Annotated in this window: 109 protein-coding genes (2 of these 109 cut by a window edge); 68 read left to right on the top strand and 41 right to left on the bottom strand. The window is 64.1% G+C overall.

From position 1 onward, the window contains the following. Nucleotides 1-123 carry the 3' end of a septal ring lytic transglycosylase RlpA family protein gene (locus JYK05_RS25605; protein WP_206470645.1) on the top strand. The gene continues 573 nt to the left of window position 1, outside the view, so the window shows 123 of its 696 coding nt (coding positions 574-696); the start codon falls outside the window, past its left edge; it ends in the stop codon at nt 121-123. Between the two features lie 97 nt (nt 124-220). Then, entirely contained in the window at nt 221-1282 is a 1062-nt protein-coding gene (locus tag JYK05_RS25600) for a phytoene/squalene synthase family protein (RefSeq protein WP_206470644.1), read from the top strand. Here the strand turns inward: JYK05_RS25600 and JYK05_RS25595 are convergent. After that, the gene (locus tag JYK05_RS25595) at nt 1260-2081 is read right to left on the bottom strand and encodes a LysR substrate-binding domain-containing protein (RefSeq protein WP_206470923.1); all 822 of its coding nucleotides are present in this window, start codon (nt 2079-2081) and stop codon (nt 1260-1262) included. The genes JYK05_RS25600 and JYK05_RS25595 overlap by 23 nt on opposite strands. A gap of 138 nt (nt 2082-2219) precedes the next feature. On the opposite strand from JYK05_RS25595, the gene JYK05_RS25590 reads away from it, so the two are divergent. The 4 genes from JYK05_RS25590 (at nt 2220) to JYK05_RS25575 (ending at nt 5125) form a co-directional block, all read left to right on the top strand. Further along, nucleotides 2220-3089, top strand: coding sequence for an alpha/beta fold hydrolase (locus tag JYK05_RS25590; RefSeq protein ID WP_206470643.1), 870 nt, complete (start codon nt 2220-2222; stop codon nt 3087-3089). 141 nt (nt 3090-3230) lie between these two features. Beyond that, nucleotides 3231-3614: a hypothetical protein gene (locus JYK05_RS25585; RefSeq protein WP_206470642.1), complete on the top strand. Its 384-nt coding sequence runs from the start codon at nt 3231-3233 to the stop codon at nt 3612-3614. 162 nt (nt 3615-3776) lie between these two features. Then, nucleotides 3777-4673, top strand: coding sequence for a fructose bisphosphate aldolase (locus tag JYK05_RS25580; RefSeq protein ID WP_175945873.1), 897 nt, complete (start codon nt 3777-3779; stop codon nt 4671-4673). Between the two features lie 236 nt (nt 4674-4909). Continuing rightward, nucleotides 4910-5125 (top strand): hypothetical protein, encoded by a 216-nt coding sequence (locus tag JYK05_RS25575; protein WP_175945875.1) that lies wholly within the window; start codon nt 4910-4912, stop codon nt 5123-5125. Nucleotides 5126-5150: 25 nt separating this feature from the next. Here the strand turns inward: JYK05_RS25575 and JYK05_RS25570 are convergent, their stop codons facing one another. Continuing rightward, the gene (locus JYK05_RS25570) at nt 5151-6092 is read right to left on the bottom strand and encodes a LysR family transcriptional regulator (RefSeq protein WP_175946215.1); all 942 of its coding nucleotides are present in this window, start codon (nt 6090-6092) and stop codon (nt 5151-5153) included. 111 nt (nt 6093-6203) lie between these two features. Between JYK05_RS25570 and JYK05_RS25565 the strand changes: the two genes are divergently transcribed. From JYK05_RS25565 to JYK05_RS25535, 7 genes are all read left to right on the top strand, one after another. Continuing rightward, a complete protein-coding gene (locus JYK05_RS25565) occupies nt 6204-7715 on the top strand; it encodes a CoA-acylating methylmalonate-semialdehyde dehydrogenase (protein WP_206470641.1) in 1512 nt (503 codons plus the stop codon). Nucleotides 7716-7811: 96 nt separating this feature from the next. Next, nucleotides 7812-8936: a nitronate monooxygenase family protein gene (locus tag JYK05_RS25560; protein ID WP_206470640.1), complete on the top strand. Its 1125-nt coding sequence runs from the start codon at nt 7812-7814 to the stop codon at nt 8934-8936. A gap of 88 nt (nt 8937-9024) precedes the next feature. Continuing rightward, a complete protein-coding gene (locus JYK05_RS25555; RefSeq protein ID WP_206470639.1) occupies nt 9025-9975 on the top strand; it encodes a TauD/TfdA family dioxygenase in 951 nt (316 codons plus the stop codon). Between the two features lie 35 nt (nt 9976-10010). Continuing rightward, a complete protein-coding gene (locus tag JYK05_RS25550) occupies nt 10011-11087 on the top strand; it encodes an ABC transporter substrate-binding protein (RefSeq protein WP_206470638.1) in 1077 nt (358 codons plus the stop codon). Nucleotides 11088-11116: 29 nt separating this feature from the next. Continuing rightward, nucleotides 11117-11944, top strand: a complete 828-nt coding sequence (locus tag JYK05_RS25545) for an ABC transporter permease (protein WP_206470637.1) — start codon at nt 11117-11119, stop codon at nt 11942-11944. Between the two features lie 9 nt (nt 11945-11953). Continuing rightward, a complete protein-coding gene (locus JYK05_RS25540) occupies nt 11954-12757 on the top strand; it encodes an ABC transporter permease (RefSeq protein ID WP_206470636.1) in 804 nt (267 codons plus the stop codon). 12 nt (nt 12758-12769) lie between these two features. Further along, nucleotides 12770-13543 carry an ABC transporter ATP-binding protein gene (locus JYK05_RS25535; RefSeq protein ID WP_206470635.1) on the top strand — a complete coding sequence of 258 codons (774 nt, stop codon included), beginning with the start codon at nt 12770-12772 and terminating at the stop codon, nt 13541-13543. Here the strand turns inward: JYK05_RS25535 and JYK05_RS25530 are convergent. The 6 genes from JYK05_RS25530 to JYK05_RS25505 form a co-directional block, all read right to left on the bottom strand. Further along, a complete protein-coding gene (locus tag JYK05_RS25530) occupies nt 13540-15927 on the bottom strand; it encodes a penicillin-binding protein 1A (protein ID WP_206470634.1) in 2388 nt (795 codons plus the stop codon). The genes JYK05_RS25535 and JYK05_RS25530 overlap by 4 nt on opposite strands. A gap of 41 nt (nt 15928-15968) precedes the next feature. Next, a complete protein-coding gene (locus JYK05_RS25525) occupies nt 15969-16310 on the bottom strand; it encodes a zinc ribbon domain-containing protein YjdM (RefSeq protein ID WP_206470633.1) in 342 nt (113 codons plus the stop codon). An 85-nt stretch (nt 16311-16395) separates the two neighbouring features. Continuing rightward, on the bottom strand, nt 16396-18180 hold the full coding sequence (treF, locus tag JYK05_RS25520) for an alpha,alpha-trehalase TreF (RefSeq protein ID WP_206470632.1): 1785 nt from the start codon (nt 18178-18180) through the stop codon (nt 16396-16398). Nucleotides 18181-18267: 87 nt separating this feature from the next. After that, the gene (locus JYK05_RS25515; protein WP_206470631.1) at nt 18268-19725 is read right to left on the bottom strand and encodes an efflux transporter outer membrane subunit; all 1458 of its coding nucleotides are present in this window, start codon (nt 19723-19725) and stop codon (nt 18268-18270) included. Nucleotides 19726-19744: 19 nt separating this feature from the next. Further along, nucleotides 19745-21322, bottom strand: coding sequence for an MDR family MFS transporter (locus tag JYK05_RS25510; protein WP_206470630.1), 1578 nt, complete (start codon nt 21320-21322; stop codon nt 19745-19747). Then, entirely contained in the window at nt 21315-22445 is a 1131-nt protein-coding gene (locus tag JYK05_RS25505; protein WP_206470629.1) for an HlyD family secretion protein, read from the bottom strand. Before JYK05_RS25505 ends, JYK05_RS25510 begins: the two co-directional genes overlap by 8 nt. A 166-nt stretch (nt 22446-22611) precedes the next feature. On the opposite strand from JYK05_RS25505, the gene JYK05_RS25500 reads away from it, so the two are divergent. The 4 genes from JYK05_RS25500 to JYK05_RS25485 all read left to right on the top strand — a co-directional run bounded on the left by JYK05_RS25500 (nt 22612) and on the right by JYK05_RS25485 (nt 26814). After that, entirely contained in the window at nt 22612-23265 is a 654-nt protein-coding gene (locus tag JYK05_RS25500) for a TetR/AcrR family transcriptional regulator (RefSeq protein ID WP_206470628.1), read from the top strand. A 220-nt stretch (nt 23266-23485) separates the two neighbouring features. Further along, a complete protein-coding gene (locus JYK05_RS25495; RefSeq protein WP_241270105.1) occupies nt 23486-24178 on the top strand; it encodes a heme-binding protein in 693 nt (230 codons plus the stop codon). 294 nt (nt 24179-24472) lie between these two features. Next, nucleotides 24473-25438 (top strand): bile acid:sodium symporter family protein, encoded by a 966-nt coding sequence (locus JYK05_RS25490; RefSeq protein WP_175945907.1) that lies wholly within the window; start codon nt 24473-24475, stop codon nt 25436-25438. A gap of 143 nt (nt 25439-25581) precedes the next feature. After that, entirely contained in the window at nt 25582-26814 is a 1233-nt protein-coding gene (locus JYK05_RS25485; protein ID WP_206470627.1) for a multidrug effflux MFS transporter, read from the top strand. Nucleotides 26815-26844: 30 nt separating this feature from the next. Here JYK05_RS25485 and JYK05_RS25480 read toward each other — a convergent pair whose 3' ends face one another. The 5 genes from JYK05_RS25480 to JYK05_RS25460 form a co-directional block, all read right to left on the bottom strand. Then, the gene (locus JYK05_RS25480) at nt 26845-27621 is read right to left on the bottom strand and encodes a MipA/OmpV family protein (RefSeq protein WP_206470626.1); all 777 of its coding nucleotides are present in this window, start codon (nt 27619-27621) and stop codon (nt 26845-26847) included. Beyond that, entirely contained in the window at nt 27618-28499 is an 882-nt protein-coding gene (locus JYK05_RS25475) for a carboxylesterase (RefSeq protein ID WP_206470625.1), read from the bottom strand. The genes JYK05_RS25480 and JYK05_RS25475 overlap by 4 nt, the downstream gene beginning before the upstream one ends. Before the next feature lie 2 nt (nt 28500-28501). Next, nucleotides 28502-29299, bottom strand: a complete 798-nt coding sequence (locus tag JYK05_RS25470; RefSeq protein WP_206470624.1) for a DUF4118 domain-containing protein — start codon at nt 29297-29299, stop codon at nt 28502-28504. 221 nt (nt 29300-29520) lie between these two features. Further along, complete coding sequence (locus tag JYK05_RS25465) at nt 29521-29901, bottom strand: hypothetical protein (RefSeq protein ID WP_206470623.1); 381 nt, start codon at nt 29899-29901, stop codon at nt 29521-29523. A gap of 19 nt (nt 29902-29920) precedes the next feature. After that, nucleotides 29921-30343: a hypothetical protein gene (locus tag JYK05_RS25460; RefSeq protein ID WP_206470622.1), complete on the bottom strand. Its 423-nt coding sequence runs from the start codon at nt 30341-30343 to the stop codon at nt 29921-29923. Between the two features lie 315 nt (nt 30344-30658). Between JYK05_RS25460 and JYK05_RS25455 the strand changes: the two genes are divergently transcribed. Next, a complete protein-coding gene (locus JYK05_RS25455; RefSeq protein WP_206470621.1) occupies nt 30659-33412 on the top strand; it encodes a bifunctional diguanylate cyclase/phosphodiesterase in 2754 nt (917 codons plus the stop codon). An 18-nt stretch (nt 33413-33430) separates the two neighbouring features. On the opposite strand, the gene JYK05_RS25450 is transcribed toward JYK05_RS25455, so the two are convergent. Continuing rightward, on the bottom strand, nt 33431-33730 hold the full coding sequence (locus JYK05_RS25450) for a hypothetical protein (protein WP_206470620.1): 300 nt from the start codon (nt 33728-33730) through the stop codon (nt 33431-33433). A 351-nt stretch (nt 33731-34081) separates the two neighbouring features. On the opposite strand from JYK05_RS25450, the gene JYK05_RS25445 reads away from it, so the two are divergent. From JYK05_RS25445 to JYK05_RS25365, 17 genes are all read left to right on the top strand, one after another. Then, entirely contained in the window at nt 34082-34630 is a 549-nt protein-coding gene (locus tag JYK05_RS25445) for a hypothetical protein (RefSeq protein WP_206470619.1), read from the top strand. Between the two features lie 69 nt (nt 34631-34699). After that, entirely contained in the window at nt 34700-35251 is a 552-nt protein-coding gene (locus JYK05_RS25440; protein WP_175945927.1) for a hypothetical protein, read from the top strand. A 400-nt stretch (nt 35252-35651) separates the two neighbouring features. After that, on the top strand, nt 35652-36953 hold the full coding sequence (locus JYK05_RS25435; protein ID WP_206470618.1) for a gallate dioxygenase: 1302 nt from the start codon (nt 35652-35654) through the stop codon (nt 36951-36953). 25 nt (nt 36954-36978) lie between these two features. Continuing rightward, complete coding sequence (locus JYK05_RS25430) at nt 36979-38328, top strand: aromatic acid/H+ symport family MFS transporter (protein WP_206470617.1); 1350 nt, start codon at nt 36979-36981, stop codon at nt 38326-38328. 19 nt (nt 38329-38347) lie between these two features. Further along, nucleotides 38348-39373: an amidohydrolase family protein gene (locus tag JYK05_RS25425; protein ID WP_206470616.1), complete on the top strand. Its 1026-nt coding sequence runs from the start codon at nt 38348-38350 to the stop codon at nt 39371-39373. A gap of 2 nt (nt 39374-39375) precedes the next feature. Beyond that, the gene (gene ligK / locus JYK05_RS25420) at nt 39376-40059 is read left to right on the top strand and encodes a 4-carboxy-4-hydroxy-2-oxoadipate aldolase/oxaloacetate decarboxylase (protein ID WP_206470615.1); all 684 of its coding nucleotides are present in this window, start codon (nt 39376-39378) and stop codon (nt 40057-40059) included. A 14-nt stretch (nt 40060-40073) separates the two neighbouring features. After that, nucleotides 40074-40775 carry a substrate-binding domain-containing protein gene (locus JYK05_RS25415; protein ID WP_206470614.1) on the top strand — a complete coding sequence of 234 codons (702 nt, stop codon included), beginning with the start codon at nt 40074-40076 and terminating at the stop codon, nt 40773-40775. Nucleotides 40776-41367: 592 nt separating this feature from the next. After that, nucleotides 41368-42627: a nucleotide sugar dehydrogenase gene (locus tag JYK05_RS25410; protein WP_206470922.1), complete on the top strand. Its 1260-nt coding sequence runs from the start codon at nt 41368-41370 to the stop codon at nt 42625-42627. 30 nt (nt 42628-42657) lie between these two features. Continuing rightward, nucleotides 42658-45168 carry a tetratricopeptide repeat protein gene (locus tag JYK05_RS25405; protein ID WP_206470613.1) on the top strand — a complete coding sequence of 837 codons (2511 nt, stop codon included), beginning with the start codon at nt 42658-42660 and terminating at the stop codon, nt 45166-45168. Between the two features lie 70 nt (nt 45169-45238). Next, complete coding sequence (locus JYK05_RS25400; RefSeq protein WP_206470612.1) at nt 45239-47353, top strand: glycosyltransferase; 2115 nt, start codon at nt 45239-45241, stop codon at nt 47351-47353. Between the two features lie 51 nt (nt 47354-47404). Then, nucleotides 47405-48541 (top strand): polysaccharide biosynthesis/export family protein, encoded by a 1137-nt coding sequence (locus JYK05_RS25395; RefSeq protein WP_206470611.1) that lies wholly within the window; start codon nt 47405-47407, stop codon nt 48539-48541. Nucleotides 48542-48550: 9 nt separating this feature from the next. Beyond that, nucleotides 48551-49864, top strand: coding sequence for an ABC transporter permease (locus tag JYK05_RS25390; protein ID WP_206470610.1), 1314 nt, complete (start codon nt 48551-48553; stop codon nt 49862-49864). Between the two features lie 5 nt (nt 49865-49869). Continuing rightward, nucleotides 49870-50586, top strand: coding sequence for an ATPase (locus JYK05_RS25385; RefSeq protein WP_206470609.1), 717 nt, complete (start codon nt 49870-49872; stop codon nt 50584-50586). Beyond that, entirely contained in the window at nt 50579-51739 is a 1161-nt protein-coding gene (locus JYK05_RS25380; RefSeq protein ID WP_241270104.1) for a sugar ABC transporter, read from the top strand. Before JYK05_RS25385 ends, JYK05_RS25380 begins: the two co-directional genes overlap by 8 nt. 4 nt (nt 51740-51743) lie before the next feature. Next, nucleotides 51744-53768: a tetratricopeptide repeat protein gene (locus JYK05_RS25375; protein ID WP_206470608.1), complete on the top strand. Its 2025-nt coding sequence runs from the start codon at nt 51744-51746 to the stop codon at nt 53766-53768. A gap of 43 nt (nt 53769-53811) precedes the next feature. Further along, nucleotides 53812-54876 carry an SDR family oxidoreductase gene (locus JYK05_RS25370; RefSeq protein ID WP_241270103.1) on the top strand — a complete coding sequence of 355 codons (1065 nt, stop codon included), beginning with the start codon at nt 53812-53814 and terminating at the stop codon, nt 54874-54876. 143 nt (nt 54877-55019) lie between these two features. After that, a complete protein-coding gene (locus JYK05_RS25365; protein ID WP_347879174.1) occupies nt 55020-56102 on the top strand; it encodes a polysaccharide lyase family 1 protein in 1083 nt (360 codons plus the stop codon). A gap of 38 nt (nt 56103-56140) precedes the next feature. Here the strand turns inward: JYK05_RS25365 and JYK05_RS25360 are convergent, their stop codons facing one another. The 4 genes from JYK05_RS25360 to JYK05_RS25345 all read right to left on the bottom strand — a co-directional run bounded on the left by JYK05_RS25360 (nt 56141) and on the right by JYK05_RS25345 (nt 59303). Then, nucleotides 56141-57682: a methyl-accepting chemotaxis protein gene (locus JYK05_RS25360; protein ID WP_206470607.1), complete on the bottom strand. Its 1542-nt coding sequence runs from the start codon at nt 57680-57682 to the stop codon at nt 56141-56143. Nucleotides 57683-57847: 165 nt separating this feature from the next. Beyond that, nucleotides 57848-58279 (bottom strand): DUF2182 domain-containing protein, encoded by a 432-nt coding sequence (locus JYK05_RS25355; protein ID WP_206470606.1) that lies wholly within the window; start codon nt 58277-58279, stop codon nt 57848-57850. A 21-nt stretch (nt 58280-58300) separates the two neighbouring features. After that, nucleotides 58301-58534: a hypothetical protein gene (locus tag JYK05_RS25350; RefSeq protein WP_206470605.1), complete on the bottom strand. Its 234-nt coding sequence runs from the start codon at nt 58532-58534 to the stop codon at nt 58301-58303. 7 nt (nt 58535-58541) lie between these two features. Then, entirely contained in the window at nt 58542-59303 is a 762-nt protein-coding gene (locus JYK05_RS25345) for a DUF899 domain-containing protein (RefSeq protein ID WP_206470604.1), read from the bottom strand. A 129-nt stretch (nt 59304-59432) separates the two neighbouring features. Here JYK05_RS25345 and JYK05_RS25340 point away from each other — a divergent pair, with 129 nt between their 5' ends. The 4 genes from JYK05_RS25340 (at nt 59433) to JYK05_RS25325 (ending at nt 66020) form a co-directional block, all read left to right on the top strand. Then, nucleotides 59433-60653, top strand: a complete 1221-nt coding sequence (locus JYK05_RS25340; RefSeq protein WP_206470603.1) for a helix-turn-helix domain-containing protein — start codon at nt 59433-59435, stop codon at nt 60651-60653. 45 nt (nt 60654-60698) lie between these two features. Then, nucleotides 60699-61337: a PQQ-binding-like beta-propeller repeat protein gene (locus JYK05_RS25335; RefSeq protein ID WP_206470602.1), complete on the top strand. Its 639-nt coding sequence runs from the start codon at nt 60699-60701 to the stop codon at nt 61335-61337. A gap of 153 nt (nt 61338-61490) precedes the next feature. Further along, nucleotides 61491-63620 (top strand): ATP-binding protein, encoded by a 2130-nt coding sequence (locus tag JYK05_RS25330; RefSeq protein WP_241270101.1) that lies wholly within the window; start codon nt 61491-61493, stop codon nt 63618-63620. A 150-nt stretch (nt 63621-63770) separates the two neighbouring features. Next, nucleotides 63771-66020 (top strand): bifunctional diguanylate cyclase/phosphodiesterase, encoded by a 2250-nt coding sequence (locus JYK05_RS25325; protein WP_241270100.1) that lies wholly within the window; start codon nt 63771-63773, stop codon nt 66018-66020. Nucleotides 66021-66042: 22 nt separating this feature from the next. Here JYK05_RS25325 and JYK05_RS25320 read toward each other — a convergent pair whose 3' ends face one another. Further along, nucleotides 66043-66984: a LysR family transcriptional regulator gene (locus JYK05_RS25320; RefSeq protein ID WP_206470600.1), complete on the bottom strand. Its 942-nt coding sequence runs from the start codon at nt 66982-66984 to the stop codon at nt 66043-66045. 122 nt (nt 66985-67106) lie between these two features. Between JYK05_RS25320 and JYK05_RS25315 the strand changes: the two genes are divergently transcribed. From JYK05_RS25315 to JYK05_RS25280, 8 genes are all read left to right on the top strand, one after another. Further along, nucleotides 67107-68129, top strand: a complete 1023-nt coding sequence (locus tag JYK05_RS25315) for an alpha/beta fold hydrolase (RefSeq protein WP_206470599.1) — start codon at nt 67107-67109, stop codon at nt 68127-68129. A 440-nt stretch (nt 68130-68569) separates the two neighbouring features. Next, nucleotides 68570-69187: a CsgE family curli-type amyloid fiber assembly protein gene (locus JYK05_RS25310; RefSeq protein WP_206470598.1), complete on the top strand. Its 618-nt coding sequence runs from the start codon at nt 68570-68572 to the stop codon at nt 69185-69187. 32 nt (nt 69188-69219) lie between these two features. After that, nucleotides 69220-69669, top strand: a complete 450-nt coding sequence (locus JYK05_RS25305) for a curli assembly protein CsgF (RefSeq protein ID WP_206470597.1) — start codon at nt 69220-69222, stop codon at nt 69667-69669. A gap of 18 nt (nt 69670-69687) precedes the next feature. Further along, on the top strand, nt 69688-70608 hold the full coding sequence (locus JYK05_RS25300; RefSeq protein WP_206470596.1) for a CsgG/HfaB family protein: 921 nt from the start codon (nt 69688-69690) through the stop codon (nt 70606-70608). Between the two features lie 4 nt (nt 70609-70612). Next, nucleotides 70613-71170, top strand: coding sequence for a hypothetical protein (locus JYK05_RS25295; protein WP_175945962.1), 558 nt, complete (start codon nt 70613-70615; stop codon nt 71168-71170). Nucleotides 71171-71332: 162 nt separating this feature from the next. Beyond that, nucleotides 71333-72322 carry a hypothetical protein gene (locus JYK05_RS25290; RefSeq protein WP_206470595.1) on the top strand — a complete coding sequence of 330 codons (990 nt, stop codon included), beginning with the start codon at nt 71333-71335 and terminating at the stop codon, nt 72320-72322. 242 nt (nt 72323-72564) lie between these two features. Continuing rightward, on the top strand, nt 72565-73689 hold the full coding sequence (locus tag JYK05_RS25285) for a porin (protein WP_206470594.1): 1125 nt from the start codon (nt 72565-72567) through the stop codon (nt 73687-73689). A 57-nt stretch (nt 73690-73746) separates the two neighbouring features. Then, complete coding sequence (locus tag JYK05_RS25280) at nt 73747-74079, top strand: DUF2322 family protein (RefSeq protein ID WP_206470593.1); 333 nt, start codon at nt 73747-73749, stop codon at nt 74077-74079. Between the two features lie 71 nt (nt 74080-74150). On the opposite strand, the gene kdgD is transcribed toward JYK05_RS25280, so the two are convergent. Then, complete coding sequence (kdgD, locus tag JYK05_RS25275) at nt 74151-75068, bottom strand: 5-dehydro-4-deoxyglucarate dehydratase (RefSeq protein WP_175945966.1); 918 nt, start codon at nt 75066-75068, stop codon at nt 74151-74153. A 198-nt stretch (nt 75069-75266) separates the two neighbouring features. Here kdgD and garD point away from each other — a divergent pair, with 198 nt between their 5' ends. The 4 genes from garD (at nt 75267) to JYK05_RS25255 (ending at nt 79322) form a co-directional block, all read left to right on the top strand. Continuing rightward, nucleotides 75267-76856: a galactarate dehydratase gene (garD, locus tag JYK05_RS25270; protein ID WP_206470592.1), complete on the top strand. Its 1590-nt coding sequence runs from the start codon at nt 75267-75269 to the stop codon at nt 76854-76856. Between the two features lie 196 nt (nt 76857-77052). Then, nucleotides 77053-77910 carry an NmrA family NAD(P)-binding protein gene (locus JYK05_RS25265; RefSeq protein ID WP_206470591.1) on the top strand — a complete coding sequence of 286 codons (858 nt, stop codon included), beginning with the start codon at nt 77053-77055 and terminating at the stop codon, nt 77908-77910. 74 nt (nt 77911-77984) lie between these two features. Continuing rightward, the gene (locus JYK05_RS25260; RefSeq protein WP_206470590.1) at nt 77985-78689 is read left to right on the top strand and encodes a glutathione S-transferase family protein; all 705 of its coding nucleotides are present in this window, start codon (nt 77985-77987) and stop codon (nt 78687-78689) included. Nucleotides 78690-78704: 15 nt separating this feature from the next. After that, nucleotides 78705-79322 (top strand): TetR/AcrR family transcriptional regulator, encoded by a 618-nt coding sequence (locus JYK05_RS25255; protein WP_206470589.1) that lies wholly within the window; start codon nt 78705-78707, stop codon nt 79320-79322. A gap of 2 nt (nt 79323-79324) precedes the next feature. Here the strand turns inward: JYK05_RS25255 and JYK05_RS25250 are convergent, their stop codons facing one another. Further along, the gene (locus tag JYK05_RS25250) at nt 79325-79966 is read right to left on the bottom strand and encodes a DUF1109 domain-containing protein (protein WP_206470588.1); all 642 of its coding nucleotides are present in this window, start codon (nt 79964-79966) and stop codon (nt 79325-79327) included. Next, the gene (locus JYK05_RS25245) at nt 79953-80522 is read right to left on the bottom strand and encodes a sigma-70 family RNA polymerase sigma factor (RefSeq protein ID WP_175946236.1); all 570 of its coding nucleotides are present in this window, start codon (nt 80520-80522) and stop codon (nt 79953-79955) included. Before JYK05_RS25245 ends, JYK05_RS25250 begins: the two co-directional genes overlap by 14 nt. Nucleotides 80523-80857: 335 nt before the next feature. Here JYK05_RS25245 and JYK05_RS25240 point away from each other — a divergent pair, with 335 nt between their 5' ends. The 4 genes from JYK05_RS25240 to JYK05_RS25225 all read left to right on the top strand — a co-directional run bounded on the left by JYK05_RS25240 (nt 80858) and on the right by JYK05_RS25225 (nt 83903). Beyond that, nucleotides 80858-81487, top strand: coding sequence for a cytochrome b/b6 domain-containing protein (locus JYK05_RS25240; RefSeq protein WP_175945978.1), 630 nt, complete (start codon nt 80858-80860; stop codon nt 81485-81487). A gap of 18 nt (nt 81488-81505) precedes the next feature. After that, nucleotides 81506-82282: a molybdopterin-dependent oxidoreductase gene (locus JYK05_RS25235; protein ID WP_206470587.1), complete on the top strand. Its 777-nt coding sequence runs from the start codon at nt 81506-81508 to the stop codon at nt 82280-82282. Nucleotides 82283-82359: 77 nt separating this feature from the next. Next, nucleotides 82360-82590: a pentapeptide MXKDX repeat protein gene (locus tag JYK05_RS25230; RefSeq protein ID WP_206470919.1), complete on the top strand. Its 231-nt coding sequence runs from the start codon at nt 82360-82362 to the stop codon at nt 82588-82590. Nucleotides 82591-82724: 134 nt separating this feature from the next. Beyond that, nucleotides 82725-83903 (top strand): L-dopachrome tautomerase-related protein, encoded by a 1179-nt coding sequence (locus tag JYK05_RS25225; protein ID WP_206470586.1) that lies wholly within the window; start codon nt 82725-82727, stop codon nt 83901-83903. Between the two features lie 10 nt (nt 83904-83913). Here the strand turns inward: JYK05_RS25225 and JYK05_RS25220 are convergent, their stop codons facing one another. From JYK05_RS25220 to JYK05_RS25200, 5 genes are read right to left on the bottom strand one after another with little or no spacing between them, the layout of a single operon-like run. Beyond that, nucleotides 83914-85365 carry an efflux transporter outer membrane subunit gene (locus tag JYK05_RS25220; protein WP_206470585.1) on the bottom strand — a complete coding sequence of 484 codons (1452 nt, stop codon included), beginning with the start codon at nt 85363-85365 and terminating at the stop codon, nt 83914-83916. Between the two features lie 14 nt (nt 85366-85379). Further along, complete coding sequence (locus JYK05_RS25215; protein WP_206470584.1) at nt 85380-86351, bottom strand: HlyD family secretion protein; 972 nt, start codon at nt 86349-86351, stop codon at nt 85380-85382. Beyond that, the gene (locus JYK05_RS25210) at nt 86348-86557 is read right to left on the bottom strand and encodes a DUF1656 domain-containing protein (protein WP_206470583.1); all 210 of its coding nucleotides are present in this window, start codon (nt 86555-86557) and stop codon (nt 86348-86350) included. The genes JYK05_RS25215 and JYK05_RS25210 overlap by 4 nt, the downstream gene beginning before the upstream one ends. Before the next feature lie 34 nt (nt 86558-86591). Then, the gene (locus JYK05_RS25205) at nt 86592-88703 is read right to left on the bottom strand and encodes an FUSC family protein (RefSeq protein WP_206470582.1); all 2112 of its coding nucleotides are present in this window, start codon (nt 88701-88703) and stop codon (nt 86592-86594) included. Further along, entirely contained in the window at nt 88700-89197 is a 498-nt protein-coding gene (locus JYK05_RS25200; RefSeq protein WP_175945995.1) for a MarR family winged helix-turn-helix transcriptional regulator, read from the bottom strand. The genes JYK05_RS25205 and JYK05_RS25200 overlap by 4 nt, the downstream gene beginning before the upstream one ends. 199 nt (nt 89198-89396) lie before the next feature. Here JYK05_RS25200 and ampC point away from each other — a divergent pair, with 199 nt between their 5' ends. Further along, nucleotides 89397-90575: a class C beta-lactamase gene (gene ampC / locus JYK05_RS25195; protein ID WP_206470581.1), complete on the top strand. Its 1179-nt coding sequence runs from the start codon at nt 89397-89399 to the stop codon at nt 90573-90575. Here the strand turns inward: ampC and JYK05_RS25190 are convergent. Further along, nucleotides 90572-91528 carry a LysR substrate-binding domain-containing protein gene (locus JYK05_RS25190; RefSeq protein ID WP_175945997.1) on the bottom strand — a complete coding sequence of 319 codons (957 nt, stop codon included), beginning with the start codon at nt 91526-91528 and terminating at the stop codon, nt 90572-90574. The genes ampC and JYK05_RS25190 overlap by 4 nt on opposite strands. A 119-nt stretch (nt 91529-91647) precedes the next feature. Between JYK05_RS25190 and JYK05_RS25185 the strand changes: the two genes are divergently transcribed. From JYK05_RS25185 to JYK05_RS25145, 9 genes are all read left to right on the top strand, one after another. Beyond that, nucleotides 91648-93381: an IlvD/Edd family dehydratase gene (locus tag JYK05_RS25185; protein ID WP_206470580.1), complete on the top strand. Its 1734-nt coding sequence runs from the start codon at nt 91648-91650 to the stop codon at nt 93379-93381. 14 nt (nt 93382-93395) lie between these two features. After that, entirely contained in the window at nt 93396-94334 is a 939-nt protein-coding gene (locus JYK05_RS25180) for a Gfo/Idh/MocA family protein (protein ID WP_206470579.1), read from the top strand. 45 nt (nt 94335-94379) lie between these two features. Further along, the gene (locus JYK05_RS25175) at nt 94380-95384 is read left to right on the top strand and encodes an arabinose ABC transporter substrate-binding protein (RefSeq protein ID WP_206470578.1); all 1005 of its coding nucleotides are present in this window, start codon (nt 94380-94382) and stop codon (nt 95382-95384) included. A 6-nt stretch (nt 95385-95390) separates the two neighbouring features. Next, nucleotides 95391-96926 carry an L-arabinose ABC transporter ATP-binding protein AraG gene (gene araG, locus JYK05_RS25170; RefSeq protein ID WP_241270099.1) on the top strand — a complete coding sequence of 512 codons (1536 nt, stop codon included), beginning with the start codon at nt 95391-95393 and terminating at the stop codon, nt 96924-96926. A 52-nt stretch (nt 96927-96978) separates the two neighbouring features. Then, nucleotides 96979-97977 (top strand): L-arabinose ABC transporter permease AraH, encoded by a 999-nt coding sequence (gene araH, locus JYK05_RS25165; RefSeq protein ID WP_206470577.1) that lies wholly within the window; start codon nt 96979-96981, stop codon nt 97975-97977. 108 nt (nt 97978-98085) lie between these two features. Then, complete coding sequence (locus tag JYK05_RS25160; RefSeq protein WP_206470917.1) at nt 98086-98790, top strand: DUF3348 domain-containing protein; 705 nt, start codon at nt 98086-98088, stop codon at nt 98788-98790. 5 nt (nt 98791-98795) lie between these two features. Beyond that, nucleotides 98796-101228, top strand: a complete 2433-nt coding sequence (locus JYK05_RS25155; protein ID WP_206470576.1) for a DUF802 domain-containing protein — start codon at nt 98796-98798, stop codon at nt 101226-101228. Beyond that, entirely contained in the window at nt 101225-101872 is a 648-nt protein-coding gene (locus tag JYK05_RS25150; RefSeq protein ID WP_175946010.1) for an OmpA family protein, read from the top strand. The genes JYK05_RS25155 and JYK05_RS25150 overlap by 4 nt, the downstream gene beginning before the upstream one ends. Nucleotides 101873-101876: 4 nt before the next feature. After that, nucleotides 101877-102446 (top strand): DUF2894 domain-containing protein, encoded by a 570-nt coding sequence (locus tag JYK05_RS25145; protein WP_206470575.1) that lies wholly within the window; start codon nt 101877-101879, stop codon nt 102444-102446. On the opposite strand, the gene JYK05_RS25140 is transcribed toward JYK05_RS25145, so the two are convergent. The 8 genes from JYK05_RS25140 to JYK05_RS25110 all read right to left on the bottom strand — a co-directional run bounded on the left by JYK05_RS25140 (nt 102443) and on the right by JYK05_RS25110 (nt 108120). After that, nucleotides 102443-103441 (bottom strand): transketolase family protein, encoded by a 999-nt coding sequence (locus tag JYK05_RS25140; RefSeq protein WP_206470574.1) that lies wholly within the window; start codon nt 103439-103441, stop codon nt 102443-102445. The two genes, JYK05_RS25145 and JYK05_RS25140, sit on opposite strands and share 4 nt — an antisense overlap. Before the next feature lie 14 nt (nt 103442-103455). Further along, nucleotides 103456-104292 carry a transketolase gene (locus JYK05_RS25135; protein WP_206470573.1) on the bottom strand — a complete coding sequence of 279 codons (837 nt, stop codon included), beginning with the start codon at nt 104290-104292 and terminating at the stop codon, nt 103456-103458. A 32-nt stretch (nt 104293-104324) separates the two neighbouring features. Continuing rightward, the gene (locus JYK05_RS25130) at nt 104325-105653 is read right to left on the bottom strand and encodes an MFS transporter (protein ID WP_175946014.1); all 1329 of its coding nucleotides are present in this window, start codon (nt 105651-105653) and stop codon (nt 104325-104327) included. An 84-nt stretch (nt 105654-105737) separates the two neighbouring features. Continuing rightward, nucleotides 105738-106487: an SDR family NAD(P)-dependent oxidoreductase gene (locus tag JYK05_RS25125; protein WP_206470572.1), complete on the bottom strand. Its 750-nt coding sequence runs from the start codon at nt 106485-106487 to the stop codon at nt 105738-105740. 113 nt (nt 106488-106600) lie between these two features. Next, complete coding sequence (locus JYK05_RS25120) at nt 106601-107182, bottom strand: peroxidase-related enzyme (protein WP_206470571.1); 582 nt, start codon at nt 107180-107182, stop codon at nt 106601-106603. A 66-nt stretch (nt 107183-107248) separates the two neighbouring features. Continuing rightward, on the bottom strand, nt 107249-107572 hold the full coding sequence (locus tag JYK05_RS25115; protein ID WP_175946016.1) for a hypothetical protein: 324 nt from the start codon (nt 107570-107572) through the stop codon (nt 107249-107251). A gap of 92 nt (nt 107573-107664) precedes the next feature. Continuing rightward, entirely contained in the window at nt 107665-107793 is a 129-nt protein-coding gene (locus JYK05_RS26570) for a hypothetical protein (protein WP_255751465.1), read from the bottom strand. 60 nt (nt 107794-107853) lie between these two features. Further along, nucleotides 107854-108120: a DUF6566 family protein gene (locus tag JYK05_RS25110; protein WP_175946018.1), complete on the bottom strand. Its 267-nt coding sequence runs from the start codon at nt 108118-108120 to the stop codon at nt 107854-107856. A gap of 110 nt (nt 108121-108230) precedes the next feature. Between JYK05_RS25110 and JYK05_RS25105 the strand changes: the two genes are divergently transcribed. After that, a complete protein-coding gene (locus JYK05_RS25105) occupies nt 108231-108542 on the top strand; it encodes a hypothetical protein (RefSeq protein ID WP_206470570.1) in 312 nt (103 codons plus the stop codon). 3 nt (nt 108543-108545) lie between these two features. Here JYK05_RS25105 and JYK05_RS25100 read toward each other — a convergent pair whose 3' ends face one another. The 5 genes from JYK05_RS25100 to JYK05_RS25080 all read right to left on the bottom strand — a co-directional run bounded on the left by JYK05_RS25100 (nt 108546) and on the right by JYK05_RS25080 (nt 112599). After that, nucleotides 108546-109010 (bottom strand): YaiI/YqxD family protein, encoded by a 465-nt coding sequence (locus JYK05_RS25100; protein WP_206470569.1) that lies wholly within the window; start codon nt 109008-109010, stop codon nt 108546-108548. Nucleotides 109011-109067: 57 nt separating this feature from the next. Then, on the bottom strand, nt 109068-109325 hold the full coding sequence (locus JYK05_RS25095) for a hypothetical protein (protein WP_206470568.1): 258 nt from the start codon (nt 109323-109325) through the stop codon (nt 109068-109070). A gap of 62 nt (nt 109326-109387) precedes the next feature. Beyond that, nucleotides 109388-109600 (bottom strand): hypothetical protein, encoded by a 213-nt coding sequence (locus JYK05_RS25090; protein ID WP_175946026.1) that lies wholly within the window; start codon nt 109598-109600, stop codon nt 109388-109390. Between the two features lie 40 nt (nt 109601-109640). After that, nucleotides 109641-112277, bottom strand: a complete 2637-nt coding sequence (locus JYK05_RS25085; protein ID WP_206470567.1) for a PAS domain-containing protein — start codon at nt 112275-112277, stop codon at nt 109641-109643. Between the two features lie 148 nt (nt 112278-112425). Continuing rightward, the gene (locus JYK05_RS25080; protein ID WP_175946037.1) at nt 112426-112599 is read right to left on the bottom strand and encodes a hypothetical protein; all 174 of its coding nucleotides are present in this window, start codon (nt 112597-112599) and stop codon (nt 112426-112428) included. A gap of 139 nt (nt 112600-112738) precedes the next feature. Between JYK05_RS25080 and JYK05_RS25075 the strand changes: the two genes are divergently transcribed. Together JYK05_RS25075 and treA are read left to right on the top strand one after the other, a co-directional pair. Then, nucleotides 112739-113881: an aldose epimerase family protein gene (locus JYK05_RS25075; protein WP_206470566.1), complete on the top strand. Its 1143-nt coding sequence runs from the start codon at nt 112739-112741 to the stop codon at nt 113879-113881. A gap of 137 nt (nt 113882-114018) precedes the next feature. Next, nucleotides 114019-115343: the 5' portion of an alpha,alpha-trehalase TreA gene (gene treA, locus JYK05_RS25070; protein ID WP_206470565.1), read on the top strand. It continues 316 nt past the right edge of the window; 1325 of the gene's 1641 nt are visible here — the first part of the coding sequence; it begins with the start codon at nt 114019-114021; its stop codon lies beyond the right edge, outside the window.

The following is a 115343-nucleotide window of genomic DNA, read 5'->3' as shown; positions in this document are numbered from 1 at the left end:
ACGCACGCAGCGTCGGCTCGCGCCGCTCACACCCGGCAGCATCGCCACACGAAAGCGGCCGTCAAGCCGGTGATGCTGCATATCTCGCATGTCCGGCATCGCGCGTCCGCGCACAAGCACTAGCGCACGAGCGCAGCGAATGCGCTAGCGAAACCGCACGGACGGATACAATGCGGCGGCGCGCACGGCCGCGCGCCTCGCCGAGTCTCCGATCCGACACATGAACCCATCACCCCGCGCGTTTCTGCTGGGCCCGTTGCTGAAGCGCGTTTCCCGGTCTTTCTATCTGACGCTGCGCATCCTGCCGCCCGGCATGCGCGACCCTATCGGACTGGCGTATCTGCTCGCGCGGGCGGCCGATACCATCGCGGATACCTCGCTCGTGGCGCCGGAGCGGCGTCTGGCGCTGCTGCTGTCGTTGCGCGCGCAGGTCAACGGCGAGCCCGACGACGGCGCGCTCTCGCGCATCGAAAGCGAAGTGGCCGGCCAGCAGGCGCAGCCGGACGAGCGCACGCTGCTCGAATCGCTCGGCGCGGCGCTTGCGATCCTGCGCGAGACGAATGCGGCCGACCGCGCCGCCGTGCGCGACATCGTCACGACGCTGACCACCGGCATGGAGTTCGATCTGCGCACGTTCCCCGACGAGACGTCCGGGCAAGTGATCGCCCTGCAACGCTTCGACGAACTCGACCGCTATACGTATCTCGTCGCGGGATGCGTCGGCGAGTTCTGGACGAAGATGACCTACGCGCACAGCCCGGTCACGCTGAAGGCCGCGCCCGACGCGATGCTCGCGCGCGGCGTGCGCTTCGGCCAAGCGTTGCAGATGACGAACGTGCTGCGCGATTGCGCGCGCGATCTGCGCATCGGCCGATGCTATCTGCCCGGCGACATGCTCGCGCGTCATGGCCTGACGCCGACGGATCTGCTCGATTCAAGCGCTTCGGCGGGAGCGCGGCCCGTGCTCGCGGACCTGCTGCGCACGACGCTCGCGCTGTATCGCGATGCGCTCGACTACACCTTCGCCATTCCCGCGAGCGCCGTGCGGCTGCGGCTCGCGTGCCTGTGGCCGATCATGATCGGCCTGGAGACGCTGGTGCTGCTTGCGCGCAACGACGCGTGGCTCGACCCCGCGCGCGTCTCGAAGGTTCGCCGCAACGACGTCTATCGCATCATGGCTGCGTCGCTGCCGCTGGTCGCATCGAACAGATTGGTGCGCGCGTGGGCGTCGCGTCGCATGGGCGCGATCGAAGCGGAACTCAACGCCGCAACTCCGCGATGATGCGCTCCGCCAGAAAATCGCACGGCGGACGCTTCGAGGCCGCGCTGCGCGCGAGCACCACTTCCAGCGCCGCGATTTCCGGCAGCCCGTGCGCCTGCCCGAGCAGCGTGAACCGCGACGGCACCGCGCATTTCGCGAGCGGCGCGACGGCGAGACCGGCTTCGACCATCGTCAAGAGTCCGAGCAGGCTAGGACTTTCGTAAGACGTGCGATAGCCGATGCGCGCCCGCTCCAGACTGCGAATGGCGTTCTCGCGCGCGACGCTGCCGGGCAGAAACACCGCGATCGGCAGCGGCCGCTCGCGCCAGATTTCGTTGGCGCTCGGCGCGGCGGCCCAAACCATCGGCTCGTGTCGCAGGAATTCGCCCGTGATGCCCTTGATGCGCGTCGCGCAGACGAGATCGACCGCGCCGTCTTTCAGCATGGGCGCGAGCGCGGCGCTCGGCAGGCCGACCACTTGAATCTCGACCTTCGGATACGTCGCGGAAAATTTCTTGAGAATCGGCGGAAAGAGCGACGACGCGTAGTCGTCCGGCACGCCGATCACCACGCGCCCGGTCACGTCGGGCCGCACGACCGCCGCCCACGCTTCGTCGCGCAGCGCGATCATGCGGCGCGCGTAGGCGAGCAGCACTTCGCCGTCTTGCGTGGGCACCACGCTGCGCGGCTTGCGCACGAAAAGCGCCTTGCCGAGCGCGGTTTCGAGCGTCTTGATCTGCATGCTCACGGCCGATTGCGAGCGATGCACCAGCTCCGCCGCGCGGCTGATGTTTCCGGTGTCGGCGACGGCGACGATCATCGAGAGAACGTCGAGGTCGAGGGCTTTTACGTTCGTGGTCAAGAGGGCGCGCCATCAGAAAAGCTGAACGGTTCTATCAATATTATGCGATTTTCTTTTGCATCGGGGCGCGGCATAGTGCAGGAAAGGAGCGAACCAATGAACGCGCGTACCGATCCCGCCGTGCTGGCCGCAGTGCAAACCCTGCCCGAACCGTCGTTTGCGACGGTGGCGTCGGGCATCTCCGTGCCTTACGTGGAATGCGGCGAAGGCGAGCCGTTGCTGTTCATTCACGGGTCGCTGTGCGATTTCCGCTGGTGGAGCGCGCAACTGGCGCCGCTCGGCGAAGACTTTCGCTGCATCGCGCCGAGCCTGAGCCACTATTGGCCGGCCGTCGACGCGTACGTACAGGGCGACTTCGGCTGGGAAGCGCACGTCGCGGAAATGGCGGACTTCATCGCCGCGCTGGACCTCGCGCCCGTGCATCTCGTCGGGCATTCGCGCGGCGGCTGCATCGCGTTTCATCTGGCGCGTGAGTATCCGCGGCTCGTAAAGACGCTGACGCTCGCCGACCCGGGCGGTCCGCTGCAAACGTCGGCTCAGGCCGCGCCCGCCGCGCTGCCGCCGGCGACGAACGCGCTGCGCACGCGCGTCGCGGAACTGATCGAAGCCGGCGAGTTCGACGCGGGTCTCGAAATGTTCGTCGATTCGGTCAGCATGCCGGGCTTCTGGCGCAAGAGCACGGAGAGCTTCCGGCGCATGGCGCTCGACAACGCGCTCACGCTGCCGAAGCAGTTTCGCGATCCGCTGCCCGCCTACACGCGCGAGGCGGCGCGCGACATCAAGTGCCGCACGCTTTTGATCGACGGACAGAAGAGTCCGCGCATGTTCCGCAGCAACGTCGAAAAGCTCGACGAGTGGATCGAATTTGCCGAGCGCGAGACGATTGCCGGGGCATCGCACGGAATGAACGTCGCGAGTCCCGGCGCCTTTAACCGCGCGGTGCGGACCTTCGCGGCGGCCTGGTAACGCGCTCACCCGAACGGCCGTGCGGCGCGCGGCGCGACTGCTTCTCGTCGTACTTTTTGTGCGAATGTTGTGACATGACAACGGAAAACCGGCGGCGCTCGGGCTAACATCGTCCGCACCTCATTGCCGAGAGAGGCATGTGTGAGCACGGGCCACGACGATCTCGCCGCATGGAACCGCCAGCGCACCGTCACGCTGGCGCTGGAACTGGCCGATAGCGGCCGCTACGAGAATTTCGCCGACATCGCCTACGCGCTGCAATTCGAGCACGGAATGGCTTCCGCGCAGGCGCTCATCGACCATCCGGACATGCGCCGCCAGCTGAACGCGCGATGCGCCGATGCCCGCGACGCGCTCTTTCCCGAAGCGCCGGAAATACCGCAGGCGCCGGAACAGCCGGAATCGCTCCCGGTGCAATCCGCCACGCCGTCATTCTTGCGCCGCGCCGCCAGCGCGCTCCGGCGAGCGGGCGCAAGCACGGCAGAGCCTGTCGCGCCCGGCGACCTCAATTCCGCTGCTTCCTGATCTTTCGGCGCGAAAACGCCCCGCGAATGGCCGCAACGCCGGGGATTTGGCGGATTTGCACGAGAAAGCCACGCCTCAAAACCATTAAACTTGAAGGAGTTGAACCAAAAGCCCGGACCGTGCTCGCGCGCTCCGGTGTTTGAACTTTGAGGAGGAATGCTCGTGGCTAACGAGAAGATGCTGGCGCAGATGGCGGAAAAGCAGGGTTTCATCGCCGCTCTGGATCAAAGCGGTGGTTCGACGCCCGGCGCGCTGCGTCAATACGGAATTCCGGATGACGCCTACAACGGCGACGCCGAAATGTTCAAGCTGATGCACGACATGCGCGTGCGCATCATGACCGCGCCCGCCTTCACGGGCGACAAGGTGATCGGCGCGATCCTGTTCGAACGCACGATGGACGGCGAAGCCGAAGGCAAGCCGGTGCCCACGTTCCTGTGGGAAGACCGCGGCGTCGTGCCGTTCCTGAAGGTCGACAAGGGCCTCGAAGCCGAGGCCGACGGCGTTCAGGTGATGAAGCCGATTCCCGGCCTCGACGAGCTGCTCCAGCGCGCCGCGAAGCTCGGCGTGTTCGGCACGAAGATGCGCTCGGTCATCCATCAGGCGAACGAGAAGGGCATCGCGGCGGTCGCGCAGCAGCAGTTCGAAGTAGGCGCGCAGATCATCGCGCAGGGTCTGGTGCCGATTCTCGAACCGGAAGTCTCGATCAAGAGTCCGGACAAGAAGGGCGCGGAAAAGATTCTGCGCGACGAGCTGCTCAAGGGGCTGGACGCACTGCCGGAATCGAGCAACGTGATGATCAAGCTCACCATTCCGGACGAAGCGGACTTCTATCGGCCGCTGATCGAGCATCCGCGCGTCGTGCGCGTGGTCGCGCTGTCGGGCGGCTATTCGCGCACCGACGCATGCAAGCGCCTCGCCGAGAATCACGGCATGATCGCGAGCTTCTCGCGCGCGCTGATCAACGAGCTTCAGAAGTCGATGAGCGACAGCGAGTTCAACGCGACGCTTGCGAAGTCTATCGACGAGATTTACGAGGCGTCGGTCGAGAAGGTCTAAGCATCGACTGACTGCTTTCACGAAAAACGCGCCCCTTCGTGGGCGCGTTTTTCATGGCAGGCCCCGTGCGCAATCCATCCGATTATTAACTGGGGTTTGCCGTTGTTGTGGCGCGTATGCTCGGTCCCTATACTTCAACATATGGGACACGAGCCGCGAGACGCAACGCGTTTCGCCAGCTTGCGGTCGTCATTCGTCACGGCACCGCGTGCCGAACCATAGCCGACGCCCTCACTATGAACGATCTCGCCTGGGGCCTATTCTTTTTGGTCTCCTCACTATCGGCGGTTGCACTGCTTTCCTGCACGATCGCGACCTATCTCGACCTCTGGCATCTCCCTGACGACCGGCTCGACGAAGAGCGCTTTCGCGTTCTGCGCTCGACGTGGTTCTTTTACGCGAGCGCGTGCACCTGCCTCACTTCGGTGGGTTGCCTGCTCTATGTGACGTGATCCACCGAACGACGCAGCGACCGCCTCAAAGCGGAAAGCCGCCCGCGAAAGCCTCGCGCAGGTACCCGATGAATAGCGCGACGGCGCGCGGCACATGCGTCGCATAGGGCCGCACCACGTAAAGCTGATCCGCGAACGCGCCCACGGGCCGCCAGTCCGGCAGCAGCACGACGAGCTTGCCGGCCTGCACCGCCGCTTGCGCCGTGAAGTCGGGCAATAGCGCGATGCCGAGATCGTCGAGCGCCGCATCGCGCAGCAATTCGCTGTTGTTCGCCGAGAACGCGCCGTTGATCGCGAGCGTGAACGGTCCCGCCGTGGTCTTGCGCGCGCCCTTGCGCACGAACGACCAGATGCTCGCGGCTTGCGTGCGCGGATAGTACAGGCAGTCGTGCACGGCGAGATCGGCGGGCGTGGCGGGCGTGCCGCGCCGCCGCAAATAGGCGCGCGTCGCGACGATCACCGAATGCGTATCGCACAGCTTCCACGCGACATGCGTTTCCGGCGCCTGCGCGCTATGACGAATGGCGAGATCGAAGCCTTCAGTCGCAATCGACGTCAGCCGGTCCGACGCCTCCAGTTGCACGCGCACTTCCGGATGCGCGTGCAGAAAGCCCGCGAGCTTCGGCACAATCTGCTGCCGCGCGAAAGCCACCGGCGCCGTCATACGAATCAGGCCGCGCGCCACGCCCGCCATCTCGCGCACGCTCGAAAAACTCGTCGCAATCTGCGCGTACTGTGCGCGCGTATCGTCGACGAGCCGGCGGCCCGCTTCCGTGAAGCGCACGCTGCGCGTCGTGCGCGTGACGAGCGGCACGCCGGCCGCGCGCTCCAGTTCCGCGATGCGCTGGCTCATCGCCGCCTTGCTCACGCCCAGCCGCGCCGCCGCCGCCGTGTAGCTGCCTTGTTCGGCGAGCACCGTCAGCCAGTGCAGATGCGTCCAGAGCGCCTCGATCTTTTGCTCGTCCATGCGCGGATTGTTTGCCATAGTGAACAACGAGTTCAATCATAGCGCCTTTGCACGGCTCGATTCGCTTCCTACACTTGTCGTATTGCCGAAACGTTCGAGACAGGAGACGAAATGCAAGCCTTCAACGATACCGCCGATGTCGTCCACTACATCCACGGCGAGCGGGTGAGCGGATCGGGCGCGCGCTCGCAGCCCATCTTCAACCCCGCGACCGGCGAGCGTCCGCGCAAGCTCGTGCTGGGCGAAGCGGCGGACGTCGAAGCGGCGGTGCAAAGCGCGAAGGCGGCGTTTCCCGCATGGCGCGACACGCCGCCCATCCGCCGCGCGCGCATCATGCAGCGCTTTCTCGAACTGATGAATCAGCACCGCGACGAGCTCGCCGCGATCATCACGGCCGAGCACGGCAAAGTGTTCACGGACGCGCAAGGCGAAGTGACGCGCGGCATCGAAGTGATCGAATTCGCGTGCGGCATTCCGCAACTGCTGAAAGGCGACTTCACGGAACAAGTCTCCACGGGCATGGACAACTGGACGCTGCGCCAGCCGCTCGGCATCGTCGCGGGCATCACGCCGTTCAATTTTCCGTGCATGGTGCCGTGCTGGATGTTCCCGGTCGCCATTGCAACGGGCAACGCGTTCATTCTGAAGCCGAGCGAGCGCGATCCGTCCGCGTCGCTCTTCATGGCGAATCTGCTGAAGAAAGCCGGCTTGCCCGACGGTATCTTCAACGTCGTTCAGGGCGACAAGGTCGTCGTGGATGCGCTGCTCGAACATCCGGACGTTCGCGCGATCAGCTTCGTCGGCTCGACGCCTATTGCGAACTACATCTACGAAACGGGCGCGAAGCACGGCAAGCGCGTGCAGGCGCTCGGCGGCGCGAAGAATCATATGGTCGTGATGCCGGATGCGGATATCGACCAGGCCGTCGATGCGCTGATCGGCGCGGCGTACGGCTCGGCGGGCGAACGCTGCATGGCGATCTCGGTCGCCGTGCTGGTGGGCGATGTCGCCGACAAGATCGTGCCGCGCCTCGCCGAACGCGCCCGTCAGCTCATCGTCAAGAACGGCATGGAGCCGGACGCGGAGATGGGCCCGATCGTCACGCGCGCCGGGCTCGAACGCATCGAAGGCTATATCGCGATGGGCGTGGACGAAGGCGCGCAACTCGTCGTCGACGGGCGCGGCCTGAAAGTGCCGGGTCACGAAGACGGCTTTTTCACGGGCGGCACGCTGTTCGACCACGTGAAGCCGGAGATGCGCATCTACAAGGAAGAGATCTTCGGGCCGGTGCTCGCGTGCGTGCGCGCGAAGGACTTCAGCGAAGCGGTGGATCTCGTCAACGCGCACGAGTTCGGCAACGGCGTCGCATGCTACACGCGCGATGGACACATCGCTCGCGAATTCGGCCGACGCATCGAAGTGGGCATGGTCGGCATCAACGTGCCGATTCCGGTGCCGATGGCATGGCACGGCTTCGGCGGCTGGAAGCGTTCGCTCTTTGGCGACACGCATGCTTACGGCGAAGAAGGCGTGCGCTTCTATACGAAGCAGAAGTCGATCATGCAGCGTTGGCCCGAAAGCACGGAGAAGGGCGCGGAATTCGTGATGCCGACCGCGAAGTAATATTTAAGTGCATGAACTGGGCGCCCGCTGACTTCTCGGAATTCAGCGGGCGTTGTGCGTTGTGCGTGCCGGTTGACCGCGTGAGAGGACATTCGAATGACTCAGCAGACCAGACACAACACCTTGATGCCCTTGCTCGGCATCACGAAGCCGATCATTCAGGCGCCGATGGCAGGCGTGAGCACGCCCACGCTCGCGGCGGCCGTATCGAATGCGGGCGGGCTCGGCTCGCTCGGCGTCGGCGCGATGAACGCGGAAGGCGCGCGCAACGTGATCCGCGAAACGCGCGCGCTGACAGACAAGCCGTTCAACATCAACGTGTTCTGCCATCGTCCGGCGCAAGCGAACGAGGCCGTCGAGAAGGCATGGATCGCCTGGCTCGCGCCGCTTTTCGCGCAGTACGACGCCACACCGCCGCAAGAGCTCGCCGAAATCTATACGAGCTTCGTCGTCGACGTTGCCATGCTGAAGGTGTTCGTCGAAGAGAAGCCCGCCATCGTGAGCTTTCATTTCGGACTGCCATCTAATGATGCGATAGACGCGTTGCGCAAGGCGGGCATTACGCTGATGGCCGCCGCCACCAACCTACGCGAAGCGGAACAAGTGGCCGCCGCGGGCATGGATGCGATCATCGCGCAGGGCGTCGAAGCGGGCGGGCATCGCGGCGTCTTCGACACCGAAGCCGACGACGACCGTATCGGGACGTTCGCGCTCACGCGCCTGATCGCCCGCAAATTCGACGTTCCCGTGATCGCGGCGGGCGGCATCATGGATGGCGCGGGCATCGCGGCGGCGCTCGCGCTCGGCGCGCAGGCGGCGCAAATGGGCACGGCCTTCGTGCCTTGCACGGAGACGTCGATCGACGCGGGTTTTCGCCGCGCCATCCTGAGCGATGCCGCGACTCGCACAACATTCACAGCAGCGATCTCGGGTCGGGCCGCGCGTGGTCTCGTCAACAAGTTCACGGAGCTGGGCCGCAGCGCGGACGCGCCTGCGCATCCGGATTATCCGATCACCTACGACGCCGGCAAGGCATTGCACGTGGCGGCGAAGGCGAAGGGCGAGTTCGGCTACGGCGCGCAGTGGGCGGGGCAAGCGGCGGCGCTCGCGCGCGAGATGCCGGCTGCGGAACTGATGGCGCAATTGAGCGCGGAACTCGAAGAAAGCATCGGCGAACTTCAGCAATACGCACATGCTTTGCGCATGACATCGACGCTGTAAAGCTAAGTCGAAACGCTTCGTTGGTCAGGCGGTGGCGAGATGCTTCAATGTTTTCTCCCAACCGACACCAAGATCAACGGAGCCCACGATGTCCGATACCGTTTCGCTCGCCAACGAATCTTCCAGCGACACCGCACGCCAGCCCGCCACGTCACACGAGCCGTTTCAGGTCCGCCCGATAGGCGGGCGCATCGGTGCCGAAGTGCGTGGCGTGACGCTCTCGGCGGATCTCGACGATACCGCCATCGGCGTCATCAACGCGGCGCTGCTTCGTCATAAGGTGCTGTTCTTCCGCGGCCAGTCGCATCTCGACGACGCCGCGCAAGAAGCCTTCGCCGCCCGCTTCGGCGAAACGGTCGCGCATCCGACGGTGCCTTCGCTTGCAAGCGGCAGCCGCCTGCTCGAACTCGACTCGAAGCACGGCGCGCGCGCGAACTCGTGGCATACCGATGTCACATTCGTCGATGCCTACCCCAAGATTTCGATTCTTCGCGGCGTGGTGATTCCGCCCGCGGGCGGTGACACGGTCTGGGCCAACACGGCCGCCGCATACGAGCACTTGCCGCAAGCGTTGCGCGAACTCGCCGACAGCTTGTGGGCGCTCCATACGAACGCCTACGACTACGCCGCCGCGCGCAATACGCCGGACACCGAAGCGGACCGCGAGTACCGCCAGCAGTTCACCTCCACGCTGTACGAGACGGAGCATCCGGTGGTGCGCGTGCATCCGGAGACGGGCGAGCGCACGCTCGTCCTCGGCCACTTCGTGCAGCGTTTCATCGGCTTGTCGCAGCGGGATTCCGACCGGCTGCTCGCGATCTTTCACGATCACATCACGCGTCTGGAGAACACCGTGCGCTGGCGCTGGACGCAGGGCGACGTCGCGATCTGGGACAACCGCGCGACGCAGCACTACGCGGTGAACGATTACGGCGACGCGCATCGCGTGGTGCGGCGCGCGACCGTGCATGGCGATGTGCCCGTAGGCATCGACGGACGCACGAGCCGCATCGTCAAGCGCGAGACGCGCACGCATTGATCTTTGCCGACGCCCTCCACTTTAGCGATCAAGCGATGAAATCGAGCAGACTCTCTGTCCTCATCACACGCAGTGTGGCCGCGTGGTTCGGCGCGGCTTTGTTATGCGCCGCGCATGCGGCGCAGCCCGACGTGGTGCGCATCGGCGTCGCGCAGCAAGGCATGGGCGATCCCCCGACGTTCGGCGGATCGCCTGCCGCGACCGCGCAATTGCAGCATCGTGTGGAAGATGCGTTGAAGCCCGAGCACATCAATGTGCAATGGCTCTTCTTCAAAGGCGCGGGACCTGCCGTGAACGAGGCGCTCGCGAACAAGCAGGTCGACTTCGCGTATCAGGGCGATTTGCCCTCGGTGCTCGGACGCGCCAACGGGCTCAAGACGCATTTGCTACTCGCGTCGAACGTGCGCACCGGCGTTTATCTCGCGGTGCCGCCGGACTCCGACATCAAGGGCGTGAAAGACCTGAAGGGCAAGCGCGTCGGAATATTTCGGGGTACGAATCTACAGCTTGTGACGGACAACGTGCTCAAGGAAAACGGACTGAGCGAGCGCGACCTGCGCGTCATCAACCTCGATACGGCGGCGGCGCAGGCGGCGCTCGCGTCGAAGGGCGTGGATGCGGTGTTCCTCGACTATTCGCTGTTCAAGTTGCAGCGTCAGGGGCTGGCGAAGATCGTCTACGCGTCGCGCAATGACGGCTTGCAACTGACGCGCCAGGCGCATCTGCTCGTGCTGGAAGACTTCGAGCACGCGCATCCGGATACGGTGCAGAAAGTGGTGACGGCGGTGGTGCAGGCGGCGCAATGGTCGTCGGATGAAGCGAACCGCAACGCGCTCTTCGCGCTGTGGGCGAAAAGCGGCGTGCCGGTCGAATCATGGCAGGCCGAGTATGCGAACCAGCCGATGAAGGAACGCATGTCGCCGCTCATCGATCCGTTTCTGGTCGCGCGCTATCAGGCCGTCGCCGACGACGCGCTGCGCCTCAATCTGATCCGTCAGCCCGTCAGCGTCAACGGCTGGTTCGAGCCGAAGTATCTCGACGAGGCCATCAAATCGCTGAAGCTCGATGCCTACTGGCCGCGCTTCGATGCGTCGGGCAAGCCGCAGGCGTGACGCGCTCAACCTTCACGGAGAACAGGCTCATGGCGAACACACTGTCCCGCGCGTTGCCCACGGCCGAGCGCGCCCGCTCTCGCGTGTTCAGCGCGCAGACGCTGCGCGCGGCCGGATGGACCGCGCTTCCCTGGCTTTTGCCCGTTGTGTGCGCGGTGTTGTGGGTGCTCGGCGCGCGCTTCGGATGGATTTCCGCGCAGGTCTTGCCGGCGCCCGCGCTCGTCTTCGAAACGCTCGGCGCGCTCGCCAAAAGCGGCGAGCTATGGACGCATCTGGCCGCGAGCCTCTCACGCGTGGCGGTCGGCTTCATCGGCGGAGTTGCGCTCGGCGTCGCGCTGGGTGCGGCGCTCGGTCTGTCGCGCTCGCTCGAAGCGTATGTCCTGCCGAGCTTCAATGCGATCGTGCAGGTGCCCGTGCTCGGATGGCTTCCGTTCCTGATGATCGTCGTCGGCATCGGCGAGCCGTTGAAGTATCTGCTGATCGGCCATGCTGCGCTCGTGCCGGTCACGCTGAGCACGCTTCAGGGTTTTCGCAATACGCCGCCCGCGCTGCGCGAAGTCGCGTCCGTGTATCGCTATTCGCGCTGGCAGACCATTCTTCACGTCACGCTGCCCGCCGCCATTCCGATGATCGGCACCGGCGTGCGCCTCGCGTTCACGAAGGCGTGGCTGACGCTCGTTGTCGTGGAACTCGTCGCGTCGTCCGAAGGGCTCGGGTATCTGATCGTGTACGGCCGCCAGCTTTTTCAGCTCGATCTCGTGTTGGCGTCGGTGCTGATCGTGGGCGCGATCGGGTTCATCGCGGACCGCTCGCTCGGCGCGGTGGAACGCAGGCTGAATCGCTCGAACGCGGGTTAAGGAGCCGACATGTCTACACTCGAACTCGAAGCCGGAACGCCCGATAAACCCCGTACCGCCGGTCCGCAAAGCTGGCGCGGCGTCGTGCTGCCGCTCGCGGCGCTCGCGCTCTGGTGGCTCGTGTCGCGTCACGCGCAGCCCGGCCACGGCGTGATGGTCTCGCCCGCGCAAGTGCTTCATGTCGCGCTCGAACAGGCGAAAAGCGGCGCGCTTGCGCGTGCATTGTCGGCATCGCTCGCGCGGGAATTGACGGGCTTCCTGATCGGCACCACGCTCGGCCTCGCGTTGGGCGCGCTGCTCGGCATCTCGCGGCTCGCGCATCGCGCCATTGCGCCGAGCTTCGACACGTTCAAACAGGTGTCGCTGTTCGCGTGGATTCCGCTCATCTCCGTGTGGTTCGGACTCGGCGATGTCGCGAAGGTCGTCTTCCTCTCGCTCGCCGCGCTGGTGCCGGTCGTCGTGCATACGAGCGACGGCATTCGCGCCGTGCCGCCGCAATGGACCGAGGTCGCGCGCACGTTCGGCTACAGCAAGCTGCAAATGCTCGCGCATGTGGTCTTGCCCGCCGCGTTGCCGTCCGTCTTCACCGGTATCTACCTCGCGCTCATCTACTCGTGGCTCGCCACGCTCGGCGCGGAGTATCTGCTGGTCGCGGGCAGCGGCATCGGCAATACGCTCGTGGACGGCAGCGAGCAGTTTCGAATGGACCTCGTTCTGTTCGGCGTCGTCGTCGTTGGAATAACGGGCTGGGCGCTCAATGCGCTCGCCCGCGCGATCCAGCGGCGATGGTTCGATGCATCGCGCTATGTTTGAGGAGAACAACGAATGGAAGCGATAGCAGCGCAGGACGGCAGCCTCGCCTTGCGGCACGTGAGCAAGCGTTTCGCGGGCGACGACAGCGCGCCCGTGCTGGAACGCATCGATCTGAACGTGCAGAGCGGCGAGTTCGTGAGCATCGTAGGCGCGAGCGGATGCGGGAAGTCGACGCTCTTGCGGCTCGTCGCGGGCCTGGATGACGCTTTCGAAGGCGAAATCGACTTCGACGGCGCGCGCGTGGTCTCGACGGATTTATCACGCGGCATCGTGTTTCAGGATCACCGCCTGTTTCCGTGGCTCAATGTGGAACAGAACGTGGCGGTGGCGCTGCGCAACGCGCGCTTGTCGAAGAGCGACAAAGCGAAGGCCGTGGCCGAGCACATCGCGCTCGTCGGGCTGCGCGGGTATGAGCGGCACTTTCCGCACCAACTGTCGGGCGGCATGGCGCAGCGCGTGGCGATTGCTCGCGGTCTCGTCAATCGGCCGCGCCTGTTGCTGCTCGATGAACCGTTCGGCGCGCTCGATGCGCTCACGCGTGCCCGCATGCAGGACGAACTTCAACGGATCTGGGCCGCCGAGCGGATCACGATGGTGCTCGTCACGCACGATGTCGAGGAAGCGGTGCTGCTCGCGGATCGCGTCGTGGTGATGCAGGCGCGGCCGGGACGCATCGCCGACATTGTCGATGTCGACGTGCCGCGTCCGCGAGCTCGCACCGATGCGCGACTCGCGCGTCTCAAAGACGATATCGTCGCGGGGTTCTTCTCGGAAGCCGGGCTTTAAGGTTCGGTGGCGGATGCCGCCGCAGGCGCTTCGCTCGCGGCCGCGGCAGGCGATGCGGTCGAAGCAGGAAGCAGCGGCGGTTCGGCGGGAAGGATCGGCGGCTGCGGTGGCTGCGGCGGCTCCTCCGTCACTTCGGCCGCCGGTTGCGCAGGCGCACGCTTGACACGCACCGGCTTGTGCACCGCCGTCTGCGCGGGTTTCTTCCCGAACGTCTCGTCGATCCATCCGCGCAGTCGCGTGACGAAAGTCTGCCACGCGCTCGGCGGCGCCTGCGTGTCGAAGCGCGCGCGCGAGTCGATCAGATGCGAGCGCAACGCGCGCTGCACGAAGTCGCCGACCATCGGCAACGCGCTATGCGCGCCTTGTCCCCAGTAGTCGCTGCGCAGCGTCACGCGGCTGTCGTTGAAGCCCACCCACGCGCCCGCCACCAGCTGCGGATGCATCAGAATGAACCAGCCGTCCGCGTTGTCCTGCGTCGTGCCCGTCTTGCCGGCCACATCACCGCGAATGCCGAAGCGCGTGCGAATCGCTGTGCCCGTGCCGCGATTCACGACATCGCGCATCACGTCGACGAGCTTGTGCGTCGCGTCGACCGACAGCGCGCGCTGCGGCGTGCTTTCGAACTGCGCGAGCACGTCGCCCTTGCGGTCCTCGATGCGCGTAACGAGTAGCGGCTCCATGTAATTGCCGTTGTCGGCGATGGTGCCGTACGCCGAGACCATCTCCTTCAGCGTCACCGGACTCGTGCCGAGCGCAAGCGACGGCACCACATCCAGATGACTCTCGCGCACGCCCATGTCCCGCGCGAGGCGTGCGACGCGTGCCGGCCCGACCGACTGCATCAACTGCGCGGTGATGCGGTTCTTCGAAAACGCGATGCCGTCGCGCAGGCTGACCGGGCGGCCGCTCGGCGGCGCTTCGTCGGTGGGATGCCAGGTCTCGTTGCCCTTTACCGGAATGGTCACGTCCTGATCGATGAACGTATCCGTCGGCAACGCGCCGCGCTCGAACGCCGCGCCATAGACGAAGGGCTTGAACGTCGAGCCCGGCTGGCGGCGCGCCTGTTGAACGTGGTCGAACGGGTCCTGCGTGAAGTCGCGGCTGCCGACCCACGCCTTGATCTGCCCGTTGCGCGGATCCAGCGCGAGGAACGCGGCCTGCACGCGCGTCTTGTTCTCGCAGACGTTGCGCATGAACGCGCGGTCCGCCATCAGATGCTTGATGGCGTCCGCGTCGGTCGCGCCGGCATCGCGGGCGGCGCGGTATTCGCTCGTCTCTCGCACGAACGCGCGCGCGAGATCGGCGTCGGCGTTCGCGCATCCGCCGTGTCCGTTCCACGCGGCGTTGGCGATCGACTGCAACTGATTGCCCTGCCACGTGAGCGCCTGCGTGGCCATCGACTGAAGGCGCGAGTCGATGGTTGTGCGTACGACGAGGCCATCCGAATAGATATTGAAGTCGTTGTCGTCGGCCCACGCGATCAGCCACTTGCGCAACTGCTGCGCGAAATGGGGCGCGCGTCCCGGCTCTTCGGTCTGCCGCTCGAAGTCGATGCGCAGCGGCCGCTTCGCGAGCGCGTCGAGCTTCGCGGGCGGAAGATGTCCGAAGCGCACCATCTGCCCGAGCACGATGTTGCGGCGGTCGAGCGCGCGCTCGGGATTGATCACCGGGTTGTAGTAGCTGTTGCCCTTGAGCATGCCGATGAGCGTCGCGCTTTCGAGCACGTCGAGCTGACCCGCGGACTTGCCGAAGTACGTGCGCGCGGCCATTTCGATGCCGTAGGCGTTGTACAGAAACGGCACCGTGTTCAGATATGTTTCGAGAATCTCGTCTTTCGAATAGACGGCTTCGATCTTGAACGCGGTGATCGCTTCCTTGAGCTTGCGCGTGAGCGTCTGCGACCGGCCGATTTCATCGGGATACAGATTGCGCGCGAGTTGTTGAGTGAGCGTCGAGCCGCCCTGGCGATCGCCCGAGAACGTGTGCAGCGCCGCCGACGCCGTGCGCCGCCAGTCGATGCCGTGATGCGAGTAGAAGCGCCGGTCTTCGGTGGAAATGAGCGCGTCGATGACGTACGGCGAGACCTGCTTCACGCTGACCCATTCGCGATGCGTCGGCTTGAATTCGGCGAGCAGCTTGCCATCGGCGGAAAGAATCTGCGCGGGCTGATCCACCTTGGCCTTGCGGATATCGCTGATGCCGGGCGTGAACGGAATCAGCGCGAGCACGTACAGCACGAAGAGCGCCGGCAGCAGAAGAAGCGTACGCGGCCGGACGTGCGGACGCAGCCGGGCCGCGAGACGGGCGAGCATCGCGCGGGCGATGGCTTTGAATTCGGACGCAATCAAGACGAAACGGCGGGGCGCGGCGTGGAAAACACGCATCGTAACGCATCTTTACAATGCGCTTGCCGCCGTTCAAACGCTCAGGCCTTGCGCACGAACTCCGATTTGAGGCTCATCGCGCCGAAGCCGTCGATCTTGCAGTCGATATCGTGGTCGCTATCCACGAGGCGGATGTTCTTGACCTTCGTGCCCATCTTGATGACGCCGCCCGAGCCCTTCAGCTTCAGGTCTTTGATGACGGTGACGGTGTCGCCGTCGTTGAGCACGTTGCCCGCCGAATCGCGATAGACCTTCGCGGATGCTTCGGCAGCGGTGTCTGCGCTTGCGGTCCATTCGTGCGCGCACTCCGGGCAGACGTACGCGCCGCCGTCTTCATACGTGAATTGTGAATGGCAGTGCGGGCAAGGGGGAAGTGCGTTCATCGGTTGTCCTTCGGGCCGTGCGTGGCGAAAAAGCGCGTGAGTATAGCGCCGCGCACGATCCCGAATTCCGACGATCCTAAGTCGCTTATTCCCCGCTCGGCGTCGGCGCCAGCCGATGCGTATTCTTCGACGCCTTCGCCGCCGAAGCCGCCGCGTCCGCGACGCCGGCCGCGCCGGAAGGGACATCGACCGGACGGGTGGTCGCGCCTGCCGCCGACGGATACATGACCATCAACGTGCGCAGTACGCCGTTGGTCCAGCCGAAGCCGTCCTGCAACGGATACTCGCCGCCGCCCGCCGCGGTCGATCCCGCTTTCGCGTCCACATCGTATTTCTCGACGAGCTTGCCGGTGTGCTGGTAATACGCGACGTTCGTCTGAATCCAGCGCTCCGCGATTTGCCGCGCGAGCGCGGACTCGCCATAGCGGCGCAGGCCCATGATCGCGAGGTATTGCAGCGGCGCCCAGCCGTTGGGCTCGTCCCATTGCTGGCCGGAGCGCACGGTCGTTGTGGCGAGGCCGCCCACGCGCAGCAACTTCGCGCGAATCGTCGATGCCACCGCGCTCGCCTGCGCTTTGGTCGCGATGCCCGCGTACAGCGGATATACCGTCGCGGCGCTCAGGCGATGCGTGAGCGCATGCGCGACGAAATCGTAATCGCCGAACGCGTGCAGTTGCGGGTCCCAGAGATGGCTGCGGATCGCCTGCGCCCGCGCGAGCGCGCGTTGTTCGAAGTCTTCGGCTTGCGCGGCATCGCCTTTCACGCGATACGCCCGCGCCAGCGTGCGTTCGAGATCGTAGAGCAGCGCGTTGAGATCGACCGGCGCGAGCGACGTGACTTCGATCGTCGCGAGCGACTTGCCGTCCGAGAACCAGCGCGAACTGAAGTCCCAGCCGGTTTCGCCGCCCGCGCGCAGATTGCGCCACAAGTCTTCCGAATTGCGTTGCGGCATCTGTTTCGCCGTTTCCACGTCTTCACGATACGACTCGTCGCGCGGCGTGGCACGGTCGTCCCAATAGCGGTTCAGGAGCGTGCCGTCGGACAGGCGCACGACATGCCGATACGCCTCGCCGGGCGCGACCTTGTTCTCGCCGTCCATCCAGTACGCGTATTCGCGCGCGAGTTCGGGCAGATAGCGCAGATACGCGCTGTCGCCGTCGGTTTCCGCCGCGAGCTGAACCATCTGCGCGAAGAAGGGCGGCTGCGAGCGGCTCAGATAGTAGCTGCGGTTGCCGTTCGGAATATGCCCGTATCGGTCGATGAGCGTCGCGAAGTTATCCAGTTCATTCTTCATCAACTCGCGCTGCCCGCTTTGCCGCAGCCCGAGCATGATGAAGTACGAATCCCAGTAGTAGATCTCGTCGAAACGGTCGCCCGGCACGACATACGCATACGGCAGCGGCAACAGCGATGACCACGGGCTCGCGTTCGCATCCGGGTTGCGGCGCAGAACGGTCCAGAGCGTGTCGATATGCTGGGTCACGCTTTCGTTCGGGTCGGACGCGTAGCCCTTGGTTTCCCGCTGCGGCAGCGTGAAGTGCGAGCCGACGAAGCGCGCGAGATCGAACGGCTGCGTCCGGTTCGCATAGTCGATCATGACTTGCTGCGGCGACACGTTCGGCGTCATGTCGGCGAAGGTCTTGCTATCGGGATAGACGTGCGCGAGTTGCACCTCGCGATACAGGTCGCCGTAGAGCTCCGACGGCGGCAGCGGCGACGAGGCGGGCGCGCTCGCCGCCACGGCTGCGGACGCGGCTTGTATTTCGCTTTGTGCTTGCGTGGCGGTTGAGAACGCCGCGGCGCTCGCCGCGATCAGCAATGCGCGTGTAAGAGTGGTGAAGCGTGTGGCAGGGTGTTTCGCTCGATGCATTCGATTCTCCGCGTGATGCCGGAAGCACAGGGTTCAAGACTGAACGCTGTCGCAAGATGCATTCCGCAGAGCAATCGAATGTGTTTGTCAGGAAGTCGAGTCCGACGCTTGCTGCCAGCCGAGGCCGAGACTCTTTTGCAGCGACACGAAATCTTTCAGCAACTCGGCGCGCGCCGCGACGACGTCCTGTTGCGCGGCGAACTCGGTGCGCTGTGCGTCGAGCAAGTCGATGAGCGTGGAAACGCCAGCTGTGTACCGTTGACGCACGAGCGTAGCCGACCGCTCCGACGACGCCTGCACTTCCTGAAGCCGCACGACATGCTCGCGCTGATTGCCATAACGCGAAAGCGCCGAGTTCGCGTCCTTCAGCGCGGCGAGCGCGGTTTTGCCGTAACGCGCCTCGGCTTCGTCACGCGATGCCTTCGCTGCATCGACGCTCGCCGCCGTGCGACCGAAATCGAGCACGTTCCATTGCAGATACGGCACGCCCAGCCACGAGAAGTTCTCCTTGCGAATCAGATGCCCCGGATCCGCCGCCGAGAATCCGATATCGCCGAGCAGCGAGACCTTCGGAAAATAATCCGCGATATGCTCGCCGATCTGCGCGTTGCTCGATGCGAGACGCCGCTCCGCCGCGCGAATATCCGGGCGCTGCTGCAGCATCGTCGCGGGATCGCCGATCGGAACCGACGCGGGCAGCGCCGGCAGCGGCGCGGGCTGCGCGAGTTCGACATCGAGCGCGCCGGGCACGCGGCCCGTCAGCACCGCGAGTTGATCCAGCGAGTCGGTAATCTGCACTTGCAGCGGCACGAGCGTCGCGCGCGTCGTGTTGACCTGCGTGTTCAGGCGCTCGACATCCACTTCGGCCGCCGTGCCGCGTGCGCGGCGCTGCTCGGTCAACGTGAGCATCTGCTGCTGATAGTCGGCCGTGCGCTGCGCGAGCGCGAGCCGCTCTTGCTCGTCGCGCAAGTCGATATAGGCGGACGCGACCTCGGCGGCCAGCGACACTTGCGTATCGGCGAGATCGGCCTGCACGGCTTCCGCTTCGCCCGATGCCGCTTCGATCGCGCGGCGCGTGCCGCCGAAGAGGTCGATCTCCCACGATGCATCGAAGCCGACGGTGTAGAAGTCCAGCGGGCCACGGCCGCCCGAGCCTTCCGATCCGCCGAGGATGGCCGTGTCAGGCGAGCGCATGCGCAACGCCGCCGCGGACGCCGAAGCCTTCGGCAATGCGTTCGCGCGTTCCCCGCGCAATTGCGAGCGCGCCTGGCGCAAACGCGCCTGCGCCATCTTCACGTCGAGATTGCCGGCGAGCGCGGCGTCGATCAGCGCGTCGAGTTGCGGGTCGTTGAGCGAGCGCCACCATGCGGCCGGCGCGCGCGTGGCGAGCACGCCCTGTGACGGCGCGCGCACGAACGCGCCGCTTTGCACGGATTGCGCGGCGACCTCGGGCGCGCCGTGATAGTCGGGTCCGACGGTGCAGGCCGCGAGCGCGAGCGCCGCGAGCGGCAGCAGGCGCGTGAAACCAGAATGAGAACGGGACATCGTGTGGAGATTCATTGCTTCAGTGTCCGGCGGACGGCGCTTCGCCGGGTTTGAACGACGGTGTTTTCAGCAACATCGCGAGCGGCAGGCAGGCGAGCAGCGCGATGGCGAGCACATAAAACGTTTCGGAGTACGTCATGACGACGGCTTGCTGGCCGATCTGCATCGAGAGTTGCCCGAGCGCCTGCAACTTCGCGTGCGCCATGTCGCCGGTCTGCGCGAAGAAACTCGCGGCGCTTCCGGCGATGCGCTCCTGCCCGATGACCGAATTCGCCGTCACGGATTCGCGGATGGCCGCGTTATGAAAGTCATTGCGCCGGTCGATCACCGTGCCGAGAATCGCGAGCCCGACCGAGCCGCCGAGATTGCGCGCCATGTTGTAAAGCCCGGCGGCATCGCCCGATTCTTCGCGCGACACCGCGGCCATCGACGCCTGATTGAGCGGCATCATCGCGAGCATCTGGCCGATGCCGCGCAGAATCTGCGACCAGAAGAAGTCGTGGCCGACGCTTTGCGCGGTCAGCGAAATGTCCAGCAGGCAGCTTCCTGCGAAGCAGAGAAGGCCCGCGATCACGAGCACACGCGAGTCCACCTTGCCGAGCAGGCGCGGCAACACGGGCATGATGAGAAACGCGGGCACGCCGGAAATCAGCATGATGGAGCCCGACTGCAGCGCGTTGTAGCCTGCCACGATGCTCAGGAACTGCGGCAGCAGAAACGACACGCAGTAGAGTCCGGCGCCGACGGCGAAGACGATCAGAATGACGCTCGCGTAGCGCGGATTGCGCAAGAGCGAGAGCCGCACGATCGGGCGCTTCGCAATCACCTGCGACACGGCGATCAACACCATGCCGAACGCGGCGACGCACGAGAGCAGCACGATCTCGCTCGATTCGAACCACTGATTGCGCTGGCCTTCTTCGAGCACGACCGTGAGCGAACTGAGCCCGATAGCGAGACCTGCGATGCCGATCCAGTCGGCCTTGAAGAACGCGTCCCACTGCGACTTCTCGGACGGCAAGCCGGAAAGCAGGAGCGCCACCAACGCGACGCCCACCGGCAAGTTGAGAAAGAAGCACCACGACCACGAGATGTTTTCCGCGAGCCAGCCGCCGACCACCGGCCCCATGAGCGGCCCGAGCAGCACGATCAGGCCGAAGATGGTCATGCCCACCGGCATCTGTTCGCGCGGCAGCCGCGTGCGGATGATGGTCTGCGCCGTGGGAATCATCGCGCCGCCGGTGAAGCCCTGGCCGATGCGGCCGGCCACCATCATCGGCAGTGAATGCGAAAGGCCGCAGATGGCGGAGAACATCGTGAAGAGCACCGCGTTGCCGAGCAGGAAATTGCGCAGACCGAAGACGCGCGTGAGCCACGCGGCGAGCGGAATCATCACGATCTCCGACATCAGATAGCCGGTGGAAATCCACGTGCCTTCGGTGCCGGTCGCGCCGATTTCGCCCTGGATCTGCGGCAGCGCCGAGTTCGTGATGGAGATGTCGAGCGTGGCCATCAGCGCGCCGAGCGCGCCGGCGGTCACGGCGATCCAGTCCGTCGCGGTGGCGCGTGCCGGCGCGTTCGCGCGAGCCTCAGTCATGACGATTCTCGGCTGCGATGCGCTTGCTGTCATCGGTGGCCGACTTCGTGTCCACGTCGACGGTCACGGACAGCCCCGGCAGCAGGACCTGACGCGTTTGCGGCCCGGTGTCGATGCGAATGCGTACCGGCACGCGCTGCACGATCTTCGTGAAGTTGCCCGTCGCGTTCTCCGGCGGCAACAGCGCGAACTGCGCGCCGGTGCCGGGCGAGAAACTCTCGACGACGCCGTGCAGCTCGGTGCCCTTCAGCGCATCGACGTGCAGCGTCGCCGGCTGACCGATGCGCATGCGGCCCACTTGTGTTTCCTTGAAGTTCGCTTCGAGATACACGCTCTGCACCGGCACTACCGTCATCAGACGCGTGCCCGGCTGCACGTACTGGCCGACGCGCACGGTGCGGTCGCCGACGCGCCCGGCGAGCGGGCTGTACAGCGTGGTGTCGTTGAGATCGAGCTTCGACTGGTTCACCTGCGCCTCTGCGGCTTCCATCTGCGCGCGGGCCTGCACGATCTGCGCTTCGGTCGCGCCGATTTGCGTGGCCGCCGAGCGTGCCGCAGCCAGATTCGCGGCGAGCGTGGCGCGAGCCTGATCGCGCGTGCTCACGAGGCTCGCGAGCCGCTCCTCGGTTTCCGCCCCGGTGGCGACGAGCGGCCGATAACGGCGCACGTCGTCTTCAGCATGCGCGAGGCTCACGCGCGATACCTCGGCTTGCGCTTTGGCCTGATCGGCATTGGCGTGCTGCTGCTTGAGTTCGGCCTCGGCGCGCTGGATGTCGGCGGCGCGCGCATCGAGCGTGGCCTTGGCCTGATCGAGCGACGCCTGATACTGGCGCGTATCGAGCCGCGCGAGCGGTGCGCCTGCCGCCACCGCCTGATTGTCGGCGACGAGCACGTCGGTCACGTAACCGGCTACCTTCGGCGCGATGGTCACGCTGTCCGCCTGAAGATACGCGTCGTCCGTGCTCTCGATGAAGCGGCCGACCGTCCACCAGCGCAGTCCCCAGATCAGGCCCGCGACAATGGCGATGATGCCGACGATGAGCAACAGCACGCGTCGCCGCGACGATTTGCGTTGGGTCGACTCGTTCGATTCGCCGCCCTGTGCAGGCGCTGTAACTGCCATGATTTCTCCAACCTCGATATGACCGCGCTGCAAGGCGGCCGTAATGAACCTGCATCCGATGGCGCGGCCGCGGCATTCGCGCGGCACGCTCGCCAAACTAGACGGCATCGTCTAGTATGCATGATTGTAGACGGATGCGTCTAGTTTCGTTCGACAAGGAGACCCGATGACGAAGTCACACGATCACGACCCGCTTGCGCCTGAACGCGCCAGCAGCGCGCGTTCGCCATTGCAGGCGCGCGGGCGCGCGCGCATCGAGTCGGTGCTCGACGCGACGGCCGATCTGATTGTGGAGAAAGGTCTCGCGGGCGTGACCATGCATGGCGTGGCACGCAGCGCGCAGACGCCGATCGGCTCGATGTATCACTTCTTTCCGGACCGCGAGAGTCTGTTGAGCGCGCTTTGGGATCGACACAAGGCAGCGATGGGCGAGATCGACGACGCGCTCGATAAGATCGATACCGAGACGTGGCGCACGTTGTCGTCGGAGGCGGTGATCGACCGCATCATGACGCCTTACATCACGTATCTGGAGCAGCACCCTGACTGCCTCATCCTTATGTCGGTCATGCCGCACGACGACAAGACCAAGCGCGAGTCCGGCACGCTCAGAAAGGTGATCGACGTGCGCATGGCGAGCGTGAAGCCCGCCGAGCGCGCGCTTTACGTCGACATGTTGCGCGCGCTCGCGAGCGGCGCGCTCGCCATCAAGCTGCGTCCCGCGATGGGCGACGTGCAACTCGCGAAGCGTTATCTGCGCGAGGTCAAGCGGGCGCTGGCGGCCTATCTCGCCGTGGTGGAAGCGTCGGTGTCGGGCTGACTTTCTTCCGATTACAGCGCGCTTTCTACGAGCCTTGCGTAGGCAGCGCGCTCTTCTTCGTTCAGGGTTTACGACGAAGAAACAACGTTCGTTCTATTCACTAAGGCATCCTATCTTGTTAGGCAGCGATCGGTTTAGTGCTTCACTCGTGTAGTTAAATCGTGAATACGTCGGGAGAATCGCCATGCGCATGATCGCGTCTTACTCGTTGGCCGCCGCAATGTCCGTTGCACTCGTGTCGCCGCTCGCTCACGCGTACGGCTACGACGACTATCCGCAGGGACGTTGCATGCTTCCCCAAGGAACCGTCTCGCTGGTCGAGAATCAACTGGCCAAAGTCGTCAATGCGGGCGACGGCAACGGCGGTATCTTCAAGCCGAACCGGATGTGGGCCGCGGTCGTGGATCGCGAAGGGCACTTGTGCTCCGTCATCAAGACGGGCGACGCGTGGCCCGGCAGTCGCGCCATCGCGATTGCGAAGGCGTACACGGCGAACGGCTTCTCCAACGATGCGCTCGCGCTCTCCACGGCGAATCTTTACGCGGCCACGCAGCCGGGCGGCTCGCTCTACGGTCTGAACAACTCGAATCCGTTCGATGCGCGCTTTCTGGAACACGGCAGCGGCATCGGGCGCACGCTCGGCGGCGTGATCACCTTCGGCGGCGGCGTGGCGCTCTATGCGGGCGGAAAGGTGATCGGCGGTCTCGGCGTGAGCGGCGACAGCGCCTGCGCCGATCATGCGATCGCATACCGCATGCGCAAGCTCGCGGGACTCGGCAACGTGCCGCGCGGTCAGGGGCCGAACAACACCGACAACATCATCTATTCGACGGGCGCCTCGCCGATGGGATTCGAACATCCCCACTGCTTTCCGACCGATCTGAGCCCCGCCGCCATCGAGTCGACGCGCTGAATCCGCATTGCCTGTCAGGGCGGTGCGCGAACTCCGGGCGGGCGCCGGTAAAATACGAGCCTTGCCCGCCGACTGGCCGCGTCGCGCGTGACCCGCGCGGCTCGGCATCGTAAGCGGGCATTCGCCCCACGAAGGCAAGCATTTCGTCCCACACGCGGCCCGCGACCCACGCCGCGCTTTGCCATCCGACGCAGCAAAACGTATCGCCGTGACGCCTTCGGGCATCACGCGCCGGCTGCTGCGCTCGACGTTCGCTCAGAACACACACGCCACGACATTCGAGGACCGCACCACATGCTTGCTCGCATTACCCGTCTTTTTCCGCTCTGGGCCGTACTTGCTTCGGTTGCCGCGTACTTCTCGCCGTCATCGGTCACCGGCATCGCGCCGCACGTGACGACACTGCTCACCATCATCATGCTGTCGATGGGCGTGACGCTTTCCATCGACGATTTCCGGCGCGTCTTCACGCGTCCGGCGCCGGTCGTCGCCGGCATCGTCCTGCACTATCTCGTGATGCCGCTCGCCGCCTGGGTCATCGCGAAGGCGCTGCGCATGCCGCCCGATCTCACCGCGGGCATGGTGCTCGTCGGCAGCGTCGCGAGCGGCACGGCGTCGAACGTGATGATCTATTTGGCGCGCGGCGATGTCGCGCTTTCGGTGACGATCAGCGCGCTCTCCACACTCGTCGGCGTGTTCGCGACGCCGCTGCTCACGCGCCTTTATGTCGATGCGTCCATCGCCGTCGATGTGCACGGCATGCTCATGAGCATCCTGCAGATCGTCGCGCTGCCGATCATCGTCGGGCTGATCGTGAATCATTTCTTCGGCAAGCTGGTGCGCAAGATCGAGCCGGTGCTGCCGCTCGTGTCGATGGTGTCGATCCTGCTCATCATCGCGGCGGTCGTCGGCGGAACGCAGAAGAGCATTGCGTCGGTGGGCGTCGTCGTGGCGCTGGGCGTGGTGCTGCACAACGGCATCGGATTGCTCGGCGGCTACTGGGGCGGGCGTCTGCTCGGTTTCGACGAAGCCGTTTGCCGCACGCTGGCGATCGAAGTGGGCATGCAGAACTCGGGTCTCGCCGCGACGCTCGGCAAGCTCTACTTCACGCCGATTGCCGCGCTGCCCGGCGCGCTGTTTTCCGTGTGGCACAACCTGTCGGGCTCGATGCTCGCGGGTCACTGGGCGGGGCGTCCGGCGAAAGGGTCGACTCGCGATGCCGACGCGCAACGCGTCGCCGCAAACCGCAGCGGCGCATAGCGGATGAGGCGCGTTCGGCGGCATCGCGCGATGACAGGCAGAATACGCGCTGACGCCGCTTCCAAGCATCATTCCATCTGAACCGGCGGATGCCTCGTCACGGCATCCGCTCCTTCGTCGCTTTGGTCGCTTTCATCGCTTTCATGAACCCTGCTCATCCGGACGGCACATTCGTCGCCGCGCGCCCGGCGAACTCGCCGCGCTTTCTGCTGTTCCTCGTGTGTCTGTTCGCATCGGCAGGGCAGCTTGCCATCGACATCTACGTGCCCGCGCTACCCGCGATGGCGCGCTATTTCGCGACCTCGCCGCAAGCGATCCAGTCGAGCGTCTCGGGCTACATGGCGGCCTACGCGCTCGGCCAACTGACGCTCGGACCCGTGGCGGACGCATACGGCCGCAAGCGCGTGCTCGCGTTCGGGCTCGTCGTCTTCACGCTCGGCTGCCTGCTGTCGCTCGCCGCGACGAACCTCGAAACGTTTCTCATCGCGCGCTGCCTGCAAGGCTTCGGCATTGCGGCGACGAATCTGCTCGCGAAGGCCATCATCACCGATTCGTTCTCAGGCCATGCGTTGATGCACGCGTTCACGTATATGTCGATCGCTTGGGGGCTCGCCCCGATTGTCGCGCCCGTGATCGGTGCGCATCTGCAAACCGCGTTCGGCTGGAAGGCGTGCCTCGTCTTCCTGCTGATCTATTCGATCGTGATGTGGGCGCTGGTGTGGCGTTATCGCGAGACCTTGCGGCGGCCGGTGCGGCTCGAGCCGCGCACGCTGATGGCGAACGCGGGCAAGGTGCTCGCAAGTCCGGTGTTTCAGAGCTGCTTTCTCGCGCAGGGCCTGTGCTACAGCATTCTGCTCGTGTTCAATATCGTCGGACCGTTCATGGTCCAGAACACGCTGCACAAGCCGCCGACGTACTTCGGTTATCTCGCGCTCGGCATCGGCATGATGTACTTCTTCGGCGGTCTGTCGAACCGCGTGCATGGTCCGCGTCTGCCGAGCGCCGAAGCGCGGCTGCGCATCGGCTCATGGACGATGGCGGCTGCGTCGGCCGTCATGCTGCTGCTCGCGTTGACCGTCGGCCTTCGGGTATGGACGCTCGCGCTGCCCGTGCTCGTGATGGGCTTTTGCGCCGGCGCGATGTATCCGACGCTCATGGCGAAAGGCAATTCGCTGTTCCCGCACATCGCGGGGTTGACGAGTGCGATTCTGGGCTGCGCGCTGCTGCTTGTTTCGTCGGCGATGATGGGACTCGCGGGCTTCGTCTCGGTGCAGGTGCTGACGCCGCTCGCCGCGTTCTTCGTGCTCGTCGGAATGACCGTCGTATGGATGGTGGGCAAGCTGCTGCGGCATCTGGAAGCGCAGGGCAACGGCTAGTCTCGCGAGACTACCGCTCGCATCGCGGCATCAGAAGTGATATGCAACAGACGCCACGCCATTGAGATCGAGACGGCGCTCGGTGATCGGACTGCCGCCGGCATATTTTTCGAGCCGTCCGATTTGCGCCGTCACATCGGCGGACCAGTGAGCGTTCATCGTGTACGTCGCGTTCAGGCCGAGGTGGATATCGCGCAAGCCGGAACCCGTCGCGTACTGGGGCAAGCCGGACGCGGCGCTTTCCTGCGCGCTGACGCCGAAAAAGGTCCTCGTATAAGCTGCATTCGCCCACGTCAGGCCCGGCCCGACCGAGAGCAAGAGCTTGCCCAACGGAGCCGACATATAGAGGTCCGTCATCGCGGTGAGACCTTGCCCCGTTCCGGCGATGTCCTGATAGACGGCAGCCGCGCCGGTGAACGCCCACCACGTGTAGTCTGCAAAAAGCCGCAGCTTGGGGCCGTAGTGGACATTAGGCAAGCCCTTCAGACGGGAGTCGTCGGAGGCGGATCGCGATTGAAAATCGAAGCTTAGCGACGCACCGACGTGATAGTTCTCGCCCGTCAACGCATTCACGCCGAGCACGTCCGGGCCTTGCGAGAAGATGCGTTCCTTCCACGATATGTCCTGAACCGGGAACGGCAGCACCTGCAATTTCGACGAGCCGGGATACTTCGGAAAGACGTACAGGCCGGGCCCGATCGACACCTTCCAGTCACTCGCGGGCGGCGGCTCATCAGCGTCCGCCGGGTGCGTAGTAGCCGTTAGCACAAGGGCGAGGGCCGCCGCGACCGCGCACGTGCGATTCATGCCTTCCTCGCAACGGTCGCCAATTGCCGCAAACGTCGCGCGAGGGCGCGCGACACGACCGGCGTCGGCGCATGGTTCGATTCCGAGGCGGCCGCGCTTTCGCGCAAGAAGAGCGCGCATTCCCGCGCGACGACTTCGCGCTCGTTATCCGATGTGATCATGTGATATGAATCGTCGAGCCAGATCGTGCGGAGGAACGACGCCCCGACGTTCTTGCCCACGAAGCGCGCGTTATGCGGGCTCGACGTCTCGTCGTCGATGGCGTGAATGATGAGGCAGTCCGTCGTGATGCCCTTCAGCTCCTTGCGCACCGCGTGAGCGAGGCGGCTGGCTTCGTGCAGCGCCGGCATGGCGATGGACGCGGGACCGACTTCGCTGATTTCGTTCTTCTGCATCGCGCGCGCGATCTTCGAGCGCAACGCCTCGTTGCGCAAGCCGTAGGGCTCCTCTTCGCGATAGCGGTAGCGTGAGCGCAACGGCGTGTAGTAGAGGTAGTTAAGCAGGAAGCGGTACCACGGTATCGCCCAGCCGTCGTAGTCGAGCGTGACCGACAGCAGCAACAACGCGCGCGCGTCCGGGCGTCGTTGCGCGACTGCCGCTGCGAGCGTCGCGCCCATCGAAAGCCCGCATACGGAGACGTGGCGATAGCGCGCGGCAAGCGCGTCGAATTCCTTGACGGCCGCGTCGATCCATCCTTCCATCGCTTCGTGTCCGGTGCCCGCGCTGTATCCGCGCAATTCCGGCGTATGCGTTGCGAAACCTTCGTCGGCGAGAAAGCGCGCGAGGAAACGCAGTTCGAGTGGCGAACTGGAAAGGCCGTGCAGAAGCAAAACGGCGTGATCGTGGCCGTGTGCCGATGAAAACTCGGGCGCGTTCATAATCAGTCTTCTGCTCGCAGGATCAGGAAGTCGCCCGACGGCGTGACGAAGCGCTCGCACACGCACTCGACGGCTTGCCAGTCGTCGCGTCCGCCGGACCGGAAACGGATGCGGTGATGCCCCGGCGTCAGGCGAACGCTTACGCGGGCAAGATCCTCTTCGTGCGCCTCGGCATGCTTCGTCCCGTACGCGATGCCTGAGCCGAACGATGTGTCGTCGAAGACGCCGTTGCGCGTGGCAGTCGCCGCCGCCACGACACTGCCGGGCGACACGCCGTTCGCCAGGTCGAGCGCCTTGATGACGATGAGCGAGCGATTGTATTGCGCGATGTGATGCAGCATCCGATGCATTTCGTCCGTGGCGCGACGCGCGATGAGCCGCTCGTTGTCGTGACGCAGCAGCATTTCATAGCGCGACTGCGCGACCGCCGCGAGCAACTCCGCGCGATACTGCGCGCGTCGCAAGCGCTCGATCAGCGTGATGACGACGATCGTGATGAGCGGATAGGAGATGAGCAGCCGGAAGTCGGAAGCGTCGATGACGTCGATGCGCCCGTACGGCGGGACGAACAGATAGTCGGCGATCACGAGCCCCGCCAACATCACGAACGAGGCGGGCGCGAGGCCGCAATAGTACTGAACGAGCGCCGCAGCGATCAGGAAAGCCGCGCCGGGCATGACGGGACCGAGCAACGGGTGCAGCATCGTTCTGATGACGCCGGCGGCAAAAAGTGCTGCTCCGGCGATGAGCCACCTCTTTGCTCCGCGCGGCGCCCACCGTTTGGAGTTTTTGATTTGCATGCGTTCGACGCGATTTTGATGTTCTTTGCCTGGCCCGGGCGATAAAGCGGGACGCTTGCCGCGCAGTCAGATCGAGAGCGGTGCGTAGTATCGTGCGATTATAGGGTTCTTGTTGATCGCCGAATTCCCAGAACTGGGGGTTGATGTCACTGCTATCGCCGATTAGGAAGATGCCGAGGCAAAGGCATCAAGGCGCGGCCTGCTCGCCGCGCCTTGCGCCGTCAAACCATCGCGTCCTCGGTCAGCGCTATGGCGTGACGCTTGGCCACAGCAGAAAGCTGAAGCGGCCAGTCTGCGACGTCGCCCGCATCATGCAAATCTTCGAGGTCGTGAAGTAGCGCTAACGTTTCCGCGCGATACACGTCGACACCGGACATCGCCAGCGCGCGCAGTAGCGGACCGTCTTGCCCCGTCTTGTAATAGCTGATTCCGAGGCCTTCCAGCGGATGACCGTAGTGCGCGTCATCGATCAGGATGCCGATTGCGCATCGGCGGCCGTCTTGCCCGCGCAGGCGGCAGGTTCCGTCGTCATCCACGGATAAGGCCTGCTGCGCAAGCAGATGCGACCGCACTTTTGCGAAGATTTCCGTCAGGTCTTTCATGATGCGTTGCCTTGATTCACTAGGCGGCGCGCTGCAAGCGCTCGGCCGAGAGGCCGAATTGGCGCGCGATGGAACGCAGGCGGTCCTCCCATTCCCAGATGCCGAACACGTCGTGTACGTTCTGCAAGCAGCTCAACAGTTCGACCGTTTCTGGTGAGAACACGTTGATTCTTGCCCGCAAGAGCGCCTTTCTGAGCGCGGCGACGCCCACATCCATATAAGCCGGAACCCGCGTCGGGTCCGCGAGAATGAAGCGAACGGGCACGCCTTCCATGGCAGTGCGATAGTCGCCCGGCCGCACCAGCGCGCCGACGGGACAACCCCCGCATCGTCCGCGGTAAGCACCGCCTCCGCGCGGCAGCAGCGAAGCCGACCCTTGCGTGAGAAGGTGGTCGATGCTTTTTTCGAAAATTTCCTGATGCGAGAGAAACGTTTGCGACATGGTGTGCTCCGACGACAGGTTGTGCCTGAGTATCGTCGGAAGGAACGAAGCCGCGCATTGATGAAAACCCTGTTTTACCGATGATCGCGTGCATGACCGGCACGATTTACTCGTTAGCGCTTCGCAGCCTGGCGAAACGGACGACTCCTGACTTAACTAAACGGATAAGCAGCCGATAAGAGTGTTCGGAGATAGGCCGTTTTCCTTAAGTGGTCTACGGCAGTCGGCCGAGTCAGGTGCGATTCGTTGCGGCATTCGCATTCCAGGCATCGCATCGCGCACTACTACAAAAGATTTGGCGTTCGGCAAGTGGCAATGAAAAAAGACGTGCGGCGGTTCGTGCGGGGCCTTCGAGGCTCCAAAAGAGGCCGGCTTTTCGGAGCGGCGATCTTTCTGTTTGCAATTGCATCGTTCGCTGCGCTGACGTGCTATTTCGCGGCCAGATCGCGATCGCAACAGGAAGACGCGCTGCGACAAGCGCTCACGGTCAGTTCACAACTGGAACTGATCGCCAATCTGCATATCGACGCGAACGCGGACTTTCTTACCGGCGTCGGCAGCGCGCGGTTTCGATCGCTCGCCTGGCCGGTGTCGCGTGCCGTCGAAGCCATGCGCTCTTACGATCTGCTTCAGCGCTTCCTGGGTGACGACGAAGCATCGCTCTATCAGCTATCGACGCTGCGCAGCGACACGAGTCTGTGGGCATCGCAACTCGACTTGGCTGCAACGAGCGCGCGCGGTCCTGGCGCAAGCCGAACCGTCGATTCGGCGCAACTGGAAAAGGCCAACAAGACGCTTCAGTCGATCATGCATGGGCTTTCCGAACTGCAACTGGCGCAAAGGTCGAAGCTCGCAACGATGCAACTCACGGCGGAAGCGCAACTTGTCCGGCAGAAGGTCACGTTCGCCGTGGCACTCGCCACGGGTTTAATCTTGCTGGCTTATGCACTCGTGATCGCGCATCGCGCGTCGCTTTCTAGCAGCGCGGCCAAGATCGTCGCGCGCGAAGCACATGACCGCTTCATCGAATATTTCGAGCAGCATCCGCTCGCAATGCTCATCTTCGACATCCATACCGGCCGCGTGCTGACCGCGAACGCTGCGGCACAGCGTCAGTACGGAGGCAATCTCAGCGAGCTGATGCAGATTACCGCTGACGAACTGCGTCCGCCGGAGGATAGACAGCAGTTCCGGCGAGACCTGGAGATGTACGTTGCGTCGGGCGCGCCGGCAGGGTCGGGCGGCGTGCGCAGGCATACGCGCCTTGACGGTCAGATCATTCATGTCGATGTCTCGTACCATCTTCTGAACTATGCCGGCCATGAAGCGTGTTTCGTTACGGCAGCCGACGTCAGCGCGCACGAAATGGCAAGACAGGAGTTGAGGATTCGCAGTCGGGCGCTGGACGCGTCGGACAATGCCGTCGTCCTTCTGCAAACCACCGCCGAAGACGCTGTGCAGGTCATCTACGCAAACCCTGCGTTTCAGCGGCTCACGGGGCTGCCTGTTGCGGACGTTCTCGGCGAAGAAGCGGCCGACGTCCTGCCGGGAAGCATGGACGACGCCGCCTTGCTCTATACCACGTCATCGACCGCGGATCGTCTCAAAGCCGCGACGGTCGTCGAGGGACGCCGTCGAGATGGATCGCGCTTCTGGGCGCAGCGTCAGATCTCGCCCGTGCTCGATGAGCATGGCAAAACGACGCACACGGTTGCAGTGTTCAGCGACATCACGGACCGTATCAGGGATCAGGAGCGATTGCAGTTGCAGGCAAGCCTCGATCCGTTGACCGGCCTGCTCAATCGATCTGCCTTATATATGCGGCTGGCCGACATGCTCGGCACGGCCTCGACTTCTACGGCTCAGATAGCGGTCCTCTTTATCGACCTCGATAACTTCAAGGAGATCAACGATTCGCTGGGCCATGTGTGCGGCGACGAGGTTATCAAGGAGGTCGCGCGGCGACTATCGCGCAGCGTCGGCGAGTACGACGTGGTCGCGCGTTTCGCCGGCGATGAGTTCGTCGCGTTGCTTGTCGGGCGCTCGCGCGTCGACGAACTGATCGGCAGGGCGAAGGCGCTGCATGCTTCGGTGAACGCGAATCTGCGCGTGGGCGGTGAGTGCGTCGCTTCGAATGCGAGCGCTGGAGTAGCAGTTTTCCCCGATCACGCGATCGACGCAAGCACGCTGATTCGCTACGCCGATGCAGCGATGTATCACGCGAAGCGTTCCCGGCAGAGCGCGCTCGTGGTCTACGACGAGTCGATTGCGACCGCCGACGCCGAGCGTGTCGAGCTCGCGAAGCATCTCGGTCGTGCCGTTCAGACCGGTGCGTTGCGGCTGGTTTTCCAACCGCGTGTCGCGATGGGGACTGGCCAACCGGTCGCGTTCGAAGCGCTGTTGCGATGGTTCGACGGCGAGCGCGGACTCATCAGCCCCGCTGTCTTCATACCGCTCGCCGAGGAGAAAGGGCTGATCGTGCCGATAGGCGAGTGGGTATTCGAACAGGCATGCCTTCAGGCAAAAGACTGGGCGCGGGATTATCCGGACATCGTCGTTTCGATCAACGTGTCGGCCATGCAGTTTCTGCATTCCGACTTCGCAAGCACGGTGGAGAGGACGCTTGTGAAGATCGGCGTCAGTCCGCGCAACATCGAACTCGAAGTGACCGAGAGCGTGTTGATGACGCCGGCCGCGCTTGTCGCGCTCAACGCGATCAGACGAATGGGCGTGTCGATTGCGATCGACGACTTCGGCACAGGCTTCTCGAGCCTCAATTACATTCGGGAGTTCAAGCCCGACTGCATCAAGCTCGACCTGTCGTTCGTTCAGGGCATCGGTAAGTCGACGATCGATGAGGTCATCGTCAAGGCGGTGCTGGCGATGGCTCATACGCTGGGAATGAGCGTCGTTGCCGAGGGCGTCGAGACCATCGAACAGTTCGCCTTCCTCGCCGACAACGAATGCGATGAAGTGCAGGGCTTCCTCACCGGACGTCCGATGCCTGCGGCGCAGGCGCGCCAGGCGCTGAGCAGGTCCGGGAATGAGGCCGTCGAAGCGTTTGCGTAGAGCCGCTACCGAATACGCTCAGTCGCGCGGCGGGACGTTTGCCTTGTTGCCGGCGAGCGGCGCGCCATAGCCGCCGTCGTTCGCATTGTTGGGCAGGCCGTTGACCATCTGTGCGCGAGGGTCCGCCGGGTTGAGGTTCAACTCGCCTGCTTGCACGTTGCCGTGCGACGGATATTCGCTGCCGAGCGGCGCGTTCGGCATCAGCTTCGGGTTGTTGTGGGGCGCGCGCATATCCGTTTCCGGGCTCGGATGCGACTGCGCCAGAGCGAACGGCGTTGCAACGCACAATGCGGCGAAAACGAGCACTAGCTGTTTCATGACTGGCTCCCGTTGCTCAGCTCAGTATAGGTGCTCCGGTGCCGGCATCCACGGATACCCCTACGGACGAGCAGACCAGCGTTTGTCGTACGGTCTTCGTGCGCCGCAGCAGTATCGCATGTGCTTCCTTCGGTCATCTAAGCGCGCACCGACCGTCTTACATCGGCTAGCAATAATCGAGAAGTTCGACCGTGCTAAACGAAGAATCTCAGCTCGACGAAGCGTCAGCCTGTTTATGCGTTCTGACGCTTTTACTTTGCAATACGTCGGAGTCGTTCTATCCTAACGCATACGGTTGCCCGATCGCTTGCTCATTCGGCAATGCCCGCAACTGACATAAGAGGTGGAGACATGCGTGCTTTCGTCGTTTCGGTCTTATTGCTGCTGCAATTGACGGCTTCGTTCGCGGGCGAGACGCCCTTGGTGTTCGACGCGCAAGGCAAATTCGTCGGACCACTGGACGATTACGGCGGCCCCGGCGTTTATCTGACCGTCAATGGCGCGATTGCATTCGTGCCCATCGAGCGCGTGATCGTATCGGGCGACGGCGGTCCGCAGACCGTTTATTCGGCGACGCAATTCAGATGGTCGGGCATGAACGTGGCCGACTTCACGTCGACGGACTGCAGCGGCACACCGGTCATCACATTGACGACAGGCGTGCGGCCATCGACCACCATACGGCTAGGCCACGACGTCACGTTGTACGTCGCGCCTGCTACCAACTCCGCTCCGATCGTGATCGGGTCCGTGCGGTCGGGTCCGACCTTTACGTGCGCGGCATCGAGCACGCCCGTCACGGAATATGGCTGGCCGACCGAGAGCACCTTCTCGCTGACCGGCGCTTATCCCGAGCCGCTCACCGTACGCATTCCGACCGGCAACACGCCCGCGCGGTGAGGCTAGCCGAGGGACTTCGCAACAAGCGCGTCCCCACTGAACCATGACTATGGGCTTGAGGTGCATGCCATGCGCAGAATGATTCTGTTGACGCTGCTGTGCTCGGGCGCGATGACGTCGTTTGCCGATGAAGTCGAACACCACCATCATCATCGGCACGTACTGCGCGTTTTCGACGCAAACGGGAAGGAAGTCGGCCCATTGAAATACGCAGGAGGCAGCGCCGGTGTCTTCCAGTCGGTGAACGGAGCGCCGGTGTTCGTGCCGATCATGCGGCGACAAGTCTCCGGCACCGGCAACAAGATCGTCTATTCGGCGACCGAGTTCACGTGGGGATGGTATTTCATGAACCAGTTCTATTCGAGCGATTGCAGTGGCGCGCCGCTCATCCCCAGCACGACTGCATCGCGTCCCGCGTTTGCAGTGAGGAAAGGCTCGGACGTCACGGTGTATGTCGCGCCGGAAACCAACTCGCAATTCCTCACCGTCTCGTCGTATACGCTGGGCACCAACGGGCAATGCCAGCGCTATAACCCGCCCATCACGGCTGCGGGCTGGCCGGTCGACTCCAGTTGCGTGATTACACAGGAACATCCCGAGCCGTTGACGATTCACTATTGATGCACTCCTGACACGGTCGGCGCGGACCGGATGTCTCGCGTTTCGCGACGACAACGGACCACTCGACGTCGGCTCCCCGTGGTCAGCACAACGCCACCACTGGTGAAGGTCCGGTTCTCGAACAACCGGCCGTTCGCCGTGCCCTTGCGTCCTTTTTGTCAGGCCATCGGTTTTATTTATCGCGCCGCGTGGGCCGTGGCGTCGAAACCCCGCCCGCAAGCCCGCGCTGGCCGGTCGTCCATCATCTTCGCTGCGTCGCATCTCTCCCCGACTCATGGTTTACGCGCAGTACCGCGCGTGCCGTGCGGCCCGTATCGTCGGCTCACGTTCTCGCAACATACCGGGCCGCGTGCATTCCACGAGCGCCTGATTGCCCGGCACCTCACGGAGCACCTTCGACATGGCCCGCATCATCGGTGGCATCGCCGCCTCGCACACGCCCACCATTGGCTTCGCATTCGACAAGGACAAGCGCGACGATCCGGTCTGGGCGCCGATCTTCGAAAACTTCGCGCCGCTCGCGAAGTGGCTGGAAGAGAAGCGCCCCGATGTGATCCTGACCATCTATAACGATCACGTCACGTCTTTCTTCTTCGATCATTACTCGGCGTTCGCATTGGGCGTCGGCCCCGAATGGCACGTCGCGGACGAGGGCGGCGGCGCGCGCGATCTTCCGCCGATCAAGGGACATCCTGCGCTTGCCGCGCACATCGGCAGCTCCCTGATGACCGACGAGTTCGACATGTCGTTCTTCCAGAACAAGGCGCTCGATCACGGCTGCTTCTCGCCGCTGTCGATGCTGTGCCCGCACAAGCCCGAGTGGCCCGTGAAGATCGTGCCGCTGCAAATGGGCGTGCTGCAATTGCCGATACCGAGCGCGCGACGCTTCTACAAGCTCGGTCAGGCGCTGCGCCGCGCCATCGAGAGCTATCCGGAGGACATCAAGGTCGCGATTCTCGCGACGGGCGGTCTTTCGCATCAGGTGCATGGCGAACGCGCAGGCTTCAACAACACCGAATGGGACCAGCGTTTCCTCGATCTCTTCGAACGTGATCCCGAACAACTCGCGCAGATGACGATTGCCGAGTACGCGGAACTGGGCGGCTATGAAGGCGCGGAAGTCGTCATGTGGCTGACCATGCGCGGCGCGCTGTCGTCCAGCGTGGTCTGCAAGCATCGCAGCTACTACTTGCCGTCGATGGCCGGCATTGCGACGGCCATCTACGAAGGCGAGGACAGCGAGACGAAGCCCGCGATCATCGAGCGGCATCGTCAGCGCATGGCGATCGAATTGACCGACGTGGAGAAGCTGCAAGGCACGTATCCGTTCAGCATCGAAACGGCGGTGCGCGCGTATCGCATCAACGATTATCTGCATCGCATGGTCGAGCCCGCGCATCGCGAAGCCTTTCAGCAAGATCCCGAAGCGAGCTTCGAGGCCGCCGGTCTCAGCGAAGAAGAACGCGACATGATCCGCCGCCGCGACTGGCGCGCGCTGCTGCATTACGGCGTGATCTTCTTCATGCTCGAAAAGCTCGGCGCCGTCACGGGCGTGTCGAACCTGCATATCTATGCCGCCATGCGCGGCCAGACGCTCGAAGAATTCCAGAAGACGCGCAATGCGCCGGGCGCGCTGTATTCGGTTGCGGGCAAGGGCGGCGGCAAGCTCGACTGGGACAAGGCGGAGCAGGGCAAGCAATAAAACTATAGACGCACGGAGACATCACATGACTAGCGGTAGAACTATCGACATCAAGGCGTTCATCGACGAGCGGCCCATTTCCGCGTACCAGTGGCTGCTGGTGGCGCTGTGCTTTCTCGTCGTGACGGCCGACGGCATGGACGTGGCCATCATGGGGTTCGTCGCGCCGTCGATCATCGCGGACTGGCACATCTCGCGCCCGGCGTTCGGACTCGTCATGAGCGCCGCGCCCATCGGACTCGTGATCGGCGCGTTAGCCGCCGGGCCGGCGTCGGACCGTATCGGAAGAAAAGGAGTCCTGATTACGTCGGTGTTCCTGTTCGGCGTGTTCACCATCGCCACGGCATTCACCAATTCGCCGACGAGCATGGCGTTGCTGCGCGTACTGACGGGTATCGGTCTCGGCGCCGCAATGCCCAACACCACGACGCTGCTCTCCGAGTACGCGCCGCAACGCAAGCGCGCGCTGCTCATCACCATCATGTTCACGGGCTTCAATCTCGGCTCGGCGCTGATCGGCTTTGTCGCGGGCTGGCTCATTCCGACGCACGGCTGGCGTTCCGTGCTGATCTTCGGCGGCGGCCTGCCGCTCGTGCTGATTCCGCTGCAAATCTGGCTGCTGCCCGAATCGGCGCGCCTCTTGGCGGTGCGCGGCGCGACCTCGCAAAAGATCGGCAAGGTGCTGGGCCGCGTGTGCGGCGCGCGCTTCGCGGGCGATGAAACCTTCGTTTCGACTGAGCCGCCGCTGCCGACCAAGCGCCCCATCGGCGTGCTGTTCTCGCACGGCTACGGCCTTCTGACGGCGGCGCTGTGGGTGACCTACTTCATGGGCCTGCTCGTGATCTATCTGCTCACCGGCTGGCTGCCGACGCTGATGAAAGACGCCGGCCTGACGGTCTCGGCGGCGGCGAACATCACGGCCATGTTCCAGATCGGCGGCACCATCGGCGCGATCATCGTCGGCTGGATCATGGACCGCGTGCGCCCCGCGCCGGTCATCAGCGCGGCCTATCTCGGCGGCGCGGTGTGCGTGCTCGGGCTCGCTTGGATCGGCGCGCTGTCGTCCTCGCTCGCCGTTCTTGTCTTTGCCGCGGGCTTCTGCATGAGCGGCGCGCAAACCGGCCTCAACGCGTTTGCGCCGGGCCGCTACCCGACGGTCGCGCGCGCCACCGGCGTGAGCTGGATGCTCGGCATGGGCCGCTTCGGCAGCATCTTCGGTTCCGCGTTCGGCGGCGCGTTGCTCGGCCTTGGCTGGCAGTTCGGCGCCATTCTCGCGATGCTCGCCATTCCCGCGACGCTCGCCGCCATCGCCATTCTCATCGCGCAGCGCAGCCGCACGGCCGACGCCGCCCCGCAGACGACAGCCGCACATTAGTCCTGGAGTTGAAGTCACGATGATCATCGACATACACGGCCATTACACGACCGCGCCGAAGGCGCTGGAGGCATGGCGCAACCGGCAGATCGCCGGCATCAAGAATCCGTCGGAGATGCCGCGTCCGTCCGAGCTGCATATCAGCGACGACGAACTGCGCGAATCCATCGAAAGCAACCAGTTGCGGCTGATGCGCGAGCGCGGGCTCGATCTGACCATCTTCAGTCCGCGCGCGAGCTTCATGGCGCACCATATCGGCGACTTCGAGGTGTCGAGCACGTGGGCCGCCATCTGCAATGAACTTTGCTATCGCGTGAGCCAGCTTTTCCCGGACAGTTTCATTCCGGCGGCGATGCTCCCGCAGAGCCCCGGCGTCGATGTCGCGACGTGCATCCCCGAGCTCGTGAAGTGCGTGGAGCAGTATGGCAACGTGGCGATCAATCTGAACCCGGACCCGTCCGGTGGTCACTGGACGAGCCCGCCGCTTTCCGACCGCTATTGGTACCCGATCTACGAGAAGATGGTCGAGTACGACATCCCCGCGATGATCCATGTCAGCACGAGTTGCAACGCGTGCTTTCACACGACGGGCGCGCACTATCTGAACGCGGACACGACCGCGTTCATGCAGTGCCTCACGTCCGACCTGTTCCGCGACTTCCCGACGCTGCGCTTCGTCATTCCGCATGGCGGTGGCGCGGTGCCGTATCACTGGGGACGCTTCCGCGGCCTCGCGCAGGAACTGAAAAAGCCCTTGCTGAAGGATCATTTGCTGAACAACGTGTTCTTCGACACATGCGTCTATCACCAGCCGGGCATCGACCTGCTCACGCGCGTGATACCGGTCGACAACATACTGTTCGCCAGTGAAATGATCGGCGCGGTGCGAGGCATCGATCCAGAAACCGGGCAGTATTTCGACGATACGAAGCGCTATATCGAAGCAGCGTCGATGCAGCCCGAAGCGCGCCACAAGATCTACGAAGGCAACGCGCGCCGCGTGTATCCGCGCCTCGATGCGGCGCTCAAAGCAAAGGGACAGTGAATATGTACGAACTCGGAGTGGTGTATCGAAACATCGATCGCGCCGATACCGACGCAGCGGCGAAGCTCGGCGCGCTCGGCTCGGCCACGGTTCATGAAGCGATGGGCCGCGTCGGCCTGATGAAGCCGTATATGCGCCCGATATACGTTGGCGCGCAAGCGAGCGGCACGGCCGTGACGGTGCTCTTGCAGCCGGGCGACAATTGGATGCTGCACGTCGCGGCCGAACAGATACAGCCGGGCGATATCGTCGTGGCCGCGTGCACGACCGACAACACCGATGGCTTCTTCGGCGATCTGCTCGCGACGAGCTTCAAGGCGCGTGGCGCGCGGGCGCTGATCATCGACGGCGGCGTGCGCGACGTGCGCGTGCTGACCGAGATGGGCTTCCCCGTGTGGAGCAAGGCCATTTCGGCGAAGGGCACGGTCAAGGCGACGCTTGGCTCGGTCAACATTCCTGTCGTGTGCGCGGGCGCGTGGGTCACGCCGGGCGATGTGATCGTCGCGGACGATGACGGCGTGGTCGTCGTGCCGTCTGCATCGGCGCAAAAGGTGCTGGAAAAGGCCACGGCGCGCGAGGCACTCGAAGAGGAGAAGCGCGCGAAGCTGGCAAGCGGCGTGCTCGGTCTCGACATGTACAGCATGCGCGAGCCGTTGCAGCGCGCGGGCCTGCGCTATATCGACTAATGCGAGGATTCGCGATGCATGACACCGCCACGCCGATCACGGTCATTTCCTCGATGGCGACGCGCCAGGTCCTGAACGATCTCGCCGACGTCTACATGCAGCAAGCCGGGCAGCGCGTGACGGTCGAATCGGTCGGCGGCGTCGCGGCGGCGCGGCGTATTGAGGATAACGAAGCATTCGATGTGGTGGTGCTCGCGTCGGACGTCATCGCGCGGCTTGCCGAGGCCGGGTTCGTCGATGCGACAAGCCGCGTAGGCATCGCGCGTTCGGGCATTGCGGTGGCGGTGGCGGCGGGCGCGGCGCGTCCTTCGATTGAAAGTGGCGCAGCCGTGCGCGAGGCCGTGCTCGCCGCGCGAAGTATCGGCTATTCGACGGGGCCGAGCGGTGCGCACCTTATGCGCTTGTTCGAGCGCTGGGGCATCGCGGACGCGATCGGTTCGCGCATCGTGCAGGCGCCGCCGGGCGTCGCGGTCGGCACGCTCATCGCGCGCGGCGAAGTCGAACTGGGCTTTCAGCAGATGAGCGAGCTGGTCGGCGTGGCGGGCGTGGACATCGTCGGTCCGTTGCCGGGCGACGTTCAGGCGCTGACCGTGTTTGAAGGCGCCGTGTGCGCGACAGCGCGCGCGCCGGTGGAATCGAGGGACTTGCTGGCCTTCATGGCCGCGCCTGAAAACGATGGAATCAGGCGGCGGTATGGGATGGAGGCTGCGCGGTAGGCATTCGCGAGCTTTTGGCGCCGGCGCTGTCCGGCTGCGCGATTAGCTTCTGGAAATCTCAGCGATGCTTACGCCATCAAGAAGCGGGCTTTCGAACCGGTTGCCTTGCGACAATCAAAAAATTGAAAGCATTCGCCATTTTCAAAGCGTCCCGATATTAATCTCGAAAGAGTTTGATAATCGGCAGAGATTCCGTATAGATAGCCCACGTACTGCTGGCAGATTTTAAGTGTCGTCCTATTTACACTGCAGCCACCGCCGAATCTGGCGTTCCTTTCGCTCCATTAAAGATTCGAGGAACGCTTCTTAATGCACTTATCAAGCTCACAGACTGGCTAATCCGTAAAACAGTGTTATCTGAAACATTGTTTCGAAGTCCGTCTATATCCCTTGCGCCGTCTTTATCACCTCTATAGGATTCGTTCCAATTCGCTGGGTCTGGATATTTTTAGCGAAAAGTAACCCAGACAATTAACAGCGTTCAAGGCAGATGACTGCCAACGGTGATGTTGCAACACGCTATTCAATGCGCACGGTCAGCGTTGAATAACCAGGCGTCAAGGATAATTCTGTGTCACTCAAGAAAATCGCAGTGTGTGGTCTGGGCTATGTGGGCCTGCCCGTCGCCGTCGCGTTCGCGCGCCGCTACGACGTTATCGGATTCGACGTCGATCGTCGCCGTATCGAGCATCTGAAAAAGGGCGAGGATTGGACGGGCGAAATCGAGAGCGATGTGTTGCGCGCCTCGACCATGCGCTTCACCGACAACGCAGCGGACCTCGCTGTCTGCAACTTCTTCGTGGTCGCCGTGCCGACGCCCGTCGACGAGAAGTGCATCCCCGATTTCTCGCTGCTCGTGAGCGCATGCCGCACCATCGGACCTGTGCTGCGTCCGGGCAGTATTGTCGTGTTTGAGTCCACCGTTCACCCCGGCGCGACGGAAGAAATCTGCGGGCCGGAACTCGAAAAGGCGTCGGGGTTGCGCTGCGGCGTGGACTTCAAGCTGGGCTACAGTCCCGAGCGCATCAATCCGGGCGATCGCGAGCATCCGCTGGAGCGAATCGTCAAGATCGTGTCCGGACAGGATGACGAAAGCGCGGACATCATCGCCGAAGTCTACGGCGGCATCATCGACGCGGGCGTGCATCGCGCGTCTTCCATCAAGGTGGCGGAAGCCGCGAAGGTGCTCGAAAACACGCAGCGGGATATCAATATCGCGCTGATGAACGAGATGTCCAAGATCTGCGATCTCGCCGGCATCTCGACGACGGAGGTGCTCGAAGCGGCAGGCACGAAGTGGAACTTCCTGCGCTTCACGCCGGGACTCGTGGGCGGTCACTGCATCGGCGTGGACCCGTACTACCTGACGTCGAAGGCGCAGGAGATGGGTTATCACCCGGAAGTCATACTGGCAGGGCGCCGCATCAACGACGGCATGGCGCAGCATGTCGCCGCGAAGATCGTTCAGATGCTCGCGCGCAAGCACCGTCTGGCCGGGTCCACGCGTGTCGGCATTCTGGGCATGACGTTCAAGGAGAACGTCCCCGACATCCGCAACTCGAAGGTGGTCGATCTGTACCGTGCGTTGCAGCAATACGGCATCGCGCCGCTTGCTTTGGACCCGATGGCGGACAAAGCCCAGATGGAGCATGAGTACGGCATCTCGCTCGTCGACAAGTCTCACTTCGACAATCTCGATGTCGTCGTTCTCGCCGTGCCTCATCGCGACATCATGGCCACGATCTGGCAAGACCTGCCGCACATGCTGACGGACGGCGCATTGCTGTGCGACCTCAAGTCGTCGCTGGACAAGACGCGCTTGCCCGCGAGCGTGCAGTACTGGGCGCTGTAAGCGGCATCGTCCACGTCACTCAAAACCGGTATGAGCCATTCGAAGCTGCTGGTCAGTCCCATCGGGACGTGCCGCATACATACGCCGCTGCGCAAAGGCGCCGCGCGGTATCCGATTCGGGCGCAAAGCGCGCGCAACTATGGATTCGTCCACACGAGTGCGGAGGCGCTCCAGCAATTGCGTTTCATGCTCGGTCAGCAGTCGATTCCGGCCGAGATCGAATCGCTGCTGTTCCGGCCCGGCGTCGCGGCGGCGAGCTATGCGAAGCCCTGCGCGCACGCTGACCTGACTATCGTGGAGGTGTCTTCGCGCAAGCTGCTGACGGTCGACGGTTATCCCATCCAGATCAACTACATGGGCCGGTACTTCGCAGATTTCTTCGCGGACCGGGCGCGTTCGCGGACGTTCTGGTCGATGGCATCGGTCAAGAAGATGGCCGAGCGGCGCGCATGGCTCGAACAGGAGCCGAACTTCAGGCGGCTTGCGGCGGCGGATCAGGCCTTGCTCGCGCGCATCGTGCGAAGGGAACAGACGGACGACGAGATCGAGCGCGACATGCGGGAGATTGCCGCGCTCGTCGGAAGGGAGAAGCTGGTGTTCGTCACGCACGTTGACGCCGCGCCGCCCGACAATCCGGTGATCGAGCAGCGGCACCGCCTGATCGAGACGGTGAGCGATATCGCGCGGCGCATGCAGGTGCCTTGCTACGATCCGACGCCGCTGATGCACGAGGTCGGCCAGGCTGACGCGATGGAGCAGGGCGGACTCGATCTCACGCACTTCACCGATGCGTTCGCCGATCGTCTGGTGGACGACTGGCATCGCTGCTTTCTCGCGGCGCATATCGCCGCATCGGGCGTGCGCGACGGCGGCGCGCGCTTGCAGAAAGAAACGCAGCCGGTAGACGAGGCCGCGAGCATCGAGATGGCATGGAACGAAGTACGCCTGTGCGAGGCGTCGCGGCGAGTGCGCGCCGTGTTGCGCGCCGACCCGACACGCGCGGAGCACGGCCTGTTGCTCGCGCGCATGCAATTCGAACTGGGCGATTACGAAGGCGCGATCAGCGTGCTCAAGCAGCGAGAGGCCGACGACGGCTCAGACGACAACGCCAACCGCGTGTTGATGCGGTGCTACTTCGAACTCGACGATTTCGAGAACGCGTTGGCGCTCGCGACTGCGATGCTCGGAGACGAAGTGGAAACGCCCGAGCTATTGCGCGTCAGCGCCCTCTCCGCCACGCGCCTCGGCGACGCGAGGACAGCGCTTGCAAGCTGGAAGCGCCTGTTCCGCCTGACGAACGACGACGCCGAAGCCGCCAGCGCGGTGCTATCCCTGCTGCAATCGGCTGGGGAAGCGGAAAGCGCGGAAAACTGGGCCGAAGAAGTGCGCGCGACGTTGCCGGCGCACGCTCCGAGCTATGCATTGCTGTGGAACCGCAAGCTCGACACGAAGAACCGCGCGGCGCTGATGCGGCTTGCCGGTGAGTCGCTGCCGCTGCCCGCGCGCGAAGCGCTGGCGCTCGCGGAGCGGGCGGTCGGCGAGGGCTTCGCGGCGCCCGCGGCCGCGTTGGCCGTATCGCAGGCATTCGCCGCGAATGATTCGGCCGATGTGGCGGGCTGGCTGAACCACCAGATCGCGCGGTGGCTTGCCGAGGGCGAAGCGGCAGTGGCCGCAGGCGATCTCCGCGTGGCTGCCGACCGCATTCAGGCGGCGTGCCTCGCACAGCCCGCGAACGCGGACGCATTGCGCGCGCGCCGGGCGCTCGAGCGGCACATGCGTCAAGCGGCTCGCGCGGCCATCGTCGAGCAGAATTTTCATGCGGCAGTCGGCCTGATCGACATCGCCTTGCAGACGAGCCTCACGTTCCCCCACCTCGACAGCTTGCGTGGGCGGGCAGCGGAAGCGCTCGGCGATACGCCCACGGCGCTTCGTCACTTGCGACTGGCTGCGGACCAGCCCGGCGCGCCGCTCTCAGCGCGTCTTCATCTCGCGCGCGTGGCCGTTCGGGCCGGACGTTATGCCGAAGCGATCGAGGCTTTCTCGCAGATCGCTGCAAACCATGAAGCGGACTCCGCCATGCGCGACGACGCGGCGCGTCAGATCTCGACGTTGCGAGGGCGCTCGATTCGCGCCGCCCGCGACATGCTGGCTCGCCAGGAGTACGACGCGGCGTGGGCGCTGCTTCATCTGATCGAAAGCGCCGACGCCTCGGGCGCCGATGTCGCCGTCGAGAAAAAGCGCGTCGTCGCGGCGTTGCGCGCGCAGTTGCGCGGACTCGATTCCGCGAGCGGCGAGGACCGCCTGGCGCTCGGCGAAGCAATCCTGAAGCTCGTGCCGGACGATCCGGTCGGCCTGAAGGCGGCGGCATCGGGCGCCATGCGTCTGCATCGCTTTGCGCAGGCGCTGCCGTACTGGAAGGCGCTTCGCCAGCAGTCCGGCGATGTCGAACAGATCGACGCCAACATCCGCAAGTGCCTGCTGTGGGCCGAACGCGACAGGCGCAAGACGATCTCGCCGCCGCAGCCCGCGAAGGCCGCATGACCGCGTAAGCGGGATTTGCCTTGCGCAGCACGGTCCCGCCGTCCTCCGAAATAATATTGCAGTCCTAACGATGACTCAAGTAACGCAAGCGAGCGCCACGGCGGCGGAATCGCCGGTGACATGGATCGCTCCCGAATCGGCGCCGGCTGCATCAACTCAATCGAGCCGCGCAACCGACACCGACACCGTGCGTGAAGAACTCGCCCGGCTGGTGGCGCACGCGCGCACGGCCCGTCTCGCGCAAGACGCGCTCGCCGAGGCGCGAAGCCTCGTTCGCGATCACGCGCAAGGCGCCGACTCGCGCCTTTTGCTGTTGCAGTTGATGGAAATGGCCGGGGATGCGGAGGGCACGCTCGACGCCTGGCATGCGCTGTCGGCGGATTGCCCGGACCATGCGGGCATCACGCGCGGTTACGCGCTGCGGCTCGTCAAGGAAAAGAAGGTTGATGCGGCGCTGGAGCACATCGACCGCTGCATGCCGGAATCGCTCGACGACGCGTCGGCGAGTCTCGCGCGCGCCGAGCTTCTCGCGGACGTGCGCGCGCACGAGGCGTCGGATGCGTTGTTCGAACGCCTGATCGCGCGGCACGACCGACGCGATATTCGCATTGCCTTCGCCAAGCGACTCAGCAAGCGCGGACGGCTCGCGCAGGCGGTCGCCGTGCTGGAACCGATCGCCGCGTCGCTCGCGCCCGACAGCAAGGCCGGGCGACTGGCGGCCGCGCTGGCGAGCGATTACACGTTCTATCGACAGTATGAATCGGACGACGTGCTCGCGAGCGCCGACATCAAGATCGTGGCGATGAAGCACGCGATCCTGTCGTTCCGCCAGCGCGTTGTGCGCTGTGCGGACGGCGAACGCGCGAAAGCCATCGCGCTCGTCACAGGCAGCCTCGGACCGGGCGGCGCCGAGCGTCAGCTGACGAGGCTTGCCTGCCATTTGCGCAAGGATGCGCTGCATGGCGGCGCGTCGGCGGCGGTGAGCCGCGTCGAAGTGCTCGTCAGACAGCATACGGAAACCACGCGTGAGCCGAACGGCCAGCGGCTCGACTTCTTTCTCGGCACATTGAACGATGCGGGCGTGCCCGTCACGCAGATCAACGACCTGCCCGTTGTCGTGGCCGGCGATCGATCCGTGACGGACGCCAACCTGCTGCGCATGCTCGGCAACCTGCCGCCGCCAGTGCACTACGGCGTGGGACGCCTCGTACCGTACTTTCGCGAGCGCCGCTTCGATGTGGTCAGTCTTTGGCAGGACGGCACATGCCTGTTCGGCGCGCTCGCCGCCTTGCTGGCGGGCGTGCCGGTCATCCATCTTGTGTTTCGCGGATTGCCGCCGAACATTCGCCGGGAGCGCGACCGCCCCGAATACGCGGTGCTCTATCGGGCCCTGGCCGAGGTGCCCGGCATCCACTTCGTCTGCAACAGCCGCGCGGGCGCGCAAGCGTACGCCGCATGGGTCGATCTGCCGCTGGCGCGGTTCCATGTGCTCTATAACGGCGTGCCCGAACTCGACACCACCGGTTCGATCGAGGACGAAGAGCGCTGGGAGGCGTTCGCGAAGAAGACCGCGGACGCATCCGAGACGATCGGCGGCGTCTTTCGCTTCGAGCCCGACAAGCGGCCGTCGTCATGGATCAGGCTCGCGGCGCGGTATCTGAAGAAGCGGCCGCGCGCGCGTTTCGTGATTGTCGGCGACGGGCGGTTGCAGCAGAAGGCCGTCGAGCTTGCGAACGAGTTGGGCATCTCGAACCGGCTTCTGTTCGCGGGCTTGTCGTCGCATGTGGGCTACTGGTATTCAAAGATGGACGTGAAAGTCTTGCTCTCGCGCTTCGAAGGGCTGCCCAACGTGCTCATCGAAGCGCAGATGCTCGGCGTCGCCACGCTTTCGACGCCGGCAGGCGGCGCGGGCGAGTGCTTCGTGGATGGCGTGACCGGGCACTTGCTCGAATGCGCCGATCAGCCCGACTTGCAGGCCGCCTGCGACAAGCTCGCCGCGCTCGTCGACCGCTGCAAGGCGGACGGCGCTACGCGGGAGCATGCGCGTCAGCGGGCGCGCATGCTGTTTTCGGTCAACGCGATGACGAGCAAGTTCGCAGAACTCTGCGCTTCGACGGCACAAGGCGCTGAGTCGACCGCGCCGACCCAGCCGACCGACGAGCAGGAGAGCCCGCTTGTCGCGTGATGCATGCATGAGAGCGGGCGCGTGTGGCTCGATGGTTCAGAGAAGGAAGCGATGAAATCGTTGGCTCGTGAAATCTTCCCGGCGAAAGTCACCCGCGCGCGACAGTGCGCGGCGTTGCTGCTCGGCCTTGCCAGCGCGTGCTTCCTTCAGGGATGCGGCTTGCCGCGCAGCGGGCCGATGGTGAGCGAGATCAACGCATCGGACGCGCGGGGCGACGTCGTGCTCGTTCCCGCGACAGCCCAGACGGTTCTTGCCGGACATAGCGCGCGCCCTTCGACGTTTCCGCCCGCGTTCGCGCACGCGGCCGCGTTCGACTACGAACGTCTCGCGCCAGGCGATGGCATAGACGTGACCGTCTTCGAGCGCGACGGTCTCGCCGTTTATCCGGCCGGGCCGAACGGCGCGTCTGACCTGGGCGAGATGATCGTCGACCGTGCAGGCGACATCTACTTGCCATATGTGGGCAGCATCCGCGCAGAGGGGCTGACCGCAGCCGAACTACGCGCTGCGATCATGCGGCGTCTGAGCCGGCTCATGACTGCTTCGGACGTCGTCGTGCGGCCCACGACGCGGCGCGGACAGACGGTCACGGTTCAGGGCGATCTTCAAAAGCCCGGCGTGTATGCGCTCGGCCGCGACATGTCTCGCCTGAGCGATGTGCTCGGCCTCGCCGCGCCCAGTCAGGTCAACCCCGAACAGTTGGCGATTTTGGTGCGACGTCAAGGCACGGAAGCCACCATACGGCTTGCGGACGTGTATCGAACGCGCGCCAACGACATTCCGCTGCGACCGGGCGATTCGATCATCGCGCATGACGTGGTCGAACAGGTCGTGGTGCTCGGCGCGGCGGGCGTGCAAGGGCGCATCAAGGTGCCGAAGCGCGATTACACGCTTCTCGATGCGCTCGGCGATTCGCGCGGTCTTAGCGACGCGCTCGCGAATCCGCGCGGCGTGTATCTGCTGCGCAGAGCCGGGACGAGCGAGCGCGGGCCGGGCGATGCACGACCGACCGTCTATCAGTTCGATTTCACGCGGCCGGAGCAGATTGCACTCGCGGGCCAGTTCGTCGTGCATGACGGCGATGCCGTGCTGGTATCCGACGCCCCGTTCACGCAAGTGCAGAAGCTGCTGTCCACCTTCAGCGCGTCGCTCGGCACCGCGCGCTCGGTGAGCGCGCTGGCGGATTGACGCGGCATCATGAGCAATAAGAGGCGGATAGACGACTGGCGCGCGCGTCGGCGAACAAACGGCTACCGGATCGGCGCGGGCGCGCAGATGGAAGACGCCGGGCCGCACGCGCCCGCGACGACGCTCGCGCTTATCCTCGCGGCGCTGCGCCGTTCACCGCGCGAGACGCCTGGGCAGCGGCGTCAGGTGTACGAGTCGCTACAGGCGCGTCTTAGCGAGGGCGTGCCGCCCGCAGACGAAGAAACGCTCGATCTGCGGCGACGGCAACTGCGCACCGCGATTCGTCTCCTGGAGAACGACATCCGCGCGGGCGTCGATGTGTTCGCTCCCGGCTACGCGCCGGCCACGCTCGCACGAGAAGAAGCGCATCTTGCCGATGCACACGAAAAGCGCGTCCGCCGCCGTCGCGAAGAAGAAGCGCGCGAGGCTCGCCGCAGCGCGTCGCGCGAGGACCGCGCGCTGACGCCGGACGTCAGCGCCGGCGAAGCCAGCGACCTCGCGGCGCTGAAGTCTCGCATCGCCTCGCTTCATGCGAGACAACGGCCACGGGCGGTGCAAGCCGGCCGCTCCGACCTGCGCGCGTTGCTTCCGATGCTGATCTTCCAGCTCGACACCATGCAAGGCGAAAGCCGCTTCGCACTCGCGTGGGCGTTTTTCGGACCGGCGGTGCTGCTCACGCTCATTTCGTCGCTCTACTTGCTGACGGGAACCCAGTTCATTCTGGGAATGGACGTGCCGACCTTCTCGTTGCTGGGCGCGACGACGTGGATCATGTTCCGGCAGATCATCTTTCGAAGCAGCACGAGCTACATCTCCGCTCGCGGATGGCTCAACCTTCAGGGCGTCACGCCGCTCCTGTGCGCGTGCGTGCAGGCCGTGCTGTATCAGGCCATCTTCGTTCTCGTGTTCGCGACGCTGATTCTCGTCGGCCACGGGTTCGATCTGATCAGCTTGCCGGCGAGCTGGCCCGCGTTCTTCGGCTATGTGATCGCGATGGGCTTCGGCGGCGCGTCGACGGGCGTGTTCTTCGGCGCTATCGCGAGCAAGTGGCGCTTCTTCCTGCGCCTTGCCACGGCCATCGAACGACTGCTCGAAATCTTCAGCAGCGTGTTCTTCGTGTCGGAGCAGTTGCCGGAGCAGTATCGCGGGTGGTTCTTGTGGTCGCCGTTCGCGCACGGCATGCAGCTATTGCGCTCGGCGTATTTCGAAAGCTATCGCTCGACGGATGCGCGTCTCTCCTACTTCGTCACGTCGCTCGTCCTTCTTGCGGCCGTGGCGCTTTGCGCCGAACGGTTCGCGCGATGCAACGTCCAGCCGATGTGACCGACATGATCCGACTGCACGCCGTCACGTGTTCATCGACGATCTCGGGCTCGCTCACGCCGCTGATATCGAACGTCGATCTCGACATTGCGCGGGGACGCTATGCGTTGCTTTCGCGAACGCCCGAAGCCCATCGCGCACTGATCGATGTGCTGGCCGGCCTGCGCAGGCCGCGCCACGGCTTCGTCGAGCATCGCGGTCGCGTGTCGTGGCCGCTCAGCCGACAGGGCTTCATTCGCGGCAAGGCGAACGGACTGCGCATGATCGAGTTCGTGTGCGCGCTGCATGGCTTGCCTGCGAAGGCGGCTATCGAACTCGTGGCGGACCTTATTACGTGCCCCGCGCATCTCGAACTGCCGATGGAACATTGGCCGCTCGCGACGCGTCAGGAAGTGTCGTTTGCGCTCGCGCTCGCGCCCGACTTCGATGTCTATGTGGTCGACGGCGCCCTGCCACATGAAGCAAGCCGCTTCGCGCGTCTGTGGCGCGCGCTGTTCGACGAACGACTGGTCGGGCGCACGCTCATTCTCTCAACTTACCGTCGTCAGCAGATGGCGGATTATTGCGTCAAAGGTTTGGTCTATGAAGGAAGCAGCCTTCGAATCGACGCCGATCTCGACGAGTGCCTCCGTCGATTCCCTCCGCGCCGGGCGAACAGCGAGTCCGTCGCAAGCGCGGACGGCAACGGACTCGACGCCGCCAGAGGTCCGTTCGATGTCTGAGTCCGGATCGGTCATCGAAGCGCGCCGCCGTGAACGAGACACGGCGAGGCTCGCGCGGCGAAAGGCGCGCTGGATGATGCTCGCGCTCGTTCTCGTGCCGGTCGCGTTGTGCGCGGCGTACGCGACGTTCGTTGCGAAACCGCGCTATTCCGCCGAAGCGCGATTCTCGGTGCGCGCGACTTCGAGCGCTGCGCCGCTCACGGGCGGCGCAGCGAGTCTCTTTACGACCGGCGGCGGCGCTGGCGTGGCTGCCGGTTTCGTCGATGGCTGGGCCGTCAGCGACTTCCTCGCTTCTCGCGACTGCATGCGCCAACTCGACGGAAGAATCGGACTGCGCCGCCGGCTCACGTTGAACGGTCTCGATCTGCCTAACCGGCTGCCGTCGAACGCGTCCGAAGACGCTCTCTATCGCGCATACCGTTCGTCCGTGAAGGTGTCGTACAACATCATGGAACAGGTCGATGTCATGCAGGTGAGCGCCTATTCGCCGGCCGATGCTGCGGCGATCTCGGATGCGCTGCTCGACCTCGCTCAAAACTTCGTACAACGAATGGATGAGAAGGGCGTCGACGATGCGCTCAAGGTGAGCCGGCAGGCCGTCGCGCTGGCGCGGAAAGAGGCGCAGTCGGCACGCGCGGCGCTGACGAAATGGCGAATCGTCAACCAGAATCTCGATCCCGCTGCGAACGCGGCCATGCTGCTCAATCTCTCGGCTCAACTGGAAACCGAGCTCAACACGGCGCAGATCAACCTCGACAAGATTCGCGCGCTCGGCAATCCGCAGCACCCGATGCTGGCTCCGGCAGCGGCACAGGTGCAGGCATTGACGGAGCGGCTCGCGCAGACGCGAGAGCGCATTAGCGGCAAGGGCAAGACTCAGGCGAGCCAGTTGGGCGACTATGAATCGTTGAAGAACGCCGAGGCGTTCGCGGATGCCAATCTCACCGCGACCCAGCAAAGTTATCAGCAGGCATTCACGGATACGCTGAAGCTCCAGCGATACCTGACGGTCATCACGCGGCCCTTGCCGACGGACCGGCCCACGAGCCCGAACGTGCCGCTTCTTTTGTTGGCGTCGCTGGCTGCGGGTCTTGCGCTCGCGCTTGTCGTACGCGTCGCCGTGATGCTCGCGCGCGAGTTCTTCAATGGATAAGCCGATGAACAAGCCGAATGGCCGCACGCCGTTCGATGCCTGCAAGGCTCTGGTCAGAAAAGGCGAGTGGACTGCCGGCCTCGCCGCGTATGCCGATGCCGTGCGAGCCGGCGCTGTGCCTGATGAAGCGGCGCGCGTGTATCGCGCCATCGCGCAGATTCGCGTCGGCGAGAACGGAGCCGCCGCGATCGAGGCACTGGATGCGTCGCTCATCCGCGCCGCCGATGCCCGCATCGACGTGAAGCGCCTCGTCGTATCGCCGCTAATTAGGGACGGCGCGCTGCACGACGCAGCCGCCGTCCTCGGCGCATTGGTGAACGCGTGGCCCGAGCTCGCCGAGGAGCGGCGGATGCTCGCGAGCGTTCTCGGCCGCTTGCAACGCTGGGACGAAGCGGTGAGGCACGCGGATGCCGCAGCGCGGATCGAACCCGACGCGCCGGCTGCGCGTGCGGCCTGCATCCAGTTGCGGCTCCAGGCGGGGCGCGTCGCAGAGGCGGCCGAACTGGCGCGCGCGAGCATCGACATGGCGGTGGCGCACGCCGCGCATGCGCACGCGTGGCTGACCGCGCTCACGCGCGCGGGGCATACGGAAGTCGCCGCGCGGCTCGCATCGCGCCTCGACGCCGCGAGCATGCCCAACGATCGCGCTGCGGCGGCCGTCGTGCAGGCGCTGGCGAGCGACAACCGTATCGGACTCGCGATATCTGCGGGAGAGGCGGCATTGCGCGCCGGACTCGACGGCACGGCGCTGCGTTCGCAACTGGGGCAGGCGTATCTGGCGAGCGGCGTCTCGGACGGCGGCCATCTGCGAGCGCTCGAACAATTGGCGCGCGGCGTGGCGCTCGCACCGAACGACATGCGGCTCATGACGCTCTATGGCGAGACGCTGCTGCGCGCGGGTCGCTATGAAGATGCCGTCACGCATCTGCAAAGCGCGTGCGAGCGTTGTCCCGACCTTGCGCACACGCGAACGTTACTCGCCCGCGCATTGCGCCACTGCGGCCGCCACGCGGAATCGGCAGACCACATGCTGACGCTCGCATCCCAGCGCCCGGACGATGAACGCGTACAGCGTCTCGCGATCGCGGCGTTGTCTCAGGCCGGCAGAAAGGATCAAGCGTCCGAGCTTTACCGCAAACGTCTCGACGCGCGAGACCGCCTGCTGCCTTCGAGTTTTGCGCTCGCAATGGCGCAAGTCGATATGCGACTTGATGAAGTCAGTATCCCGAAGGAAAGGCTCGATTGGGCGTGGTCACTACGCAGGGAAGCGGACCCGGCGACGCGCGAAGCATGGGAGCGGGCGGCGCGCTGGGGACATCTGGTCGATCATCTGTTGCTGGAATGGCTCGAATGTCGCGATCATCTGATTGAAGAAGCCATGACCTTGCTCGACGATCTCGACGAAACGGAGCGGCGGTTCGCCCCATTACTTGCGGGCGGAAAGGGTGTCGTGGTCGCGACCGCGCATGTCGGCCCCATGTACGCCGGCCTGATGGTGCTCGAACTGCTCGGCATTCCGTCGCGCTGGGTGGCGAGCATGCCGGGCGTCGCCACGGCGCATTACGCGTCCGCGCTCATCTCCACGGCGGACCAGACCGAGGCGCAAGTGGCCCGGCAATGCTTTCGCGCCCTTCAATCCGGCTTCGCGGTATGTATTGCGGTCGATGGCGCGCCGAACCCCGCCGCGCCGCGCGTTCCGTTCGCCGGGCAGGAGATCACCTACTCGTCGTTCGCGGCACGTGCCGCGCACCGGCTCGGCTCGCCGTCGGTCTTTTATGCGCCGCGATGGCGCAACGGCAAGATCGTGCAAACACTCGAAATGCTGCCCGCCGCCGAGCCCGGCGAGGATGTCGAACGCTATGCGCTCCGATGGCAGGAGGCTTATCTCGGCCACCTGCGCGAGCATCTTGCCGGAGCGCCGGAAGACCTGCGCCTGAGCGGCGGGCTGTGGCGTCACGTGCGTCCGGTCGATCCGTCCGCTCATGCAACGCGCGCCGCATGCGATCGAAACCTATCGTGTATCAACTGAGCAGAAGGTTATGCAGAGAGAAACCTTGTTGAATGAGTCGACGATGCCGGCATGGCTGCTGCACGAGTCGCAATCCGGCTTGCGCGATGCGCTCGCTGCACAGCGCTTTCGATGGCTCGTGACGGGCGCGGCGGGCTTCATCGGATCGAATCTTGTCGAGACGCTTCTCGTGCTCGGACAGGAAGTGCGCGGGTTGGACAACTTCGCGACCGGGCATCAGCGCAATCTCGATGAGATCAGGTCGCGCGTCGGCGAAACGCGCTGGCGCAATTTCAGCTTTCAGGAGGCCGATATCCGTGACGCGCGCGCGTGCGATGCCGCGGTAGACGGCGTGGACTTCGTGCTGCATCAGGCTGCGCTCGGGTCGGTGCCGCGTTCGGTGAAAGATCCGATTGCGACCCACGATGTCAATGCAACGGGCTTTCTCAACATGCTCGATGCGTCGCGGCGGGCCGGCGTGCGCCGCTTCGTCTACGCGGCGTCGAGTTCGACGTATGGCGATGAGCCCAATCTTCCGAAGCGCGAAGAGCGCATAGGCAATCCGCTGTCACCGTATGCCGTCACCAAGCTGGTGAACGAGATCTATGCGAGCGTATATGCGCGCACTTACGGATTCGCCTCCATCGGCATGCGGTACTTCAACGCGTTTGGACCGCGGCAGGATCCGGACGGCGCCTACGCGGCGGTGATTCCGAAGTGGATTGCCGCCATGCTATCGGGCGAAGACGTGCAGATCAATGGCGACGGCGAAACGAGCCGCGACTTCTGCTATGTCGGCAATGTGGTGCAGGCGAACTTGCGCGCGGCGCTTCGCGCGGAGCTTGCCTCGAGCGAGGTCTACAACGTCGCGGTGGGCGGACGCACGACGCTCAACGACCTCTTTCATGTGATCCGCGACGGTCTCGCGGAACTGGGCCACGCATATCACAAGCAACCGGCGCACCGCGATTTCCGCGCAGGCGACGTGCGCCATTCGCAAGCGGACGTGTCGAAGGCGCAGCGTGAACTCGGCTATGTGCCGCTCGTCGATTTGCGCGCGGGAATGAAAGAGGCGCTGCCGTGGTACGTCGATTTCCTGACGAACACGAAGCGGGTGCGTGCGTCATGAAGATCTCAACGAACTTTGAGCGCCTTCGCTGGGCGCTGCGGACGTGCATCGTTAGCATGATCGCGTGTGCGTCGATGGCCGCGTGCATGCCGGCATCCGCCGCGCCGCGCGATGCATGCGAGCGTGCGACCGCGGATTGCGCGATGGTGTCCAAACTTCTTCAACAGCGAGAAGGCTATGGCCGCGCGGCGACGGGCGGACTGGACGGCAAGGTCGTAGTTGTGTCGTTGGCGGCGGACGCCGGGCCGGGATCGTTGCGCGATGCGCTCGTGCATGCGCGCGGACCCACCTGGATTCGCTTCCCGTCGGACATGAAGATCGCGCTCGCGTCCATGCTTCGCGTGCCGTCCAACGTGACGATAGACGGCCGCGGACACATGGTGGAACTGCTGGACTACGGCTTCGGCATCTATGGCAGCGCGAACGTCATCGTGACGCATCTGACGATAGACGGCCGCTTGCGCACGTTCGCGCAGGCGATCGACATCGCCAATGGATCGCACGATGTCTGGATCGATCACCTCGATCTCTCGCGGTTCGCGGCTCGGCTCGTCAACGTGAAGAACGGCTCGACCGATGTCACGGTCTCGTGGGTGAAGTTTCACGATGACGACAAGGTCATGCTGGTCAACAACATCACCGATGACAATCTCTTTGCCAACTACGAGCGCGATGCGATCGCTCGCGTGACGATTCACCATAGCTACTTCGTCGATACCATGCAGCGTAACCCGCGCGCGCAGTTTGGGACGGTCCACCTCTACAACAATCTCATCCAGAACTGGGACTTCTACGGCATGAGCTTCAGCCTGGAGGCGAGGGCGCTCGTCGAAGGCAATGTCTTTTCGAACGCCGCGCATCGCGCTTGCACGGAGCCGGCATACTTCCCGACGGTCGAAGGCGTCAACGCGAATTACTGCCGCTACATTCCGCAGGCGCCGGCACGCAGCGCGCTCGTCAATGGCGAATCGGATCGCGAACACTATGAGCGCACGAAGTCGCTCTACGGGTACACGCACGGCTATCAGGCGTTTCTTTCGGTACGCGACAACCTGTACCTCGGCGACGCGAAAGCGGTGCTGCAAGACGAGCAACCGGGCAAGGTGCCGAAGCCGCCGTACTGCTACTCGTACGAAGCGCCATCAGTGGATCTTGCCGATCGCATCCGCGCACATGCAGGCAACACGCGCGACGATGCTGCTGCAATCGGGCGGTGCGGTCAATAAGCGAAGGGCGCACGAACCCGTTGCGCGCTCACGCAACCTCACGCAGCCTCATGCAGCCTGAACGTCTCCACCGCCGTGCGCAGCGCCGCCGCCTGGTCCTCCAGCGATTGCGCGGCGGCTGCCGCTTCCTCGACGAGCGCCGCGTTTTGCTGCGTCACTTCGTCCATCTGCGTCACGGCGCGCGCCACCTGATCAATGCCGCTGCTCTGCTCTTCCGATGCCGCCGCGATCTCGCCCATGATGTCGGTCACGCGCTGCACCGCGCCGCTGATTTCGGTCATCGTGCGGCCGGCTTCGTCGACAAGCGCGCTGCCCGACTGCACCCGCTCCACCGATGTGTCGATCAGTTCCTTGATCTCCTTCGCTGCCGCCGACGAACGTTGTGCGAGCGAGCGCACTTCACCCGCCACGACAGCGAAGCCGCGTCCTTCTTCGCCAGCGCGCGCCGCTTCCACGGCGGCGTTCAACGCGAGAATGTTGGTCTGGAACGCGATGCCTTCGATGATCGTAATGATGTCCGCGATCTTCGCCGAGCTTTGATTGATCTCGCCCATCGTCGTGACGACTTGCGACACGACATGGCTGCCCTTGCTCGCAATCTCCGACGCATTGGCGGCCAGCTTGCTCGCCTGACGCGCGTTGTCGGCGTTCTGTTTGACGGTGCCTGTCAGTTCATCCATGCTCGACGCCGTTTCCTGCAACGCCGAAGCCTGCTGTTCCGTGCGCGATGACAAGTCGATATTGCCCGCTGCGATTTGTTTCGTTGCAGAGGCGATCGACTCGCTGCCCGAGCGTACCGAACGCACGGTGTCGATGAGGCTCGCTTGCATCGTCGAAAGGCCGCGCAGCAGTTGGCCCATTTCATCGTTCGAGCTGACCGTCACTTCGCGGCGCAGATCGCCTGATGCAATCGCACTGAACTGCGTGAGCGCGGCATCGAGCGGACGCGCGATGCGGCGGCGCAGCGACGCCCACGAATAAATCGCGGCAGCGACGCCTGCGAGGACTGCCGCGATGCTCAACAGGCGGAAGGTTTCGAACTGGGCTTGTCCCGCGTCGTACGCGCGTTGCGCCAAGTCGAACTGCAGCTTGCGCAGCGCGACGCCCGTCTTGGCGAATTCGTTGAACGCCGCCTGCATGGCGCTGGCGTCGGCGGTGATCTTCTCCTGGTCCTTCGCGCGCACGTCCGCGTAGCCTTCGTCGATCAGCTTCTGCATCGCGAGACGCTGCTGATTGAACTTCTCGCCGAGCGCCTTTTCTTCCGGATCCTGGGCCAGCGATGCGTATTTGGCCCATGCTTCGTCGGAGGTCTTACGCATGAGCGCGCCGCGCCCGATCGCATCTTCGGCCGCGCTCGTGCCCACGTTCAAGGCGGCGCGGTCGAAGCTCAGACGCTCGCGTGCCATGAACATCTCGGCGTTGCCGACGGAAACCGCGCTCGGCATTTCGTTCGTGAACAGATCATGCGTCACCGAGTTCGCGTGTGTCATGCCGATGAGCCCGAGCACGCCGATGCCGATCAAGAGCGCGCTCAGCAGCGTCATGGCCAAAGCCAGCCGCCCTTTGATAGTCGAAAACATGAATTCCCCGAAATGGCTGCATCGCGTCATGCACGCTCCAGGCGGCGATGCTGCGCCCACTGCGCGGCCGAGGGATTCCATCGACCTTTGTATATCGACCGCCGCGCGCCGCGCTTGAGTCCGGGAAAACATGGATGAGGAAAGCGCACGGCCGATCGTTTTATTTCATGCGACGGCGTGAAGCATCCACGCCGCGCCCGCTGCGATCATCAGTACACCAATGCCTTTTGCCACGCAATGCCCGAAAGGCAGCAGGCGTTCGGCGGCGATGGCGAACGTCACCGCGGCCACTGCTCGCGGGTCCGCCATGCCCGCGACGCATAAAGCCACGGTGAGCGCCGCGCACGATGCAATGCACTGCATGCCGTGCCGTATCCCGTGTTCATACGATGCAAGCATCGTCGAGCGATGCTCGCTGGTGGAACGGCAACGCGCGAGACGGCGTGCCTTCCATCGGCTCGATTGCACCATGCCGGCAAGCACGATCACCGCGCCGCCGGTGACGGGCTTCGTCATGAAGAGCACGCTCCATGTCGCGCCGAGCGGATACATCGCGATGCCGGTCATCGACCATGCCGTGACATAACCGGCCGTCATGAGCGCAAGCGCCGACGCGCCTCACCGGCGATAGCGCCACAACGTCTGCGCGAACGGCGGCAGCATCATCGCGTTCATCATGACGGCCCACGCAGCGACGAAGGAGACTGCCGCGCCGAGCGGCGTCTGGCCGCAAGGACGCGCCCAGTCCATCGAGGGCATGCACGCATGACACGCGGCGAGCAACGCGGCACTGAGCAAGAACGCGAAAGCAAGCAGCGCGACGAGTCCGCGCCGCTCGTCCCCGCTGAGCATGACGAAATCAGTCGGCGTACTCGTCATGGCGCTTCCACCAGATGCCGTTCTCATTGCGTCCTTTCGGCGCGCGATCGAGCCATTGATACATGCCCCAGAGCGCATCGAGCCCGCGCGCATACGCCGAATACGTGTGATAGACGACGCCGTCTTCCATCGCGAATGCGCTCATGCCGGGGCGATCGCGCGTGAAGGTCGGCGCGTCGGTGCCGCAAGCGGCCGCGAACGCCTTGACGGGTTCGGGCGCGTCCTTCATGTCCATCGCGTGGCCGCCGCGCGCAAAGTTGTATTCGATGTCGCCCGCGCGCTGCTGCGCCTCGGTGAACGACACGTTGAAGTCGTAGTTGAACTCGCCATTCTTCGCGGATGCCCACGGAAACCGCCATCCCATGCGCTTCTTATAGGCCGCGAGCTTGTCGATGGACGCCCGCGAGACCGCCCACAGCGCGACATCGTGATGCGCGAGATGAACGGCGAAGCCATCGAAGCCGTCCGCGATCGACGAGCACGACGGGCAGCCCGCGCGCCAGTCCGGTCCGAACATGAAGTGATAGACGAGCAGTTGCGAGCGCCCGCCAAAGAGGTCGGCGAGCGTGGCATCGCCGGCTTCGGTATCGAAGCGATATGTCTTGTCGATGCGAACCCACGGCAAAGCCTGACGTTGCCGCGCGAGCTCGTCGCTGTGGCGCGTGAGCTCCTTCTCGGCTTTCAGCAGATCGAGCCGTGCGGCGAGCCAGTCATTGTGTGTGGCAGTCGTGTGAGTCGTCATTTGCGTTGCCTCCGTTGTGCGGCGGTGCGTGCGCACCGGTTTGGGATTCATTGCAAAGCGCGCCATGCATGGTGTTAGATTAGTGCGGGGCATCGGACGCGGGGGAGTGACAAGCGTGTCGGGATTCGCATGGATTCGTTGATGACGGCGGCGGCGCGCGCGCTCGCGGCAGGCGATCCGCTCGGCGCGCTGAATCGCGTGGCGCTGCGCGACGATGCTCCCGCGCTCGCGCTGCGCGGCATCGCGATGGCGCAGCTCGGCGACTTCCCGCGTGCGAAGGCGCTGCTCAGGCGCGCGTCTCGCGGGTTCGGCGCGAAGGAAGCGGTGGCGCGCGCCCGCTGCGTCGTGGCCGAAGCCGAGATTGCGCTCGCATCGCGCGAACTCGCGTGGCCCGCGAAGGCGCTGGACCATGCGCGCGCGACGCTCGAAGCGCACGGCGATCGCATCAACGCGGCGCATGCGCGTTATCTCGGCGTGCGACGCGCGCTCCTTATCGGGCGCATCGACGAAGCGGAAGAAGCGCTTCGCGCGCTGGATGCGTCCGCGCTCCCGCCCGCGTTGCTTGCCGCGCATGCGCTGATCGAAGCGGGCATCGCCATGCGCCGTCTTCAGGCGCAAGGAGCCCGCGCCGCGCTGGATCGCGCGAGACAAGCCGCGCAAGTCGCGGGCATTGCCGCGCTGTCCGCGGAAGTGGACCATGCGCGCGCGCTGCTCGATACGCCCGCTGCGCGGCTCGTCGCACAAGGCGAGACGCGTCTTGTCCTGCTGGACGATGTGGAAGCATTGTTCGCATCGAACACGCTCGTGATCGACGCCTGCCGCCATGCCGTGCGCGATGCGCACACGCTCGTTTCGCTCGCCACGCGCCCGGTGCTTTTCACGCTCGCACGCATGCTCGGCGAGGCATCGCCCGACGACGTACCGCGCGATCGACTGATTGCATCCGCGTTTCGCATGCGTCACGCGAACGAGACGCATCGCGCGCGGCTGCGGGTCGAGATGGGACGCTTGCGCACGCTGCTGCGGCCACTGGCGCAGATTCGGGCCACGCGCGACGGGTACGCGCTCGCGCCGCATCGAGCGGCACATGTGGCCGTGCTCGCGCGGCCTCTTGACGACGCGCACGCGCCACTGCTCGCCTGTCTGTCTGACGGCGAAGCGTGGTCGAGTTCCGCGCTCGCGCTTGCGCTCAATGCCAGTCAACGCACGGTGCAACGCGCGCTGGAAACATTGGCCGCGTCGGGCAAGGTGCAGTCGTTCGGGCGCGGTCGCGCGCGCCGCTGGCTCGCGCCGCCTACGCCGGGATTCGCGTCGGCCTTGTTACTCCCCGCCGATCTCGCGAGCGGCTAGCATCATCGCCATGCATCGAACGATGCGCGACGAGAGGACCAAGCCATGAAACGCGCGAAAGCAGAAATCATTCGTGAATACGGGCCTTTTCCAGATGTGGAAGGCGTGCACGGCGTCACGTTCGACGGTCATGCCGTGTGGTTCGCGGCAGGCGATACGCTCAATGCGTTCGATCCCGCGACAGGCGAGCCGCAACGCAAGCTCCATGTCGCGGCCCATGCGGGAACGGCTTTCGACGGCGAGCATCTCTATCAGATCGCGGAAGACCGCATCCAGAAGATCGATCCGCGCACGGGCCACGTCGTCTCGACGATTCCGGCGCCGGGTGGCGGCGCGGACTCGGGCCTCGCGTGGGGCGAAGGCACGCTCTGGGTCGGCCAGTACCGTGACCGCAAGATCCATCAGATCGATGCGACGAGCGGCGAGATTTTGCGCACCATCGAATCGAACCGGTTCGTGACGGGCGTGACGTGGGTCGAAGGCGAGTTGTGGCACGCCACATGGGAAGGCGATGAAAGCGAGTTGCGCCACGTCGATCCGGCCACGGGCCATGTGCTCGAAAGGCTCGACATGCCCGAGGGCGCGAGCATCTCGGGGCTCGAATCAGACGGGCATGACCGCTTCTTTTGCGGCGGCGGACGGGCAGCCAAAGTGCGTGTCGTGCGCCGGCCGAAGACGCCTTAAAACACGCCATTCTTCCTGAAGGCTCAGCGCGGCGCGCATGAGGTCAAGCGTCTTTTTTGCGCGTGCGAGCGCAATAGCCCTTATGCTCTCGCATGAAGCGCGCGGCTCTTGATTGAGGCTCCGTGCGCAAAAACTCGACAAAAAAGGCCGGCCTTGACGTCCACCACCATCGATTCAATTCAACTCGATTCATGGGTCGGGGAGACAGCCCGCGCCATTCGCGATTTCGACTGGTCGACCACGCCGCTCGGCAGCATCGGCGAATGGCCGCAGGCGCTGCGCTCCGTCGTGCAGGTGATGCTGCGCAATGCGTTGCCGATGGCGGTGCTATGGGGCGAAGAGGGCACCTTGCTATACAACGATGCATACGCGAAGTTCTCCGGCGTGCGGCACCCCGGCATTCTCGGCATGCCGATCGAGCAAGCCTGGCCGGAAGCGTCGGAGTTCAACCGCAATGTCGTGGACTCGTGCTTGAGCGGCGAATCGCTTTCGTACCACGACATCGGCTTCGTGCTCGCGACCCACGGCCGTCCGGCGCAAGTGTGGCTCGATCTGCATTACAGTCCCGTGGCCTCCGACGACGGCACGCCCGCGGGCGTGCTTGCCATCGTCGTCGATACGACCGAGCGCGTGCTGCTCGAACACAACCGCGCGGTCGCGGAAGCCGCATTGCGCGAGGCCAACGACCGCCTGAATCTCGCGTTGAACTCGGGCGCCGTGCTCGGCGTGTTCGTGTGGGAGATCGGGTCGAACCGCGTGCTGGGCGACGAACGCTTCGCCCGTACGTTCTCGGTTCCGTTCGAACAGATGGCGGAGGGCTGGCCGCTGGAAGCCGCGCTCGACATCATGCATCCGGCGGATCGCGCGCACGTGCACGAGTCGATCGAACGCACCGTGCGCGACGGCGTGCCGTATCGCGCGGAATACCGCATTCGCACGCCCGGCGGCGGATGGATGTGGATTCTCGCAAGCGGCCGCTGCGACTACGACGAACGCGGCCGGCCTTTGCGCTTTCCCGGCGTCATCGTCGACATTCACGACCGCAAGATCGCCGAAGAAAGTTTGAAGGAACTGACGCGCGGCCTGGAAGACAAGATATCGGAGGCGGTCGCCGCGCGCATCGCCGTGGAAGCGCAACTGCGTCAGAGCCTGAAAATGGAGGCGCTCGGCGCGATGACAGGCGGCGTCGCGCACGACTTCAACAACACGCTGCAAGCCATCAGCGGCAATCTGCAATTGCTGCAGTATCTACCGCCGATGGACCCGCGCGTGCCCGAGCGCGTGCATGCGGCGATGGAGGCCGTGGAGCGCGGCGCGAAACTCGCCTCGCAACTGCTGTCGTTCGCGCGGCGGCAGCCGCAGTCGCCGGTGGTCATCAATCCGCGCCGCCTGCTCGGTGAAATCCGCGAACTGTTGCAGCATGCCGTTGGCGCGTCGGTGTCCATCGGCACGCACTTGCCGGACGATGCCTGGAACTTTTGCGTCGACCGCAATCAATTGGAGAACGCGCTGCTCAATCTCGCGATCAACGCACGCGACGCGATTCGCGGCGACGGCAAGTTCACGCTGACATGCTCGAACGAAGTGCTCGACGAAGCGGCCTGCGAAGGCAAGGACGTGCGTCCCGGCGAATACGTGCGGCTCTGCGCATCCGACACCGGCTCGGGCATGGCCCCTCACGTGCTCGAACACGCGTTCGAGCCGTTCTTCACGACCAAGCCCGAAGGCCACGGAACGGGTCTCGGCCTGAGCATGGTGTTCGGCTTCGTGAAGCAGTCGGGCGGACATATCGACATATCGAGCACGGTGGGCTCGGGCACCACGGTCGAACTGTACTTTCCGCGCAGCTTCGAACAAGAAGCCGTGGCCGTGCGCGGCGGCCCGCTCGCCACGCAAACGGGCGGCGCGACGCTGCTCGTGGTGGATGACGATGCCGCCGTGCTTTCGTCGACGGTCGCCATTCTGGAAGCCTTGCACTACACCGTGCTCAAGGCCGCGAACGGCGATGCCGCGATGAGCGTGCTGCAAAGCGGCGTCGGCGTGGACCTCATCCTGACCGACGTGGTGATGCCCGGCAAGGCGAAGTGCGCCGATCTCGCGGAATGGGCGTTCGCGCAGCCGCGGCCCGTGCCCGTGATCTACGTTTCGGGCTACACGCGCGACATCATCCTGCGCGACGGCGTGCTGCGTCCCAATGTGACGCTGTTGAGCAAGCCGTATCGCGCGGAGACGCTGGCGAAGGAAATCGCGTTGGCCTTGAAAGGCGCGCAGCACGCGCATTGAGCGACACGCGAAGACAGGTTTCTCCGCCTTTTTCCAGAGCATTGCCCGGCTCAAGACTTTCCCCGGCGCGCCGTTAAGCAGCGAGCAAGGACGCACTCACGGCGGAAAGGGACTACGGCAGTGCAGGAAAGAGCGAGCGATTTTCTCGGAATGATCGGCGACAGCGTCGCGCGGCGAATGCCGCATGTCGAACGCGCGCGCCGCTTCGACGCCTACGCGCTGGCGGTGCTGGGCGCGGCGCTCGTCGCGTGCGTGACGCCGTTCGTGCCGCATCCGTGCGCGCTCGTCCTGAGCGCGGCGTGCGCCGCGGCCGTGGCCGTCGTGCATTGCATGCTGCGCTCGAAGCGTCAGCTCTTCGCCGCGCAGCAGTTCTCGAACGGGCTGCTTTCCATCGCCGAAGACTGCATCAAGCTGCTCGATCTCGACGGCCGCGTGACCTGCATTTCCGATGTCGGCGCGCGGCTGCTCGAAGCGGCGGATGCGAAGGAAATCGTCGGCATCGACTGGCTTGCGCTGTGGGACGGCGCAGACGCGCGGGCGGCATTCGAACACGCGAAGGCGGGCCAGTCCGTTTCGTTCTCCGGCGCATGTCCGACGATGGCCGGCTCCCCGAAGTGGTGGACGTCTACGTTCGCGCCGGTCTATGGCGAAGAGGGCTGCGTCGTCGCGGTGCTGTGCAAGTCGCGCGATATCACGGCGGAAGTCGATCTGATCGAGGAGCTGCGCGGCAATGCGCGCGTGCAGAAGGACATGGAAGACCATGTCGATGCCGTGTTCTGGACCGCGAGCCACGACTTCAAGGACCTGTTGCATGTGAGCTCGGCCTTTGAGCGCATGTGGGAAATGCCCGTGGCCGCGCTCGAAACCGACAAGACCGCGTGGATGCAGCGCGTGCATCCCGAAGACATGCCCGGCCTGCGCGGCAAGATGCGCGATGCCGTGAATACCGGCGCGCCGTCGCAGAGCTATTTCCGTTTGTGTCTTGCAGACGACCGCACGCGCTGGGTGCGCGCGGACATCTATCCTGTCAGCGAAGACGGCGCGGTCTCGCGCGTGGTCAGCGTGTGCGTCGACGCGACCGAAGAACGCATGAACTTGCAGGCGCTCAATCGCCTCGCGAACACCGACAGCCTGACCGGACTGCACAACCGCAATGCGATGATGCATGCGCTCGTCGAGCGATGCGCGTCGGGCGAGCCGTTCGCGTATCTGTTCATCGACATCGACCGCTTCAAGTCCATCAACGATACGGCGGGCCACAGCGCGGGCGATGCCGTGCTCAAGGCAATTGCCGAACGCATCGGCGAGGCCATGCCGCCAGGCGCAGTGGCGGCGCGTGCGGGCGGCGACGAGTTCACTATCGTTCTTCCCGGCGCGTTCGATCAGGACCGCATCGAGCGCGCGTGCAGACGGCTTGCACTTGCCTGTAACCGGCCGATCAAGGCGGGCTGCAAGACCGTCAACATGACATGCTCGATCGGTGTCGCGCTGTATCCCGAGCATGGCCGCACGCCCGAGACGCTCTTCATCAGCGCGGACATGGCCATGTATGCCGCGAAACGCGCGGGCCGCAACGCTTTTCGCGTGTTCGGCGAGCGCGAGAAGGACGACCTCGCGCGCGCGCATCTCGAAGCGGAACTGCACGGCGCCATTCGTGACAACCAGTTCGTTCTGCACTATCAGCCGCAATACTCGATGTACTCGGACGGGCTCGTCGGCGTCGAGGCGCTGTTGCGCTGGCAGCATCCGCAGCTCGGTCTGATTTCGCCGGCTGCGTTCGTGCCCGTGCTGGAAGAAAGCGGGCTCATCGTGGAAGCGGGGCATTGGATCATTCGCGAAGCCGTGCAGGCGGCAAGGCGCCTTGCCGCATTCGTGCCCGAGGTGCGGTCGGTCGCGGTGAACGTGTCGCCGAAGCAGTTGCGCGATCCACGGCTCGTCCCCGTGCTTCAGCATGTCATCAAGCGATCCGGCATCGACGCGAATTGCATCACGCTCGAGATTACCGAGTCCGCGTTGATCGAGAATGTCGACGACGCGCAGGAAGTGCTGTCGAAGCTGCGCGCGCTGGGCGTGCGCATCGCCATCGACGATTTCGGCACCGGCTATTCGAGCCTGAGTTATCTGGCGCGCTTCAGGCCGGACGTGCTGAAGCTCGACAAGTCCTTCGTCGATAACATCGCCACCGACGCGATGACGCGCACGGTGGTCGAAGGCGTGATCGATCTCGCGCACAAGCTCGGCGTGATCGTGGTGGCCGAAGGTGTCGAGACGCACGAGCAACTGCAACGCCTCAAAGACGCCGGTTGCGACAAGATGCAGGGCTTTCTGCGTTCGCGGCCGGTTGCGCTCGAAGCATTGCTCGAGCAGGCCGCTTGCGTGGAAGCAGACGGCGTGCGTTGAGGCTGCGCGCAACGCCGTTGCATCACTTCGCTGAGCGCTTGCGGCGCTTGTCACGTTGCGCGAACATCGGCATGGCGTGCAGCAGACATGCGAGCAGTGCTTGCGGTCCGGCTGCGAGCGGCCTGCCCGCTTTCAACAGCACACGCGCCTGAATGTTTTCGAAGACGGGGTGCGCGATGGGCACGGTCTTCATCTCGCCGCTTGCAATCTCGCGATAAGCAGCGAACGCACCGATCAACGTAATGAAGTCTCCCGCGCTCACGATGCGTTTCAATGCGGTGAGCGAGTTGGTCGTAAGCGTCGCGCGGATGGAGACGCCCTCCGCCAGTTCGACCATCTTCACGACATGCCCGATGCCGAACGTGGGCGGCATGAGCGCGAGCGGATAGTCGCGCAGGTCCTCGACGCGCGCCACGCCGCCGCGTTGGACGATCGGATGATCGCGCCGTGCAAGCAATACCACTGGCTGCGCCGAGCTTGCGCGGACCTCGATGCGCGGGTGCGGCGGCGGGTTGTACGCAAGCCCGATATGCGCGCGGCTCTGCGCGACCTCCTCGATGATCTCATCGACGGCCAGCATCTCTACCGTTACGTCGAGGCCCGGAAAGCGCGCGCAGAACGGCGCGAGAACGTCGTCCACCAGCATGTCGACGTAGCCCTCGCTCACGGCAAGCCTGATCTTGCCTTGCTGAAGCCCCTTCAACGCATGAAGCTGATCCTCCAGCTTCTCCTGCTGCGAACGATACCCGCGCCAAAATTCGAGCAGATGAAACGCGGCCTCCGTCGGACGAACACCGCGCGCCTGACGTTCGAAGAGCAGCGTGTCGAGTTCGTCTTCGAGCAACTTGATCTGCCGCGCAATCACCGAAGGCGACGTGTTCAGACGATCCGCCGCGCCGCGAATGGTGCCGTGCGCGAGCACCTCGTTGAAGTAGCGCAGACGCTGCTGATTGATCTCTCGCATGACCCTGTGCCCGTCCGTGAGCGTTGTTCATCAAGCAACGATACGTGAACTTTGTTGCTCTTGCTCGGACGGCGCGACGCATCCATCATGCGCTTCATCGACGACACTTTCGGGAGAGTGACATGACGGAGAACATCAACGGATCGCGCCGCCGCCTGCTCGGTGCGACGATGGCAGGCATCGGCGCGATGCAGTTGGGCTTCAGCGGTCTCGTTCGCGCGCAGTCGGCGGGCACAGCGACCGCGAGTTCTTTTGCCGATATCCGTCAGATCAATGCCGGCACGCTCAATGTCGGCTACGCGCAAGTCGGCCCCGAAAATGGTCCGCCTGTGATTCTCCTGCACGGCTGGCCATACGACATCCATAGCTTCGCCGAAGTGGCGCCGATGCTCGCGGCCGCGGGGTATCGCGTGATCGTGCCTTATCTGCGCGGCTATGGCTCGACGCGCTTCCTCTCGGCCGATACCCCGCGCAACGGACAGCAGGCGGTCGTCGCAGTCGATGTCATCGCGCTCATGGATGCGTTGCGCATTCAGAAGGCGGTCGTCGCGGGCTTCGACTGGGGCGCGCGCACGGCCGATATCGTCGCGGCGTTGTGGCCGGAGCGTTGCAAGGCGCTCGTGTCGGTGAGCGGGTATCTCATCGGCAGTCAGGAAGCGAATCGCGCGCCGTTGCCGCCGAAAGCGGAGTACGCATGGTGGTATCAGTTCTACTTCGCGACCGAACGCGGCCGCGCGGGCTATGAAGCGAATCGCCGCGCGTTCTCGAAGCTGATATGGCAAACGGCATCGCCAGAGTGGCATTTCGACGACGCGACGTTCGAGCGCTCGGCGCAGGCGTTCGATAATCCCGATCACGTCGCGGTCGTCATTCACAACTATCGGTGGAGGCTCGGGCTTGCCGAAGGCGAGCCGCAATACGACGCGCTCGAGAAGCGCCTCGCGGCCGCGCCGCCGATCACGGTTCCGACCATCACGATGGAAGGCGACGCCAATGCCGCGCCGCATCCGAACCCGTCCGCGTATGCAAAGAAGTTCACGGGTAAGTACCGGCATATCGACGTGGGCGGCGGCGTGGGACACAATCTGCCGCAGGAAGCGCCGAAGGCGTTCGCCGATGCGGTGATTGCGGTGGATCGCATGTGACGAGAAGCGCCACGCCGGCCGCGTGGCGCGGTAATACATTTAGGCTTACGAAGCGAATGCGCCGATCCGATGCGTACGTCCTTCATCGCCTTGCGGTCGGCCCACTCCAGCCGGGCTCTGCGACCGACGAACGTCGCATTGCAACCACAGTCTTGCACCGAGAAGATGGCTCGATGAGCCGCTATCGTTTGCGCAAACGTTTCGTCGACGATCGAACTCGCTCGCCTTCTTTCAATCCCCGAGCGCATTACAAAAATCGAAACTTTCCTCAGACTAATGTGGCGCATGCCACATATCGGCTTGGCCCTTTTGCGCAAAATTCGTTCCGTCTAACGAATAACAACAAGCAACGTCTGAAGGCGGCACCATAGCGGCCAAGGACATACGGGGAAGTCATGCAGCGAGAGAGAAAGCAGCCTGGCCAAGGGCGTGCAATCGCAGTGTGCATCATTGCTTTATCGGTCGTAGCAAGCCACGCATTTGCTCAGGATGTCGAACCGATTCCGGCCGCGCATGCAGAGCCGTCCGTTGCCGCGCAGCCGCTCATTTCGCTTCCGACGACGCCGACGCCGAGTCCGGTCGGCAAGACGACGCCGCTGCCAGCCGCGAACGGTGCGCCGCTTTCGCCGCGCGGCACGGTGAACGCATCCGAGTCGCTCGAAAAGAGCGCGACGCTCGCGGGAACGCCACGCGCCCGTACAGCCGATGTCACGGGCCAGAAGCCGCTCGACGATGCGCTCGGCGGTGTCGTGACCACCGACACGGTGACGCTCGCAGGGCAGGACTTCTATAACTGGTTCGCGCAGGCATGGAGCGCGATTCCGTTGAGCGAGCGTTACGTCGTGTCGGTCCACGAGCGTCCTTCCGCGCGCTACGGCAGCCTCGTATGGGTCGAGTTCGGTCAGCGTCGCGTCTTTCAGGCGTTCTTGCCGATCGCGCGGGCCAACGTGCGGCCGGTCGCTGAAGGCGCGGCACAGGTGGCGTTCCAGAACGTCATGCAGGCAGACCTCACACGCCTGCTCTTTCGCGACGCCGACATGGCGAACGACGAACTCTAATAAAAGCAACACGGCCAACTACGGGGAACACGATGAAAACCAAGGCGCTTGTCCGCAGCGCGATGCTCGCCTGCGCGCTCTCGATGCCGCTTCTGATGCCGCTTGCTGCTCACGCGACGACGCTCGTCTATGAGCCGGTGAATCCCAACTTCGGCGGCAATCCGCTCAACGGCGTGAATCTGCTGAACGAAGCCAACGCGCAGAACAAATATAAGGATCCGTCGCTCGCGGATTACGGCACGAGCGGACAGTCCACGCTCGATCAGTTCAACACGCAGTTGCAGCAGGCGATTCTGTCGCGCGTGGCGTCGTCGATTTCGAGCTCGATCGTCGGCACCGACGGCACGCTGCATCCGGGCACCATCAACACGGGCAACTTCTCGATTGCGATCACGCAAGTCACAGGCGGCAATCTGCAAGTGACGACGACCGACAAGACGACCGGCGCATCCACCACTTTCATTGTCGGCAACGGCCAGTAAGACGAGCGCATATCAGCCATGAACAACAATACATTCAGGACCGCCGCGCTCGGCGCCACGCTTGCTGCCGCGATCCTACTCACCGGCTGCGTGACCGCGCCGATGCCTTCGGCAGGCAATGCCACGCTGACGCCGCCGACACGCGTCACGCGCGATCTCACGCATCTGCCGCCGCCGAAGGGCAAGATCTATGCAGCCGTGTACGGCTTTCGCGACCTGACCGGTCAATACAAGCCGTCGCCGGACAGCTCGTTTTCGTCGCAAGTCACGCAAGGCGGCGCGTCGTTTCTGGTGAAGGCCATGCGCGATTCCGGCTGGTTTCAGCCGGTCGAACGCGAGAACCTTCAGGACCTGCTGACCGAACGCAAGATCATGCGTGCGCTCGAAACGCCCGACGACAAGAAGAACGCGATACCGCAGATCGGCGCGCTGGCGCCAGCGAACATCGTGCTGGAAGGCGGCATCGTCGGCTATGACTCGAACATCCGCACGGGCGGCGCGGGCGTCGCGTATCTCGGCATCTCGGCGTCGCAACAGTATCGCGTGGATCAGGTGACCGTGAATCTGCGCGCGGTGGATATCCGCAACGGCACCATTCTCAACAGCGTATCGACGACCAAGACCATCTACTCGATTCAGGTGGATACGGGCGTGTATCGCTTCATCGGCTTCAAGGATCTGTTGCAGGCCGAGATCGGCATGACGCGCAACGAGCCGCAGCAGTTGTGCGTGAACGAGGCGATCGAATCGGCACTCGTGCATCTGATCGTGCAGGGCGTGGCGAACCAGACGTGGGCGCTCAAGGACATGAGGGACTGGTACGACCCGACGATGCAGCGCTATCTCCAGGAAAACCAGGGTTACGCGCAGACCATGGAAGACGTGAACCCGCCGTATAGCGCGGTGAAGATCGATCCGCCGAAAACCTTGGGAAGCTAATGCGATGAACAAGCCTAACGAAGTGATACCGCCGCGCGCGCCGTGGCGGGCGTCGAAAGTCGCGCTGTGCGCCGGCGTGTTCGCGGTCGTGAGCCTTTCGCTTGCCGTGTTCGCAGCGGACCTTTCGCCGGTGTCGGACTTCGGCCCCGCGGAGCCGGGTTTCGGCGGCGCGACGCAGGTTGCGCGCGTCACGCAGCACGGCGCCAACAATCGCGTCACCGGCATTCAGGCGGGGCAGAACGGCCTCGTCGTGAATCAGGCGGGCATCGCGAACGCGGCCGTGACGGCGCAGGCCGGCAACGACAACTGGTCGGTCGTGCAACAGGGCGGCAACGCGAATCAGTACAACGGTTATCAGGCCGGGCAGTACAACCGGTCGATTGCAGTGCAAAGCGGTAGCGGCAATGCAGCAACGGTGACGCAGATCGGATCTTCGATGTCTTCGCAAGTGACGCAACTCGGCAACAACAACGAAGTGTCCATTCTGCAAAGCCGAAACGGAGCGGGGCTCCAGGTGATGCAGAACGGCAACGGCGCGCGGGCGTCGGTGCTGATGAAGTAACCCGTTTTTCGGCCTTGGCGACATGTCACGGCGCGAGGAGACCGTAGTAAGCAGTACGTAGGGAACAAGAGGGCGCAGTTCGGTCGCAACGGAGGGCAGCAGGGGCTGCCAGCCGTCGGTAATAAAGAAGTCACTCAAAACTCAAACCACGAGGCTATAAAAATGAAAGTCAAGGCAATCATCATCGCTATGGGTCTGGCAACGCTGGCTTCCACGTCGGCTTTCGCAGTGGACGGTTCCACCGGCGAGAAGGCGTTCGTTTCGCAATTCGGCGCGAGCAACACGGCTAACGTCGACCAGCAGAAGTCGAGCTACGACAACGTGACGGTTCTGCAAAACGCGAACAGCGCGAATGCGGATGTCGAGTCGAAGAACGGTGGCTACAACACCACGACGATCCAGCAAAGCAGCGCGCAAGCGACGTCGAACGAAACGGCGACCGTGAAGCAGGACACGACTGTCGGTAACAACACGTCGATCACGCAGACCGTCGGCGCGGACAAGGCGCTCGTCGAAACGACCGGTGGCGGATACAACACCATCGCGATCAATCAGGCAGGCACGGGTTCGGGCACGGACACGCACGTCGTGCAGACGAACGAACAGCGTGACCGCGTGACTATCAAGCAAACCGGCGCGGCCATCGCCAATACGGATTCGAGCAACGGTAGCTATAACACGACGACGATCAGCCAGATCGGCTCGCCGAACGTGAATCTGGCCAACGTCCTCCAGATCGGCGCGACCAACGAAACCACGAGCATTGTGCAAACCGGCGACGGCTACGGTCACGCTTATGTGAACCAGCACTACTCGTCGAACGATCAAGCCGGCATCGTGCAGAACGGTTATGACCAGACGGCCTCGATCGACCAGAACTTCGGTTCGGGCAACAAGGCTGGCGTGCTGCAATTGGGCAAGAAGAACGAAGCGCACCTCGATCAGGACGCTTCGTTCGAATCCACCCTGCTGGCTGCTCAGATCGGCGACGCGAACTACATCTCGGCTTCGCAGACCGGCTACGGCAACTTCGGTTTGATCGGTCAGGCCGGCAGCGCCAACACGGCGACGGTCACGCAAGCTGGTACGGGCAACGTCGCCATCGTGTCGCAAGTCGGCTCGGGCAACAAGACGACCATCGCGCAGCACTAAGCACGCGTAGAAGCACCATCAGTTGTATTTCGGGCGGTAACGGCTTCGGGCCGTTATCGCCCGTTTTTGCTTTCGAGCGGCGCGAACGCGAGACGATCAACGCGCACTCCGTACGCCGCCGCACGCGTCAACCAGTCACCTCCGACAAGCCCAGTTCTGCAAGCTTCGCCGGATGATGCTACGTTCCCGGCTAGGTCCGCCGGCGCCGCTCCGGCACGCCCCATAAGAGGAGCATCGCAATAATGAAAGCCATCCACATCCGTTTCTCCGTCGCGGCGGGGTTCACTCTGCTCGCATCCGCCACCGCCTGCGCCCAATCCAGCGTCACCTTATACGGCCGGCTCGACGGCGGCATCGAATATCTGAATCACGTCGCGAACGGCTCGGGCGGCAATGCCACGCGATGGAGCGCGGAAGGCGGCGACTGGGGCACGAGCATGCTCGGTCTCAAAGGCGTCGAAGACCTCGGCGGCGGCATGAGCGCCGTCTTCAATCTGGAAACCGCGCTGCAAATCATGAACGGCAGAACGGGCGGCGACCGCATGTTCTCGCGGCGCGCCTATGTGGGCATCAATTCGAAGACGTGGGGCCAGATTCAGGCGGGCCGCAATCTTTTCATCGACAGCGACGGCGTCTGGGAATTCGATCCGATGGTGCAGGAAGCGGTGTCGTCGGCATCGCTCGTGCGCGGCCGCAACTGGCAGCAGACGAACAATAACGTCGAATATCATAGCCCCGTGTTTCATGGCTTCGATGTTCAGGGCCAGTATGCGTTCGGCAATCAACCCGGTGCATTCAACAGCGGCGCGCCGGGCGAGTTCGGGCGCTCCGAAGGCATCATGCTCACGTATCATTCGCCGCTTCTCGATGTGCGCGGCATCTACGACGAGTTGCGCGACCAGAACGGGCGCTTGAGCAATATCTTCGCGTCGTCGCGGGAATACTTCGTCGGCGCGAACCTGAAGGTCGACAAGTTCAAGATTCAGGCCGCCTATACGCACTACGCGGCGCCCGATACGCCAGCAGGCATCGCCGACAGCGCGGACCATTACTGGCTCGGCGCGACGTATCAGGCGACGCCGCAATGGGCCGTCACCGCAGCGGGCTTTTATGTTCATGTAGGCGAGGGCGCGGGCGACGCCTCCCACGATCCGGCGAGTCACGCCATGCTGTATTCGCTCGGCACCACCTACAACTTCACGAAGCGCACGTTCGTCTACGGCACCGTGGCCTATGTGCGCAACAGCGCGAACGGCACGTTCTCCGTATTCGCGACGCCCCGCAATTCGGACGCCAGCACGAGCACGAGTCCGCTCGCCGGCGAATCGCAGACCGGCGCATATGTCGGCCTCATGCACATCTTCTGATGCGTGAATCGATTAAGATACTCCGCCTCATTCACCGACCATGACGGAGCCTCTTTCGTGATTCAGCCGAGCAGCGTATTCAAGGACAACCTCGCGCAACTACCTTCGATCGAAGGCATCGAGCGTATCGATTTGATCGATGCGAAAGGCGCTGTCGTCGCGAGCATCGAAAACAAGCCGGGCAAACAAGGCTCGCTCGCGGTCTATCACTACCTGAAAGAGACGTTCGGCACGCTGAACGCGCAGGCCGCCGAGCACGGGTTGCGCGTATTCGCGGAACATACGGCGGACGCGCGCAATCGTCCGGGGGCGCATCCCAATGTGGATCGTCTGCTCGATATCGCCGCCGGTGGCGATGCACTCGAGCTGCGCGTGGTCGCGGCTTCCTGAGCGCCAGTCAAAACGCCCCGAGCGCCGCACAAGATCCGGCGCTCGGGGCGTGTTGTCGAAGCGAACGCGCGTTACTGCGCGCCGAGCTTTTTGATCAATGCATCGAGCTGGCTCATTTCTTCGTCGGTCAGATCCGTGAGCGGCGCGCGCACCGGACCGGCATCGTGTCCGACGAGCTTCGCGCCGGCCTTCACGATACTCACGGCATAGCCCGGACGACGATTGCGAATGGCCAGATACGGCAGGAAGAATTCGTCGATCAGCTTGCCGGTGGTCTCGTGGTCGTTCGCCGCGATGGCGCGGTAGAACTGCATCGCCGTCTTCGGGATGAAGTTGAACACCGCCGACGAGTACACGGGCACGCCCAGCGCCTTGTACGCCGCCGCGTAGACTTCCGCGGTCGGCAGGCCGCCGAGATACGAGAAGCGGTCGCCGAGACGGCGGCGAATGGTCACCATCGCTTCGATCTCGCCGACACCGTCCTTGAAGCCGATGAGGTTCGGGCAGCGATCCGCGAGACGCTCCAGCATGTCGGCGTTGAGCTTCGAATTCGCGCGGTTATAGATGATGACGCCCAGGTTCGGCACGGCCTTGCAGACCTGTTCGGCGTGCGCCGCGATGCCTTCCTGCGAGGCTTCCGTCAGATAGTGCGGCATCAGCAGAATGCCTTGCGCGCCGTTCTTCTCGGCTTCCTGCGCGAAAGCGATAGCCGTGCGCGTCGGGCCGCCCGCGCCCGCGAGAATCGGCACCTTGCCTTTGCAAACTTCGGTGGCCGTGCGCACGATCTGCGAATATTCAGGCTGCGTCAGCGAGAAGAACTCGCCCGTGCCGCCGGCGACGAACAGCGCGGACGCACCGTACGGCGCCAGCCATTCGAGACGTTCCGCATACGTGTCGGCGCGAAAGTTGCCTTGCGCGTCGAAGTCGGTCACGGGGAAAGAGAGCAGGCCCTCGGATACGATTTGCTTGAGTTCTTGCGGTGTCGTCATGATCTATGTCTCGTTTGGCAGCGTCCGGCGAATGCAGCGCTTATAGGTCATCGTACAACATGCCCGCGCCGGCGGCAACTGCTGTACTACGATGCGACCTATTTTGCGGGTATACACTGAGCCAAAGCACGACGATGTGTTGTAGGATGACATAACTCCAAGACGGCGCGGGCCGTCATGCATCAGGGATCATCGAAAATGAATCAGCCGCCGCTCTATATACGCGTGCACCCGGAAGACAACGTGGCGATCGTCGTGAACGACGGAGGGCTCGGCGAAGGCGCGACGTTCGCCGATGGGCTCGTGCTGCGCGAACGGGTGCCGCAAGGTCACAAGGTGGCCCTCGCCGATCTCGCGGAAGGCGATGCCGTGATCCGCTACAACGTGGTCATCGGCTATGCGCTGAAGGACCTGCCCAAAGGTAGCTGGATCAACGAGCACGTATTGCGCATGCCGACGCCGCCCGAGCTGGACGATCTGCCGGTCGCGACCATCAAGGCGCCCGACACGTCGCCGCTCGAAGGCTTCACGTTCGAGGGGTATCGCAATGCGGACGGCAGCGTGGGCACGCGCAACATCCTCGCGATCACGACCACCGTGCAGTGCGTGGCGGATGTCGTGCAGCACGCGGTCGATCGCATCAAGGCGGAACTGCTGCCGCGCTACCCGAATGTCGATGATGTCGTGAGCCTCGGCCACACCTACGGCTGCGGCGTCGCCATCGAAGCGCCGGACGCGATGGTGCCCATCCGCACCGTGCGCAACATCGCGCTGAACCCGAACTTCGGCGGCGAAGTGATGATGGTGAGCCTCGGCTGCGAAAAGCTCCAGCCCGAACGCCTGATGCCGCCCGGCACCATACCCATTGCGGCCGCCGCGCTCGACGACGCCATTGCCGATATCGGCGACATGGAAAGCGAGGCGAACGGCGGCGCGGTCGTGCTGCAAGACGAGGGACACGTCGGCTTCCAGTCGATGATCGACTCCATCATGCTCATGGCCGAAACGCATCTTAAGCGGCTGAACAATCGCCGCCGCGAGACGTGTCCGGCATCCGATCTGGTCGTCGGCGTGCAATGCGGCGGCAGCGATGCGTTCTCGGGTCTCACCGCGAATCCGGCGGTCGGCTTCGCGACGGACCTGCTCGTGCGCGCGGGCGCGACCGTGATGTTCTCCGAAGTGACCGAGGTGCGCGACGGCGTCGCGCAACTCACGGCGCGCGCGGCGAATGGCGAAGTGGCCGCGGCCATCATCCGCGAGATGAAGTGGTACGACGATTATCTGAAGCGAGGCGGCGCGGACCGCAGCGCGAACACGACGCCCGGCAACAAGAAGGGCGGGCTGTCGAACATCGTCGAGAAGGCGATGGGGTCCATCGTCAAGTCGGGTAGCTCGACCATTTCGGGCGTGCTGTCGCCGGGCGAGAAGGTCAGGCAGAAGGGCTTGATCTACGCGGCGACGCCCGCGAGCGACTTCATCTGCGGCACGCTGCAACTGGCCGCGGGCATCAATCTGCATGTCTTCACCACGGGGCGCGGCACGCCGTACAGTCTCGCGGAAGTGCCGGTCATCAAGGTCGCGACGCGCTCTGACCTCGCGCGCCGCTGGCATGACCTGATGGACGTGAATGCCGGGACCATCGCGACGGGTGAGGCGAGCATCGCGGACGTGGGCTGGGAACTGTTCCGTCTGATGCTCGATGTCGCGAGCGGGCGCAAGCAAACGCGCGCCGAGAAGCTCAAGCTGCACAACGCGCTCGTGCTGTTCAATCCGGCGCCGGTGACCTGAAGCACGCGTCGTCCTCAAAGTGTCGGAGCCCCGTTCGCGGCCTTGTTTTGCGGCCCTTTTGCGAGCGGGGCTTTTTCATTCGTGCTGCCGCGTTATCAATGTAATGACGCGCACGGCATTTCACCCGCGCGGGCCGCCGCCTACCATGCGAGTCGTCGAAGCAAGACATCAACCGATTCGCAAGGAGGAAGCAAACATGTACGCCATCACGGGTATCAGCGGACAAGTGGGCGGCGCGCTCGCCGATGCGCTGCTGCAAGCGGGACAAAGCGTTCGCGCGGTCGTGCGCGATGCAAAGAAGGGTGAGCCGTGGGCGGCGCGTGGCTGCGAGGTCGCGAACGCGCGCATGACCGATGCGAACGCGCTGGCGCAGGCGTTCGAAGGCGCGCACGGCGTGTTCATTCTGCTGCCGCCGCAGTTCGATCCGTTGCCCGGCTTTCCGGAAACGCGCGAAGTCATCGAAGCCGTCGTCTCTGCGGTGCAGCGTGCAAAGCCGCGCAAGATCGTGTGCCTGTCCACCATCGGCGCGCAGGCAAAAGAAACGAATCTGCTCACGCAGCACACGTTGCTGCAAGACGCGCTCATCGCGCAGCCGATACCCGTGACCTTTCTGCGCCCCGGCTGGTTCATGGAGAACAGCGCATGGGACGTGCAATCGGCCCGCGAAGAAGGTGTCGTTCATTCGTTCCTGCAACCGCTGGATCGCGCGATTCCGATGGTCGCCACCGAAGACGTCGGCAGAACCGCCGCGCGGTTGCTTATGGACGACTCGCACGGCACGCGGGTCGTCGAACTCGAAGGCCCGCAACGCGTCAGCCCGCGCGATATCGCTGCGGCGTTCTCAGCCGTGCTCGGCAAGCCGGTCACCGCGCAAGCCGTGCCGCGCGAGAGTTGGCGCGACATGTTCGAGCAGCAGTGCATGAAGAATCCGATGCCGCGCATCCGCATGCTCGACGGCTTCAATGAAGGATGGATCGACTTCGAAGGACATAGCGAAGACATCGTGAAGGGAGAAGTCGATATCGAGTCTATCGTGCGCAAGCTCTGCGCGTGAGAGAAGCAGGCGTCGTTGCGCGTTTTGGAGCGAGCGATCTAAAATGATCGCCTGCCAAACCGGAGCGCGCTCGCATGATCCACTTCTACTTCCATCCCACGCCCAACCCCGCAAAAGTCGCGCTGTTTCTCGAAGAAGCGGGCGTGCCTTATGAACTGAAGCCAGTAGACACCAGCAAAGGCGAGCAGCATACGCCCGCATTTCGCGCGATCAACCCGAACGGCAAGGTGCCCGCCATCGTCGATACGGAAGGCCCGGGCGGCAAGGAAGCCGTCGTGTTCGATTCGACCGCCATCCTTCTCTATCTCGCGGAGAAGACCGGCCAGTTCCTCGGCGCGCCGGAAGACCGGCCGCAGCTTTTGTCGTGGCTCATGTTCATCGCCACGGGTCTCGGGCCGTTCTCCGGCCAAGCCGTGCATTTCCAGCATGCGGCGCCCGAAGGGCTCGACTATGCGGTGAACCGCTATCGGCGTGAAGCGGACCGGCACTATCAGGTGCTGAACGATCGCCTCGCAGGTCGGGAGTACATCGTCGGCGATAGCTTCACCATTGCCGATATGTCCGCGTGGGGCTGGATCGACCGAGCATCGCGTGTGTTCAAGACGACCGAAGCGCCGCTTGCCGCGTATCCCGAGTTGCAGCGCTGGTTCGCCGCCATCGACGCGCGCCCTGCCGTCGCGCGCGCTCGCGCATTGAATAAGCAGCACGCGTTCAAGACGGTCAACGACGAAGAGACGCGCCGCGCGTTGTTCCCGTCGAATTATCCGAAGACGGCTTGAAGGAGAGGTTCGATCATGCCGCGTCCGCGTGAATTCGACGAGGAAGCCGCGCTCGATGCGGCCACCGCGCAATTCTGGTCGCGCGGATATGAAGCGACTTCCGTGCGCGATCTCGCGGCAACGATGGGCCTGACGGCGGCCAGTCTCTACAACGCTTTCGGCGACAAGCGCGCGCTCTTTGAACGCGCGCTGAAACGCTATGTGGAGCACGGCTTTCGCGACCGCGTGCGGCGCTTCGAGCATCATCTGCCGCCGCGCGATGCGATTCTCGCGTTCTTCGACGAGATCATCGAACTGTCGGTGCGCGATCCGCATCGCAAGGGCTGTCTTGTCGTCAATTCGGCGCTCGAACTCGCGCCGCACGACCGTCAGATTCATCGCGCGTTGAGCGCGGTGCTGAAGGAGATCGAAGGCTTCTTCATGCGCTGCGTGCGCGCGGGGCAGGACGACGGGACCATCGCGGCAACCTTATCGGCCGACGATATCGCCAAGGCTTTGCTCGCTTCGCTCATGGGCTTGCGCGTGCTGGCGCGGGTCAACCCGCGGCGCGAGTTGCTCGAAGGCGCCGCGCGCCCGGTGCTCGCCATGCTGGGCGCAACCAGGCGCCGCGCGAGCGTCCGCCGCGCAAGCTAGCGCTACCAGCGCAGCACGCGCGGCCCGAGCCATGCGCCGATGCCGGCCGGCAACAGCATGCCGATGGCATACCAGACGCTCCAGAACGCGGGGCTCATCTCCGGACAATGCAGGCAATAGGCGATGGTCGCGAGCCCGCTCGACAGCAGGCCGGCCACCGCGCCCGTCATGCGCAAATCAGTGGGCGCGAGACTTCTCGCGGCCAGCAGCGCGGCGGGAAACGTCGGCACCGAGAGCAGCACGATATTGAACGGACACGTGCGCCACGACTGCCCGAGCATGAGCGGCAAGCGTTCAGCGGGCGTCGCCTGACCGAGCACGAGCGCGCCCGCCAGCCACACGGCGATAAACGGCAGCACGATAATCGGCCACGCGACACCGCCGCGCGCGCCCGGGCGACCCAACCGCATCACGCCAATCAGCGCGCCGACCGTGACGCATAGCGGAAACGCGATCTTGGCCCAGAAGAGCGATGTCTGCGCGACGCTCGCCAGATCGCGGCGCAGTCCGTAGACGACGAGCATCAACAGCACCGAGCCGATGAAACCGAGCGGCAGCGCCTGCGCGAAACGGCGGCCGACGGCCATGCGATCGACGCGCACATCGCCGGCTGCGAGCAGATCGATCAGATCATCGGTTCGCATCGGATTCCTCGCTTCTGAAGCCGCGAATGCGCGCGGCGAGCGCCTTGAGTCCGCGATGCACGCCCACTTTCACGGCGGATTCCGAGAGCCCCGTGAGTTGCGCGGTCTGCGCGACCGACAACCCTTCCAGCTTGACGTGCACGATCGGCAGCCGCTGCTTGTCCGGCAGTTGCTCCAGGAGCTTGCCGAGGTCGTGACGCGCTTGAGTGGGTTCGTCGTCGGTGACCGCAAAGAGATCGTCGTGATCGTCGAGGGGATCGTTGAGCGACTCGTGACGCGATCGCGCGCGAAAGAAGTCCATCAGCTTGTAGCGCGCGATGGCATGAATCCATGCAGTAAGCGGTTCTTCCATGCGATAGGTGTGACGTGCATTGTGCACCGCCAGCAAGATCTCCTGCACGAGGTCTTCCACGTCATCGCGATGCTGCGGAATGCGCTTGCGCAAATAGCCGCGCAGATGCCGCGTCAGCGTCTGCAGAAAACCGCGATAGGCGTTCTGGTCGCCTTCGAGGCCGGAGCTAAGGAGTGTCTTCAGGCGATGTTCCGCGTCATGCAAGGCGAGTCCCGTGAAGGCAAGGCGACGGAAGGACGATGCGAGCGAACGCGGCGCGATGCAAACAGCAAGCGCGGCGTAAGCCCGATCGCGTTTTAGATCGAGCGTTTCAGAATAGCCGAAGCCACGGCGAGCGGCAATGCCGGCTGCCTTTGCGCCAATCGTTTTCATTGCATGCGTCGTTGGGGGGTGGTTGCTTGCGTACGTTAGTTCGCTTGCGAAGCGCGCGCGGTTACAGCGCAGCGGCAACCCGCATCGAAAAAATTTTGGATGCGGCCTGTAACCGGGCCGACGCGGCGAGCGAATTCACGAGTACATCACCCTTATCGGCCACGATCATGGACACGACACTCGACGCCCCGCCCGAGAGCCTGCAACGCAAGCATCCGGTTCATCCGCTGTGGCTGCGCATCACGCACTGGCTCAACGCCGTGGCAGCGCTCATCATGATGTTCTCGGGCTGGCGCATCTACGACGCATCGCCGGTCTTCGCGCGCATCGTCATTCCGCCTTCCATCACGCTCGGCGGCTGGCTCGGCGGCGCGCTCCAGTGGCACTTCGCCGCGATGTGGCTGCTCGTCTTCAACGGACTCGTGTATCTCGCGCTGAATGTCGCGAGCGGACGCTTCTTCTCGAAGTTCTTTCCGTTATCGCCCCGCGCGGTCGTGCATGACCTCGTTGCGGCGCTGCGCGGCAAGCTCTCGCACGACAATCCGCGCGAGTACAACGCGGTGCAGAAGCTCGCGTACCTCGTGGTCGTGCTGGATCTCATCGTGCTGGTGCTGTCCGGTCTTGCCATCTGGAAGTCCGTGCAGTTTCCGTTGCTGCGTGAACTGATGGGCGGCTACGACAACGCGCGCGTCGTTCACTTCTGTGCGATGGCGGTCATGGCCGCATTCGTGGCCGTGCACGTCGTGATGGTCGCGCTCGTGCCGCGTTCGCTACTCACCATGCTGCGCGGTCGTTGATCGAAGGAAACCCACGCCATGAAGACTCAAAGTAGAAAGATCGCCACGCTCGACCGCGCATCCGTGCTCGCCGATGCGACGCGCGAACTCGCCATGCCGTCGCGGCGCCTCTTCGGCAAGCGGATGCTCACGCTCGGCGGGCTGTCGCTGTTGACCGGCTGTTCCATCACCGACGAAGACTCCGTCAACACGTTTCTCGGCGCCGTCTCACGCCTGAACGATCGCGTGCAGGCGTTGCTGTTCGACCCGACTCGCCTCGCGCCCACTTACAGCGAGGCGCAGATCACACGGCCTTTTCCGTTCAATGCGTACTACGGCATCGACGACGTGCCTCATGTGAATGGCGCGGACTACCGGCTGAAGGTGAGCGGTCTCGTGACGGGCCAGCGCGTCTGGACGCTGCCGGAACTCTACGCGTTGCCCCACGCCGAGCAGATCACGCGGCATATCTGCGTGGAAGGCTGGAGCGCGATAGGGCGCTGGGGCGGCACGCCGTTCCGCGAATTCTTGCGGCGCGTCGGCGCGGACTCGACTGCGAAGTACGTCGGCTTTCGCTGCGCCGACGACTATTACGAAAGCATCGACATGCCCACGGCCCTTCATCCGCAGACGCTGCTCACGTTCGAGTATGACGGCGAGCGTTTGCCCGCGAAATACGGCTATCCGATGAAGCTGCGCATGCCGACGAAGCTCGGTTACAAGAACCCGAAGCACATCGTCGAAATCTTGGTCACTAACACGTATCCCGGCGGCTATTGGGTCGACCAGGGCTACAACTGGTTCGGCGGTTCATGACCGCCGTGCTTTTCGAATCCGGCCCGGCCGGAGCAGGTTTTCAACGCAGGTCAGCAGGTCCAACAAGGAGAAGTGAAATGAAACGAGTGATGACGGCAGTGTTCGCGGCGGCATTGGCAATCGGTGCATCGGCAGCTTATGCGCAGGCCAGCGGCGCGATGTCCAACGATGCGATGTCGCACGATTCGATGAGCAAGGACGCTATGTCGCACGACAGCATGAAGAAAGACTCGATGAGCAAGGACAAGATGAAGAAGCACGATGCGATGAGCAAAGACCATCCCGCGTCCGGCGCAATGTCGCAGTAAGCCGGGCATCGAAGCTGGCCTGCGACGAGCACGCCAGCTTGACAGGCGTTTGCCGCGTACCTAGCATCAGTGAACCGCCGTTTTTTAATCGCTTACAAACCATAAGCGAGGAGCGGCGAGGCGAGGGACGCGCAATGAGTCACAACGATTCCCGGCAGCGCATGCGGCGGCACGTTCTTGCATCTTTGGGAGCGGGCCTGGCCGGTGTCCTGAGCGTCGGTCTGCCCGCGAGCGAAGCGGCCGAACGCGAACCGCGCCTCGAAACCGTGGCCACGTTCGACGATGACTTCAGGCTCGTCGGCATCGGCGTCTCGCGGCAGGGGCGCGTGTTCGCCACGGCGCCGGCATCGGTCAAACGGTCGCGCTACAGCATGGTCGAGGTTGATACGAAGACCGGCGCGCTGACGCCCTTTCCCGACGAAAGCTGGAACGTCTATAAGCCCGACGACGACGGCTCGAATCAATGGATCTCGGTGCAGGCGTTGTGGGTCGATGAGCGCGACCACTTGTGGGCGCTTGATTCATCGCTCGCGTCCGTCGACCAGACACGTCAGCCGCCGAAGCTGATCGAGTTCGATCTCGCGACGCGCAAGATCGTGCGCCGGTTCGAGTACGGCAAGATCGTCACGCCGAAAGACTCGTTGAACGATATCCGCATCGATCATAAGCATAACTACGCGTTCATCAGCAATGCGGGCAATCAGGGCGGTGTCGTCGTGACGAATCTTGATAGCGGCGAATCGCGGCTCGTGCTGGCGGGCGACCGGTCGAGCGTCGCCGATCCTAATCAGCATTTGATGTTCGGCGATCGCATTGCGCGCAAGCTGGATGGCGGCGTGCTCGTGCTGCAAACCGATGGCATCGCGCTGTCGCCGGATCGCGAGTGGCTGTATTACCGGCCGTTGACCGACCATCACTACTGGCGCGTGCCGACGGCCGCGCTCGTCGATGCGTCGCTATCCGCGCAAGAACTCTCAGAGCGCGTGCAGTTTCTCGGCGATGGCGCGGAAACGGGCGGACTCATCATGAGCGGCGCAGGCGTGCTGTACGGCGGCGATCTGGAAAACCGCACCGTCGTTGCGTTCGATGTCGTGGAGCGTGACGGCAAGCCGGCGCTCGCGCAGAAGACCTTCGTCGGCAAGCATCCGCAACTTTCGTGGGCCGATGGCTTCGCTATTGCGAACGGATACCTGTATATCGCGGACTCGCATCTGCACGAGTTGAACTTCTCGAATGGCTATCCTCGCGAGGGCAAGCTCGCGATCTTTCGAGCGCGCTTGCCGAAGCAGCCGGCGGATGGGCTCGCCGGTTAATCTCGGGCGACTACTTGCGCTGCGCGTTCGCCACGTCTTCGTCGCGTTCCCAGCCGCCGCCGAGCGCGAGAAACAGATTCACCTGATCCTGCGCGACCTGGCTCTCGGCCGCCGCCACTTGCGCGGCGACGCTCGTCAGCGTGCGCGTGGCATCGAGATCGGCGACGAACGACTCGCGCCCGGCCGTATATAGCCGATGCGTTTCATCGGCCGATTCCACCGCCGACCGGTACGCGGTGCGCAGATTGTCGGCACGCGTCGCATCGGACGCATACGTCGCGAGACTGCTTTGCGTTTCGCGCAGCGCATTGAGCACCACGCCGTCGAAGTGCGCGAGCGCGCCGCCGGATGCCGCTTCGGCCTGCACCACGCGAGCGCGTTGCCCGTTGATCGGAAAGCTCCAGTTGATGAGCGGCCCGAACGCCCAGCGATTCGTCGTCGCGCCGAGCAAGTCTTCGGCCACGCCCACGGAACCGACCGACGCGCCGAAGCTCACCGATGGATACAGCGCCGCAGTCGCCACGCCGATGCGCGCGGTCGATGCCGCCAGTTGCCGCTCGGCTTGCCGCACATCGGGACGGCGCTTCAGGAGCGACGCGCCGTCGCCGACAGGAATCGGCTCGCGCAGCTTCGGCAGCTTGTTGCACGCGAGCGCGGCGGGTGGCAACGCGGACGGCGCGCGCGCGAGCAGCATCGCCAGCCGATACTGCGCCACGCGGCGGCGCGCGACGAAGCGCGGAATGTCGGCCGCGAGCGTCTCGGATTGCGTCTGACCGCGCGTGACTTCGGATTGATTGCTGCGGCCCGCTTCGCGCAGGCGCTGCGTGAGCCGCACGCGCTCCCTCTGGAGTGCTAACGACTTCTGCGCGATGCGCAGCTCTTCCGCCGCCGAACACGATTCGACATACGCGCGCACGACGTCGGCCACCACGGTGATGCGCGCGAGATCGACTGCGGCTTCGACGGCTTCGTCGTCGGCGCGGGCAGCTTCCACGCCGCGCTTCAGCTTGCCGAAGAGATCGAATTCATATGACACGCTCAGTTCCAGCGCGCCTTCGTTCACGACCGGCAGCTTCTCTGTCAACAAGTACTGTTCCGCCGATTCCTGCGCCCGCTGGAATGCGACGGAACTGCGGCTCGAAAAGCCGCCTTGCCGGTTCGCAAATTCCACTTCGGCACGCGAACGCGCGAGGTTCGCGGCAGCGACGCGGATGTCCGCGTTCGAAACCAACGCTTCGTTCACGAGCTCGTCGAGCGCGGGATCGTCGTAGAGACGCCACCATTTCGAAGGCGCGGTGCCTTGCGTGACCGGCGCCTGATCCGCGCCGTCGATGGGCGCGTTCGCGTACGGCGCATTGACCGCCGCGCCTTCAGGCAGCTTGTAGTCCGGGCCGACCGTGATGCAGCCGCCGAGCACGAGCATCGACGCGAGCAGCGTCAGACCGAGGCGCGGGCTTCTCATGCGTGCAGTGCGTTTCATTGCGATGCACCCGAAGCCGGCACATGCGCGGCGACCGGCGATGCGGGCGCCGTCGCGGACGCAGGCATGTTGCCGGACGCAGCGCGCGATCCGATGGTGGGACCGACGCCGCGCACCGAGACGGTGGCCGTGCGCCCCGCGATCATGCGGAAGTCGGCAGGAATTTCATCGAGCGTCACGCGCACCGGAATGCGCTGCGCGAGCCGCACCCAACTGAAGGCGGGGTTCACGTTCGGCAGCAGGCTCGAGCTCTGCTGACGGTCGCGATCCTCGATCGCCGCGACGATGCTCTGCACATGTCCGCGCAACAGGTTCGGCTCGCCCATGACCTTGATATCGACCGGTTGCCCGATATCGATGCCGTGCAGCTTCGTCTCTTCGAAGTAACCATCGACGCGGAAAGAGTGCATATCGACGACGGACAGCACCGCGCGTCCCGCCGAGACGAACTCGCCGATGCGCGGGGCGCGATCGTTGAGATAGCCGTCTACCGGACTCAGGATTTGCGTGCGTTGCAAGTTGAGGCGCGCGGTGTCGATGGCGACTTCGGCATCGGCGAGCGCGGCCGTCGCCTGCTCCACGCGCGAATGCGTTTCCTCGACCACTTCGCGCGCCACGAGGTTGCCGAGCGAGCGGTTGCGCGCGTCCTCGCGCCGCGCCTGATCGAGCGTGGCGCGGCGCTGTTGCGCAGCAGCTTCGGCATTGCGCAGCGCGAGCGTATAGCGCGCCTGATCGATGACGAAGAGCACGTCGCCGCGCTTCACCTGCTGGTTATCCACGACCTTTACATCGGTGATGAGGCCGGACACGTCGGGCGCGACCTGGATGACGTCGGCGCGCACGTGGCCGTCGCGCGTCCACGGCGCGAACATGTAGTAATCCACCAGCTTCCACAACACGACGGCTGCAATGGCGACGACGATGAGCGTGAGCAGGATCTGCCCGACGGAGAACCAGGTTTTTTTCACGTGATGAGCCGATGCGAAACGATAACGACAAGCCCCAGCAACAGTACATAGATGCCGAGATCGAAGACGGAGCGATGCCACACGAAGCGATAAAAGCCCACGCGCGTGAGCACGGTGCGGATGACGAGGTTCAGCAGATACGCGATGAACATCAGCACGAGAACGGCCGGCACGAAGACGCCGAGAATGTCGATTTCGCCGATCATGCGAGCGAGTCCGGTGATGTGAATGGAGTGAGCATCAGGCGGGTTCTTCCCGTGGCGCGTCGCCACGCGCGGCTGGCTGCGTGTCGGTTGCGGGCGGATGCAGCGACAAGCGCACGCCGATGAGCGCATGCAGCGTGTCGCGCAACAATCGTTCCCCCGGCAATGCCGCTTGCCCGTGCTTTTCCGCTTCCGCGATGGTGTGCGCCGCGACCTGCGCGACGGCGCGGTCGATCGAGCGCACGAGCGTCGACGGCACGGGTTGACGTTCGCGCCGCTCGATGCAATGCCCGAAGTAATCGCGCACGCCTGCGAGCACCTCGTCGATCGACGCCTGAATGTCGGAGGCGAGCTTGCGATGCGCGCGCCGTAGATCGAGCGAATTCAGCGCGACGCGAAAATCGCGAAAGCTCTCGATGGACGGATGCCGGTGCGAATCCGTCGAGGCCTGGCGCGGCAGCACTTGCATCAGGCGGTCGAGCATGCGCGAGTAGAGATTGCGCTGATCGTCGAGCGTCGCCGTGGAAGAACACGCGACGATATCGCGCCATGCCGAGCGCGTGAGCCGCGCGACCGCGAGTTCCGAGCCGAAGGGCCGCGTCACCCGCGTCCACACGAACGCGAACAGAAGCCCGGCGACGCCCGCGAGATTGCTGTTGAGAAAGACGAAGAAGTCCGCTTCGTACGCGCTCTGAATGCTGATGAACGTGGCCGTATTCACCGCGACGAGCATGGTGATGAGCGTGAAGCGCGGCTGCGGAATCAACGTGCCGACGACGAGGAACGGCCCCGCGAAGATGACGACGAGCATCGGAAAGTCATGCACGTGCGGCAGCACCGCGAACACGTAGAGCCCCGCGAACACCACGCTCATGCATGTCGCCAGAAAGAAGACGAACACTTGCGGCGCGGGTTCGTCGAGCGCCGCGAAGAAGCAGCACGCGACGGCGGCGAGCGTGACCGCGCCCGCGCCGTCGGCCCAGCCCGATTCGATCCACAACGCGCACGCGACGATGATCGCGCTGACCGCGACGCCCGTCGAAAACAGCATCATGCCGCGATCGAAAAAGCGCTCGGTGCCGCCGAGCCGCCAGTGCCGAAAGCGCGGACGCCAGTCGTGTTCGTCATGCAGCATCGCGGCGCGCAGCGTGCGAATGTCCTGCCATACGTCGATGACCTGCGAAAGACGCCACAGCGCGCTAGACAGCAACGCGCCGTCTTCGCTCGCGAGCGCCTGCGCCGATGGCCGCATCGCTGCGATGCGTTCACGCAACGCGTTCGGCTCGCGATCGGACTCGGCGGCGTCGTGAATCTGCGGCGCGGGGAGCGACATCCACTTGCCTACATCGGCGAGCAACGCTTTGAGTCCTGGCGGATGCGTGCCGCGCTTGTCGACCAGTTCGACGAGCGGATCGGCCAGCGACGAAATCAGCGGCAGAAATATCTGCATGCGGCCCTGCAATGCGCGCGCGCGCCGGACAATATCGGGCCGTGCGTGATCGTACGTGAGCTGACTCAGCAGCACTTCGAGGCCGTTGACGGTCGCGGCGAGCCGCTGACGCGACGCGGATATCGCGGCACCCGCGAGCCGGCCCGAGAGCGTTTCGCTCGCATAGAACGCGGCATCGCGAAACCAGGCATCGGTGCGTTCGACGAGCGTGGGCGCGAGACGGCTCGGAAAAACCACGCTGCCCACGATGCTCGCCACCACGATGCCGAGCAGAATCTCTTCGGTGCGCGAGATGGCGAGATCGAAGACAGCCGGTGGATTCGTCACGGCGGGCAGCGCGATCATCGGCAGCGTGTAGCCCGCGAGCAGGAAGACGTAGCTGCGCGCGGTGCGGTCGAACATCGAGAGAAATAGCAGCGTGCCTGTCCACAGCGCGACGATCACGCTGAATAGGAACGGCGATTCCACGAAGGGCGGCACGATCACTACCGCGCCCGCCGCGCCGATTGCGGTGCCGAGCGCGCGATACAGCGCCTTGGAGCGCGTCGCGCCGACGAACGGGTTGGAGACGATATAGACCGTGGCCATCGCCCAATAAGGACGCGGCAATTCCAGCGCGAGGCCGATGTATAGCGCGATCATCGCGGCGGCGAAGGTCTTGGCCGAGAAGAGCCACTCGCGTGCGGATGCGAACTTCATGGCGCGTCGGCCCGGCTCTTGTTGCTCGCGAGCGCCGCCGTGACTGCCTGTGCATCGAGCGACGCATGAGAAGCCGTGAATGCATTGAGCACGCGCAGCGTGGTTTCCAGATCTTCGCGGCTCACGTCCTCGAGCAAGCGGGCGCGCAGCGAGACGAGACGCTCTTCCATGCGCGCGGTCACGGCGCGGCCCTCGTCCGTCAACGTGATGGTCTTGGCGCGCTTGTCCTCGGGATCTTCGTCGCGCCGCACGAGGCCGGCCGCGCATAACTGGTCCAGCAATCTGACGAGCGACGGTCCTTCGATGCCGACGTGCTCGGCGAGCGTGACCTGCCGCACCGCTTCGCCAAGCCGGTTCGCGGTGAGCAACGGCACCGCGCACGCCTCCGATACGCCATACGACGCGAGCACGCCGTGGCTCGTGCGCCGCCAGCGGCGCGCTGCCAGCACGAGCGTGCTACTGACTGACCGGCGCAAAAGATCAATGGGAGTCATGGGCCGGGATTATAGCGATTGTTTTATTCGTTAGCGTGCTATCAATTTATGTTTCTTCGCTTGCTTGCGTTGAGAGGGGAGCGGCGAATCACGCGCGATTGTGGCGGACGCGGAAAGGGCGGATGGTCTCGCCACGGCGCGCGGCCGCTTCGGCCAAAGATTCAGTATGCTCCCGTACCAGAAGCAAAGGACTTGAACAATGAAACTCCAAACGCTGTTCGCAGCGGCTCTCCTTTCCACGTGCTCGTTATCCGTCTTCAGTCAGCCGGCGAGCATGAGCCGTGATGACATCAAGCACATCGTCGATGAGACCGTCATGCCCTTGATGGCGCGCGACGGCATCGCGGGCATGGCAATAGGCATCGTCGTGGAAGGCAAGCCTTACGTCTTCGATTACGGCGTGGCTTCCAAGGAAAGCGGCACGCCCGTTACGCGCGACACCTTGTTCGAACTCGGCTCGATCAGCAAGACGTTCACCGCTACGCTCGCATCGTATGCGCAGGAGACCGGGCATCTCTCACTGAGCGATTCGGTCGGCAAGTACTTGCCCGAGTTGCGCGGCAGCGCGTTCGGCGACGACGTGACGCTCTTGAATCTCGGCACGCACACGCCGGGCGGCTTGCCCTTGCAAGTGCCCGATGAAGTCCACGACAACGCGCAACTCATGCAGTACTTCAAGGGCTGGAAACCGCGCCATGCGCCGGGCACTTACAGGACGTATGCGAATCCGGGCATCGGCACGCTCGGACTTATCACGGCAAAAAGCATGGGGCAGGATTTCGACACGCTCATCGAGCAACGCATCTTTGCGAAGCTAGGCATGAGCCATAGTTATATGCAGGTGCCGCCCGCTCGCATGGGCGACTATGCCGAAGGTTATGCCAAGGACGGCAAGCCCGTGCGCATGAATCCGGGCGTGCTTGCATCCGAAGCGTACGGCGTGCGATCGACGGCAGAGGATATGACGCGCTTCCTGCAAGCCAACATGAATGACGCCGCGCATGTCGATGCCACGCTGCAGAGCGCGATCACGGCCACGCATACGGCGTACTTCCAGTCGGGACCGATGACGCAAGACCTCGTCTGGGAACAGTATCCGTATCCCGCGCCGCTGACCGCCTTGCTCGATGGCAACGGCCCCTCGATGATCGTCGATGGCCACGCCGCCGAGCGCATCGACCCGCCGCAAGCGCCGCGCGGCGACGTCTGGATCAACAAGACCGGCTCGACCAACGGCTTTGGCGCGTACGTCGCTTTCGTTCCGGCGAAGCATGTGGGCATCGTCATGCTGGGCAACAAGAACATACCGAACGCGGATCGCGTGCGAGCCGCCTATGCGATCGTGACGGCGCTGGCAGACGGAAAGACGAAACCCTAGCGCGATGCGCTCTCGTACACGTCGGCGGCAGTGGCGCGCAGCGCATCGACCATCACGCTCGTGGCGGGCGCAAAGAGACGGTCGGCGCGCGTGACGATGCCGAAGTCGTCCATCTGACATTCCATCGGCAAGGGCAGCACCGCGGCCATGCCGTGCTGCGCATAGTAAAGCGCCACGTCTTCCGCGAGCACCGCGATCATGTCGCTCTGCTCCAAGAGGCGCGTGATGAAAAGAATTGCTGCCGTCTCGACCACGTTCGACGGCGGCGGCAGACTGGCGCGCTGAAACATCAGTTCGAAGCGATGCCGCAATACGCTGCCCGCCGGCGGCACGAGCCATTCGCACGGCTGGACGTCGGCGAGCGTCAACGCCGGCGCGTTCAGCAGCGGATGACCGGCACGCACGAGCGCGCGCACCGGTTCGCCCGTCAGCGGTTCGTAACGAAGCCGCAGCTTGTCGTGTTCGACTGAAAGCCTTCCGATGACGATATCCAGCTTGTCCTGCGCGAGGCGCTCGAGCAGCACGTTGCTGGTATCGATCTCGACGGAGATGCGGATATCCGCATGCTGCCGCTTGACCGAAGCGACAGCGGCAGGCAAGAGCCGCACGCCCGGCGACGTGATCGCGCCGATCGCCACATGCCCGAGCCGGCCCGTCTTCAGCGCGACGAGTTCTTCCTGCGCCTGATCGAGGCTGCCGAGCACCGCGCGCGCGTGACGCACGATGGCTTCGCCGTACAGCGTGGCGCGCATGCCGCGCGGTTCACGCTCGAAAAGCGTCACGCCGAGCGTTTCTTCCAGTTCGCGCAAGAGCTTCGACGCGGCCGGTTGCGTCATATGAAGCACGGCCGCCGCGCGATGAATGTTGCCTTCCTCCACGAGCGCGACGACGAGCATCAACTGCCGCGTCTTGAGCCGGCTGCGGATGTACCAGGGGGTCGAATTCAGCAACATTTTTAGGGGTTTCTACGAATGCCGTTTCGGGTATCGATGGCGTCGAACAATTCATTAGTAGATTATCACGCGCCCTCATAGACTTCGCGGCAATCGCGTTATGAACCAGGACGAAACACATGTCGGCATCGAAGCCCAAGCTGCGCTCCCAAGAATGGTTCGGCACCGCCGACAAGAACGGCTTCATGTACCGAAGCTGGATGAAGAATCAAGGGATTCCCGATCACGAGTTCGACGGCAGGCCGGTCATCGGCATCTGCAATACGTGGTCTGAACTCACGCCGTGCAATGCGCACTTTCGCAAGATCGCCGAACACGTGAAGCGCGGCGTCTACGAGGCGGGCGGCTTTCCCGTGGAATTCCCCGTGTTTTCCAATGGCGAATCGAATCTGCGCCCGACCGCGATGCTCACGCGCAATCTCGCGGCAATGGACGTGGAAGAAGCCATTCGCGGCAATCCGATCGATGCAGTCGTGCTGCTCACCGGCTGCGACAAGACCACGCCCGCGCTCTTGATGGGCGCGGCGAGTTGCGACGTGCCCGCTATCGTCGTGACGGGCGGGCCGATGTTGAACGGCAAGCTCAATGGCAAGGACATCGGCTCGGGCACGGCCGTGTGGCAACTGCATGAATCGCTTAAGGCGGGCGAGATCGACCTGCATCAGTTCCTCTCGGCGGAAGGCGGCATGTCGCGTTCGGCGGGAACCTGCAACACGATGGGCACCGCTTCCACGATGGCCTGCATGGCCGAGGCGCTCGGCACATCGCTGCCGCACAACGCGGCGATCCCGGCCGTGGATGCGCGCCGCTACGTGCTCGCGCACATGTCGGGCATTCGCATCGTGGAGATGGCGCTCGAAGGCCTCACGTTGTCGAAGATTCTGACCCGCGAAGCATTCGAGAACGCGATCCGCACGAACGCGGCTATCGGCGGCTCGACGAACGCGGTCATTCACCTGAAGGCGATTGCAGGCCGTATCGGCGTGCCGCTCGAACTGGAAGACTGGACGCGCATCGGTCGCGACACGCCGACCATCGTGGACTTGATGCCCTCGGGCCGCTTCCTGATGGAAGAGTTCTATTACGCGGGCGGCCTGCCCGCCGTGCTGAGGCGCCTGGGCGAAGCGAACCTGTTGCCGCATCCCGATGCATTGACGGTGAACGGCAAATCGCTTTGGGAGAACGTGAAGAACGCGCCAAATACGAACGATGAAGTGATTCGCGAACTGAGCAACCCGCTCATTCAGGATGGCGGCATTCGCGTGTTGCGCGGTAATCTCGCGCCGCGCGGCGCCGTGCTGAAGCCGTCGGCAGCGACGCCCGAACTGCTCAAGCACCGCGGACGCGCGGTCGTGTTCGAGAACCTCGAACACTATAAGGAGCGCATCGTCGACGAATCGCTCGATGTGGACAAGGACTGCGTGCTCGTGATGAAGAACTGCGGACCGAAGGGTTATCCCGGCATGGCCGAAGTCGGCAACATGGGTCTGCCGCCGAAGCTGTTGCGCCAGGGCGTGAAGGACATGGTCCGTATTTCCGATGCACGCATGAGCGGCACCGCTTACGGCACGGTGGTGCTGCACGTCGCGCCGGAAGCGGCGGCCGGTGGTCCGCTTGCCGCCGTGCGCGATGGCGACTGGATCGAGCTCGACTGCGATGCGGGCACGCTGCATCTCGACATCAGCGACGAAGAGCTGGCGAGCCGCATGAGCGGTCGCGTGCCGCCGCGCGTGCATGGCGATGGCGGTTATCAGCGCCTGTACGTCGATCACGTTCTTCAGGCAGACGAAGGTTGCGACCTGGACTTCCTCGTCGGCAAGCGCGGAGCAGCGGTGCCACGCCACTCGCATTGACCACGAGGATACGCATGACATCGGCATATAAACTCGCCGTCGCGGGGATCGGCAAGATCGCGCGCGACCAGCATCTGCCCGCCATTGCCGCGCAGCCCGGCTTCGAGCTCGTCGCATGCGCGAGCCGCAACGCGAGCGTCGACGGCGTGCGCAATTACGCGGACCTCGATGCGTTGCTCGCCGCCGAGCCGTCGCTCGATGCGGTATCGCTCTGCGCGCCGCCGCAAGTGCGCTTTGCGCAGGCACGCGCCGCGCTCGAAGCGGGCAAGCATGTGATGCTCGAAAAGCCGCCGGGCGCGAGCGTGAGCGAAGTCGAGGCATTGCGCGACATCGCGCAAACGCATGGCCGCACGCTCTTCGCAAGCTGGCATTCGCGCGCTGCGAGCGCTGTGGAGCCGGCGCGTGCGTGGCTTGCGTCGAAGGAAGCGGGCGCGGTGCGCGCGGTCGAAATACGCTGGAAAGAAGACGTGCGACGCTGGCATCCGGGCCAGCAATGGATCTGGGAGCCGGGCGGCCTCGGCGTGTTCGATCCGGGCATCAACGCGCTTTCCATCGTCACGCGCATCCTGCCGCGCGAGATCGCATTGCGCGCGGCGACGCTCACCATTCCGCGCGATACCGCAACGCCCATCGCCGCCGAGCTCGATTGCGTCGATACGAACGGCGCGCCGGTGCGCGCGTCGTTCGACTGGCGTCATGGCCCGGTCGAGGAGTGGGACATCGATGTCGATACGGACGGCGGCCGTTTGTCGATCCGCGAGGGCGGCAAGCGCCTGTCGATCGCGGGCGAAGCCGTTTCGCTCGGACCGGAGCGCGAGTATCCGGCGCTGTATGAGCGGTTCCGCGAACTGATCGAACGGGGCGAGAGCGATGTGGACGTGCGTCCGCTCAGGCTCGTCGCGGACGCATTTCTGTTAGGCAAACACGTGGAAACCGAGCCATTCGGCCGCTAAATCAAACGACATTCACCAACAAAAGCCAGACCAAGGAGACACGTCATGAACCAACAAATTCGCCGCCTGACCTTGCGCGCCATCATGGCCGCGATGTGCGTCGCGCCTTTCGCGCTTCACGGCGCGGCGCAAGCCGACGAGCCGCTCAAGATCGGCTTCCTCGTGAAGATGCCGGAGCAGGCATGGTTCATCAACGAGCAGAAGGCTTCGACCGCGCTGGGACAGAAAGAGAACTTCACGTCGGTGAACATCGGCACGCCGGATGGCGAGAAAGTGCTCGCGGCCATCGACAACCTCGGCGCGCAAGGCGCGCAGGGCTTCGTGATCTGCGCGCCGGACGTGCGCCTGGGACCGGCCATCGCCGCGCGCGCGAAGCGCTACAACATGAAGTTCGTTTCGGTCGATGACCAGCTCGTCGATTCGTCGGGCAAGCCGCTTTCGAACGTGCCGCACCTCGGCATGTCGGCGTTCAAGATCGGCAATCAGGTCGGCGATGCCATTGCCGGCGAAATGAAGCGCCGCGGCTGGAAGCCGGAAGAAGTCGGAGCGCTGCGTATTACGGACTACGAACTTCCGACGGCGAAGCTGCGCACCGATGGCGCCACGCAGTCGCTCGTCGCGAACGGCTTCAAGAAGGAAAACATCTTCGACGCGCCGCAGAAGACCACGGACGATGAAGGCGGCTTCAACGCGGCATCGCCGGTGCTCGCGCAACATCCGAACATCAAGAAGTGGGTGATCTTCGCGCTGAACGAAGAGTCCGTGCTGGGCGGCGTTCGCGCCACGGAACAGCTGCATATTCCTTCGGCGGATGTGATCGGCGTGGGCATCAACGGCGCGGGCGAAGCGTTCGCCGAGTTCCAGAAGAAAGAGCAGACGGGCTTTTTCGGCACCATCGCGGTGAGCTCCACCAACCACGGCAAGCAAAGCGCGCAGAATCTCGTCGACTGGATTCGCAGCGGCAAGCAGCCGCCCGCCGACACGCAAACCACGGGCAAGCTGATGACGCGTGAGAACTGGAAGTCCGTGCGTACCGAACTCGGTATCTAAGCACGCATGGATACGACGACGGACGACGTGACCCTCGCCCCGGCGCACGGCGAGCGCGGCGCATACCTGGAACTCGACGGCATCACTGTGAGCTTCCCGGGCGTGCGCGCGCTCGACGGCGTGTCGCTGTCGGTGCGCGCGGGCGAAGTGCACGGCTTGATGGGCGAGAACGGCGCGGGCAAATCCACCTTGCTCAAGGTGCTTTCGGGCGTCAACAAGCCGCAAGCGGGAACGCTGAAGCTCAATGGCGCGGAACACCGCTTTACGACGACGCGCGAGGCGATTGCTGCGGGCATTGCGATCATCTATCAGGAACTGCACCTCGTGCCGGAACTGACGGTGGCCGAGAACCTGATGCTCGGGCAATTGCCGAATCGCGCGGGCGTGCTCGACGAACGCGCGCTCGTCAAACGCGCGATGGCCGAACTGGAACGACTCGGCGAACGGATCGATCCGCGCACGCCGGTGAAGAACCTCTCGATCGGCCAGCGGCAGATGATCGAGATCGGCAAGGCGTTGATGCGCGATGCGCGCGTGATCGCGTTCGACGAGCCGACGAGCTCGCTCTCCGCGCGCGAGACGAAGCAACTGTTCCGCATCATCGACGCGCTTCGCGCCGACGGACGCGCGATCATCTACGTCACGCATCGCATGGACGAAGTGTATGAACTGTGCGACCGCGTGACCGTGTTCCGCGACGGCCGGCGCATCGAGACCTTCGAATCCGTCGCAGGCCTTTCGCGCGACCGGCTGATCGCGTGCATGGTCGGCCGTTCGATCGCGGACGTCTATGGTTATCGCTCGCGCGAAGCCGGCGACGTGATGATCGAGGCAAAGGGGTTGCTCGGGCCAGGCCTTTCCGAGCCGGTGTCGTTCAGCGCGCGGCGCGGCGAGATTCTCGGCTTCTTCGGTCTCGTCGGCGCAGGGCGTTCCGAATTGATGAAGCTGCTCTACGGCGCGACGAAAGCGAGCGAAGGGCACGTCGAACTCAAAGGCAAGCGCGTGTCGTTTGCGAGCCCGCGCGATGCCGTGCGCGCGGGCATCGCGCTGTGCCCCGAAGACCGCAAGCAGGAAGGCATCGTCGCGATCGCGTCCGTCGCGGACAACCTCAACATCAGCGCGCGCCGTCATTTCAGCCCCGCGCGCTTCCTGCTCGATGCACGCCGCGAGCGCGCGCTCGCGCAGGAATACATCGCGAAGCTCGCAATCAAGACGCGCAGCGGCGAAACCGCTATCGGCACGCTGTCGGGCGGCAATCAGCAGAAGGTGATTCTTTCGCGCTGGCTCGCGGAACGCATCGACGTGTTCCTGATGGACGAGCCCACGCGCGGCATCGATGTCGGCGCGCGTGCCGAGATCTATAACCTTTTGTATGAGCTCGCCGAAGCGGGACGCACGGTGATTCTCGTATCGAGCGATCTGGCCGAAGTGATCGGCGTGTCGGATCGCATCATCGTGATGAAAGAAGGACGCATTGCCGGCGCGCTGCCGAAGTCGCAGGCGACGCCGGACGAACTGATCAAGCTCGCATTGCCCCGCTGACTGCTGACCCCAGCGGCGGCCCCGGAAAGACGAAACGAATTAGAGCCAAGCCATGCAAACTCCAGGCACTTCCTCCACGAGCGATGCTCAAGCGCCCATTGCGCCCTCGCAGGCGCGCATGTGGGACCTCATCAACAAGTCGGGCATCGTCGTGGTGTTCCTGGTGCTGTTCGCGGTGCTCTCCGTCACGGTGCCGGGCTTTCTCACGCCCCGCAATATTCAGGGGCTGCTGCTCTCGGTGACGTTGATCGGCTCGATCGCGGTCACGATGATGTTCGTGCTCGCGCTCGGCGAAGTCGATCTCTCGGTGGCCTCCATCGTCGCGTTCGCGGGGGTGATGGCATCGACCGTCATCACCGCGACGCATAGCGTCATGCTCGGCGTCGCGGCGGGCATTCTCGCGGGCGGCGCGGTCGGACTCGTGAACGGCGTGCTGATCGCGCGCTTCAAGATCAACTCGCTGATCGCGACGCTCGCGATGATGGAAGCGGTGCGCGGTCTCGCGTTCCTCACGTCCAACGGCGACGCCGTAATGATCTCCGAAGAGCGGTTCTTCGATCTCGGCGGCGGTTCGTTCCTCGGCATCTCGTATCCGATCTGGAGCAACATCGTCGGCTTCGTCGTGTTCGGCTTCCTGCTGAAGAAGACGGTGTTCGGCAAGAACGTGCTGGCCGTCGGCGGCAACAGCGAGGCGGCCGTGCTCGCGGGCCTGCCGGTCACGCGCATCAAGATCACCGTGTTCGTGTTGCAAGGGCTCGTGACCGGCTTCGCAGGCGTCATGCTCGCCTCGCGCATGAGTCTCGGCGACCCGAAGACCTCGGTCGGGCTCGAACTCGGCGTGATTTCCGCGTGCGTGCTGGGCGGCGTGTCGCTGACGGGCGGCGTCGCGACGATCTCGGGCGTGCTCGTCGGCGTGCTCATCATGGGCGCGGTGCAGGACGCGATGAGCCTGCTCAACGTCCCGACGTTCTATCAATACCTCATTCGCGGCGGCATTCTGTTGCTCGCCGTGCTGTTCGACCAGTTCAGGCGCAGCAAGCGCGCGGTCTGAACGATACGGGCTGCGGGCGTCGAGAAGCCGCAAAGAATGACAAAAACGCCTCCAAACTAGGCAGACGCCCGTCACCGTGTAAACTAACGGGTTTTTGCCTGCGGTGTTATCGTGCAAGCCCCCACGCGCACGGCGATCAGCGGGCCGGCGCTCGTGCGCCTGCTCGCGCGTTTCGCCGATCTCGATGTTCACGCACCCGGTTCCTCGCTGTCGGACCGTCTGAGCCAGTGGCTCGGCTGGACCGACGCGATCGCGTTGTCCACCGCGCTTAGCGGCGATCCGCCCGCCATTCCCGGCGTGCGATCCGCATCGGACGTGGAAGAAGCGGCCTGCGCGCGCGTGCGTGCGTCGCTGACGAGTGCCATCGTCGGCGACAAGGGCAACGCTCCGGGCGCTCACCGGCGACGCGCGCCGGTGCAGGCGCCGCCTCCTGATCTGGCCGTGGACTACGCCGTCTACCGACAGCGGTATCTGTCGCTGCAACAGGCGATGGAATCCGAGATCGGCGCGCTACGCGCTCGCGTGCGCGCGACGCTGGCGGCGAAGTCGACGCGCATGGCGCGGCTTGCCGTCGTCGATGCCGTGATGGAACAGGCGCTCGCCGCGCGCGAACGCGCGCTGCTGGCGCAAGCGCCGGCGCTCCTCGGCAAGCATTTCCAGCGCATGCGCAGCGCGCATCAGGCGTCTTCCGACGACGCATCCGCATGGCTCGGCGTCTTCGAACAGGACATGCAAAGCGTCCTGCGCGCCGAACTGCACGTACGTTTCCAACCGGTCGATGGTTTGCTCGCGGCATGTCAAACCGCTCACTGAACGCTATGCCCCGTTACCTTCTGAATGTAGCTGTCTTTCTCGTGGGCCTCCTGGCCGTCTGCGGTATAGCCATTGGTTATATCGGCTCGAATGCGCTCGCGCTCGCCGTCACGCTCGTGATCGGCGCGTGCTATCTCGTGGGCGCGTCGGAACTGCAGCGCTATCAACAAACAACGCGCGAGCTGGCCACCGCAGTCGGCGCATTGAATGCGACGCCGCCGAGCCTTGCATCGTGGCTCGAACAAGTGCCGGCGAATCTGCGCAATGCGGTGCGTTCGCGCGTAGAAGGCGAACGCACTGTGTTGCCCGGTCCTGCGCTCGCGCCGTATCTCGCGGGCTTGCTCGTCCTGCTCGGCATGTTGGGCACGCTGCTCGGCATGGTCGCGACGCTGCGCGGCACAGGCGCCGCGCTCGAAAGCTCGACCGATCTCGCGGCTATCCGCGCATCGCTCGCCGCGCCGGTGACGGGCCTCGGCTTCGCGTTCGGCACGTCGATAGCGGGCGTCGCGACCTCCGCGATGCTCGGGCTGCTTTCCACGCTATGCCGTCGCGAACGCCTGCACGTCACGCAACTGCTCGACATGAAGACCGCGACGACGCTGCGGCCCTTCACGCAGACGCATCAACGCGAAGCGACGTTCCGATTGCTTCAACGTCAGACCGAGATCATGCCGAAGCTCGTCGATCGTCTTCACGCGATGATGAGCGCCATCGAACAGCAGAGCGTCGCCGCGAACGAGCGGCAGTTGGCGAATCAGGCCGCGTTTCATGCGAACACGGAGACGGCGTACCGGCGCCTTGCCACCTCGGTGGAACTGTCGTTGAAGCAAAGCGTGGCCGATAGCGCGCGCGCGGCGAGCGCCGCATTACAGCCCGTGATGCAGGCGACGATGGACGGCATCGCACGCGAAACGAAGGCGTTGCACGGCAGCATCGAACAGGCTGTCGGGCGACAACTGGATGGCTTGTCGAACGGCTTCGAGGCTTCCGCGCAGAAGATCGCCGGTATCTGGGATCGCTCGCTGCAAGGGCATCAGGCGTCCAACGAGGCGCTCGTCGACAAGATGAATGCGTCGCTGGAACGCTTCGCGCAAGGCTTCGAACAACGATCTTCGACGCTGGTGGAAGACGTGTCGTCGCGCATGAAGCAGACAGCGGACGGACTCGACGCAACGCTTCTCAAACACGAAGAGGCGAGCGCGGCGCTCGTCGCGCAGACGGGTGCTTCGCTGGATCGTTTCGCGCAAGCCGTGGACGAGCGCTCGCAGAATCTGGCCGCCGGCATGGCGACGCACATCAACGGCGTAACGACCGAATTGCATGCTTGCGTCGAGAAGATCGCCGCCGCATTGAATGAGTCGGTCGTGAAGCACGAGCAGACGAGCGCGGCGCTCGCCACGCAGACAGGCGTTTCGCTCGATGGCTTCGCGAGCCGTTTCGAGGCACGCGCGAGCGACTTGCTCGAAGGGATGTCGTCGCGGCTCGACAGCACATCCGCTGGCATGTCGGACGCCTGGCGCAGCGCGCTTGCCGCGCAGCAGCAGGCGGGCGAGCAACTCGCCGCGCAGCATCGAGGCGCTCTGAACGAGGCAACCGAACGCTTTGAAGTGCATTCCGCATCGCTAGTGAAGTCAGTCGATGAAGCCCATGCGAAGCTCGCTGCAGCGCTCGCTTCGAACAACGATGCTCGCCTGAACGCGTGGACCGAAGCCCTCGGCGCGGTATCCGCGACCTTGCGCGACGAATGGCAGCAGACGAGCACCTTCGTCGAGCGCCGTCAGCAGGAGATCTGCGACACGCTCGCGCGCACGGCGAGCGAGATGTCGGACGCGTCGCGCTCGCATGCGAACGGTCTCATCGCTGAAATCGAAAAGCTCATGCAGGCTGCATCGCAAGCGCCCAAGGCCGCGGCTGAAGTGGTCGCGGAAATGCGGCAGATGCTCTCTGATTCGATGGTGCGCGACACCGCCATGCTGGAGGAGCGCAGCCGCCTGCTCGCCACGCTGCACACGCTGCTCGATGCGGTGAATCTGGCGTCCACCGAACAACGCACGGCCGTCGATGCGCTCATCTCCACGTCGGCGGATCTGCTCTCGCGCGCAGGCTCGCAATTCAGCGACAAGATCGAAAGCGAAGGCGCGAAGATCAGCGCGGTGGCCGCGCAGGTCACCGGCAGCGCTGTCGAAGTGGCGAGCCTCGGCGAAGCGTTGGGCGCGGCCGTCGAGTCCTTCGGCGCGGCGAACGAGACGCTCGTCACGCATTTGCAGCGCGTCGAAACGGCGCTCGACAAGACGCTCTCGCGCAGCGACGAGCAGCTTGCGTATTACGTCGCGCAGGCGCGCGAAGTCATCGACCTGAGCGTGATGTCGCAGAAGCAGATCGTCGAAGACTTGCAACGCATCGCCGGACAGCGTGAGTTGGACGGAGCGCGCGCATGAACGAAGAACTCGATGGCGGCATCGAAAGCGCCGCGCCCATCTGGGCGGCTTTCGCGGACTTGATGTCGGTGCTTCTCGGCGCGTTCGTGCTGATACTCGTCGCGGTCATCGGCGTGCAGTTGCAGCTTTCCACCAAGCTCGAACAGGCCGTCAAAGAACGGCAACAGGAAGCGCAGCGGCGCAAGACGCTGGAACAGGCGCTCGCCGGACCGCTTGCGTCCGGGCGCGTGACGCTCGTAAACGGGCGCATCGGGATCAGCGGGAACGTGTTGTTCGCGCTCAACTCGGATCAACTGCAACCGCAGGGACGTGATGTGCTCAAGAGCCTCGCCGGGCCGCTGTCCGCGTATCTCGGCACGCACGATCAGGTTCTGATGGTGAGCGGTTTCGCCGATGACCAGCAGGTTCGCGAAGGCAATCGCCGGTTCGCGGATAACTGGGAGCTGTCGGCCAAGCGCGCGTTGACCGTGACGCGCGCTTTGATCGATGCAGGCGTCGCGCCGTCATCGGTATTCGCGGCGGCCTTCGGTTCCGAGCAGCCCGTCAGTTCGAATGCCGACGACGAAGGCCGCGCTAAGAATCGCCGCGTCGAAATATCCGCTGTGCCGCGTCCGACGAACTCGCTGGTGAAGCCCCGTGGATGACGACATGAATGCCCGCGCGATGCTGGACGCATGGCGCGCGCGCGGCGAGCATCGCGTCAATCCCGTGCGTTATCGCTTCATCGAGGCGCTGGCGCGGCGCGCCATGACGCACGGAGGCGAGGCGAGACGCATCATCGACGCGCGCCTGTCATCGCTCTTGAACGACTACGCGGATACGGTCGCGCAGGCAACCGCCCGGCAAGCCGTTGCAGCGCATGCGCCGAAAGGACCGCTTGCCGTGTTGCTCGACGACATGGCCCGTCACGCGGCCACGCATCCGTCGCATGAAGAACTGCTGGAGTATTTGCGGGGCGTCTGGTCGAAAGTCAGCGCCGAGCGGCAGTTGCGGGAGTCGCAGCAGAAGGTGCCGAAGAACGCGGGCCCGCTCAATTCGAGCAGCCTCGTGCATCGTTCGCTTGCTTTGATGCGCGAGGCTTCGCCGGAATACTTGCAGCATTTCCTCGCGTACGTCGACACGCTTTCGTGGATGGAAGAGATGACAGGCGCGAACGCGCCTGCCGGAAAGGAAGCGCCGCGCGCGAGAAAGCCTGCGCGCGGCCGCAGCGCGCCCTAGTCGAGCCAGCCCTTGATGGTGCTCGCCATCACGTTCGTGGAGATGCCGTAGCGGTCGTGCAGGGTAGGCAAGGCGCCCGCATCGAGGAACGCATCGGGCAGCGCGATTTGTCTGAATGCAGGCGTCACGCCGGCGCTCAGCAGTGCGCACGCCACCGCTTCGCCCAGACCGCCGATCACCGTGTGATTTTCCGCGACCACGACAAGCCGGCCCGAGCGCCGCGCTTCACGAATGATGGTTTCGGTGTCGAGCGGCTTGATCGTCGGCACATGAAGCACGGCCACGTCGACGTTATCCGCTCCCAGCGCCTTCGCGGTTTCGAGCGCGCGCATCGTCAGTAGTCCGGATGAAACGACGAGTACGTCGGAACCGTCGCGCAGCATCTTCGCTTTGCCGAGCTCGAAGCGATAGCCGTATTCGTCGAGCACGGCGGGCACGTTGCCGCGCAAGAGGCGCGCATAGACCGGCCCCTTGTGCGCCGCGATGGCCGGCACCATCTGCTCGATGTCGAGCGCATCGCACGGGTCGATGACGGTCATGTTCGGCATCGCGCGCATCAACGCGAGATCTTCGGCTGCCTGATGGCTCGGGCCGTAGCCCGTCGTGAGACCCGGCAGCGCGGCGACGATCTTCACGTCGAGGTTGTCTTCCGCGATCGTCTGGTGAATGAAGTCATACGCGCGGCGAGTCGCAAACACGGCATACGTCGTGACGAACGGCTGCGCGCCTTCATGCGCGAAGCCGGCGGCCGCGCCCATCAACAACTGCTCGGCCATGCCCATCTGGTAGTAACGCTCCGGGAATTCCTTGCCGAAGATATGCAGGTCGGTGTACTTGCCGAGATCGGCCGTCATGCCGATCACGTTCGACTTCGTGCGCGCCAGTTCGGCGAGCGCATGACCGAACGGCGCGGAACGCGTGACTTGTCCCTCGCTCGCGATCGAGGCGATCATCGCGGAGGTCTTCAAACGCGGCTTCTTTTCGATGGTGCTCATTCTGTTCTCCTTGCTTACCGGCTCGATTCGAGTGCTTCCAGCGCGAGTTGCCACTCGTGCGCGTCGACTCGGATGAAGTGATTCTTCTCACGCTGTTCGAGGAACGGCACGCCGCAGCCCATCTTCGTATCGCATACGATGATGCGCGGCTTCGCTTCCTGCAGATTGCGCGCGTTGTCGAAGGCTTCCTTCACGGCGTCGATATCGTTGCCGTTCACGCGCTGCACGTACCAGCCGAACGCTTCGAGCTTCGGCACCAGCGGCTCGAAGGCCATGATCTGCGTCGACGGGCCATCGGCTTGCTGATTGTTCACGTCGATCATCGCGATCAGGTTGTCGAGCTTCCAGTGCGCGGCGGACATCAAGCCTTCCCAGATTGCGCCTTCGTCGAGCTCACCATCGGAGAAGAGCGTATAGACGAAAGACTTCGAGTTCTTGCGCTTGAGTCCGAGACAGCGGCCCACGGCAATGGTGAGACCCTGTCCGAGCGAGCCGCCCGACATTTCCATGCCCGGCGTATAGCTCGCCATGCCGGACATCGGCAGACGGCTGTCGTCGCTGCCGTAAGTTTCGAGTTCTTCTTGCGGCAGGATGCCGGCTTCGAAGAGCGCCGCATACAGCGCAATCGCGTAGTGACCGTTCGAAAGCAGGAAGCGGTCGCGCGCTTCCCAATCGGGATCTTCGGGGCGGTAGTTCATCGCGCCGAAGTAACTCACGGCCAATACATCGGCGATATCCAATGCCTGACCGATGTAGCCCTGGCCCTGCACTTCGCCCATCAAAAGGGCGTTGCGGCGAATGCGATAGGCGCGCTCGGCGAGCGTCACCTCCTCGATAACGGGACTGCTCATGTTCGTCTCCTTGAGATGATAGGTAGTAATGCTTATCGATTGACCGTCTTAGCAGGCACGAGGAAAACCAGCGCCGCGCCGACGACGACCGCAGCCGAGATAAAGATCAGGCCTGCCGTGGACTTGCCCGTGAGATCGTTGAGCCAGCCGACGATGGCGGGCGAGAAGAAGCCCGCGAGATTGGCGAAGCAGTTGACCGCGGCGATGCCTGCGGCCGCCGACATGCCGCCGAGCACGGCAGTAGGCAGCGACCAGAACTGCGACGACGAAGCGAGAATGCCCGCAGCGGCGACGCTCACGCAGACGATCGACGCGCCCACGCTGCCAAGCATCGGTAAGGTGGCGAAGCCGGCGGCGGAAACAAGCATGGGGATCGCGAGATGCAGACGGCGCTCGCGGTGCTTGTCGGCGCTCGCCCCGATCAGCGGCAGCGCGATGATGGCGCACAGATACGGAATCGCGGTGAAGATGCCGACCCACAGCGGGTCTGCGACGCCCGCACGACGCACGATAGTCGGCAGCCAGAACGTGAGGCCGTACTGACCGAGCACGACGCAGAAATAGATCGCGGCCATGAGCCACAGACGCCGGTCGCCGATGAACGAGCGGATCGACACGTGTTCGAGCTTCTGCGCGTTGTCCTTCTCGACATTGCGAGCGAGAAGTGTCTTTTCCGCATCGGTGAGCCACTTCGCGCTGGCAATGCCATTGTCGAGATAGAACAGAATCACGACGCCGAGCACGAGCGACGGCAATGCTTCGAGGATGAAGAGCCACTTCCATCCCGCGAGTCCGTGCGCGCCTTGCAGTGCATGCATGATGTAACCGGAGAGCGGCCCGCCGATAATGCCCGCGAGCGGGATCGCCATGAAGAACAACGACAACGCTTTGGCGCGGCGCGCGGCGGGGAACCAGTAAGTCAGATAAAGAATGACGCCCGGTGCAAAGCCTGCCTCGGCCACGCCGAGCAGGAAGCGCAGGATATAGAACATGGTCGGCGACTTCACGAACACGAAGCTCGCGGAGATGACGGCCCACGTCAGCATGATGCGAGCGAGCCAGTTGCGCGCGCCCACCTTGTGCAGTATTACGTTGCTCGGCACTTCGAAAAGGAAATAGCCGAGAAAGAAAATGCCTGCGCCGATGCCATAGATGGTTTCGGAAAAGCGCAAATCATTAAGCATTTGCAGCTTCGCGAAGCCGACGTTGACGCGATCCAGATAAGCGCCGAGATAGCACAGCATCAGAAAGGGTATGAGGCGGCGTCCGACCTTCGCATAGGTCTTTGCTTCGAAAGTGGCGGTGTCGGCCGACGACGAGATATCTGCCGCGAGCGGCGGCGCGGTGAAGCGAGGTTTCATGTTTGTCTCCTGCCATGACTCGTTACGCCCCGGTTAGTCCGGGTGCGCTGAATGCGCCTGCGCGTGAGGCGGGCGCACGCGACATCAATGAATCAGCATGCCTCCGTTGACGTCCAGCGTGACACCCGTGAGATAGCTCGACAGATCGCTGGCGAGAAAGAGGCACGCATTGGCGATGTCGGCCGCATCGCCCAGACGGCCGAGCGGAATGCCTTTGATGATGTCCGCGCGCATCTCGGGCGTGAGCTTGTCGCCGGTGATGTCCGTCTGAATGAGACCCGGCGTGATGGAATTCACGCGAATGCGATCGGCGCCGAATTCGCGCGCCATGGCGCGCGCGAGTCCCAGAACGCCGGCCTTCGCTGCGCTGTAATGCGGCCCGCCGAAGATGCCGCCGCCGCGCTGCGCCGATACCGACGACATGCACACGATGCTGCCGCTCTGCTGCTTCTTCATCTGCCCGATGACTGCTTGCGACATGTAAAGCGTGCCGCGCAGATTGACGTCGATCACGGCGTCGAAATTCGCCGCGCTGATTTCGAGCGTCTTGATGGGTTGCGTGATACCGGCGTTATTGATGAGCGCGTCGATGCGGCCGTATTTTTCGATGGTCGCGTTGGCGGCGGCGACGCATGCGTCCTTGTCGGTGACGTCGCATGCGAGGCCCAGGTGTTCTTCGCCGATATCGCGTGCGGCGCTTTGCGCGTCCGCTTCACGCAGGTCCAGAATGACGACGCGCGCGCCTTGCGCGGCAAGCGCCTTTGCCGTCGCCTTGCCAATGCCACGCGCCGAAGCCGCGCCGGTCACGATCACTACACGATTGTCGAGCAACATTGCTGTCTCCATGGTTTGTTCGGTGTGGAGGCAGTTTCGTCGCGTTCGACGCAGCGATCAACGCGGTTCGGTTCAACTCATGCTGAGAAATTTTCAGGTATCGCAGGCTCGGGTTAACCCTTCGGCACGCGCCCCATGAGGTAGAACTCGTCGTTGGGCCGCATCGACGTGACATTCGCCATGCGGTTTGACAAGCCGAAGAACGCAGTGATGGCCGCGATGTCCCACACGTCTTCGTCGCTGAAGCCGTGTGCATGAAGCGCGGCGAAATCGGCATCGTCCACGGCGCCGGCTTCGCGGCAGACCTTCAGCGCGAAATCGAGCATCGCCTTTTGACGCGGCGTGATGTCGGCCTTGCGATGATTCACCGCGATCTGGTCAGCCAGCAGCGCGTTCTTTTCATAGATGCGCAAGATTGCGCCATGCGCGACGACGCAGTAAAGGCATTCGTTGACGCCGCTCGTGGCCACCACGATCATTTCGCGCTCGCCTTTGGTGAGGCCGCCTTCCTTGAGCATCAACGCGTCATGGTAGGCAAAGAATGCGCGGAACTCGTCGGGCCGGTGCGCAAGCGCAAGAAATACATTCGGAACGAAGCCCGCCTTGTCCTGCACTTCGCGTATGCGCTCGCGTATGTCGTCGGGCCATGCTTCAGGGTTCGGAACGGGAAAACGGCTGATGGGCAAGGTGGGCATGACGTCTCCGTTGGAGCCTCGAGCGGGCTCGTTGACGAAGTATGCCGCAGCAAACTTGCGGGCGGTCTATTGACCTTGAGCGCCGCCGTTCGTCGTGGATGGCGCGCCGGGCTGATTGGTCGTGCTGCCGCTGCCGCTCCTCAGCATCGGCTGCATTCCGCCTGCGGAACCTTGTCCGGGCGATCGCATGCCGTCGCCTGCGCCGCCGGTGCCGCCACCCGGCGTGGGCGGCCGCATGGCGGACGCGGGGCCCTGGTCAGCGCCGCTGCGGCCTGCGGCCGACGTGTTCACCGAAGGTCCGGCGCCCGGGCTTCCGCTGCCGCTCCCGGCAGCCAGCACGGTGCCCGACACAGAGAGAGCCATTGCCGCGATCAATGCCCGCGCTTTCATGAGTCATGTCTCCTGCGAACGCAATAGATGCGATCCGCTCGCGCTGCTTTACGACGCCAGCGCGAGCGGACCTTTTGCACCACTCGACGCAATCACGGCTGGCGTTGGCCGCCCTGATGCATCGGCTGCTTCTGCTGATTCTGCTGCTGTTGGCCTTGCGCCTTCCCTTGGTCGTTACGCGGATTGGTCGGGTTCGAATTTCCGAGCTTGGACGATGGCATTGCTTCACTCCTTTGCAACGTGGTTAGGGACTGACGATTACGCATACCGCGTTCCAGCGTCTAGAATTCGCGCTTCGTGCCGCCATCGGTATGTTGATCGTCGTGGCCGAGGCCATAACGTTCGATCAGACGATGAGCCCGCTCAACGCCCGCGCGCAAGGCTTCCGCGCGCGTCGCCCAGCTCGGGCCGGTCGGTTCGACATCCGGCAGGTCGGCAGGCGCCCCGTCGCGCAGGGCTGCGATCTGCGGCACCCAGTCGCCCGTATCGTTCTGCTGAATGGTCACCGTAACGTCGTAGCCTTTGAAGGAAAAACTCTCGCTCGTCATGTGTCCTCCGTGCTGATTGACTTGAATGGCAACTCAGCAGATCACGTGCCGTCGCAACGTGGTTTGCTTCTTGCTAAATATCTCACGCTAAGGAAAGACAGACCAAGAATATGAAAGCAACGATCGTCTCGCACGAAGTGCCGCCGCAAGCTTCGTCGGCCGAGATTCACCGGTTTCGTTTCAAGCTCGACGACGGAACAGCGCCGCCGCTGACTGAATCCATCTCGCTCAGAACGGCGCGCGTGATCGTCGACAACCTTCCGGACGGCAATGCGTTCATCAAGATGCTGCAAGCTATCGTGAAGACGCAACCGGACCGTTACGATGCGCTCGTCGGCACCGAGTATCCCGATCATTTCAACAATAACGGAACCGACAAGCGCCGCACGACCGACCGCACAGACGAAGGTCCGCGCGCTTGAATATCACTGCGTCGGTTTGACGGCGCGCTGACGCGCGAGAAATTTGTCCAGTTGAGCGGCGAAATGTTTGCCATCGCGCGGGCTATAAGGCGAGGGTCCGCCTGTCGCGACGCCCGTGCTGCGCAACTGGTCCATCACCGAGCGCATGGTCAGGCGTTCTTCGATATTGTCCGGACTGAACCATTCGCCGCGCGGGTCGAGGGCATGTGCGCCTTTGGCGAGCACCGCTGCTGCGAGCGGTATATCGGCGGTAATCACGAGATCGCCGGCTGCGGCCATCTCGACGATGCGCGCGTCCGCGACATCGAAACCTGAAGGCACCTGAACGGCTTTGATAAACGGCGAGGGCGGGGTGCGAAGGAACTGGTTGGCCACCAGCGTCACATTGATCGCTGCGCGCGGCCCCGCGCGAAACAGCATGTCTTTCACGACAGCGGGACAAGCGTCGGCATCGACGAGAATCTGCATGATGCGGTCGGGCAAATGGGCGAGCGCACATTATGCTGCATGCGCCCGCGCCGCTGCTTACGCTTCTGAATCCGGCTTGCTGCGCGGATGATCGCTGCTCGCAGCGGGATCGACATCGGGGTCGATATGATCGTTCTCCGGCGTATAAGGCCCCTGTTCGGGATGGTCCTTGCCTTTCGGAACGAGCGTCGGGTCCATGCTGCCATGTCCGCGCTGTTCGATCGTGCCGTCCGGCTTTTCTTTGACTTCGCCTTCGCCGATGGCCTCGCGGCGCTTGTCCGCGCGCTCGACCGGATCGGAGGGTTCAGGGTTCATCGCGTTGTCCTCGCAAGAGTGAGAAACGACGCTCGCGCGCCGTTTTCATAGCGTCTAAAGCGTCACTTGTCTGCGCTGCCGAGCTCGCCGTGCTTGTGCGAGTGCGTCGCGGCGTGGACGAGTTCATAATGCGCGCCCTTGCCGCTTCTCGTCGGCGGGAAGTGCTCGCCTTCCACGCACGTCACCTCGAATGCGGAGCCGCCGTCGCCTACTTTCACGACGCGATAGATTCCCGAGGTCTGTACTTTCTCACCGGGTTTGTGTTGCTCGGCCATGCGTGCCTCCTTCTGGTTGCGATGCCGTGCTAGCAAGCAATCAGCGTTCCGGGCGTCGAGTCACGGTGAGCGACGACAGCAGCTTGAGGAGGCTTTCCACGTTGACCGGCTTCACGAAGTGATAGTCGAAGCCCGCCGATTGCGCGCGCAAGCGGTCGTCGGTCTGTCCATAGCCCGTGATGGCGATCAGAAGCGGCGCGCTCTCGCCTTTGCGCCGCAGGCGTCGCGCGAGTTCGTAGCCGTCGATATCGGGCAAGCCGATGTCGAGCAACGCCACGTCCGCCTGAAACGGCGTGGCGGACAGCGCCTCTCCCGATGAATACGCCACGCGCGCAACGTGTCCTTCGGATTCGCATAGCATCGCGAGAGAATCGGCGGCATCGCGGTTATCGTCCACGACAAGAATGCGCAGCGCGGCATGCGTTTCCAGCGCACTGCTTTCGGAGAGCGCGAGCGCTGAGTGACGCTCGTGATGATGCAGACGCGGCAAGCGCACGTTGACGGTGGTGCCGAGCCCCGGTCCGGGGCTTTGAACCGTGATGGTCCCGTTATGCATCTCGACGAGCTTCTTGACGAGCGACAGCCCGATTCCGAGGCCGCCATTGGAGCGGTCCAGTGTGCGTTCGCCTTGCGAGAAGAGCTCGAATACCTTCGGCAACAGGTCGCCCGAAATTCCGGTGCCTGTATCGGCGATTACGATGGAAACCCAGTCCTGATCGGCGTCCACGCTCACCGAGATATCGCCGCCTTCCGGCGTGTACTTGCTCGCGTTGTTGAGCACATTGACGAGTATCTGCGAAAGCCGCGTGACGTCGCCGCACACCCATGTGGTTGCATCGGGGACATCGACCTGTATGTGCTGCCCGCGCGATTCGACCATGTTCGCGATCGCTTCCACCGCATGATAAACGGCGGTCCCGACCAGCACCGGCTCGCGCTGCAACGCGATGCGGCCCTGCGTGATGCGCGACACTTCGAGCAGATCATCGACGATGCGCGTCATGTGCTCGACTTGCCTGTTCATGAGTTCGACGAGGTCGTTGGTCTGCGGGGACAGGTCCTCGTCCTTTTGCAACAGCGCGATGGCGGTGCGCAGCGGCGCGAGCGGATTGCGCAGCTCATGCGCGAGCATGGCGAGAAATTCGTCCTTGCGGCGGCCCGATTCACGCAGGACCAGCTCCATCTGCTTGCGGTCGGTGATGTCGATCAGGCTGCCGATGATCCGCAGCGGCTTGCCGTCCTTGCTGCGCTGAAGCAGTGCGCTGCCCTGCATCCACTGTTCGCCGTGCATGTTCTGCACGCGAAACTCGAATTGCTCGTGAGGATCGTCGCCGGAAGCGAGGCGTCGGACATAGCGGTCGAGAGCGGGGGCATCATCGGGATGAATGCGTGCGAGCGCCGCTTCGTAGGTGAGCGTCTCGGCCTGATCCGGCCGATGCTCGACGCTCGTTTCGAACAGCATGGTCCAGTTCGCCAGTTCCAGCGAGACGATGTGAATCTTCGCCGCTTGCATCGCAACCGTGAGGCGCAGGCTGCGCGCTTCGATTGCCGCTTGCGCTTCGTATTGCGCCGTGACATCCGTTGTCGTGCCGAACCATTCCTGCAACTTGCCGTGCTCGTCGTACAGCGGGGCGGCGTGCGCCTGCACCATGCGATAAGAACCATCGCGGCGATACATGCGGAAGGTGAGCGTGCGCGGGCCGCCCTGGTGCAACGCTTCCAGCCATGCGTGATGCGTGCGCTCGCGGTCGTCCGGATGAATGAAATCGAGCCAGCCCCAACGCGACAGCCGGTCGCGCCGCTCGCCGGTGAACATCTCCCATTCGCCGCCCGAAGGCCGGATTTCGCCGTTCGCATCGGCGGACCATACCAGCGCCCCGGTCGATTCCACCAGCGCGCGATAACGGCGCTCGCTGAGGCTCAGACGCTCCATGTCGGCGCGTTGCTGACTGATATCGAAGCTCACGCCGTGCACGCGCGTCAGCACGCCTTGCGCGTCGAACTCCGGATTGCCGCGCATGCGCAGCCAGCGTCGCGAGGCAGGGTCGCCATTGCGATGGCAGTCCAGCATGAAGTCGAATTCGAACGGGCCGCCATAACGCAACGCATCGGCGAGCTTGCGTTGAAACGGCTCGCGATAATCGGGCGCAACGCGGTCCCATATCTCCGAGAGCATCACCGAATCGGTGCCGGGCGGAAACGCATAGAGGTCGGCGAGTTGCGCCGTCATGCGCACGACGCGCTCCTTCATGTCCCATTCCCACGCGCCCATGCGCGCGCCCGCGAAGGCCGCCTGCAGACGTCGCTCGCTTGCCTCGTACAGTTCCCAGGCGTGACGGCACTCGTGAATGTCGATCGCGACGCCTACTGTATCGCCGATTTTGCCGTCTTCGTCGCGGCGTGCCTGCAAGTGCAGCGTGTGCCAGCGAAACGCGCCGTCCGCGCGCAGAAGACGAACGTCGACGTTGCGAAGCAGCACGCCGTCGCGCATTTGCCTGAGCGCGTCGAGAACCGTGCGTTCGTCATCCGGATGAATGAAGGCTTTCCAGTGCCGTCCGGCCAAATCATCGGACGATAAGCCGAGATAGCGGGACGCCCACGGATTGGCATACTGGATGGTCCCGTCGCGCGCCGCGCGCCACACGAACGACGGCAGGAAGTGAGCAGGATCGTGCATGAGCGTCCTTGCTTCGGTTGAACGGCGACGTGTCTTATCGCCGGACGCAGCGCAGTGTCGGTGGTGGCGTTGCCTTCAACATTGTACGAATGCCAATGTGCTGGGGCAGGCGCAGAGCGCTGCGCTGCATCTGCGCGCTGCGAATTACTTAGCCATCCTCGCCGACGTCGTTCGGTTCGGGCAACGGCTTCCCCGCGCCTGTCGGCGGCGCGGGCTCGTTCGTCAGGTTCTGCTTCTGCTCGTCGCTCAGACGGCGGTCCGCCGCGGTGGCGTCGTTGGGCGTTTGTTTCGGCGGAGTCGAACGTTCGGTCTCTTGTGTCATGGTGCGTTTTCCTCGGCTTCAAATGGTGAGTGCATCCCCGACGGGTTGCATCGAACGTGCCCGCTATCGTTTTGACGATTCATGCGGGTATGACCGATGCTTCGTCGGACATTTGCCTTCCATCCCGACATCCATTCCAATGAAACAGATTTCCCGAAGCGTTGCCGCGCTCTGCGCCGCTGCGGTGCCGTTGATATCGAACGCGGCGACCATCACATCTTCGCCGTATGGCGCGACGCAGCAAGGTCAGCAGGTCGTGCAATACACGCTGTCGAATGCGCGCGGCGTGTCGATGAGTTGCATCACCTATGGCGGCATCGTGACGCGAATCGACGTTCCGGACCGACGCGGGCGGCGCGCGGACATCGTGCTCGGCTTCGCATCGCTTGCCGACTATGAGCGATACAACGGCAACATCCACTTCGGCAGTCTGATTGGCCGCTATGCGAACCGCATCGCGCAAGGGCGCTTCACGCTCGACGGACACACGTATCAGTTGCCGATCAACGATCCGCCGAACACGCTGCACGGCGGTCCGCATAGCTTCGATGAGAAGGTCTGGACGGTCGTGCGCACGTTCCAGAACGCAAGCGGCGCGGGCGTGCAACTGCGCTACGTGAGCCCGGATAACGAGAACGGTTTTCCCGGCACGCTGACGGTCGACGTGACCTACACGCTCACCGACGACAACGAAGTGCGTATCGACTATCGCGCCAAAACGGATAAGCCGACGGTCGTGAATCTCACGAACCATAGCTATTTCAATCTGGCGGGCGAGGGCAGCGGCAGCGTCGAGAATCAACTCATCATGATCGCGGCGGCGAGCTATACGCCGACGCGCGCGGATTCGATTCCAACGGGCGAAGTGGCACCGGTGGAAGGCACGCCGCTCGATCTGCGCGCGTTGACGCCGATCGGCGCGCGTTTGCGTTCGGCTTTCCCGCAATTGCACTACGCACGCGGCTACGACAACAACTTCAAGCTGAACAAGAGCAGCCCGCATGACGGCGAGCCGTCGTTCGCTGCGCGCGCGTATGACCCGGTGAGCGGGCGCGTGCTCGATCTCTATACGACGCAGCCGGGCTTGCAGTTCTACACCGCCAATGGGCTGGACGGCAGCGCGGTCGGGGTATCGGGCAATGCGTATCGTCAGACGGACGCGTTCGCGCTCGAGGCCGAGCACTTTCCCGATTCGCCCAATCATCCGTCGTTCCCGTCGACCGAACTCAGGCCCGGCGACGAGTATCACGAAGTGACCGTGTGGAAATTCGGCGTGCGCTAGACGCGCTTCTACTTCGACCGCGCCGCCGGTTGCCACGACAGTGCCGTGCATGCGATGCTTCGCCCTGCTGCAGCTTCTGATTAAAACAAGCGGCACGAGCGAGACCAGTCCGTTCATCACCCTTCGAAGGAGTGAGCATGATCGTACTGTCGCGATATCGCACGACGCTTGACGCGTCGCAGCACCATTCGTTGAACGCGCGCCGCCTGTTCGGCGCATGGGCCTTGCTCGGCGCGGCGAGCGTCGCTTATGCCGATGCCCAGAGCAGCTATGTCGTGCCGCCACCGCCTAGCGAACTCTATGGCGAACTCTTTATCGCAGTGCAAACGCAGAAGATTTATCCGGACCAGAAGACGTTCGTCGATGCGACGCCCAAGATCGACCCGGCGCAGATCAATCAGCTCTACGCGCAGCAGCGTATGGTTCCCGGCTTCAGTCTTTCCGCATTCGTCGCGCAGTACTTCACGCCGCCGACCGATCAGGTCATCACGCCGCCGCCTAACCAGACCTTGCGCGAGCATATCGACTGGCTCTGGCCGCAACTCACGCGCAACTCAGCGACCGTGCCGCCATACAGCACGCTGATTCCGATGCCGAAGCCCTACGTCGTGCCGGGCGGACGCTTTCGCGAAGGCTACTACTGGGACACCTATTTCACGATGCTGGGCCTTCAGGAAGCGGGCCGCGAAGATCTCGTCGATAACATGCTCGACAACTTCGCGTATCTGATCGATACCATCGGCCATATCCCCAACGGCAATCGCACGTACTATGTCAGCCGTTCGCAGCCGCCGTTCTTCTCGTATATGGTGGAGCTTGCCGCGCACAAGGAAGGCGGACGCGTGTACCAGAAGTATCTGCCGCAACTGCGCCGGGAATATCACTACTGGATGAAGGGCGCGCATTCGCTGCAACCCGGCGAGGCCGTGCGCAATGTCGTGATGCTGCCCGATCGCACGGTGCTCAACCGCTATTGGGACGAACGCGATACGCCGCGCGACGAGTCGTATCTGGAAGACGTTCAGACTGCCCGGCTCGTGACGAACCGTCCCGCGAACGAGGTGTATCGCGATCTGCGCGCGGCAGCGGAAAGCGGCTGGGATTTCAGTTCGCGATGGTTCGGCGATAACCAGACGCTTGCCACCATCCGCACGACGTCCATCATTCCGGTGGATCTGAACAGCCTGATGTTTCATCTGGAGACGACCATCGCGCGCGGTTGCGGCGAGGCGCGCGACTTCGGTTGTGTCGCGGAGTTCGTCGGCAAGGCGGCGAAGCGTGCCATCGGCATCAACCGGTATCTGTGGAATAACAACGGCTACTACGGCGACTACGACTGGCAGCTCTGTCAGCCGCGCAACAACCCCTCGGCGGCGATGCTTTATCCGTTGTTCGCAGGGGCGGCCTGGCCCGAGCGCGCGCACGCCACGGCGCGCACGGTGGAAACGTTATTGCTGAAGCC

Origin of the sequence: Caballeronia sp. M1242 (genome assembly GCF_017220215.1) — a bacterium.
In the GTDB taxonomy this organism is placed as follows: domain Bacteria; phylum Pseudomonadota; class Gammaproteobacteria; order Burkholderiales; family Burkholderiaceae; genus Caballeronia.
The sequence above is the reverse complement of the archived record's forward strand: the minus strand, read 5'-3'. Positions and strand labels throughout refer to the sequence as shown.

Coding starts and splice junctions, on each gene's coding strand:
- JYK05_RS25600 (WP_206470644.1), top strand. CDS start 221: ATGAACCCATCACCCCGCGCGTTTCTGCTGGGCCCGTTGCTGAAGCGC.
- JYK05_RS25595 (WP_206470923.1), bottom strand. CDS start 2,081: ATGATCGTCGCCGTCGCCGACACCGGAAACATCAGCCGCGCGGCGGAG.
- JYK05_RS25590 (WP_206470643.1), top strand. CDS start 2,220: ATGAACGCGCGTACCGATCCCGCCGTGCTGGCCGCAGTGCAAACCCTG.
- JYK05_RS25575 (WP_175945875.1), top strand. CDS start 4,910: ATGAACGATCTCGCCTGGGGCCTATTCTTTTTGGTCTCCTCACTATCG.
- JYK05_RS25570 (WP_175946215.1), bottom strand. CDS start 6,092: ATGGACGAGCAAAAGATCGAGGCGCTCTGGACGCATCTGCACTGGCTG.
- JYK05_RS25565 (WP_206470641.1), top strand. CDS start 6,204: ATGCAAGCCTTCAACGATACCGCCGATGTCGTCCACTACATCCACGGC.
- JYK05_RS25560 (WP_206470640.1), top strand. CDS start 7,812: ATGACTCAGCAGACCAGACACAACACCTTGATGCCCTTGCTCGGCATC.
- JYK05_RS25555 (WP_206470639.1), top strand. CDS start 9,025: ATGTCCGATACCGTTTCGCTCGCCAACGAATCTTCCAGCGACACCGCA.
- JYK05_RS25550 (WP_206470638.1), top strand. CDS start 10,011: ATGAAATCGAGCAGACTCTCTGTCCTCATCACACGCAGTGTGGCCGCG.
- JYK05_RS25545 (WP_206470637.1), top strand. CDS start 11,117: ATGGCGAACACACTGTCCCGCGCGTTGCCCACGGCCGAGCGCGCCCGC.
- JYK05_RS25540 (WP_206470636.1), top strand. CDS start 11,954: ATGTCTACACTCGAACTCGAAGCCGGAACGCCCGATAAACCCCGTACC.
- JYK05_RS25535 (WP_206470635.1), top strand. CDS start 12,770: ATGGAAGCGATAGCAGCGCAGGACGGCAGCCTCGCCTTGCGGCACGTG.
- JYK05_RS25530 (WP_206470634.1), bottom strand. CDS start 15,927: ATGCGTGTTTTCCACGCCGCGCCCCGCCGTTTCGTCTTGATTGCGTCC.
- JYK05_RS25525 (WP_206470633.1), bottom strand. CDS start 16,310: ATGAACGCACTTCCCCCTTGCCCGCACTGCCATTCACAATTCACGTAT.
- treF (WP_206470632.1), bottom strand. CDS start 18,180: ATGCATCGAGCGAAACACCCTGCCACACGCTTCACCACTCTTACACGC.
- JYK05_RS25515 (WP_206470631.1), bottom strand. CDS start 19,725: ATGTCCCGTTCTCATTCTGGTTTCACGCGCCTGCTGCCGCTCGCGGCG.
- JYK05_RS25510 (WP_206470630.1), bottom strand. CDS start 21,322: ATGACTGAGGCTCGCGCGAACGCGCCGGCACGCGCCACCGCGACGGAC.
- JYK05_RS25505 (WP_206470629.1), bottom strand. CDS start 22,445: ATGGCAGTTACAGCGCCTGCACAGGGCGGCGAATCGAACGAGTCGACC.
- JYK05_RS25500 (WP_206470628.1), top strand. CDS start 22,612: ATGACGAAGTCACACGATCACGACCCGCTTGCGCCTGAACGCGCCAGC.
- JYK05_RS25495 (WP_241270105.1), top strand. CDS start 23,486: ATGTCCGTTGCACTCGTGTCGCCGCTCGCTCACGCGTACGGCTACGAC.
- JYK05_RS25490 (WP_175945907.1), top strand. CDS start 24,473: ATGCTTGCTCGCATTACCCGTCTTTTTCCGCTCTGGGCCGTACTTGCT.
- JYK05_RS25485 (WP_206470627.1), top strand. CDS start 25,582: ATGAACCCTGCTCATCCGGACGGCACATTCGTCGCCGCGCGCCCGGCG.
- JYK05_RS25480 (WP_206470626.1), bottom strand. CDS start 27,621: ATGAATCGCACGTGCGCGGTCGCGGCGGCCCTCGCCCTTGTGCTAACG.
- JYK05_RS25475 (WP_206470625.1), bottom strand. CDS start 28,499: ATGAACGCGCCCGAGTTTTCATCGGCACACGGCCACGATCACGCCGTT.
- JYK05_RS25470 (WP_206470624.1), bottom strand. CDS start 29,299: ATGCAAATCAAAAACTCCAAACGGTGGGCGCCGCGCGGAGCAAAGAGG.
- JYK05_RS25465 (WP_206470623.1), bottom strand. CDS start 29,901: ATGAAAGACCTGACGGAAATCTTCGCAAAAGTGCGGTCGCATCTGCTT.
- JYK05_RS25460 (WP_206470622.1), bottom strand. CDS start 30,343: ATGTCGCAAACGTTTCTCTCGCATCAGGAAATTTTCGAAAAAAGCATC.
- JYK05_RS25455 (WP_206470621.1), top strand. CDS start 30,659: ATGAAAAAAGACGTGCGGCGGTTCGTGCGGGGCCTTCGAGGCTCCAAA.
- JYK05_RS25450 (WP_206470620.1), bottom strand. CDS start 33,730: ATGAAACAGCTAGTGCTCGTTTTCGCCGCATTGTGCGTTGCAACGCCG.
- JYK05_RS25445 (WP_206470619.1), top strand. CDS start 34,082: ATGCGTGCTTTCGTCGTTTCGGTCTTATTGCTGCTGCAATTGACGGCT.
- JYK05_RS25440 (WP_175945927.1), top strand. CDS start 34,700: ATGCGCAGAATGATTCTGTTGACGCTGCTGTGCTCGGGCGCGATGACG.
- JYK05_RS25435 (WP_206470618.1), top strand. CDS start 35,652: ATGGCCCGCATCATCGGTGGCATCGCCGCCTCGCACACGCCCACCATT.
- JYK05_RS25430 (WP_206470617.1), top strand. CDS start 36,979: ATGACTAGCGGTAGAACTATCGACATCAAGGCGTTCATCGACGAGCGG.
- JYK05_RS25425 (WP_206470616.1), top strand. CDS start 38,348: ATGATCATCGACATACACGGCCATTACACGACCGCGCCGAAGGCGCTG.
- ligK (WP_206470615.1), top strand. CDS start 39,376: ATGTACGAACTCGGAGTGGTGTATCGAAACATCGATCGCGCCGATACC.
- JYK05_RS25415 (WP_206470614.1), top strand. CDS start 40,074: ATGCATGACACCGCCACGCCGATCACGGTCATTTCCTCGATGGCGACG.
- JYK05_RS25405 (WP_206470613.1), top strand. CDS start 42,658: ATGAGCCATTCGAAGCTGCTGGTCAGTCCCATCGGGACGTGCCGCATA.
- JYK05_RS25400 (WP_206470612.1), top strand. CDS start 45,239: ATGACTCAAGTAACGCAAGCGAGCGCCACGGCGGCGGAATCGCCGGTG.
- JYK05_RS25395 (WP_206470611.1), top strand. CDS start 47,405: ATGAAATCGTTGGCTCGTGAAATCTTCCCGGCGAAAGTCACCCGCGCG.
- JYK05_RS25390 (WP_206470610.1), top strand. CDS start 48,551: ATGAGCAATAAGAGGCGGATAGACGACTGGCGCGCGCGTCGGCGAACA.
- JYK05_RS25385 (WP_206470609.1), top strand. CDS start 49,870: ATGATCCGACTGCACGCCGTCACGTGTTCATCGACGATCTCGGGCTCG.
- JYK05_RS25380 (WP_241270104.1), top strand. CDS start 50,579: ATGTCTGAGTCCGGATCGGTCATCGAAGCGCGCCGCCGTGAACGAGAC.
- JYK05_RS25375 (WP_206470608.1), top strand. CDS start 51,744: ATGAACAAGCCGAATGGCCGCACGCCGTTCGATGCCTGCAAGGCTCTG.
- JYK05_RS25370 (WP_241270103.1), top strand. CDS start 53,812: ATGCCGGCATGGCTGCTGCACGAGTCGCAATCCGGCTTGCGCGATGCG.
- JYK05_RS25365 (WP_347879174.1), top strand. CDS start 55,020: ATGGTGTCCAAACTTCTTCAACAGCGAGAAGGCTATGGCCGCGCGGCG.
- JYK05_RS25360 (WP_206470607.1), bottom strand. CDS start 57,682: ATGTTTTCGACTATCAAAGGGCGGCTGGCTTTGGCCATGACGCTGCTG.
- JYK05_RS25355 (WP_206470606.1), bottom strand. CDS start 58,279: ATGACGGCCGGTTATGTCACGGCATGGTCGATGACCGGCATCGCGATG.
- JYK05_RS25350 (WP_206470605.1), bottom strand. CDS start 58,534: ATGCTCAGCGGGGACGAGCGGCGCGGACTCGTCGCGCTGCTTGCTTTC.
- JYK05_RS25345 (WP_206470604.1), bottom strand. CDS start 59,303: ATGACGACTCACACGACTGCCACACACAATGACTGGCTCGCCGCACGG.
- JYK05_RS25340 (WP_206470603.1), top strand. CDS start 59,433: ATGGATTCGTTGATGACGGCGGCGGCGCGCGCGCTCGCGGCAGGCGAT.
- JYK05_RS25335 (WP_206470602.1), top strand. CDS start 60,699: ATGAAACGCGCGAAAGCAGAAATCATTCGTGAATACGGGCCTTTTCCA.
- JYK05_RS25325 (WP_241270100.1), top strand. CDS start 63,771: ATGATCGGCGACAGCGTCGCGCGGCGAATGCCGCATGTCGAACGCGCG.
- JYK05_RS25320 (WP_206470600.1), bottom strand. CDS start 66,984: ATGCGAGAGATCAATCAGCAGCGTCTGCGCTACTTCAACGAGGTGCTC.
- JYK05_RS25315 (WP_206470599.1), top strand. CDS start 67,107: ATGACGGAGAACATCAACGGATCGCGCCGCCGCCTGCTCGGTGCGACG.
- JYK05_RS25305 (WP_206470597.1), top strand. CDS start 69,220: ATGAAAACCAAGGCGCTTGTCCGCAGCGCGATGCTCGCCTGCGCGCTC.
- JYK05_RS25300 (WP_206470596.1), top strand. CDS start 69,688: ATGAACAACAATACATTCAGGACCGCCGCGCTCGGCGCCACGCTTGCT.
- JYK05_RS25295 (WP_175945962.1), top strand. CDS start 70,613: ATGAACAAGCCTAACGAAGTGATACCGCCGCGCGCGCCGTGGCGGGCG.
- JYK05_RS25290 (WP_206470595.1), top strand. CDS start 71,333: ATGAAAGTCAAGGCAATCATCATCGCTATGGGTCTGGCAACGCTGGCT.
- JYK05_RS25285 (WP_206470594.1), top strand. CDS start 72,565: ATGAAAGCCATCCACATCCGTTTCTCCGTCGCGGCGGGGTTCACTCTG.
- kdgD (WP_175945966.1), bottom strand. CDS start 75,068: ATGACGACACCGCAAGAACTCAAGCAAATCGTATCCGAGGGCCTGCTC.
- garD (WP_206470592.1), top strand. CDS start 75,267: ATGAATCAGCCGCCGCTCTATATACGCGTGCACCCGGAAGACAACGTG.
- JYK05_RS25265 (WP_206470591.1), top strand. CDS start 77,053: ATGTACGCCATCACGGGTATCAGCGGACAAGTGGGCGGCGCGCTCGCC.
- JYK05_RS25260 (WP_206470590.1), top strand. CDS start 77,985: ATGATCCACTTCTACTTCCATCCCACGCCCAACCCCGCAAAAGTCGCG.
- JYK05_RS25255 (WP_206470589.1), top strand. CDS start 78,705: ATGCCGCGTCCGCGTGAATTCGACGAGGAAGCCGCGCTCGATGCGGCC.
- JYK05_RS25250 (WP_206470588.1), bottom strand. CDS start 79,966: ATGCGAACCGATGATCTGATCGATCTGCTCGCAGCCGGCGATGTGCGC.
- JYK05_RS25240 (WP_175945978.1), top strand. CDS start 80,858: ATGGACACGACACTCGACGCCCCGCCCGAGAGCCTGCAACGCAAGCAT.
- JYK05_RS25235 (WP_206470587.1), top strand. CDS start 81,506: ATGAAGACTCAAAGTAGAAAGATCGCCACGCTCGACCGCGCATCCGTG.
- JYK05_RS25230 (WP_206470919.1), top strand. CDS start 82,360: ATGAAACGAGTGATGACGGCAGTGTTCGCGGCGGCATTGGCAATCGGT.
- JYK05_RS25225 (WP_206470586.1), top strand. CDS start 82,725: ATGAGTCACAACGATTCCCGGCAGCGCATGCGGCGGCACGTTCTTGCA.
- JYK05_RS25220 (WP_206470585.1), bottom strand. CDS start 85,365: ATGAGAAGCCCGCGCCTCGGTCTGACGCTGCTCGCGTCGATGCTCGTG.
- JYK05_RS25210 (WP_206470583.1), bottom strand. CDS start 86,557: ATGATCGGCGAAATCGACATTCTCGGCGTCTTCGTGCCGGCCGTTCTC.
- JYK05_RS25205 (WP_206470582.1), bottom strand. CDS start 88,703: ATGAAGTTCGCATCCGCACGCGAGTGGCTCTTCTCGGCCAAGACCTTC.
- JYK05_RS25200 (WP_175945995.1), bottom strand. CDS start 89,197: ATGACTCCCATTGATCTTTTGCGCCGGTCAGTCAGTAGCACGCTCGTG.
- ampC (WP_206470581.1), top strand. CDS start 89,397: ATGAAACTCCAAACGCTGTTCGCAGCGGCTCTCCTTTCCACGTGCTCG.
- JYK05_RS25190 (WP_175945997.1), bottom strand. CDS start 91,528: ATGTTGCTGAATTCGACCCCCTGGTACATCCGCAGCCGGCTCAAGACG.
- JYK05_RS25185 (WP_206470580.1), top strand. CDS start 91,648: ATGTCGGCATCGAAGCCCAAGCTGCGCTCCCAAGAATGGTTCGGCACC.
- JYK05_RS25180 (WP_206470579.1), top strand. CDS start 93,396: ATGACATCGGCATATAAACTCGCCGTCGCGGGGATCGGCAAGATCGCG.
- JYK05_RS25175 (WP_206470578.1), top strand. CDS start 94,380: ATGAACCAACAAATTCGCCGCCTGACCTTGCGCGCCATCATGGCCGCG.
- araG (WP_241270099.1), top strand. CDS start 95,391: ATGGATACGACGACGGACGACGTGACCCTCGCCCCGGCGCACGGCGAG.
- araH (WP_206470577.1), top strand. CDS start 96,979: ATGCAAACTCCAGGCACTTCCTCCACGAGCGATGCTCAAGCGCCCATT.
- JYK05_RS25155 (WP_206470576.1), top strand. CDS start 98,796: ATGCCCCGTTACCTTCTGAATGTAGCTGTCTTTCTCGTGGGCCTCCTG.
- JYK05_RS25150 (WP_175946010.1), top strand. CDS start 101,225: ATGAACGAAGAACTCGATGGCGGCATCGAAAGCGCCGCGCCCATCTGG.
- JYK05_RS25145 (WP_206470575.1), top strand. CDS start 101,877: ATGAATGCCCGCGCGATGCTGGACGCATGGCGCGCGCGCGGCGAGCAT.
- JYK05_RS25140 (WP_206470574.1), bottom strand. CDS start 103,441: ATGAGCACCATCGAAAAGAAGCCGCGTTTGAAGACCTCCGCGATGATC.
- JYK05_RS25135 (WP_206470573.1), bottom strand. CDS start 104,292: ATGAGCAGTCCCGTTATCGAGGAGGTGACGCTCGCCGAGCGCGCCTAT.
- JYK05_RS25130 (WP_175946014.1), bottom strand. CDS start 105,653: ATGAAACCTCGCTTCACCGCGCCGCCGCTCGCGGCAGATATCTCGTCG.
- JYK05_RS25125 (WP_206470572.1), bottom strand. CDS start 106,487: ATGTTGCTCGACAATCGTGTAGTGATCGTGACCGGCGCGGCTTCGGCG.
- JYK05_RS25120 (WP_206470571.1), bottom strand. CDS start 107,182: ATGCCCACCTTGCCCATCAGCCGTTTTCCCGTTCCGAACCCTGAAGCA.
- JYK05_RS25115 (WP_175946016.1), bottom strand. CDS start 107,572: ATGAAAGCGCGGGCATTGATCGCGGCAATGGCTCTCTCTGTGTCGGGC.
- JYK05_RS26570 (WP_255751465.1), bottom strand. CDS start 107,793: ATGCCATCGTCCAAGCTCGGAAATTCGAACCCGACCAATCCGCGTAAC.
- JYK05_RS25110 (WP_175946018.1), bottom strand. CDS start 108,120: ATGACGAGCGAGAGTTTTTCCTTCAAAGGCTACGACGTTACGGTGACC.
- JYK05_RS25105 (WP_206470570.1), top strand. CDS start 108,231: ATGAAAGCAACGATCGTCTCGCACGAAGTGCCGCCGCAAGCTTCGTCG.
- JYK05_RS25100 (WP_206470569.1), bottom strand. CDS start 109,010: ATGCAGATTCTCGTCGATGCCGACGCTTGTCCCGCTGTCGTGAAAGAC.
- JYK05_RS25095 (WP_206470568.1), bottom strand. CDS start 109,325: ATGAACCCTGAACCCTCCGATCCGGTCGAGCGCGCGGACAAGCGCCGC.
- JYK05_RS25090 (WP_175946026.1), bottom strand. CDS start 109,600: ATGGCCGAGCAACACAAACCCGGTGAGAAAGTACAGACCTCGGGAATC.
- JYK05_RS25085 (WP_206470567.1), bottom strand. CDS start 112,277: ATGCACGATCCTGCTCACTTCCTGCCGTCGTTCGTGTGGCGCGCGGCG.
- JYK05_RS25080 (WP_175946037.1), bottom strand. CDS start 112,599: ATGACACAAGAGACCGAACGTTCGACTCCGCCGAAACAAACGCCCAAC.
- JYK05_RS25075 (WP_206470566.1), top strand. CDS start 112,739: ATGAAACAGATTTCCCGAAGCGTTGCCGCGCTCTGCGCCGCTGCGGTG.